This window comes from Mesorhizobium sp. B1-1-5, assembly GCF_006443065.1.
GTDB lineage: Bacteria > Pseudomonadota > Alphaproteobacteria > Rhizobiales > Rhizobiaceae > Mesorhizobium.
On the sequence record NZ_VFWS01000014.1, the window covers coordinates 1 to 82,737 of the forward strand.

Here is an 82,737-nt window from a genome sequence, read left to right on the forward strand (position 1 = left end):
ATGTATAGGTCAGCTGGTCGGCGCTCACCGTGTAGTTCTTGGCCAGGTCGACTTCGAGTTGGGTCAGCCCCGCATTCCAGATAACCAGCGGTTCAAAATAGGTGCTGAGCCAGGTGAAGCCGCCAGTCGCGACTAGCGGGTTGAAGTTCTTGGGAAAACCGCCGGGGCCGACGTCAAAACCACCCGCAATGGTCTTTGGACTTTGCGCCTGCACAATGGTCGGCAGGCCGGTGCCGAACAGCAGCGCGGCAGCGATGGCTATCGTCTTGATGCGCATGGTTTCCTCCCTTGGCATTTTTCAGGTTGTGCGGTTTTTGGCGATAACTTGCTGGATACCTCTGTAGTGATCGTCGAGCCGGCTACGTGCCCGGTCAACATCCTTGGCGGCGACCGCCTCGACGATTTCATGATGATCGCGCCAGGTGGCGAGCGGCGTCGGATTGTCGAGATTGGTGAAATCCGAGGCCTTGTTGAACGCCACCCAAAAGATATCGATCAATGCGCTGAGCATGTGGTTGTTCTGGCAGCGGAACAGCATTTGATGGAATTGCTGGTCCTCTTCGGCAAAGCTCTCGCTGCGCTCCGCGCGCTGGCGCATGCTTTCGGTCAACCGGCGAAGCTCGTCGATGTCTTCGGCGCTGATCATCTCGATGGTCTTGGAGATCAGCCCGGTCTCGAGCACACGCCGAATCTCGCGCAGTTCCTCGACGTCGCGCAGCGAGTCCTGCAGGCCATAAGCCAGATTGTCGAGTAGTGGCTTGAAGGAGAATTCCTTGACGAACACGCCGATGCCACGACGCGTCTCCAGGATGCCGATCGATTCCAGCGCCTTGATCGCTTCGCGGACCGAATTGCGGCCAACGCCGAGCCGCTGCGCCAGGAAGGTCTCCGGGGGCAACGGGTCGCCTGCCTTGAGCCTGTTCGCCTCGATATAATTCCGCAGGCTCTCCTGGACGGTCACATGCAAAAGCGGTGGCCGGCTAAGCGGTTCGATCGACTTCAATACCGGCATCTTGTTTCCTGTTTCCACTGCTGTCCGACGCCGATAACCATTTCGCTTGAGAGGCTGACGACTTGTCCTATAACGACTTGTAGGATATCCTGCAAGTGCAGGAGGAAATATCAGGAGATGAAAATCGTTTTGGCCGGCATTAGCCATTGGCACGCCGACTTGCATCTCGATGCGGCGCGCGATGCCGGCGCTGAAATCATCGGCGTGTGGGATGAGGACGAGGCGCATGCAAGGGGCTTCGCAGCGCGCAACTCGCTGAGCGCGATTGCTGCATTCAAAGACGTTCTTGCAACACCTGCGGATCTGATCTTGCTGATGGGACATCCTTCGAACGTGCCGGCCAGGGCGCGCAGGATAATCGAAGCCGGAGTCCCGCTTATCCTCGAGAAGCCGGCAGCGACCGGCACGGCGCCGCTGATGCAACTGAGAGACCTAGCCCATCAACGAAAAGCCTTCGTCGGCGTGCCTTTGCCCAATCGCTTTGGCCCGGCGGTGATCGCCTTTGAGAGACTGCGAAGGGAAGGCCGCGCCGGCCAAGTCGCGCACGGCCATTTCCGCGTCGTCAACGGGCCGCCCGAGCGTTATGCTGCCGATGGTGTCGGCTGGGTGGTGGATCCCGCGATTGGCGGGGGCGGCGCATTGCGCAATCTGGGCATCCACGGTGTCGATGCAGCGCTGAGCCTGGCCAGTGGAGAGCTTCATCTCAAAGCTGTATCGATGGGCAACCGCATCCACAGGGCTCCGGCGTGGCGGCTTTCACGGCCGAGTATGGCGGCAAGGGCTACACCGACTGGCGCGAACTTCTCGAAGACAGCGGCGTCGATGCCGTCGTTATCGCTGCCCCGCACGCGCTGCATGCCGAAATGGCGATCGGCGCGGCCAAGGCCGGCAAGCACATTCTGCTCGAAAAGCCGATGGCGCGAACTGTAGCCGAATGCGATGCAATCAATGCGGCTGTGGCGCAGAGCGGCGTCAAGCTGATGGTCGCCCACCTCCTGCATTTCTCGAAACCTTGCATGGCAGCCAAGAAGGTCATCGAGGCAGGCGAGATCGGACGGCCGCTGATCGCGTCGAGCTGGATGATCAAGCTCTGGATGGAGCACAACCGGCGCGACTGGCACCTGCGCAACGCTACCGGTGGCGGCATGCTGATGACGGCCGGCATTCACGCGCTCGACCGTCTCGTCTGGCTGATGGATGACGAAGTCATCTCGGTGAGCGCCATGCTCGGCGCAAAATTCCATCAACAGGAAGCGGATGACACGTCGATGCTGGCGCTGCGTTTCAAACGTGGCGGCCTGGGCCAGGTGCAGAGTATTGGCTATCGCAACGGTGCGGTCGGCTTTGCGATGGATCTCGTCTGCGAGCGCGGCACGCTACGCATCGACATGGATCGCGGCACGATGATTGGTCGGGATACCGTGTGGACCGACCTGCCGGATTCGTTCGAGCCCGCCTGGATGCACAATGCGGTGAAACGCGAATGGGCAGCGTTGCGCGACGCCATCGTCGACGACAAGCCAGTACCGGTGACGGGCGCCTATGGGCGCAACCACATCGGCATCATCGAGGCAGCACACGCCTCGGACAAATCCCGCCGCGAGGAAACAATCGCTGATGCCGGCTGACATAGATACGATTGCCGAGGCCATCGCCGAGGCTCACAGAAACCCGCGTCGACGCGTACCGGGGTCGCGTTTGGTCGACCTGACGCGCGGCGATGCGATGGCCGTTCAAGGCGCGGTGTTGAAGCAGCTCCGAGAGCGCGTGCCCGTCGCCAAGGTGGCCATGCCGCCCGATGGTATCGCGATGGCTGCGCCGATCCCCGCCGGAATGGTTATCGACGATGGCGGAACGATCGAACTTGGCGAACGCGACCTCGCCGGGCTCGAGATCGAAGTGGCTGTCAGGCTCGGCGCCGACCTGACGCCTGAGATCGCCAAAGCTGGCCGCTCGGCCGTGTTGCAGACCATCCAGCATTTCATTCTCGGCATCGAGCTCATCGGCTCTCGCATCGACGACCGGACCAAAGCCGGCCCGTTCGGGCCGCTGGCCGACAATATGGTCACAGGCGGTTACGTCATCGGCAGGCAGACACTGGCGCAAGCGCCGAAGGTCGACGGGATGGCGATCACGCTTTCCAGCGACGGAGCGATCAGCCAGCGCGAGACCGCCAAATACCCGTTTGGCGACGCCCTTTCTCCCATCATCGCTTTCGCCGGAATGGCCGACGATCATTTCGGCAGCTTCAAAAAAGGCGTGGTAATCACCACCGGATCGTTGTCGCCGCTGCTGATCGTTCCAAGGAGGGGTCGCATAGAGGTCAATCTTGGAGACTTCATGCCGCTCTCCTTCACGCTGCGCTAGTCGGACCATGAGTGATCATCTCTCCGCCCTCCCCGAACACGCGCCGCGCGGCATCTGGGGCGCCGTGATGCTGGCCGTGGGCCTGGATGGCAATATCGACTGGAGCGCCACGCAAGAAACCGTCGCGCGGCTGTGCGCATCCGGCGTTCACGGCGTCTATTCCAACGGCACGGCATGTGAATTCCATTGCCAGACCGAAGCAGAATTCGACCGGCTGAGCGAGATAGTGGCGGCAGTCGCCGGTGCCGCGAGAATCCCATTCCAGATCGGCATCAGCCAGTCCAATCCGCGAGTTGCATGCGAGCGATTGAAGCGGGTTGCGGGATTGGGACTCTCGGGAGTGCAATTCACCTTGCCGGACTGGTGGCCACCAAGCGACGAAGAAGTGCTGCGTTTCGTCTCGGGCTTGGCCGAGGCAGCGCCGAGCACTCCTCTGGTGCTCTATAACCCGCCCCACGCCAAGCGGCGGCTGACTCTAGAAAGTATTGCCGCATTGGGCACCGCGGTACCCTCGCTTGTCGGGGCAAAACTCCCCGGCGGCGACGCCAGCTGGTACGCCGGGATGCGGCGCGAACTGTCGGGCCTTTCGGTGTTCGTGCCAGGCCACACGCTGGCAACCGGTTACGCGAACGGTGCGCATGGCAGTTATTCGAACATCGCCTGCCTTAGCCCGAAAGGCGCACTGCAGTGGTGGGCGCAGATACGAGCCGGGGAACAAGCGGCCTTCGAGATGCAAGCACGCGTACAGGCCTTTCTCGCGGACCACGTCCTACCATTTCGGGCACGCTACGCCGTCAGCGACGCCGCCCTCGACAAGGCAATGGCGGCAGCCGGCAGTTGGAGTTCGATCAGGGCCCAGCTATTGTGGCCCTATTCTTCGGTCCCCGACGAGGACATCCCACCGCTGGCGACGGCGGCACGCGTTGCCTTCCCTGGATGGTTCTAGCATGGCGCGCTTGCCGAATGGTACCGACGGGGAGATTTTGGCGATATGGGGCAGCTGCGGCTGCTTTTCGTACTCGGGCGCTATGCGCGATCAGGAAAGTCGGCGTGACGATCTCGATGTTTTCCTTGCCGGCCTTCAACGCCACCGACTCTGCGCCGACACGGTTTGGTCGGCTCGGCTTTCAGTCGCGGTGAAACCGCGGCCTGGCGGCATCCATCGGGCTGGCGGTCATGTTCGTGGGGTTCGAGAACTCACCATGGAATGCCGACGGAGGAATCGCGCGCGACAACGCTGAGCGCGGCGCTGCCATGGCCCGCGTAGCCGCTAGTTATGCGGAGCGGCCACTTGCATCGGCTCATCAGGCCATGGTCTCGTTGGAATTGCGTCAGCTGACCAGTGTCCCATTTTGTCCATGAGCACCCTCAATTCGGGCTGAGGCGCGACCCAGGAAATTCGAAAGCTTCCAAGAACCCCAGGCAAATGGATGCCGCCTCGGACATTGAGCTCACGGCTATCGCCGCGAACGTCCGCGATGGAGCGGCCAATATCGCCGGCAAAAGAGCGTCCGAATTGGACTGTCGGCGGCTCCGTCGTGGGAAACAAAAAAAGAAGAGAAGCAGAACTTTCACGTGCGATTTTTGCACAGGACGCTGCGCGACCGAAACCGAGCGCCAGGTCGATCGCGGTGAGACCCCGACCAAGTCCCGCATAGCTCGCCTGAAAATGTTCGGCGAACTCATCGACCTTCATATCGACGACATGTGCGATGTAGGCAAGTCCCCTCGCCGCTCCAAGGCCGCAGCCCTGGATATGTGCCGATGTGGATTTCAGCCTCGTCCAACCATACCCGTGGCACGCCATGTGCCAAGAAATCCTTGCGCAACCGGCGCACGAACGGTTTGTCGATACCCGTATGGCGGAGAAAAAGACCGTGATAGTTGTCGTTACCAGGGTCCGCTTTCTCCACGCCAGGCTATCGCCCACAAGCTGGGTCTGAGCCTCTTGTGAAGAGGCAGCGTCAGCAGCCAGCCCGTCGTCGCCCCGAAGCTTACCTTGCCGCCCAGGCTTTAGCCTTCGGGCGTCGCAGCGATCGAGGCATAGCCTTCGCCAGGAATCCTTCAATTGCAGCCGGCCGATCCTATTCGCGATCGCATGCCGTGCAAGCGATATCGGCCCGCCTCAAGCGATACCGGCAGCAATCGCGATGAAATGCTGTCGATGCCGGTTGCACTGTCCAGCTTACTGCAGTTTGGCCTGCAGGGCATTGACATCGTCGGTGGTCATTTCACCATCGGTGGTCACTTTGCCGTCGACAATCTTCCACAACCGGAACGGACCGGTGATGTCGCCGAATTTGTCGAAGGCGACCGGACCGATGACGCCTTCATAGCGGATCGGTTTGCCGTCCTTGATCAGGCCGAGTGCCTTAGCGAACTCCTCCTTCCCGGCAAAGATCGGCGTGCCGGCCGGGTCGACCGCCTTGTATATGGCATCCCTGATCTTGGCCGGATCCTCTGAGCCGGCTATGGCAATGGCAAGGCCAACGATGGCGCCGGCATCATAGGAGCGGTCGGCCGCCGGATTCGAGGGCTCGATACCGGAGAACGCCTTGTAGTTTTTGGTGAAATACTCGGTCGATGCGGTCGGGCTGGTGCCGGACGATGTGCCATAGGCATCCTTCAAATAGTCGGCACCGACCGACTCAATGAAGTCAGGGCTGTTCATGCCGTCATTGAGCAGAAATTTCTGCACGCCCCCTTGCGATATCCAGGTGCGGGCGATGGTGGCGCCATCGACCGGCGTGCTGACGAGATAAAGTCCGTCCGGCTCGCCTCCCATCGCTGCCGTCACTTCCGAGGCATAGCTCGACTGCTTCTCATTGTAGGGCGTGTCGGAAACGATGGTGCCGCCGAGCGCTTTATAGGCGCGCGAGAATTCGGCCACCATGTTGACGCCGAAATCGTTGTTGACGTGAATGATCGCCAGCTTTTTGAAGCCCCTGTCGAGGGCGTATTTGGCCGCGGCCACGCCCTGCAGCGCGTCCGAGGTGATGGTGCGGAAGAAGATGCCGTTGGTCTTGCCCTCGCGGCCGAGTGCCGTCAGCGTCGGCGAGGACGAAGCCGGCGAGACCTGGACGATCTTGGCCGGCGCGGTGACCGAGGTCAGAATCGGGATCGACACCGAGGAGATGATGCCGCCGATGATGGCCGGCACCTTCTTGACCTGTACCAGCTGGGTCGCGGCATCGACCGCGATGTTGCCCTGGCTCTGGCTGTCGCGCGTGTCGGTGACGAGATTGCAGCCGCGCACGCCACCGGCGTCGTTGATGTCGCGGAAGGCCATTTCGACAGACTTGGCGCCGGCCTGGCCGTATTCGCCGGCGGGACCGGTCAGTTCCATGACGAGGCCGACGGTGATCTTGCAATCGGCGGCCTGCGCGGCGCTGGCAATCGTGACGAGAGCGAGCGCGGTGGTGAGTTGGAATATCGTCTTTCTCATTGTTGTTCCCCTTGAGTTACACGAACTGGTTTGACGTCTCGAAAGTGTCAGTGTTCCGGCACCTGCAGCCAGGTTTCATGCAGATGCCGCCATTGGACGCCATTGGGCGCCGATGAACTGGTGGTGAAGACGGCACTCGACTGGCGGCGGCTGTGCTTGCCGCCACGCAACTGCGCCTCGACATAGAGGATGACGATCGTGTCGCCGTCCTGCCAGCCGGGCTTGATGTCCTCGATCGAGATGGCGAAGCCATCGTCGCATGTGGCGCGGCTGGCGCGGACATGGTCAACGACGGCCTTACGGTCGAGGATCTGGCCGGTTGGTGCGATCATCGTCAAGCCTTCCCCCATGGCGGCTTCGAAGCGGCCGAAATGCACTCTATCGGCGCGCGCAGCAACGAACCAGTCGGCGAAGAAGCGATGCAGGTCGATGACTTCGGCACTGGCCCGCGAAAACAGCTTGCCGTCCATCGTTTTCAAACCCGGCCCGCGTTGAGATTGTAGTGCATGATCGAGCCGTGGCGGCCGTGGCGGTCACGCTCCAGCGCATAGACATCGCCCTCGATGCCGGCGCCTTGCGCGATGACGGCAGCGATCCGTGCGCGGTCGTCGGCATCGAGTTCGATGTCCATGATGTTCGCATTTGCCAATGCATGCGCCTGGTTGCGGGCACCGACGATCACGGCGGCCACTCGCGGCTGCTCCAGCACCCATGCGCTGGCGATGGTGGCAATGTCGGCCCGATGGCGATCACCGACGGACTTGAGCGCCCGCAGCATTTGCTGGAACAGATCCCAGCCGCCGAAATCATCGATAATCAGCTTGTATTTGACCAGCGAGCGGTTTTCGAGCGGCGTGGTGGGTTCGGCCACGCCAAGCCATTTCTCACTGAGAAAGCCGCCGGCCACCGAGCCGTAGCAGAGGAAGCTGACGCCGTTTGTCTTCGCAACTGCGGCGAGGCTGTGCGCAGGCCGCTGGTCGAGCACCGAATATTGCAGCTGCTGGCTGACCACCGGGATGCCGGCGGCCAGGATTTCAGCGAGCCGGGGCGTGTCGAAATTGGTGGTGCCGAGATTGTGCACCTTGCCCTCGCATCGAAGCTCGTCCAGCCAACCCATTGCTTCGACGTAACGAGGCTGCGCATAGTCCCACCAGTGGAACTGCACGAGATCAAGCCGCTCGGTCTTCAGCCTGAGCAGCGACTGGTCGACGATGCCCCTGATATAGTTGCGGCTGATGGTGGCCAGCCGCTCGAGGTCGGGCACCAGCTTGGTGTGCACCTTCATCCTGGCCGCTGCATCCAGGCCGCGCTCATCGGCCAGCCGCAGGCGGGCGGCGCCGATCAGTTCCTCGACGCCGGTGTAGATGTCGGCGCAGTCATAGGTCCAGATGCCGGCATCGAAGGTAGCGATGAGGTCGGCCACCGCCTGGTTACCGTCGATGGCGCCATGGCCGCCGGCGAGTTGCCACCCACCGCGAATGACGCGCGAGATCTTGTAGCCTGGGCCGAGATCGAAGGTCTTAGCACTCATCCCTCGTTATTCTCCTTCGGCAGCGGCTCGGCCGTGGTTTCGGCATGGCTGAATCGCCGCTTGGCCAGTCTGACGATCCTGAGCCGACTGGAGCAATTGGGGTCGGGACAAGCGATCTCGGCGTCCGAGGTCATCCAGTCATTCTTCTGGGTCGGGCGCTGCTTTGCCGCAAGCAGCGGCAGCACGGCGGCAAGCGAATAGATCGAAAAACCTTGCCCTGCCGGCATCGACAGCGTTTCGCCCTTGAGCTCGAAATAGTCGCCGGCCTTGGCGCCGCAATAGATCGGCTTGCCTTCGGGGACGATCGCCTCGACGCGAAGATCGAAGAGCTCGAAGCTGTCGTCGGTCATGTCAGGCCTCCACCACGATGAAGCTGATATCGCAGGCGCCGTTGCGGCGGATCGCCCCGCATGCGGCGGCGAACTGATCGCTCTCTTCGGCGCGCACCTGCGCCACCACGCTGCCGGCCAGCCAGCCGATCGGGAACAGAAGCCGCGCCCCTTGCCCGTAGAACAGGCCGATGTCGAAGATGGCATTGGGGTTGCCACCCCACATGTGCGGCGGCACGTAGGACAAGACGATATCGCCGGGCTGCGGCGTGAGCGTCGCGTTCTCCGCCGGCAGCGGCCGGGCATAGGCTTGGCCTTCCAGGTCGGCTGATGGAACCGGACAGGAAATCTCAGGTCCAGTCCACATGGCGTGGATGCCTGGGACGACGCGTGGCGTGGCGAGATACGCCGTGAGAAAAGCGGCGTTTTCCGGCGCCTTCTCGGGCAGTAACAGCGCCGTGACGGCAAGCTTCGAGCGTGGCTCGGTGATCTGGATAGAGGTCATGTCTGATCTTTCCCAGCCGCGGATTGCAGCTTGCTGCGCAGGAAGGTGAAGGGCCGGCTGATGTCGGCGACCAGCGCGTCGCGCGCCGCCCGTGCGTCATGCGTGGCCAGCGCCTCGACAATGCGGCGGTGATACTGGGCGGTGTCGACCTCACCGGCTTCCGAGAAGGCATAGATAGCGACGCGGATGCATGGCCCCGATTGCAGCCACAGGCTCTCGATCATCGGGATCAGTACGGCCGAGCCACAGGAGCGGTAAATCTCGAAATGAAAGCTCTGGTTGAGCGTCACTTCGCGGTCGACATCTTTCTTGTGCTTCAGCGCCCGCATCTCATCCCATTCGCCGAGAATGGTTTCGATTGTGGAGATCTGGCGCGGTCCCATGCGAGCGGCGGCAAGCGCGATCGCCTCGCCTTCGATCAGGATGCGGGCTCGCAAGAGATCGTCGAGGCGATCCAGCGTGATCGGCGGCACGCGCACCGAACGGTTGGGCAACGCCTCCAGCGCCTTTTCCGTGATCAGCCGCCCGAGGGCCTCGCGCACCGGCATCGTCGAGGTGACCAGCGCATCGGCCAGACCGCGGATGGTCAGCACCTGGCTTGGTTCGAACAGGCCGCCAATCAAGGCCCGTCGCAGTTCGGAATAGACGCGATCCTGCACCGTTTCGCGGCCTACCGGCGCAAGCTGGGCCGCGATCGCCTCGTTGTTCCTTTCGATGGCAGTCTTGTGCATGGAATTCCGCTCTGGGCCCGGTTTTCGGCTTGCGGAGGAAATTAAAGCCGAATAGCGTGATCAAAGCAAGTGTGATCACAAATCAAAATCGGGAGGCGACGACGCGCGTCTTCGGCCAGAGGGTTTGATGAGCGAGGCAATCAGACGGCAGGGGCGGGAGAGCCGTGCGCCGGTCCTGACGGCAAGGAACGTCGTCAGGCGGTTCGGCGGTCTCGTCGCCGTCAACGATGTCTCCTTAGATGTCAAAGCCGGAGAAATCCTTGGCCTGATTGGACCGAACGGTGCCGGCAAGACGACCATGTTCGATCTGCTGGCCGGCAGCATATTGCCGAACAGCGGCGATATCTTTCTCAACGGCACGCGCATCTCCGGTGAAGCCGCTCACCTGCGCATCGGTCGAGGGCTCGGCCGCACTTTTCAGATTCCACGACCGCTACCCAACCTGACGCTGATCGAAAATATCATGCTGGCAGCGCAGGGACAGACCGGTGAACGGCTGCTCGCCAACTTCGTCACGCCTTGGCGAGTGGCGGCGCAGGAAAGAGCCGCCCGGACAAAGGCGCTCGAACTGCTGGAGCTCGTCGCCCTCACCCACCTCGCGTATGAGCCGGCGCGCGTGCTGTCCGGCGGCCAGCGCAAGCTGCTCGAACTCGCCCGTGTCATGATGGCCGACCCGGCGATCATCCTGCTCGATGAACCGGCGGCCGGCGTCAATGCGACGCTTCTGGAGGTCATCATCGATCGGATCCACGACATCAATGCGCGAGGCATCACCTTCCTGCTGATCGAACACAATATCGACATGGTGGCGCGGCTCTGCCACCGCGTCCTGGTGATGGCGAGCGGTCAGTTGCTCAGCGAGGGCACGGCGGAAGCAGTCGCCCGCGATCCGCGGGTCATCGAAGCCTATCTGGGAGGCGCCGCATGAGCGAGACCGTCCTCGATGTCCGCAATCTCGAAGCCGGCTATGAACCCGGCATGCCGATCGTGCGCGGCGCTTCGATCACGGTCGGCAAGGGTGAGATCATCGTCGTCCTCGGCCCCAACGGCGCCGGCAAGTCCACCTTCATCAAGGCGATCGCCGGCCTCGTCCCGATTACCGGCGGCACGGTTTTCCTGGACGGGAAGGACATCACCGCAGCACCCGCCCACACCATGGTGCGGCTTGGCCTTGCCTTCGTGCCGCAGACCGAAAACATCTTTCCGCTGATGTCGGTCGAGGACAATCTCAAAGTAGCCTGCGGCATCCTCGAGCGCCGGGAAATCCCCGCCCGCATCGAGGAGATGTATGCCGCCTTCCCCGACCTCGTCCGCCAGCGCCGCACCGCCGCCGGCAATCTGTCCGGAGGGCAACGGCAGATGCTCGCCGTCGCGAGGGCGCTGATCGTCCACCCCAAGGTACTGGTGCTGGACGAACCGTCGGCCGGCTTGTCGCCAAAATTCGTGTCGGTCGTGTTCGAGATGCTGGCCGGCATCCGCAGATCCGGCGTCACCGTTCTGTTGGTCGAGCAGAACGCCAAGGCAGCGCTTGCCATCGGCGACCGCGCTTATGTCCTGGTCGAGGGCAAGGACCGGCATGAGGGCGTCGCCTCCGAATTGTGGAGCGATCCGGTCGTCGCCGAACTCTATCTCGGCCAGCGCCCCCAGCATCACAAGGGAGGCGCGGCATGAGCCTGCAATTCATCGTCGACGGATTGCTGACCGGCTCCATGATCGGCCTCGGCGCCATCGGCGTGACGCTCACCTATTCGATCCTGCGTTTCTCCAACTTCGCCCATGGCGACTTCATGGCCTGGGGAACCTATGCGACGCTGGCCGTGGTCAGCGCCATCGGCGCGACCTTCGGCAAGGCGGCGCCGATCGGGCCACTGTCCTTCGGCTGGTCGCTGCTTGTCGCCCTGGTCGTCGGCATGGCGTTCACTGCCCTGCTGGCGCTGCTGCTCGACAAGGTGCTGTTCTCGCGGCTGCGCTCGCAAGGCCAGGCAATCATCGTCGTGATGGCGAGCTTCGGCGCCTCCATGGCGCTGCGCAGCCTGCTGGAGTTCACCTTCACCTCACGGCCGACCTATTTCAGCCGCGCGATCCAGATCGCCATGCCGATCGGCTTCGGCATCCGCATCACGCCTGACCAGATCGCCTTGCTGCTGCTGACCGCCGTGCTCGTGCTCGGCGTGCATCTGCTGATGACGCGCACGCAGACCGGCCGCTCGATGCAGGCGCTAAGCCAGAACGCGGCGCTGGCCCGCATTGTCGGCATCGACGTCGCCAAGGTGGTGCGCGTCACCTGGATCGTCGGCGGCTCGCTTGCCTGCGTGGCCGGCGTGATGATTGGCATTCTGGTGCAGATCCGACCGTTCATGGGCTTCGACATGCTGCTACCGATGTTCGCCGCCGCCATTCTTGGCGGCATCGGCAGCATCCCGGGCGCGGTACTCGGCGGCCTGATCATCGGGCTCGCCGAAGCCGGCGCGGTGCAGTTGATCGGTGCCGAATGGCGCGCCGCCGTCTCCTTCATCATCCTGATGGCGGTGCTGTTCGTGCGGCCGATCGGCCTTTTCGGAGTTGGGGAAAGATGATCGATCTCATCGGCTATGGCGCCTTCTTCCTGAGCACGGCACTGATCTTCTCGCTGGTCACGCTGGGGCTCAATTTGCAATGGGGGCTGACGGGCCTGTTCAATGTCGGCCTCGCCGGTTTCGTCGCCATCGGCGCCTACACATCGGCGCTGCTGACGACACCGGATGACCCCGCGCGCCTCGGCGGTTTCGGCCTGCCGATCCTTGCCGGCTGGGCCGGCGCCATGGTGGTGGGCGGCGTTGCCGCAGCCCTTACCGGCATAGCGACGCTGCGTCTGCGGTCTGACTATCTAGCGATCACCACGTTCGGTGTCGCGGTGGTCGTGCAACTGGTCGCACTCAACGCGCAGAAGCTGACCGGCGGGCCGTTCGGCATCGGTTTCATCCCGCGTCCCTTCGGCAGCCTCGCCGAAACTCCGCTGCTGTTCAATCTGTCGAACCTTGCTGTCGTCTCGGCTGTCACGCTGATCGCCTACCTGGCCTTGGAGCATCTGTCACGCAGCCCATGGGGCCGTGTGCTCAAGGCGCTGCGGGAGGACGAACGAGCGGCGATTTCGCTCGGCAAGAGCGCGCGCTTCTACCGCGTCCAGGCCTTCGCCGTCGGCGGCGCTATCATGGCGCTGGCCGGCGCACTTCAGGCGCATTTCACCGGCTTCATCGCGCCGGACAATTACCTGCCGATCCTGACCTTCCAGGTCTGGGTGATGCTGATCGTCGGCGGCTCGGGCAGCAATCTCGGTGGCGTCATCGGCAGCATCTTGGTCTGGGCGATCTGGGCTGGATCAGGCACGCTGACCAGCTTTCTCTTCCCGCCGGAGCAGCAGGCTCGCGCCGCCTCGCTGCAGATCGTCGCCATCGGCGTCATGCTCTGCGTCATCTTGCTGGTCCGGCCGAACGGACTGTTCGGCGACAGGCCAAAGCGGCCGCGCTTCGGCAAACGGGCGAAGCTGGCCGCTGCCAAGAGCGGCTCTGGCTCATGAATGCCGCGATCCGGCAGGACGCACATGGCACTTCGCTCTGGCATGCCGTCAGCCGCAGTCATGGCGAGCGGCCTCCCCTGCATGGCGAGATCGATACCGACCTCGCCATTGTCGGCGGTGGTTTCTCCGGCCTTTCGACTGCGCTGCACGCCGCCGGGAAAGGACTTTCCGTGGCCGTTCTCGAAGCCGAAATCATTGCCTGGGGCGCGACCGGCCGAAATGCCGGTTTCGTCGTGCCGAACTTCGCCAAACTGGATCCGGACAGCATCCTTGCATATCTCGGCCCCAAACGAGGCGAGAGGCTGATCGATTTCGCCGCCAGCAGTGCCGACCTCGTGTTCGGCCTGATCCGACAGCATCGTATCGACTGCGACGCGGTGCAGAACGGATGGATCCAGCCGGCGCATTCGCCGGCCGCCCTGGAGAAGGTTAAATCCCGTGCCGGACAATGGGCGCGGCGCGGCCGACCCGCCGTCACCCTGGACCGGCGAGAAGTCGAAGCTCTGACCGGCGCGCGCGGCTATGTCGGTGGATGGATGGATCGTTCAGGCGGTGTGCTCAATCCCGTCGCCTATGCACGCGGATTGGCCGACGCGGCGGGAAGCGCCGGCGCGCGGATTTTCGAACGGACGCGTGTCACGTCGGTTGATCGAAGGGCCGATGGCTGGGCGCTTAAAACGCCAACCGGCACGGTGCGCGCGGCCAGGGTGCTAATCGCCACCAATGCCTATGGCGGATCGCTCAATCCGTTGCTTGAGCGGACTTATTTCCCGCTGAAAGTTTTCCAGATCGCGACGCGGCCCCTGCCGCGCGACATCCGCATGCGTCTGCTTCCCGGTGGGCAAGGCGTCGGCGACACCCGACGCAATCTCTTCACCTTCCGCTTCGATGCCGACAACCGGCTGATCAGCGGCGGAATGCATATTCTGGGCCCCGGCGCCGATACGCGTGTGCCGCAAACGATCTGGCGGCGGCTCTCTGCGCATCTGGATCTGCCCGATCTGCCCCCGCTCGCCTATGGCTGGTCGGGGATGGCTGCCGTCGAACCGGATTTCCTGCCGCACCTCCTGGACCTCGGCCCCGGCCTGATCGCCGGCCGTGCCTGCAATGGACGCGGCATCGCCATGACGACGGCGATGGGCAAGATACTGGCCGATTGGGGCGCTGGAACCGATGCCCGCGACCTGCCGCTGCCTTTCGCGCCGCCGGCGCGGATCCCGTTCCACGCCCTGTTGCGGCATGCGCCCAACATGCTGCTCGGCTGGAGCATGCTGCGCGACCGGATGGACGAGAAGGCATAGACCGAACCGTGCCTGCCGCGCGATCAATGCGCTGCCGCGGTCGTGTGTTGCGCCGGCACGCCCTTGGCCCCGACCGACAGCTGCGCGGTCGCGATCGTTGCGCCATGATAGGCGAAGTCGGTGATGATGACGCCGTTACCACCACCGTACGTCCAACGCATCGCGCATGGCAGGCTGGTGTTTTCGATCGGCATCGGGCAGACGGGTGGTATCGTCAACCCCGCCGCCTTTTCCTATAGCTACGACCGGCTGCGTTTCACGAAGCCGGTGTTCATCGGCGATACGATCCGCACGCGCACCACCACCACGGCCAAGGAGGACGACGTAAAGCGCCCCGGTTCAGGACGGGTGACCGAGCGCTGCGAGGTCATCAATCAGCGCGGCGAAGTGGTGCTGGCGGCCGACCACATTTAAATCATCGAGCGCAAGCCGGCATGAGCTCAGAATTCACGAACCGGTGGCGCGCGCGGTGATGCGTTCCAACCCCAGCAGCAGAACCAATGTCGCCACCACCAGGATCATGGTGAGTGCCGCGCCGACAAAAATATCGCCACGATCGGTGAGGCTGAAGATCGACACCGGCAGCGTCACCCAGCCCGGCGGATAGACCATGACCGTGGCGCCGAGTTCCCCCATCGACAGCGCGAAGCTGAGGCCGAACGCAGCGACCAGATAGGGCGCCAGCAGAGGCAGCGTGACGTGCCAGAGGCGGTAGACCGGACGGGCGCCAAGGCTCGACGCCACCTGTTCGAAATCGGGCGAAAGCCGTGCCAGTCCGGCCGAGACATTGCCGAAAGTGAAAGCCGAGATCAGCACGAAATGCGCGATCATGACGATCGCTACCGTGCCGTTGAGCACAAGCGGCGGATGGCTGAACGCAACCAGCAGGCCAAGCCCGACGGATACCGAAGGCACCGCGCTGGGGACAAAGAACAACAGGCCAAGCAGCCGCTTCAAGGCATGCCCCTGAAGGCGAAGCGAAAGGGCAGCCCAGGTGCCGCTGACCAGCGCCAGGGCGCTGGCCAGGAAGCCGGTGATAAGACTGGCCTTGACCGAATTCCAGGCCGCGCCCTTGACGACGTCGGCGTAGTGCTCCGTCGTCAAGCCATTGGGCAGCACACCGTTCCATTGGTCGGCGAGACTGGACAAAAGAATGACCGCCAGCGGCGCCAGGAACAGCACGCCGAAGATCAGCGCGAAGAGCATCCACAGCACGATTCGACCAGGGCGCGACCAGACCAGCATGACTAGGCCCCCAGCCGGCCGGCGGCGAAGCGGTATAGGCCGAACAGGCCGAGCGACAGCGCGATGTTGACCACGGCGATGATGCAGGCGACCTGATAGGCCGATTCCTGGATCGCCTTGCCGTAAATCAGCAGCGGCAGCGTGATGACGCCCTTGGCGCCGATGAACAACACGATGCCGAATTCGTTGACGGTGAGCAGCAGGCACAGGCTCCCGCCGGCGATGAGCGCGGGCACCGCGGCCGGCAGGATGACTTGACGGACGATGCGGAAAGGCCTGGCGCCCAACACACTTGCCGCTTCGATCTGGCCACGATCGACCAGCGAGAAGGCGGCGAGCAGCGGCCGCAGGATGAAGGGCGTGTAGACGGTGACTTCGGCCAGCACCACGCCCCAAGTCGAATACAGGAAATGGACCGGCGGCAACGGTAGCGAGAAGGCCTTCATCAGCCCGGTATTGAGCATGCCGGCCGAGCCGTAGAGGAAGGTGAAAGCCAGCGTCATCAGGAAGGTCGGCAGCGCGATGAAGGTGTCGATCAGCCGGGCGACGAAGCCACTGCCGGGAAACGGCACGAAAGCCAGGATCAACGCCAGCACAAGACCGACGATGAGGCATCCGGCCGTGGCGGCGACCGAGATCGTCACCGTATTGATCAGCGCGTTGAGGAAGAAGCGCGAATGCAGGACGCGGGCGATCTCGGCGACATTGGCGACGCCGCTGTCATCAAGGAAGGCCTGGCGGGCAATCAGCGCCAGGGGATAGAAGAACAGCAGCGCCAGTAGGGCCGCCGGCGGCACGATCCAGAATTTGCCGGGTTCTCTCCTGATCGTCGGCGCACGAATGGCGACAGCCTCAGACACCGGCGTCTTCCGGAAGCAGCGACGTATCGGCCGGTGCGAAAAACAGCGGCATCCTGGCGCCGGGTTCCGGCAAGGCCATGGGCAGTTTCGTTGCCGAGACGCGCACCGGCGTGCCGTCGACATCGAGCACGAGGTGGGTGAGTTCGCCCTGCCAGTGCACTTCCCTGAGTGTGCCGACAATGCGGTTGGTGTGCTCGCTGTCGGCCGTCAGGCTGAGATGCTGCGGCCTGATACAGAGCAGGCTCTTGTCGCCGGCCTTCTCGTCGCGACCGGCGCCGGTGAGCACAGCATCGCCATGCCTTGCCGTGGCAAAGCCTTTCGACCCGACAGGCTCTTCAACCGTCACCGGCAGAAGGTTGGCGCGGCCGAGGAACTCGGCGGTAAAGCGGTTTGGCGGACGGCGGTAGAGTTCCGTCGTCGGTCCGTGCGAACAGACCCTGCCGTCGCGCATGATGGCGATCTTGTCGGCAAGGGTCAGCGCCTCGGTCTGGTCGTGGGTGACATAGAGGATCGTCAGGCCCGGCAGGCTGCGGTGCAGCCGGGCGATTTCCTCGACCATGTTGCGACGGATCTGCGCGTCGAGCGCCGAGAGCGGTTCGTCGAGCAGGAGCACGCGCGGCCGCACCGCCAGTGCCCGTGCAATCGCCACACGCTGCTGCTGGCCGCCCGAAAGCTCGCGCGGATAGCGCCTGGCAAAGGCAGACATGCCGACCGTGCCGAGTGCATCCTTGACCCGCTCGGCGATCAGCGCCTTGTCGGCGCCTTGTGCCCTGAGGCCGAAGGCAACGTTGTCCTCGACCCTCATATGCGGAAACAGCGCATAGTTCTGCACCACCATGCCGAGACCACGCTCGTAAGGCGGTAGGTCGGTGACGTCGGTGGCGCCGATGCGGATGCGGCCGCTTGCAGGCCGCACGAAACCGGCCACGGCCCGCAAGGCAGTGGTCTTGCCCGAACCGGAAGGGCCGATCATCGCCAGGATCTCGCCCGGTGCGATGTCCAGGGTCAGTGGATGCAGCACGACAAGCGCGCCATAGGCGACGCTGACGTTGTCGAAGTGGACGTTGGAACCGGCGCCGCGAACCTTCGCGACGTCGATATCCATAACGCTGGTACCCGTGAAGGCGACGGCCGACATGGCGTTGTTCTCCCGACTGGTTTCCTTGGGGATCAACTTCCGGTCGCTTCGTTCCACTTCTTGACGTAGTCGGGAAGCTTAGCCAGCGCGTCATCCCAGTTCGGCGACCAGATGGTCAGGCCCTTCATCGCCTCCTGCAACTTGGCGAAATTGGCATCGGACGGCTTCACGTCCTTGCGGGCGGGCATACCTATGGCAATGGAGCTCACCGTCGACTGCGCATCCTTCGACAGCAGGAAGTCGATCAGCTTCTTGCCGTTGTCGGCGTTCGGCGCACCGGTGACCAGGCCGATCTCATAGGGCAGCGCGAAGGTGGAGCGGGTGCCGTCCGGCCCTGCGGGCCAGAACACCTTGATGTTCGGATTGCCTGCCATCTGCGACATGTTCATCTGCAGGTCGCCATTGGCGACGTGCAATTCGCCCTTGTTGACGAGCGCGGTCAGCTTGCCGGTCGAGGCGGACGGGCCGACATTGTTTTCCTGAAGCTTCTTCATGAACGCGAAGCCGGCATCCTCACCGCCGAAGGCGTGGATGATTTGCAGCATGACGGCGGTGCCGTCGCCGGCCTGGCCGGGCGTCGAATACTGGATCTTGCCCTTGAATTTCGGATCGAGAAGGTCGTCGTAGCTCTTCGGCGCTTCCGGGAGCGCGGCGCTGTTGTAGATGAAGTTCATGTAGTTGTTGACCAGCGGCCGGTACTTGTCAGTGCCGCCGTCGATCTGGTCGGCGCCTTCGGGCTTGTAATCCTGCAGCAGGCCGTCGGCGGCAGCGCGCTGGATGAAGGGCGGCAAGGTCACAAGCACGTCGGCCTGCGGGTTCGACTTTTCCTTGGCGACGCGCTCGACGACGCCGCCTGAACCTGCCTCGATATACTGCACGGTGATGCCGGTGGCCTTGGTGAAAGCGGCGAATTCGGTCTCGTACCAGCTGCCGTTGCCGTCATGCAGGCCATCGGCGGAATAGATGGTGACGACGCCGTCGGCGAGTGCCGGTCCGACGAGAGCGGCCGACGCGAGCAATGCGGCAAAAGCCACGACCATGGTTGCGTTTCGTGATTTCATGACCAGTTCCCCTTTATGATTGAAGGCACATTCTGCGATGCACTAGGACCGATCGGTCTCGGTCTCTGACAGACGTTGAGCCGATTGGATGTCGCCGTCGTGACAACTCTGAGGACTGGCCATCGATAAGTAAAATCTATTTATTTTATGACAGGAAAAATTCCTCTGATATCTGTCATAGAACCGTCGCATACATGTCGTGGACGTATTTAGAGCCCTTCGAAACTTGCGCCAGCTAGGCTGCGACGGCTGAAGCGGAAGGATAATCAGGAGAATAAAACACCTGCCGTCTGCGCCCGCAGACGAGGATCAAACGAGCGGACCGTCACCGGACGCCCCTCCAGGATTTCGAAGCAGCGCGCGAGCGTGTCCTCTTCAAGCCGGCGCATCGCTTCCACCGTGAAGAATGTGAGATGCGGAAAGAGGATCACATTGTCGCGGCCGAACAATGCGCTCGTCGGATGGCCGGATTTCGCCAAAGGTTCGACCGAATAGACGTCGAGCCCGGCGCCGGCTATGCGCCCGGCGAGGATCGCCTCGACGAGTGCCGCCTCGTCGATCAGCGCGCCGCGAGAAACGTTGACGATGATGGCGGAAGGTTTCATGCAAGCGAGTTCGGCCTTGCCGACCAGGCTGCGCGTCTTGTCGTTCAGCACGCAATGGATGGAAACGAAGTCGCAGCGTCGCAGCATCGCCTGAAGGTCTTCGACCTTCTCGATGCCGGCAGCGTGCATCGTCGCCGCATCGACGCCTGGGTCGAAACCAAGAACCCGCGCGCGAAACCCTTGTCCGGCCATGCGCGACATGCTGCGGCCGATCTTGCCGCAACCAATGAGTCCCAGCGTGGCGCCCGAAATATCGCGCCCAAGCCAGCGCTGCGCGGGCCAGATCCAGCCGTCGCGCGAAACCGCCGCCGTGATCGCAGGCAGCCGCTTCGCCAGCGCGATCATCAGCGCAAACGCGCCCTCGGCGACGGTCTCTTCCGCATAGTCGGGAACATTGACGATCGGAATGCCGCGCCGCATCGCCGTCTGGATGTCTATGGCATCGATGCCGACGCCATATTTGACGATGCCCTTGAGCTTTCGCGCCGCCTCGATGACACGCCCGGTGACCGGCGTGTAGCACATCAGGATGAGGTCGGCATCGGCAACCGCCGCCATGAGCTCGGCTTCGGGAATGCCATCCGGCAGCGTGACGAGCTCGATGTCGCGCGCTCTCAAGCCCGCGTCAATGCCCGGGCATTCGAGCTCTCTGTCGGTGCGGACAGCCTTCATCCGGCTCAGGCCGCCAGCACGGCGGCTTCGACGATGTCGAGCGCCCGATCGAGATCGGCGCGCGCAATCACCAGCGGCGGCGAGAGCGTCAGCACATTGCCCTGGCTGATCTTGAAGCTCAGGCCCTGGTCGAGGCAGCGATAGTAGATCTTCTCGGCAAGCGCACGCGCCGGCGTCTGGCTCGCCTTGTCCTCGACCACCTCGACGCCGAACATCAGCCCCCTGCCCCTGACATCGCCGACGAAAGGCGAGCGCTGCATGAGGTCGTTCATCCGCGCGAGCGCTTGGGTGCCGAGTTCGGCCGAGCGCTCGACGAGCCCTTCCTCGCGAATGATGGCGATGGTCGTCAGCGCGGCGCGCGCGGTGACGGGGTTCTTCTCATGCGTGTAGTGGCCGATGGCATAGTCGCCGGCGACATCGAGATCGCGCCGTGCGATCACCGAGGCGATCGGCAAGATGCCGCCGCCGAGCGATTTGCCCAGCACCAGAATGTCTGGCGTGACGCCATCATGTTCGGAAGCGAAGAATTTTCCGGTCTTGCCGAGCCCGGTCGGAATTTCGTCGAAGATGAGCAGCGTGCCATGCCGGTCGCAGGCTTCGCGCACTGCTTTCCAGAAGCCAGGCGCCGGCACCAGCGGCGTTGCCCGCATCGGTTCGGCGATGAAAGCGGCGAAGTCGCCTTCGCGTCCCAGCACGTACGCGATCATGTTGGCGCACACGCGGGCGGAATCCTCTAGCGATTTAGTCCCGTACGGGCAATTGTGCGGCGCCCAAGGCGCGACATGCTCGGTGCCGGGCAGAAGCGGCCCCGCAATGCCGGAGCGGAACGTCGCCTCGCCGCCGACACTGGAAGCGCCGAAGCCGGCGCCATGAAAGGCATCCCAGAAGGACAGCGTCTTGAACCGGCCGGTCGCCGCGCGCGCCAACTTCAGCGAGACTTCGATTGCGTCGGAGCCGCCCGTCGTGAACAGCACTTTGCCGAGATCCCCCGGCGCCAGCCTGCCGAGCGTCTCGGCCAGTTCGATCGCCGGCTCGCAGGTAAAGCGTCGCGGCGAGAAGGGCAGTTCATCCATTTGCTTGCGGATGGCTTCCTTAAGCCGCGGATGGCCGTAGCCGATATGGTGGATGCTGTTGCCGTGGAAATCCATGTAGCGGCGTCCGGCCGTGTCCTCGATCCAGATGCCTTCCGCCTTGGCAATGGCCATGACGCAGGGGCTGGAAAGGCTCTGGTGCAAGAAGGCTGCCGCGTCGCGCCGCAGGAGTTCCTGTGACGGTGCGTGGCCCTGCTTGGCGCCCCATTCCTGTCGCGCCGCCGCTTTGTTGGATTCTCCTTCGGTATGGACGATCGTCATTGGCCGAACAATTCCACGATGGTTTCCTCGCCAAGCCCGAAACCGGTGCTGGCGCCGGTGCCGCTGGTGACGATCACCAGCCGGACATCTTCATGCGGGGTCTCGCGCAACACCGCATTCTGCGCTGAAGCGTAATATCCCGTCCAGCGCCCAAGCACGTTCGGCACCTTGCCGAACAACGTCTTGAACTCATCAAGGATCAATTGGTCGACGGCTTCCGATCCGAACGGATCGAGCGTCAGTCCATAGTGATGGGAATCGCCGACGACCAGCGAGCCATCGGCACTCTGCACGACGATCAGGTGAACGCCGTTGGCCAACGCGGCCCCGCGCTGTTCGCCCAGCTTGCTTCGCAATGCGCCGGCCTCAGGAAGGCCGGCAAACCCGCCATAACGCAACAGGCTGAGATCGGACATCAGCGCCGACTGGAGGCGAAAGCCGGGATCGGCTAGGCGCAGCATCTGCAGCTTGCAGCGCTGCACGCCGTACTTGCCGATCAGTTCCGGATAGAGTGAGCTGAAATCGTCACCGGGACAGACGACGACCTTTTGCGCTTGAACACGTCCCGCGCTGGTCTCGACGAAGGGCGGCGCGATCTCGGTCGCCGACACACCGGTGCGGAACACAACGCGAAACTTCTCGGCAAGATACGATGCCAGTAGCGGCAGCACCTCACGCGACTCGACGCGCAACTCGAACGGGCTGGAGAGGCCGCCGATGATCGCCTTCTGGTCAAGGCCGGGCTGATGAGCGACCGCCTCACGCGCGGTCAGAAGCTTGCACTCGCCGCCATGCTCGCCGGACTTGAAATTCTCGAGCAGCGCAAGCGCTTCCGGGCGTTGCGCCGCGATCAGCTTGCCGCGATGCAGGATTTCGATCCCCGCCTCGTTCGCAAGCTGGAGCCAGATCTCGCGGCTGCGCTCGGCCAGGCGGCGCGACGGCCCAGGCTCCTGTCCGGTGACGACGACGAGGCCGAAATTGCGGATCGAGGCGCCGTTGGACTTCTGGTCGCGATCGATGACGACAACGCGCAAGCCGCGCTGCGCCGCGGCCAACGCATGAGCCAGCCCGACAATGCCGGAACCGACGACCGCAAGGTCGAAACTGTCCGTCACGGCGCTTACCACGGCAAGGAGAAAGTCTTCACATTGGTATAGCTCTTCATCGCCTCGATGACCCCTTCCTTGTAGCCATTGCCCGAATCCTTGATGCCGCCGAAGGGCGACATCTCGATCCGGTAGCCCGGCACTTCCCATATATTGACAGTGCCGACCTGCAGACCGGCGATGTATTTCTGCATGCGGGGAAACGAGTTGGTGCAGACGCCTGACGACAGGCCGAAGGCGGTCGAGTTGGAGAGCGCAATGAGTGCCTCGTCATCGTCAGGCGCGCGCACGATCGGGATGATCGGCCCGAAGGTTTCTTCCATCACCAGTTCCGACTTATGCGGTACGCGATCGACGACGATCGGCGGCAGCAGCGCACCCTGCCGACCGGGATTGTAGAGGATTTCTGCACCCTGCTCGGCGGCCATATGGACGCGGGCTTCGAACATAGCCGCCGCCTTCTCGTGCACAACGGTGCCGAGATCGGTGGCGCGGTTCATCGGATCGCCGAAGCGGATCTTCTTCGCCCGCTCCAGCACCAGCGGCACAAAACGATTGGCGACGCTTTCCTGGACCAGGATACGCTTGACCGCCGTGCAACGCTGGCCGGAATTCTTCGTCGCACCCGCGACAGCGAGATCGGCGGCCTCGGCCAGATCGTCATCGGAGAGATCGTTGAGGATGATCAGCGGATCGTTGCCGCCGAGTTCCAGCACCTGGCGCTTGTAGCCGGCAGTGCGGGCGATCATCTTGCCGACCGGTACGCCGCCAGTAAACGTGATCAGGTCGATGTTCTCGTTGGTGATCATTTCGTTGCCGATGTCGGTCGGCCAGCCGGTCACCACAGACAGCATTTCAGGAGGCAGGCCAGCTTCGTAGAGGATGTCGGCGAGCAGCAGGGCCGTCATCGGCGTCAGCTCCGTCGGCTTCACCACAACGCAGTTGTTGGTGGCGATCGCCGGCGCCACCTTGTGCGAGACCATGTTGAGCGGATGATTGAACGGTGTGATCGCCGAGATCGCCCTCAGCGGCTCGCGGGTGGTGAAGATCTTGCGCGCCTTGCCGTGCGGGGTGAGATCGCAGGAGAATATCTGGCCGTCGTCCTGGATGCACATCTGTGCCGATAGCGTGAACACGTCATAGGCGCGGCCGACTTCATAGAGCGAGTCTGCCTTGGAGATGCCGAGTTCCAGCGTGATGAGATCGGAGATTTCCTCCTTGCGCGCGGCCAGCGCTTCGGCGGTGCGGAACAGGATCTGCTGGCGCTCGTAACGCGTCAGCTTCGGCTTGTAGCCGGCTGCGATTTCGAAGGCCTGGCGGGCGTGTTCGGCGCGACCGGCAGGCACAGTGCCGATAACAGTGTCGTTCCAGGGATAGCGCACCTCGACGACGCTGTCGGCATCGACCTTCTTGCCGGCAATGCGCATCGGCTCGTGGCGAACTTTGATGGCAGGGTCAAGTTTGGTCATGTGAGTGTTCCTGGCCAGTGAGCCACGTTGATCTTTGTCGGCTAGGCCATCGCGTCTCTGCAAGGGCTTTGCCCACTCCGTCGCCGCTTCGCGGCGCCACCTCCCCCTCCGGGGGAAGAGAGCCAAGGCTGACGAACCCGCGCCCCTCCTCTCCCCGTCGATCGGGGCAGAGTGGCCCGGAGGGCCGGAGTGGGGGCCGACCAGTGCCATCATGGCTGGCGACAGACCCAACCGGCGCCCAACTCACCCGTCGCACGCCAGCGCCGCTGCCATGGTAGCGTAGTAGAAGGCGTCGAAATTGCGCAAGGTTGGCTCATTCGGCAGGTCCGGCAGCACGCGGTTGACGATGAACGGCACTTCCTGCTCGGTCAGCCCGCCATGCGAACGCAGCGGTTCGTCGAGTGCCGCGAGATCATGCCGGTATTCGCTGGTGCCGATTGTTTTGTTTTCGGTCGAGATCAGCACGATATCGCCGATACGGTCGGCCGGCAGTTCGAAACGCTCGCAGGCCGTCGGCCTGTCGACGACCAGCATGATGCCGTCGACCTTGGCCAGACGCGCCATGATGTCGGCCTGGTCCGCGCCATCAGGCAGATATGCGGTGGCGAAGGAGCCTAGTGCACCGTGATGCACGACATAGGGATCGGTGATCGGAAGGATGACGCGTGCGGCGTCCTTTCCCAGCCACTCGTCGAGCAGGTCCTGGACATAGACGACGTCGGGCGAGCTGTCGGCCTTGTGCTTGGGCTTCATGCCATGGTCAGCAGTGACGACGATCGCCGCGCCCAGCGCATCAAGCTCGGTCAGATACTTGTCGAACATTTCGTAGAAGGCATTGGCCTGCGGCACGCCCGGCGCATATTTGTGCTGCACATAGTCGGTGGTGGTCAGGTACATGATGTCAGGGCGGAATTCCTTCAGCAGTTGGACGCCGGCGGCGAAGACGAATTCCGACAGCTCAGCCGAATAGACTTCCGGCACCGGCAGTCCGAAGTGCTTGGAAGCATTGTCGATGCCGTGCTCGGCCTTGGTGGTGGTGTCGGACTTTTCCGCCGAGAAGCACAGCGCGCGGCCTTGGTCGAAGGCCAGCCCTTTGCCGAGCAGCGCGCGCAATTTGTCCTTGGCGGTCACCACGGCAACCTTGGCACCGGCGTCGTAGAAGGCCTGGAAGATGGTTGGCGCGCGCAGGAAGCGCGGGTCGTTCATCATCACTTCCTTGCCGGTCTCGCGCTCGTAGAGATAGTTGCCGCAAATGCCGTGCACCGATGGCGGACGACCGGTAGCGATTGAGAGATTGTTGGGATTGGTGAAGCTTGGAATGACTGAGTGCGCCATGCGCACCGTGCCCTTCTGCTTGATCCTGACCAAAGCTGGCATCAGCCCGGCTTGAATAGCCTCGTCGAGATAGGCCGGCTCGCAGCCGTCGAGGCAGATGGCGATGGCGGGCACGCGTGGCCAAACGTAGGTGCGGCCATTGGCGGCGACGTTGACGCGAGACATCTGGTTCATCGAAAATCCCTTGAAATCTACCGCTTCAGGCGGCGAGTTTGGCACGCTCGGCGATTGCCGCGGCGGGTGGGGCGGCGGTGTCGACGCCCATTTCCTTCAGTGACTGTGCCGCCGCCTCGACGACGCGGCGCATGACATGCTCGTCCATCTGGCCGATGCAGCCGACGCGGAAGGAATCCACGACCGTCAGCTTGCCCGGATAGATGATGAAGCCCTTGTCCTTCATCAACTCGTAGAAGCGATCAAAGGCGAAGTTGGCATGGGCCGGGTTGAAGAAGGTGACGATGATCGGCGACAGCCAACGGTCTTTCAGCAAGGTCTCGAAACCGAGCTCGCGCATGCCGGCCACCATCACGTCGCGGTTCCTGGTATAGCGGGCGCCGCGACCGGCGACGCCGCCTTCGGCTTCGTGCTGACGCAGCGCTTCGAGGAAAGCAGCGACGACATGCGTCGGCGGCGTATAGCGCCATTGGCCAGTCTTGTTCATATGCGCCCATTGTGCGTGGACGTCGAGCGACAGCGAATGGCTGCGGTCCTTGGCTGCCTCGAGCTCGCTTTTGCGGGCGATAATGAAGCCGAAGCCCGGCACACCCTCGATGCATTTGTTGGCCGAGGACACCATCGCCTCGTAGCGGATCTCGTTGACGTCGAGCGCGACCGCGCCGAAGGCGCTCATGGAATCGACCAGCAGCTTGCGGCCCTTGGCATGGACGGCCTCGGCAATCTCGGCGACCGGGTTGAGGATGCCTGAACTCGTCTCGCAATGGATGGCGATGACATGCGTGATGGCAGGGTCGGCTTCAAGTGCGGCCGCCACCTCGTCACCGCGCGGCGGCAGATAGTCGCCTTTGTCGATCAGCGTATAGGCGCGACCGAGATACTGCATTGTCTGCGCGGCACGCAGGCCGTAGGCGCCATTGGCCAGCACCAGAACCTTGCCCTCCCTGGGCACGAAGGAACCTAGCATCGCCTCGACGCAGAAGGAGCCGCTGCCCTGCATCGGCACGCAATCGAATTCGCCTTTCGCGTCACCAGTCAGCGCCAGCAGGCGGCGGCGCATGTCGGCTGTCATGGCGCGGAAGTCGCCGTCCCACGATCCCCAGTCGCGCAGCATCGCCTGCTTGACTGAATAGGCCGTGGTAAGCGGGCCTGGGGTCAACAGATAAGGCTCGCCCAGCGCCGGCATGGCTAGCGGCTCTGCAGCAAATTTCATCTCGGCGAGCATGGGTGTCCTCCGGCAGGGCGCTGCTTTTTTGATGTGGCCTTACTCTCGGCCGGGACGATATATTTGTAAAATCGTTATTTCATATCGAAGTATCGATTTGCGCGATGAACAATGTGTCGGCTTTCATCGGGCAATTGCGCCCCTGTCATGCCACCGCGCCAGCCGTCTCGTCCGCGGCCCGGCCGCCCCTCGCGAGGCGGCTTTCGAGCAGATCGCCGCTTTGCGTCAGCAAGGGATAGGCGACCGACGCCATCAGCGAGTTGATCTCCTTCAGCGCCCTCACCGCCTCCAGATGGATGTCGCTGGTATCGATGCTTTGCGGCAGCCCCGATTGGAGGCGCTTGAGGTGACGGTCATGGCTCATGCGCTCCAGCTTGCGCATCTGCTCCTTTTCGACGATGAGCTGCCGTGCCGAATCGAGATCGCTCGACACCAGCACGTTGAGCGCAAGCTGCATGTTGGCCATGACACGATCGTGAAGCCCCGACAGTTCGCTCCAGCCCTCGCTTGAAAAGCGCAAACCCTTGTCGCGCAATTCCTGGGTGAGCACGAGCAGGTTCTTGGCGACGATGTCGCCGGCACGTTCGAGATTGATGGCGAAGTCGGTGAGCTCGATGCCGCGCCGGGCTTCAGCCGCCGCCATGCTGCCGCGATTGACCTCGGCAATGTAGAGCTTGATCTCGGTGTGGGCGCGGTTGACCTCTTCATCGAGCTTCTGGGCCTGGCGGATCTGGGTGTTGGTGCCGGCGTCGAAGAAATCCATCACCGGACGAAGCATCACCTCCACGACTTCGCCCATACGCAGCAATTCACGCGTGGCGCTGGCCAGCGCAAGACCGGGTGTGCGCATAACGGTGCGGTCAAGCGCGCTGACGCGGCGCGACATCAGATCGGCACCCTCGCCTGCCTTTGCCTCCGGCCTGTCTGCGATCAGCAAACTGACCAGCCTTTCCATCAGGCCGGTGGAGGGCAGGCAGCAGACGACCAGTGCGAGATTGAAGGCGAGATGCAGATTGACCAGTTGCCGGGCTTCGGTCGCACCAAACAGATGCGCCGGAAACACCACCGCCTGAAGCACGAACAGCGTGGCGAGTGCCGCCGCGCCGCGGAAGATCAGATTGCCAAGCGGAACACGACGCGCCTCGACGGCATCGCCCCGCGTCAGCCACACGGCAATCAATGCGCCACCGCAATTGGCGCCGAGGATGAAGAACAGGCCGACCTCGACAGGCAGCACGCCTTGCGCAGCAAGCGTGACGAACAGCAGGATCGCTGCCACGCTGGAGTGGATCAGCCATGTGAACAGCGCGGCGGCGACAAAGGCGGTGAAGTAGTCGGCGCGCAGATAGGAAATCACCACCGGCAGCAACGCGCTCTGCCGCATCGGCGCGGTCGCCTCACCGATCATGTGCAGCGATAACAGGACGAAGGCGATGCCCATTAGGATGCGCCCGCCTTGCTTGATGCCGCGCGCCTCGAACTTCAGGAACATCGCGCCGCCGACCAAGATCAGGGCCGGTACGAGCCAGTTCAAGTCGAACGAGAGCACCTGCACGACCAAAGCGGAGCCAAGATCGGCGCCAAGCAGGATCGCCAGCCCGGCCGAAACCGAAACCATGCCGCTTGCGGCAAACCCAGCCGCCAGCATGGCGACGGCTGTGGAACTCTGCAGCAGGACGGCGAGCACGGTGCCGATCCCCGCCGATCTGACCCGCGCGCCTCGCGCCTGTCTCAGGGCATAGCGCAATGTCCGGCCGCAGGCTCGCTCGACACCCGTGCGCACCATGCGCACGGCCCAAAGCAACAACATGACGGCACCTGCCAGATGCAGCAGGATGAGGGAAAATTGCATGGCTACGCCTCCGGCTGTCCCGTGGCCGGCAGGGACGTCGACCTTCACTCAGGCTAGGTTCTGGACTGAGCATAAGTCAAATCGTTCATTTCTTTCTTTTAGTTAATCCGGCTTATGATAGGATGTTCGCACTTCCGGGATTTCGAACGGCGGAAAAGATGCGCTACGTCCAGTTGCGGGCCTTTCATCAAGTGGCGATTTCAGGCGGGTTTTCGCGAGCGGCCGAAGCGCTGTTCCTGACCCAGCCGGCCATTTCCGACCAGGTGCGCAAGCTCGAGGAAGAATATGACGTCCTGCTGTTCAACCGGAACAAGAAGCAGGTCACGCTGACCCATTCGGGCCAGAAGCTGCTCGAGATAACCCACCGCATGTTCGATACCGAGCAGCAGGCGCTTGAACTGCTGACCGAGTCGCGCGCGCTACGCTCCGGCACGCTGCGCATCGTCGCGGACGCAGCGCATCACCTGCTTCATATCCTCGGCAGGTTCCGCGCGCGCTATCCCGGTGTCCAGGTTTCGGTGCGCGCCGGCAACACCGAGACGGTGATCAGCAGCCTCTACAGCTATGACGCCGATATCGGCGTACTGGGTGAGGTGCCGGCCGGCCGCGATTTCGAGGTGCTGAAGCTCAACTCGACACCAATTATCGCCTTCACCTCCATCAGCCACCCGCTGTCGTGCAGGAAGTCGCTGACCCTCATGCAACTCGCGCAGGAATCGCTGGTCATGCGAGAGCGCGGCTCGAAGACGCGTCAGAAGCTCGAAGACCTTGCCGCGGCCTCGAAGATCGAACTAAGGCCAGTCATCGAGGCCGAGGGCCGCGAGGCTGTCCGCGAGATCGTCGCCTCGGGTGCCGGAATCGGCTTTGTTTCGGCGGCCGAATTCGGCCAGGATTCGCGGCTCGTCCCGATCACCATCGACGCTCCGGAGACCCTAATGGACGAAGCGTTGATCTGCCTGCGTGAACGCAGTGGCGGCAAGCTGGTGCGCGCCTTTCTCGACATGGCGCGCTCGATGTCGGCGGATTAAGCGGCGGCGCGAACCTCAATCCTATCGGCCTTCAACCGCTCTGATTTTGTGATCATAGGGGCTGCGTAAGTGCGCCCTACCGATGAAGCAGGCCGAGGAGACCGGCAAGCAGCAGAACCTTGCCGATGGCGAGGGCCACGGAACAGGCCGCCTCGTCCCAAAGGGAGTAAGGCGGCCTCGCAGATAAACCGACTAACCCTACCATCGAAGAGGCTGCGACGGAGGCCATTGTATTGATCCTTCAACCGCCGAAAAGACCGAAGCAGTCACACTCGAAGGAAGGCGAACGCGCCAAAACGTTGATGCCTCACAAATTATCCAAAAGCCGTGTCTATTATCCCATGCTGTCCCTAAGCACCCGCAATTCGGGCCGAGGCGCGACCCAGAAAGCTGGAAAGCTTCTAAGAAGTCCAGGGAAATTGGACGGCGCATCGGACAAAAGGGGTCGCGGATATCGCAGCGAACGTCCAAGACGGAGCGGTCAATATCGTCGGCAAAAGAGCGTGTGAATAGGGCTGTCGGCGGCTCTTTCGCGGGAACGAAAAAGGAAGAGAAGCAGAACTTTCGTGTGCGATTTTTGCACACGGCCTCACCTAACTAACTGATACTACTTCGCTATCCGTCCAGTCCATCATTGGTGCTATGGCAAGTCTATGCTCTTGATTTTTCGCCATTTTTTTCTAACACATCAAATTCTTGGCTCGTAGCGGATCCACCCGAATTTACGCCAGGATACGACCCTTTTCGCCACGTTTCGATCTCTCAGTGCACACGGAGCGCACACGAAAAAATGGCCACCTACACCAAGCTCTCGTCCGGTTCCTGGCGCGTGCAGGTCCGCCGCAAGGGTCGCTACGTCAGCGAGACCTTCCTGCGCCGTGACGACGCACGCCGCTAGCGACCGAAACCGAGCGCCAAATAGATCGCGGAGAGACGCCGACCAAGTCCCGCATTGCGCGCCTTAAGACCTTCGGCGAGCTCATCGACGACGTCCATATCGACGACATGTGCGATGTAGGCAAGTCCCCTCGCCGCTCCAAGGCCGCGGCCCTTGCTATGCTGCAAAGACATCTAGGGAAGTGCAACATCGCGTGTCTCGATCGCGAACGACTCATTCGTCTTGGGCGTGACCGGATCGGCGGCTTCCAGACAAATCTTTCGAAGCCGCCTTTCAGTTGCCGTCTTCATCCACGTTGCAGCGGCCCCTCTTGGGCTATCTTCCCGCCTGTTTGTCCAATCGCAGGCGGTTGCCGGCCTCGGGACACCGACGCGCGGAACCGGCTGCCCAACGTCTTTCGAATTCGATCAAAGGAGAGATTGACGAATGACGTTCATTCATCGCGATGCGCCGCTCCTGCCGACCGAACTTGCGCCGCGGTGCTATGTTCCTGGCGACTGAGTTGCGAATCCTGCCGATCGTCAGAGTGCGGTAACCGATACGCCAACCGGCGAAGGCGAGACATAGCCCTATCCTTTTCGAGGGCAATTGAAATCTGATCGGGGTCGGTGACGCCCCGATCGAAAAGGCTCATCACTCTACCCGCCACTTGTTCGCGATGATCGATGCGAACGATCTCATGCTTCGCGCAGAAATCGATCACAACATTTGTCAAAAAGGTGACATGAGTGCAGTCCGCCGCCCCTTTTTTTATCATCCCGGCTGCCCTGTTCAACTTGCGCTCCGACTATCGAGCGGCCAAACCTTCCCTGCAAAACCGGTGCCGGCACTGCTGATCCGAAACGAGACATGCAAGACGGGCCAACGGTGCTCAGTTCATCCCAGCGTACCTTTTTGGGTGTACTGATACACGCATGATATGTCCGGCATACCTCCTTCTGCGGGCGCATTGGATTTCGGACGGGCGTATGATGCCCGTAGCCGGCGTCTTTTATGCCACCCACGCCTCCGCCGGTTAGGCCCGGCCTGGGTGTACCCCCCGCCGGCCGGGCCGCCGCTGCCGTCGTATCCTTACGTTCGGCCGATGGGACGTCTAAAAAAGGAATTGAAGGCGAATGCACATCTCGAGATTCGTTCCGGTTGTCGCCTTATCGGCGGTCATTGTCTTCCAAGCTGGCGTCGCTTCGCATTGGAGAGGAACGGGGATCGCATCGGCGCGGACCCTTCTCCCCGTGTCAGACGGGAATAATTGGCCCGACGCCACAAACACGGGTATGCCCGCAGGAACTGTCCCGACCATCTACACAGGACCGAACGTCATTACCGTCGCCGGGACAGTGATCGAGAACAAGATCATCAATACCTACATTGAGGTGAGGGCCAAGAGCGTCACGATCCGTAACAGCCGAATAGATTTCGACGGGTGGCATCCGATTTATGCCCACGAGGGTGCCGATGGCCTAACGGTCGAACGCTGCACGATTACAGGTCAGGGTAAGACCGGCGGCTCCTACGGCATCGACACCAGTGACATATCTGGCTCGACGCTGATCGGGAACAACATCGCTGGCTACGAGAACGGTATCACGCCGGGATCAAATGCGGTCATAAAGGGTAATTATATCCATGACCTGCAAGCAGGCGGCGCTGACCCGCACTATGACGGCATCCAACTGGGCGGGCATCCAAAGGTGCAAGCCAATGTTCTGATTGAGAACAACACGATCATCGGACGTGACAATGCCGACGTGTGGATCACCAACGACTTCGGCTCGATAAATGGAATCAAGGTCAACCACAATCAACTATTAGGCAAAGCGTCGGGAACTGGCCCCAACGTCTCGCTGCCCGTGTTCACGGTTTATATCGACGGGGCGAAGCCAAACGGCACAATATCTGGGATAACAATCACAAACAACGTTATCCAGCGCGGCGTTTATGGCTTTATTGACATTGACAGCGCCAGCAATGTCACAGGATCCGGTAACGTAGACCCGTTTGCCAGCCCTATCTGATTGCGTCTGACTGGGCGACCACAATCTTCTTGACGGTGTTTCGCCGATTGTTTCGGTTGCGAAACCCCGCACCTCGCCGGCCGACGGTTTCGGTGAGCGTTCCACCCAGCGCCGCAAATAATCGTGAGGCCGATTTGCGACATCCAGCACAAGGATCGCGGGGGGCCTGGAAATCTCTTGCCCAATCCCAATGATCGTCCAGGGCGCCTAGTGACATGACAGTGGCTGGCTTTGGCGCGCAAGGCTTGCAAGCTCTGAGGGGTCGTCGCCGTTCGGCCAATGGCCAAGCCCATTTGCTCGTGAGCTAAGGTCGACGAATGGGAGGGTATGACAGCCTAGGCTGAAGGCTAACACATCCTTTTGGCTGTCTTATCCGGTGATCGCCTCTGAAGCAGGCAACACAATTATCCGAATTCACTAAGGGCTCGGTGCCGACAGGCTACTAGAATACGCGTCATGCGGCCCGGCGAGACATCTTTGCCGCGGGCATCCATTATTTTCGAGATCAGTGCCCACCGTGGAGCTTGCGACCGAATTATGGAGAGGGCTGCATCATGCCGGACCGGATCGTAAGTTTCGTCATGAGCGGAGGCGTGGGTTCCAGGCTCTGGCCTCTTTCGCGGGAGGATAACCCCAAGCAATTTCATGATCTTTCCGGCGACGGGTCGATGCTTGTGAAAACGGTGCGACGCCTGAAGGCGCGACCGAGTGGCGACACTCCGATCCATCTGATCGCATCGGAGAGACACGCCGATCGAATTCTTTCCGACATTGTTCCACTGGGTTTGAATGGCGGCAGACCGGTTTTCGAGCCCGTCGGCCGCAACACCGCTGCGGCGGTTGCCCTGGCCACGCTGATAACTATTTTCGAATACGACCACGACACGCTTCTGCTTGTGGTCCCCTCGGATCACGAGATATCGACCGAACTCAAATTCTGGGAAACGGTCGAGTCAGGCAGATTCGCTGCCGAGCGCGGCGACATCGTCGTATTCGGGATCAAGCCGACACACCCCGAAACCGGATACGGGTATATCGAGGTGGCGGCAGAAGGTGGCGTAGTGGCTGCGGCGTCGCGTTTTGTGGAAAAGCCTGACGCCGAAACGGCTCAACATTACCTGTCTTCGGGGCGATTTTATTGGAATGCCGGTATTTTCCTTTTTCGTGCCGAAACCATGCGGCGGGCGCTCCTCGAATTTCGGCCGGATATCTGGGAGACGGCCGAGAGAGCTTTTCGAGGCGCGCGGACCAATGTGTCGGGAACCTATATGCCCCGGAGCTTGTATGAAGCCATTCCTTCTGTCTCGATTGACTACGCTGTGGTGGAGAAGACGCGCGAGATCACCATGGTCGCGGCTACTTTCGGCTGGAGCGATCTTGGGTCGTGGCAATCACTGCTCGATGCGAGCCCAACCGACCGCGATGGCAATGTCATGGTGGGCGATGTCGTCGCGATGGATTGCGACGGTTGTTATCTGAGAAGCCAAGGCAGGCTGCTGGCTGTCATCGGGATGAAAGATGCGGCGGTGGTGGCAACTGCAGATGCAGTGTTTGTTGCCCCCGTCAGTCATAGCCAGAACGTCAGGAAGGTTGTCGAGCAGTTGGAGAAGAGCGGACGCCTCGAGACGAAGCTCACACCCTCGGAAGATCGCGTCATCATCAGCGGATCATGGCGCAAGCGCGTCAAGCACTGGCTATTTGATGAAACCCTCCCGCTGTGGTCCACGACGGGGGTCGACTATGTGCACGGCGGCTTCCACGAGGCACTGAGTTTCGATGGCAGGCCGCTTGGTAAGCCTAAGCGAATGCGGACCATGGCGCGCCAAATCTACGCTTTCGCAGTGGCCAAGGAACGCGGTTGGACGGGACCTGCCGACAAACTTATTGATCACGGCATCAACTTCATAGCCAGACACGGTCGCACCAACCGCGGTGGATGGGTTCGCGCCCTTCAGCCCGACGGAAGTGTCAGCGACCCGGAAGAGGACACCTATGACCATTCGTGCGTGTTGCTAGCGCTTGCCCACGCGCATCGATGCAGCCACCCGGAGGCCTTGCGGCTCGCCGAAGAGACACTTCATTTCGTTGACACTCACCTGGAAGACGCCAGCTTAAACGGCTTCCTCGAGACCCCGGGCTCGAAAACTGTGCGGTACTCGAATCCTCATATGCACATGCTGGAAGCTTTTCTCGCTTGGTACAACGTCACGGGAGAGCGGTCGCATTTGCGCAGAGCGGCACGCATCATCGATCTCTGCCGCTGTCATTTCTTCGACGCGGAGAGTTGGACTCTCGGGGAGCGTTTCGACCTCGACTGGCAACCTTTACCGGGCAACGACGGCCAGTGGACGGAGCCCGGACATCATTTCGAATGGGCATCCCTGCTGGTGGAGTTTTCGCTGTTAAGCGGTCAGAAAGACTTAGTGCCGCTCGCGAGAAAACTCTACTCCTCGGCAATATCAAATGGATTGAACCGGGCTACTGGTCTGGCTTATGCGGCTGTGTCGCGAAATGGAAATCCTCTTGATCGCATTTCGCGCAGTTGGCCACAATGCGAGGCGGTGAAAGCGGCCTGCGCGCTCGACGGCGTCGGCGGACCAGACTTAAAGCCTGAGATAGAAGCCCGCGTTGCCCGCCTGTTCAGGTGGCATATCGATCCCGCGCCAGTAGGCCTGTGGATCGACAGGATTGATGAAAGGGGGCGAGCGGCTGCGACCGAGGTCCCGGCAAGTATCTTCTACCATCTGGTAACTGCGTTGATCCAGTATCTCGACAAGACGGAGGGACTAGTCGAGGTATTCACGAAGCCGGAAACCGACAACACCGGTCTCGCACGGGTTTACGCCTGACCTTACGTTATCGTCATAGCGATGCACCGGTCGAGGCTGCGCAAATTCGGATGCCGTCCGTCAGAAGCGGCATCGTTGGTGTGATAAGTTGGCACTGAGGGATGTGAGATGAGCGCGGGTGCCTGGACATCGAACGGTCGGCGGCGCGCTAATGGGCGTGTTATCGTCTGCGGGAATGAAAAGGGCGGCTCCGGCAAGACCACGACCGCGATGCACATTGCAATCGCCTTGATCGATTCAGGTCACAGCGTTGCGACGGTTGATCTTGACGAACGCCAGCTTTCGCTAACACGCTACGTCGACAACCGTCGTCGCTGGGCCCGGTTTAAGGGAATCACCCTGCCTGTGCCACATCATTTTCATGTGTCGCCTGCCGCACGGGCAGCAGCCGCAGATGTCAACAGCGTTCTGGTGAGAGAGCTCAAGGAAGGTATCGCCTCAATTGCTGCCAGCCACGATTTCGTTGTCATCGACACGCCTGGCGCGAACACGTTCCTCAGTCGACTGGCCCACCGTATGGCAGACACGCTGATTTCACCGATGAACGATTCGTTCGTCGATTTCGACGTGCTCGCCAGGGTTGACCCGCTCTCCCATGAGATCCTGGGATACTCGCAGTACGCCTTGGTGGTGCTAGATGCCCGGAGGAGCCGCCTGCATTCAGAGGACGCAAGCCTTGATTGGGTCGTGGTCCGCAACCGTATGTCCATGCTTGCGTCTCGCAACGAGCGCAAAATTGACAGTTCCCTGCGCCAACTTGCAGTAGATCTAGGCTTTCGGGTCACTGCCGGCATTTCCGAGCGCGTCGCCTTTCGCGAGTTCTTTACCATCGGGGTTACCGCGCTGGACGATTTCGAGAACCAGGTGCTTCGAACCGAGCCGACGATGTCGCACCTGATGGCACGGCAGGAAATCCGGGGACTCCTCAAGGCCCTCCACTTCCCACTGGACGAGTCGAATCGGATGAAGGCGGATGCTCGGCGCAGGCAAGCCGCGAGCGTGAGCCGCCCGATCGCACTGCCCGATGTCTTTGCCAAGTGTTAGGCTGCGCGATCCAGCCATGATAACGTCGCTTTGCCCATTTATGCCGGTCAGATCACTCCAGCAGGTCGCGCCAGCCCTGCGCTAGGCGAGCAAGCTCCCGCCATCCTACGAGCGCCGCTTGCCTTGCGCCACCCGGCACAAACGTCCCTTGCCCGCTCCGGCTGATCGTCGCGTCGGCTATCACCTTCGAAAGCAGACCTTCAACAAAGGGTCAGCCTTGAAACCGATTTGCTGACCGAAGGAATCTTCAGTCATTATCGCTACGGGTCTGCAATGTTGTGAGCAAATACAGTGGAATGAAATTTCGCGCCCCGAGCGCCTGTTCTACGGAGGCACGTCGCGGCGGAGACGGACCGCCCTGCATCGGTCGCATCGACCAATTGCAACCGCCGGGCTTCCGGTCCAATTGACCAAGCGGTCGGCTTTCCGGCACGCCGACACGAGTTGAGCATCGGTGCCGCCATTCATGAAGTCATTGAATTATCGGCGCGCTAAAGCCAGAGGCGGGGCAATTTGGTAGCCCCGGGGTCGGCTAACTCTACCGCTTTTTAACTAACTCTAATGGTGCAGATTCTTAATGCGGAGTTATCCACAACTTCGTAAGATACAGCTGCAGGTTGGGGTTTGTGGACGGAAGCCGTGGTGGGGATCATCCTGCGGGATGATATGGATTAAAGATCTGTCTTCCTGGCACTTCTAGCCGAGCAGTTGGTGCGGTGGGTCGTAGGGCCCGGATAACGTATGGAGACAACAACAGCCGAACAAGTAAAATGGAGTAGGTACGATGAATCGACCTCTACCTGGCGGGCATTGGGGTAAGTCTATAGAGGTGGACCAGAACGATCCCGCGCTGTGTCTTGGCGGGACTAGTCGGGCAGAAACTGAAGAAGATCATCGCGGCGACAGCCTGGTCGTCATCGTTGATCAGCGAATCCTCGAACGGGAGTGTCTGGCCAGTAGCCTTCTCTCTCTTGATCCGGTCGTACAGGTGAGAGCGGTTGGGTCTTTCTTGGAATTGCAGGACTTGCAGGTCGAGGCCTCGGCGATCCTAGCCATCCTTAACGGTAAAAAAATAACCGACCCGATCGTGCGATCCGAACTGCAAGAGTTCATAGCATTGGTCGGCGGCGTCCCAGTCATTATCGTGGCGGATTCAGAGGCTCCGGCCGACATTTTGACGGCGCTGGAAAGCGGCGCCCGCGGTTATATTCCGACTAACGTTTCGGTGAAGGTCGCGGCAGAGGCGATCAGCCTCGCTCGGGCGGGCGGTATCTTCGTGCCGGCCAACGCCGTACTTGCTCTTCGAGAAACAATCCGTGCAACGGAGAGTTCGCCTAAACCACTAACTGGCGTGTTTACGAGCAAGGAAGCTGCGGTCGTCGAAGCTTTGCGCAAAGGCAAGGCGAACAAGATCATCGCATACGAGCTCAATCTCTGCGAGAGCACCGTCAAGGTTCATATCCGTAATATCATGAAGAAACTCAAGGCGACGAACCGAACCGAGGTCGCTTACAAACTCAGGGATCTGATGTAGCAGTTTTCCGCAAATCTGCGTCAAGTGGCCTGACGCTGACCCAGCCGAGCAATATCGGCTGGTCAGCTCAGCGCTCAAAGATATCGCCACATCACGTGCCCCGATGCGGACCCCGCGCAATACGCGATCGGCCGAAATTCATCTGACGTTTCGGAAATCGCTATCGTGCCTAAAGCTGCGTTTGCCCTGTTACCGCCGGGCGGACGGTTTGCGGCAAGGCGCTAACTGGAAGCTGGCGGTGCTGCGTATCGGCGATCTGCATCGCGAGTGGCAATTCAGACCGCCGAAAGACGATGGATGTTCCAAGCAGGGTCAATCCCGCTAACGCTCCAAGTCCGAACCATACAGCCAAGATATACAACATGACCTGCATTGCATCTGTCCTGAGCCATGAGCCATGAAGCTGAGACGAATGTCATTCTCGCAATTTGGTTCGCAGTTAGGAACCTGTCCATTGTATGGGATTGGGAACTGTCTTACCTCAAAAGTTGGTTGGATGGGTCAAACTCAGCCCGAGACTGACTTTGGCCGATCTATGAAAGCCGCTCGAGATCAGCTGTGGCGATTGGTGGGAGTGAACATCGGGGGCCGATGATAATAGCCCTTGCCACCACTGGGCGTGTTTTAATGCCAGCATACCGTAGGGCTCTCCCGATGTAGTGATGAACCATCGGCATCAGAATCGGCTGATGCTCGTAGAGTTTCCCTTCGACTGAATAAAGCAGCACTCGATCCTTCGCCTGCCGATCCAGCATCGATCGGTGCCAACCTTGAACTGAGACGTCGGCAATCTTCAGCTGACATGTCTCCTTCGTCGCGTAAAACCATTGGGGGTCGGTGTTCGGCTCCGATAAAGTGAAGGCAAATCCGTTGGCGCGGAGCAGCGCAGCGATGTCTTCGTTCGCCGGATGGTCCGCTGTGACGCTTTGACCAATACCACCGCCAAGCACCTTGAGGCTGACGCTCAGGGCCAGCAAAAGGCCGAAGGCAAAGCTAAGCGTGAATCTGTTCATCGGGCCGCAAAGCTCCGGCATAGATCGCCATCACCGCGAGGTTCGTCGTCCATTCCGCCAGCAAGATGCCTACCCTTCCGTGGATGATGTCATAGTAAGCCGGCATAAGACCTATGAGGCTAATCCGGGCCAGGTTGATAGCCACTGTCGTAAGACACGTGGCGACTACGGCGCGAACGACCGGCCTCGACCAATTCAGACCATAAAACTTCACGATCATCACGCCGCAAAGAAGAGCCAGCGAGAGGTTCGTGAGCGACGAGCAGGCCGGCAGGAGGAAAACTACGCCGGAACCGTCCGCGAACGGCACTGTATTGCCCGCTGCGCCCGTGCCAACGATCCAGCCCACCATTCTTGCATCGATTGCAAGGATGGGGCCTCCGAATACCGCAAAGGCCATCCGGGCCCAAAACATCGGAACCGTTATGGCTCCCAACACGACCGCGGCCCTGCGCATCGGCCCCTCGCGCGACGTCAGCGCCAGATAGGCGGCCACGCCAGCCAGTGCCAACCAGCTCAGTTGAGGCAAGGGAACCAGGAATGCAAAGCCCGCCAAGCCGGCGATGTAGAAATCCGATCGGTGAGCACGCTCAGGCTCGGAATCCATAAATAGCCAGAAGGTTACGCCCAGCGCCAGCCAAACCACGAGGCTGACGCCGAACATTTCCAGCAGCGCCGAAATCGTGCCGTCACGGGCAAGCGCCTCCGCGACACGATCGCTTGCTCCGTTTGCAAATCCCGTGGCCACCACACCGCAGTAGATTTGCCTGCGTAAGACATTCATGTGGGCTGTGGCTCAGCGGCCATCAGTCGGGGCCGTGCCGATCATTTGCCACGCTGCCAACGGCGATACCACACATAGCCGCCAAAGGCAGCCAGCGCCGGAAAGCCAATGCCGATCACAGGACCGGGAGCGGATCGGCTCGTATCTCCACCCCGATCGCCTGACGGGTACCATGATGCCAGCGCATGACCTGGAAGCGTGTCCCAGAACGTAAAAAATAATGCTATTGCGGCAGGTGCGATAAACCTTGTCATTGCTTCCCCCATTCCCGTAATCGCAAGCATATTTTAACAAGGATCATTGTCATCCGAGAAAACTCGTAGGCTCCCGAACGAAAGAGGTAGAGCGACGTAATAAATTTGATTTCGCACGCTCATCGCGACCGCGAGAGGGCGCAAAATGGCCCTGCCGTGAACGTGCTCGAGAAATACGAACCCGCCAATCGCTCAGTAATAGCCGCCATCGTGTCCATATCGGCATTTATTCAGGACAATCCCCAGGAGGTTTGTCTCGCCTACCAGTTCCTGTTCACAACAGTGGATCTTTGCCATAGTGGTCGTTCCGGCGCCTACTACAAGCAACGTACAGTCAATGTTGGGCAGGAACGCCAGAACGTCGTCGCTGCCAAGAACTGCAGGCAGGTCGACGATAACCACCGCGGGGCAAAGCTTGTCATGGAGTTGTATCATTGCCGTGCGAGCGGATTGGCTTTGAAGTAGCTCGGCCGAACGGGTCACCCCGTGCGAACTGGCGCTCACGGCAAGATTTTCACCATAGCGCACGAAGGTGCTTTTGATCGAAGATCGCCCTTGCAAAAAACTCTCAGTAGCTCGGGCCATGCCGAGACCCAATATCGAACTGATCTGAGGCTGCCGAAGATTCAGATCCAGAAGAACGACCCTGCAACTCTGCAGATTCGCGAGGCTGAACGCCAAGTTGGCGGCCACGATTGACTTTCCGGTTTCGGGCTCCGGTGAGGTTATCGCTACAGTGGTCCAGTTGTTGACATTGAGACACCTGAGGACCTTGGTGCGCAATACATCAAAGCTGGCTTGAGCAGGGTCCCCAGCCGCGAATGTAACGAGCCGGGCCTCGCGGGCCCTATCGCCATCGAGTTCCACACGTTCCAGTCCCGCCCAATGCTCGTCAACCGATACCATGGATTGCCGTGCGACGACTTCCAAGGCCGCATGCGCCGCGGGCTGGAGTTTCACCTTTGCCGGCATGTTCTGGTCTCCTGCGGCACGTATCCGTTCCTTGATGTGGGGCCGTTGGCTACTTCGAGGTCGCACTGTTTGCCCCGAAACTTGCGGGCGGGTGAAAATCTACAAGCAGGAAGATCGGACTACTGCCCACAAGCAGTATAAGGGCGGCTACGCCCAGGCGCATCCTACGCGCAGGTTTCAGGCTATCGGCCGCAATATAGGGGATGGTGGCAAAAGGCTGCCCCCGGAACACGGCTGCAAGATCGGCAGGACGGCGAATGGTTGGGAAGAAGATTTCCGTGAGCGCGAAAATGCCGAAGCTCAATCCGAAGCCTGCCCCGAAACTTCCAAGAACGATCGCCTGCCGTTTGGGCCAGACACGTTTGTCCGGTGGGGTCGCCGGCTCGATAAGCGACAGCTTTTGGCCAACTGCTTCCTTTTCGATACGCTGTCCGGTCGATGCGTCCGCCAACCTGGCGACTGCCTCGTTGTAGTGCGTCTGCACGGCCTCGTAATTCTGCTCGAGCGCGCGCAGTTTGGTAGTGTTCATTTCTGTGTCAGCGATCGATCGCGTCAGGTCGTCAAGCAGCGGTCCAATGGATTCCTTCTCCTGCGCAATCAAGGAGAGCTGACCCTCAGTGTCGGCCAACTGCAGGCGAAGCTCGGGGGACATCCCGGCGGCGCGTGGGGCATCCATTGCGGTCTTGCCCTTTTCGGAGATGCGTTTCTCGAGATCGGCGACCCGTGTCCGCAACGCCACAAGGTTCGCACTGCCATCCTTGAAGATCGTCTCCTGCTCGGCAAGCGAACGCCGCAACTCGGTCAGTTGCTGATCGTCAGCCGCTGCTCCCTGCCCCCCCGAAGCCGATATCTGTTGAATCATCGAACGCTTTTGCTGAAGGGAAATGATCTCGCGTTGAATTTGACCCAGCCTCTCTTCGTAGGCTCTCTGCTGCATGCGGCGAAACTCGAGGCTGTCAGGCAGAGCCTCCCTATGCTCCAGTTTGAAGCTCAGGATCGCTTCTTGGGCGTCCTTCAGCGCCGCGTCCAGGCGTTCCACCTCGCGCTTGAAGAATTCGTGCGTGTCGTCGGCCACAGCCTTGCGCTCGCGCTCGTTCGCTTCGAGCATGGCGTTTGCGTAAGCATTGGCGACATCAGCGGCGAGAATGGGGTCGGCTGCGTCGAATGAAATCGTAAAGGCAATAGCCCCGCCGCTGCCGCTACCCAGATTATTCAGGACAACCGGCTCGATCTTGGTTCTTGCAAGCATTTGTGCAACGACATCGTCGTCGGAGACATCAGCCTTGGGAAAGATCGCAAACTTCTCGGCCAGACCGAGCAAACTGGCTCTTGTCGTGAGTTGCTGCTCAAGAACTTGCAGCTGCTGAATGGGATCCGCTGTGACCGATGAACGGGCAAGTTCTGTTGATATACGAGGCGAGTCGACCAGAATTTTGGCCACCGACCGGTATATCGGTTGAAGCAAGAGCGCGACCGCGAATCCGGCAACCGTCGCCATCATGATCGGGATGATCAGGTAGCGCAGCCGCTGGACATAGAGCGAGGCGTAAAAACGGAAATCTTGGCTGTTCATTCAAATCGACTCGCCGTCAAAGATCCCTGCACATGTCGACGGCGAAACAACAGCGCCGGCACACTCGTTGCGTGCCAGCCAGATTCGCGTAGCGATCCCATCGGTGGAAGCACTTCCTAAGGTCGAGTTAAGCTATGAAGTATCCTTCTTTCGACGATGGACCTTCTCCTTTTGGCCGTCGCCTCGGTCCTATTCTTGCGTTCACTCGGTTTCGCTCGGGACCTATTCTTGGCTGCTAGGAATGCCAGTGCAACGATCCGCTCGAGAGCGCACGCGTCGAGGAGGAAGAGTGTCTTCAAACCCAATTGCCCGCCTTCGCCATGGAAGGTTTGCGGCGGCCCTGCTCGCCGGCGCCGCGCCCATGTTCTTTGCTGCTGGCGCTCAGGCCGACGACTATCGGCTCGCCGCGCAAACGAAGATCCACATCTCGATCATCCAGTGGAACCCCTCGAAGGGTGAGTACCAGCGCTGGGAAGCTCTCAGCGGCGATTTTCTTGTGTCCAGCCAGGGCACGATAGGGGTACCCGTCGTCGGTTCGCTCGATGTGAGCGGCAAAACGAGCGCCGAGGTTGCCGCCCAGATATCGGCGGCGCTCCACGACAAGATGGGCCTGATCTCCCCCCCAGATGTATCGATCGAAATAGCCCAGTTTCCATCGATCTACGTCGTCGGAGCGGTCACCACGCCTGGCGCGTATCAATTCAGGCCGGATTTGACCGTATTGCAGGCAGTGGCCTTGGCCGGCGGGCGCTATCGACCTCCGCCGGAAAAGGCAGGACAGAGCGATATCAGCCTGCTTGGCGAACTGACCACGATCCACACCAAACAGTTGCGGCTGCTCGGCCGTATCGCCAGGCTGCAGGCCGAACTGGGCGGAGACGCCGAAATCCACTTTCCGGCCGAATTGACGGGCGCCGGTGCTCGCGACCTTGTCGACCAGATCATGGCACTGGAAGGTACCCTCTTCACGGCACGTGCCAATGAGAAGACGCGGCAGGTGGACAAACTCTCCGACCTACGTGACATGTATACGCGCGAACTGGATATGTTGGCGACCAAGAGCAAGGACACCGGTGAGGAAATCACCCAGACCGAGACAGAGGTCGCCAAGATCACCAAGCTTGTCGAGCAGGGCATAGTACTGTCATCTCGATGGTCAGAACTGAGGCGCGTGCTCGGACAGATGCGGGCCGATCATGCACAAGGAGACATCGACGCGATGCGCGCGCGGCAAGGTCTGAGCGAGACGACGCGCCAGGAATTCAGCGTTAGCGACCAACGCCAGACGGAGGTTGCGACACAATTGCGAGACGCGCTGAGCGAGCTCGCGGAAGTGAGATCGCGGGAATATACGATCCGCCAACTCCTGTTGGCAGCCAGCACCGTCGTACCGGGGGCCACGTCCGAGGGCAGTTCCGACCTGAAACTGGTCATCATCCGGCAAGATCGGCAGGGGCCAAAAGAGATGAACGCGTCAGAAACCACGTCGCTTGTGCCCGGCGACGTGGTCAAGGTGTATGTGGCCACCTCGATGCAGGACATCGTCGACCCGGCTACGTCCCAGCAGAGAACCACCACGCGGCCTGGCGGAGAAACACAATAGCAGTATGAATCGGTAGATTGGCTGCGAGACTACTGGGCGGTTAGCGCCGCCCAAAGAGCTGCCCGATGTGTCGGCCCCGTGCCCACGCGGACTCCCTCCCCCAAAACCACAGCCGTTTGGAACATCGCTGACAAGAGAAAGCCGTGATGGCGCCGGTAGTACTGGACTCGGTTGCGCGTCAACAGCGCAGACAGGGATGGGTTGGTTCCAGATTCTCCACCGATGTGGATCACTTCTGCTCCCGAGACATATGCGATTGACAACCCAACGGCGCGGACTCTTCGCATATAGTCGACTTCCTCGCTGTAAAGAAAGAATGACTCGTCCCAGTCTCCCACGAGCTTGCGCACGCGCGCCGAGATTGCCATTGCCGAGCCTTCAGCCCAATCAGCGAATCCATCGGCCGTGTATCGCGTTGGATCGCTGATCTTCTCGCCTGTTCCGATCCAAGTCCCAAGTTTCCCTCCCACAACCGCATCCGTCCATGCCGTCTTCAGTGACGGCTCGCGTCGAAGAGAAAGCGTGAGCCTGCCGTCCTCATCAAGGATCTTTGGCACGGCCACGCCTACGGTGGGATCCAGCAGCCGATTCATAAGCAATCGGGCCGCACCGGGCAGCAGCCGCACATCAGGGTTCAACACGAGCAGGGTTGAGTCTTTTCCAACCGTCGCGACAGCCGCGTTGATGCCGCCGGCGTAACCCGAATTCCACCCAACGTTTATAACTCTCGGTCGGACGGGATGAGAGAGTGCTATGGCAACGCTATCGTCGCTGGACGCATTGTCCGCAATGACGACTTCAAAATCCTGGATTCCGTCGAGTCCTGTCTGAAGCGAATCGAGGAATGCTTTCAGATGCCGGCGACTGTTGTACGTCACCGTTACCACGGACACGCGCGCACCTCCTGGCTGCGACATTTCTTCGTCGCGACCGGTTCTCGCCACGGCTTCGTTCCCGATCTCTTTCACGTCTTCGATTCCATCAAAAATCGCGTCGCTTAACGCAATGATTGTTCATCCGTCCCGCCCGGTGGAAACGTGGCGAATATGTCACGTCTCCTGGAGCTCATCTCGAGCCACGCCGGGGACGATACCGCGGAATAGGCATCCGTCTCCGCCGACTCGCTTTGGGCGGGTTTCGCATCAAGGATCCAAACGCCACTTCCCAGAAGAAATAGAGCTAGAACATAAGTGCTGTTCCAGAAATGAACCGTCCATCCGATGAGGAACAGGAACCCCAGTGTGATGAGGTAGGCTGTCCGAAAACGATCGAGCCTCTCGTCAATATTTCTTCTGAGAGCCGTGGCGATGGCGGTCGAGAATCCTGCCAGCAGCAAGAAGATCGGGGCAGCGAAGCCAAAACGCATTGCCTCAAGAAGCCAGAAATTGTCTATGGTGCCGTTCGGCATCCATCCTGGGCGATCCCAATCGTTCATTCCGATCCCGAAAATGGGGTGGCTCAGCGCGGTCGCGGACCCATACTCCCAGATCAAACGTCGATACCAATATGTTTGGGAGTCGAGCACAATCATTTGTGTCACGATCGTGATTGCCGATCGATTGGAGACAATCTCAGCCGCGACGATCAGCAAGAGCGCCGCTCCGATAAGCAATTTCCAACGATGTCTATTTCCTCGGAGCAAAGTGTTCCAAAAAATCAGAAAGATTTGCACGGCCATGCCTGCGATTGGCCCGCTCGATAGAGAGGTTGCCGCTGTCACAACGACCAGTGCGACCTTGAAATTCCGGTGAGCTGCAGTTTTCTTGTAGCCAAGAACAAGGTAAGTGAGGGCCACGGCGCTTCCTACGTTCAATCCGAATAGAATTGGATGGTCGAATATTGAAATAACTCTCGTGCGACCTAGTCGTTGAACGACCGGGTAATCATTGACAGGCAAGACGACACTGAACACCTTGAGCAGGATGTTGCCACCGCCAAGGCACTCGACTACGGCAAACGGCATCAAAATCACGATGATCCAAAAAAACAGGCGAACGGCGTTGTGAAAGTCGGCCGCGTCACGGATCCAACATCGCGCAAGCATGTATGGCCCTACAGTTTCTATAAAGAGGATCCCAGCAGATTGGGCCCCGGCGACCAACCCGTGATTTGCAATGAGACCGATCAGCGACCAGACGGCAAGCATCAGGATCGAGATATCCGCAAGCCTTATCCGGCCGGCCTTGCCTGAGAATAATCGGACGGCGCAGGGCATTATCAATGCTAAAAGCACAAGGCGATAGATCGAGAGCCGAAGCGGCCCGATGTAGAAAACCCAAGGTATTTCAAGCGAGATAAGAAACACCCATACCGGCCAGGAGGTTCTCTTCCCGGACAGCGCGGCCGGACCGCTTCGCGCGAACTGGTTGGTGGATTCGAAGCGCTCGCCAAAGCCGGCGCGGCGGTCGGGACTTTTAACTTTGGGGCTCCAATACCCCGGTTGGCCAGCAACACTGCTCACGTGCCGATTTCCTACACGCGAACCAGTCGAATCATGGTCGACTGGATTAAGTGAAGCCGGCCGCCAATCCACCCGGCAATGATCTTTTTCCTGGTCAGAGCTGGCTGTTCGACAAGGATGGAAGAGAGATACGACAAGGGCAGCGTCACCATCATCGCCACCAGCGCCACAAATTGCCACGAATGTATCCCGGGATACATGATGCTGAAGTAGCAAAGAACCGGCGCGTGGATGAGATAGACTCCGTAAGACAGATCGCGCCTGACGAACGAGCGCCCTGGCAGGTTCGACAGCCCTGCGAAGACAACGAGATATGGCAGGCAGAGCGGCGCCGCGACGATACCTGCTCCATACGCAAGCGAAGCTATCAAGATGAGGAACGCTAGACCCGCCAAAGCAGCCGAGTAGGGTATTGTCCGACGGAAAGTGGATAGAGCGACGCCAAAAGCAAAATAGACGAAGAGGCTGATGAAGGTAACAAAACGACCAGGCAGCCGTTCGGCGACGGCAGGAAAGATTCCGTTCGCTACATAAAGGACATAGGCTACAAACAACACGGACAATAGAAGCCGTGGTCGACCTAGGATACCGACCATACTCATCACTGCTAACGCAATATAGGACAAAACTTCGAAATGCAGCGTCCAGAGCGCGCCATTGACAATTGCGGGATGGCCGTCCGGTAACTGTACCCCGGGGAGAAAATCATAAGTGAGCGTGAGAATGTTCTTCGCATAGAGTGGCAAGCCGAAATCGTCAGAGAAATACCGCTGCAGCGGCAGCATTGTCAGGATCGGACCAAGCACGATCATGGATAAGATCACTACGACAATGAGGGCTGGAAAAATCCTGAGCACCCGGCTTGTCGCATAATCAATTACCTTGCCCGACCGGACCAAGCCTGGGGCCACCAGAAAGCCGCTGATTGCAAAGAAAACAAGAACCGCGAGAAGACCGAAATGCAGAAATCCCCCGCTGAACGCGAAGAGGAGATCTGCCTTCGCATCGTGAATCGAACCGTGGGCATGATGCAGAAGGACTGTGATTGCCGCGGCCAATCTCACTTCATCGAAGCTCGGTCCCACCAAGCCCGTTTCGGCCAGGCGACTTTCTAGGGTTCGGCCGCACATGTTCCAATCGACAACATTTGGCATCATTTGGACGGCCCGGTGAGATCGGTCGCAGCAGAAGTTTGGGTGGGACACATGGCGCGCGCAACTACCTAATCGAGCCAACAGAGCGGCCTGTGATGGCAGCCAGAAACGAAAGGAGTACGAACGTGGCGGGAACGGGCGACTGTCGGTGTGACGTCGCAATTCCCCCGCGAGTGGTGAGACATTTTATCCCGGAACTCACCCATATCCCCTCCTCCTTGAAGAGAGGTCCACCAGTGCTTTTTGAGTCTGTTTCGAAAAGACCCCACGCTATTCTAACGGTGGCACGACTGTTCGGTAGGCTGATCGCCGGCGTCGCCGACCCTGGTGAGCCAGGACTCCCGCCAGAACGGATAAATCGCGCGGGGACAAAACCATCGACCGTTGACGCTGAGTTCGCCTGAGCAGGCGACACCGTCCAAGATTATGCAGTCTTTGGGGATCTTCAGCATGCGGCCCGTTTTCTCATCCACGATCCGCCGCACGGCAGTCTTTACACGGAACGTGCCGCCGCAATGGGGAAGCATCTCGCGGTCGAAGGAGAGGCCGCTACTTTCGCCGCGATGGTCGAGCGTGGCTGCGATTTCCTCCGCGGACCGTACCCGGACCAGCTCGCCAGGCTGCAGGCCGAGCATCTCGCGCTTGGAGCCAACCTTACTCGGACCTTGCAAGGGGAGCGTCCTTATCAGCCCGAAATGATGGAGCGCGTCCATTATTATGGCCCGGACCAGAAGGGCTACGAACGGGATCGGCTTGAAGTTGCCGTTCGTCAATTCGCGCCAATATTGCCCAAAATCCCGTCGCCTCACGGGCTCGGATGCCTTGAGAGCGTCAGTCGATTGACATCGCCAGACCTGCGCCCCGCTTTCATCCACCGGGGTGGCCGGGTGCGTAGCGGTGCCGGCAGTCCGCTCGAGCTCTGCGGAAGCTGCCATGCTGGCGACCCCAGAACGCGCGGCGTGGTTGTCACCGACTTTGCTCAGCCATTCCTCTTTCCAGTAAATACGGCAACCTGCCTGACATCCGCCGTGGCTCGACCCGTCGCAGCGCAGATCCTCAAGATAGACCGTCCCGCGCATTCGACGAGAGCCACTTTCATCAACCATGTTGCAGACTTTGTCGACGCGCCGCGACACCGTAAAGCGTTGGCCGACATATGCTATCATCTCCGGCATGAACACTGTCCCGTGCAGGGCGCTATCCCTGTCGAGTGTCGCGACAATCTCAGCCGCGGAGCGCACCTCGACGACATCGCCAGGGCGTAAGGGACCTCCGTTCGCTGGTTTTTCCATGGTTTTTTGTTCCTCAAGTTTAGTGGCGTCGCCATCGATTCGAAGCCGCAGCCGCTTGGAGCCAGTTCCAACTTGCCGGTCCAAAGGCGCCGAGAGAGCATCGTACACAAAGAGACGGTGGGCGATTGCTACCCAAAAGCGAGAGAGCCGGAGCGCCGATAGTGGTAAAGGCAATAGCCGCGAGGCGCTCGTCACTGATGAGGAACCTACCCGGTGATGCCGTTGCCAGCCGCCCGTGGGCAAGGACGCGTGGATGCCAGGTCTGGAATCTGGCTCGCTGCGACGAATGCCTGGCAACGGATCAATAGCTTTTGCGGCGTCCGGGTCACAGCTCGCCAAGGACTGAAATCACCTTCCTTGGCTGATGTGGGGCGCGAAGGGCATCCGGTCGCATTCAGGTGGCCGGAGCGCCGGCTTATTCTTTCGTGGATGGCTAGTTCAGCACAATGAATAATGAGAGCGACTTCCGAAGTTGCTCCACTCATCGCCACGTCAGCTAAGATGGTGTCGATTTCGACCGGGCGCCCTCCCTTCCCGCGGTGGAAAAGGGGGCGCTATAGAGGGTAGGCAGTCTGATGAGTGAAATGCTGCAGCTGCGCCAATTCATCACCGATCCGCGAGAGCAGCGATCGATAGCGACGACCTTGCGAAGAAGACGGTGGGCGGAATTCCAGCGGCGCTTCCCCGACATCGGACGAATGCGCGTGGTCGATCTCGGCGGAACGGTGGTTCATTGGGAGAGAAGTCCGGTTCGCCCCAAATGGGTGACGGTAGTCAATCTCCTACCCCAGACGAGCACGGCTGCCTGGATCAGAGTCGTGCAGGGCGACGCCTGCGATCCGCCTGCAGAAATCCGAGCCATGGAATTCGACATCGTGTATTCGAATTCCTTGATTGAACATGTGGGTGGGCACGCGCGCCGTGCCGACCTCGCTTCGATCATCCACGGTTTGGCGCCGCATCATTGGGTGCAAACCCCTTATCGGTATTTCCCGATTGAGCCGCATTACCTCTTCCCGGGCCTGCAATTCCTGCCCCAGGCAGCCCGCGCCAAGTTGATCCGACGCTGGCCGTTGTCACCGTCGCGGCCAGACCAGGGACAGGCCGTCAAGGATGTGCTGGAGATTGAGCTCCTGTCACAGACCGAGATGAGGTATCACTTTCCTCGCTCTGACCTCTTCAAGGAGCGGGTGCTGGGGATGACCAAATCGATTGTCGCCGTCAATTGATGAGGCAGCTGCATTCACGCTGGAATGACAACCATAGCGATTGCGACAGCGCTCGCGGTGGGGGTAGTCGCGTTAGTGCTAACAGGCCAAGCTGGCACAAACAGGCGCGCGGCGGCCGTCTGCCTCCAGCACGCCAGCGATCGGATATCATAGTCTAACGACTGGCAGCAAAGCCCCAACAATTGCAGATGGTTCGTCACTGTGCGCAGTCCTTACCTTCTCGGAATTTTGCGCATCCGCCACGCGGTTCGCAGGCCCTTGAGCGAATGCCACACGAGAGTGTCGCGGAGGGACATCTTCAACCTGCGCACCAGCAGATCGGCCTGACCCCGCATCGTTCTCGGGATCTCGATCTGGTGGAGTGGTATCGCAGCGTCGCAATACTCCGTCTTGTAATCCTCGTTGCCAAGACCTTGATCGAACTCCTTCATGCCAGCGTCTATCGCCCACTCAATCAGATGGTTGAGCAAGTGGCGACCGGGCGAGAAACGAACCCATTCGCCCGCTTCGAAACTCGGCATCATGTAGTAAAATCTGCTATCGTCCTTGTATCCCCAGTGCACCGCCAGGACCGTGCCGCCCAAATTTAACGACGAAATATGGACGTAGCCTCGTGGGGCAAGCTCGAGCGCGGCCTGCCGAAGAAAGGCACGATAGCCAGGTCGCTCCATTCCATCGACCCCAGTCGTTTCGATATAGCGTCGCGACTTCTGCCTCATCATCGCTTCGAGCATCTCGTCGCGTTCGGCGGACGTGCTCGCGATCCTGAAGGCGACTGTGCCGCGCTCACCAAGCTTGCGAAGCTTGCGCCGCGTGTCCTGGGCTCGCGGGAGGCGCTCGGAGACAAACTCGTCCACGCTGCTGGGCAGGCGCATGACATACCCGTTGTGGGGATAACGAGCCGTGATCAAGGGCGTCAGCGGATTGTCGATGTCGAACACGCGCTCGGGCATCTTTTCGACAACTGCGATGTCGAAAGGGGGTGCAATCCTTGCTATTGCATCCCACAACTTGCCTACGAATGAAGGGCGCCAGTCTTTGACGTGCGGAAACAGGACTGGCGCATTGTAGTCGCTGACGCCACCGTCCAAGAACGACAAGACCTTCAAGCCGAATTTGCGCTTCTCGATGCCAAGCGGCAAAAGCGCGTGAGGAGCACCGCGCTCGTCTACCACCGCAATAAACAATGGCCGAGTGCCGCGCGCCGGCCCGATTGTGTCGCACCAAACGTTTAAGAAATCGGCCGTCTGGAAAACGAAGGCGCGAGCCGAGCCCCGATTGGCCATGGTCGGCCACATGGCCGCAAAATCCCGCCATGAATCACTTGCCGAGACAACCAGGGAAGACCCCTCGATCGGGGTGCTGCGGATCATTTGAGGCAATCATTGATCAAGAGATGGACTGCGCCAGCATTGGGCGCGACGAAAATGCCGCTGGTGGAGACGCCAAACCTCCATTCCCATGAAAGATTTTCCGCCCCTGAACAGCTCGCCACCAGTTTTGGACCCCAGTAACCACCCGCAACCCGCGTCGGGCTCCGTCTCACCAATGGGTCATCATCTGTCCAGGCCGGTTCGGAACATATCTGAACAAAAGACGCACATTGCTAACCAGTTGGCCGACTGGATGCATACGTCCCGCGATTTATGATCTTCATGGCACTTCTGCATCGCGCTGGTCGAGTGTTCACCTCAAGTGCTCGAGGAATGAACTACCGCAGCAGACCTGGGGCAGTCCACGAGGACCGCGAAATGATCACTGTCATCATCCCACATCTCGACCAGCAAGAAATGCTCAGGCGCTGTCTCGCATCCTTGCAGGCGCAGCGGCCGCCGCAGCAAAAAGTCGAGATCATTGTCGTCGACAACGGATCGAGACAGATACCGAGCGACCTTTGCGCCTCCTTTCCCACTGTCACGCTCCTTCTCGAGCGCACACCTGGCCCCGGGCCAGCGCGCAACCGCGGCGCAGCCCACGCGAGCGGCGAAACGCTAGCTTTCATCGACGCCGACTGCATCGCCCATCCCGATTGGCTTTACGAAATAGAAAGCTGCTTTGCAGAAAGGGAAGATATCGGCATCATAGGCGGCGACGTCAGGATTGCGCGTCAGGACGCACACCGACTTACCCTACTTGAAGCTTACGAAAGCGTCTTTGCCTACCGAATGCGCGAATACATCACCAAGCAGGGATATACCGGGACCGGCAATCTGGCGATGCGCAAACAAATTCTGTCTGCGGTTGGACCGTTCGGTGGGATTGAAATTGCGGAAGATAGGGACTGGGGACAGCGGGCGCTCCGCAAGGGCTTCCGCACCCACTACCGCAAGGGGATGATAGTGTTTCATCCCGCCCGCCGGAATCTCACTGAGATCGCTGCAAAATGGGAACGGCATGTTGCTCACGATTTCAATCGGGTACGCTCTCAGCGAGGGTGGCGGCCGCGCTGGATCTTGCGCAGTTTCGCGGTCGCGCTCTCGCCCGCGGCGGAGTTGCTCCGGGTGGGCTTTTCCGATCGCATCGAAGGCCCAAGGGCGCGCATGCTTGCCATGTACGGCGTCGTCCTGGTTCGCCTTTACCGATGCAAGGTGATGCTGGCTCTTGGATTCGGAGCAGACGCCTCGCGCATCCTCGACAAATGGAACCGCGTCTGAGCGCAGGGAAGACCCGGCTCACGGCTTCCTCGGAGCGGTGGCCCTGGCTCGTTGATAGGCGGCGATAAGGTTCGGCACTTGATAGCTCCAGGCAAGTTCCCGCTGCAAACGATCGCGGCCGTAATCACCCATAACCTTGCGCTGTTCGGGGTTGCCAAGCAGCCATTCAACCTTGTCAGCAAAGTCGATCGGATCATCCGGGCGGGCGTAGAGAGAGGCTGTATCCGCCGAGAAACGCCCCTCGGTGACGTCGAATTGCACAATTGGTTTGCCGAAAGCCATGTACTCGAGAATCTTGTTCATGGTGGACTTGTCGTTCATCGGATTGACGCGATCCGGATTGACACACACGTCGGCTGTTGAAAGCACGGTGAAGAGCATTTCGTCGGCAACCCGACCGGTGAACGTGACATAGTCGTTCAGCCCCAAACTTTGGCAGTATTCCTTGAGATTTCCAACTTGCGGGCCACTGCCGACAAGAACGAACTGAATGTCCTGCCGACCGCGCTCATGAACCAGATGTTTGACGCTACGCAAAAGTAGGTCGATTCCCTCCTGTTCCCCCATAACGCCGACATAGCCCACGAGAAACTTGCGTCCTTTCTTCAGGCCGGGGTCGGGGCAGTCGATCCTCAAGCGTGCCAGGTCCGGACCGGACCGCACCACGAAGACATCGCTCTCGCGCTTCCTGCCACGGGTGAGCGCGATCCTTCGGTAGCTCTCATTGGTCGAAATGACGACGTCGGCGCATTTGAATGTTATCCATTCGAATAGGCACAAAAGCCGCCACAGCCGCCCACGCTTGCCGAACTTCGCCTCGTAAAGCTCGGGATTGATGTCGTGGTGGTCGAAAATGAAACGCTTGCCGAGCAACTTGAACGGCAGAGCGACGAGAAAGATCAGATCCGGCGGGTTGCAAGCATGGATGGTCTCGAACCCATGCCTAAACAGGATTTTCCATGCCAGGCGGGTCTCGTGCCAGAGCGCCGCGCCGTATTCGAGGAGGAACTCCGATGCGCCTTTGGCTTCGACCGGCAAGTCATGCCTGTAGACGTGAATGCCCTCCAACGTCTCTTCATGCTCTTCCGCCCCTACGCCGACAGGGCAAATGATGGAAACCTCCGCGCCAGCGTCACGCAATGCACGCGCCTCCTGCCAAACGCGCCGGTCGAACGGCACTGGCAAGTTCTCCACAATCATCAAGACCTTGCGGGCAGAAAGACTGCCAGATCGAGTTTGTTCGGCCCCAAACATTGAGATGGCGGACATGTCTCTCCCCTAAGCCACAGCGCGCCTGACATCGAACGGCAGGGCGGCATCACCAGGCTGAGCAGACTCTTCCAGGGATGCGGGAGGGGCTGGCAGCCAGTTTGCGCTATCCGACAGCGCGTTGAGGTCGATCACGCTCTGCGCCCTCGAGAAGGAAAGCATGCCCGCAGTGCGGTTTGCGAATATCACCCGATCATAATGTCGAGCTTCGGCCTGCTTCTTGCTCACCAGCAGGGTGGCAAACTGCGGAAGCCACGACCACGCATAACCCAGATTGGCGCCGACCAACTTGCCGGCGTCGATGGCCGGATCAAAAATCGAGAGCCTGTAGCGTTCCCTCAGCAGGCTGCGCGCAAGGTCGATATTCGGGCTCTCTCTCAGGTCGTCCGTTCCGGCCTTGAAAGCCAGGCCCGCGAGAAGCACTGATGCTCCCGGCTTCAGACCCTTTGTGGCGAGTTGGAACAGGCAGTATTTATGGGCGTCATTGGAGCGCAGGAGCGAGTCGATCAAAGGCGCATTTATCCCGCAGTCCGCCACGATGTTCTGCAATGCACGGACGTCCTTTGGCAGACACGAGCCACCGAATGCTCCGCCGGGGCGCAGGTAGTATGGAGAAATGTTGAGTTTTGTGTCGGAAACAAAGATCTCGTGCACTTTCGCCGGATCGACACCGAGTTGAAGGCCGATCCGGCCGATTTCGTTGGCGAACGCCACCTTCATCGCATGCCAGCTGTTGTCGACAAATTTTGTCATCTCGGCTTCCGCAAATCGCGTCACGAAGCGCGGCGCTTCGAAGCCGGCAAAAAGCTCGTCTAACGCTGGCTTTGGCTCGCCGTCCTGCGTTCCTATGATCACCTTCGGAGGCAGGAAGTAGTCATTGACGGCCGAAGATTCCCTCAGAAATTCGGGGCAGTAGGCGAGTTCAACGCGGTCCGCCGCGTCTCCCAGCAACCCTGCGAAGATCGGTGCGATCAGACCCTCCATTGTTCCGGGCCTTACGGTCGAGCGGTAGATGACGGTCAACGGCTTCGCGAGGCTGTGCCCCACGTGCAGCGCTATTTCCTTTGAGACTTCAGTCACGAATCTCATGTCGTGGGCGCCGTCCGCTCCGCTTGGCGTGCCGACGCATACTATTGCGGCGTCACAGTCTTCGAGCTTGTCTTCGACTTCCACGAACGCCGAGATGCGATGCTCCGCCAGCCCATGGAGCAGCATTTCGCCAAGTCCCGGCTCGATGATCGGTGCAATTCCGGAGTTGACGCCCGCGACCTTGCGGCCGTTGACGTCAAACCCAACCACTTCATGGCCTTGGTGTGCAAGGCAGCACAGGGTGGTAAATCCGACATAGCCCAGCCCGAATACAGCTATTTTCATGGACGCCCCTAACTCCGCATCATGTTTGAGCCGGGCAGAGATCGCCTCAGACAAACAATGGCATTGTTCCAACTCCGGGCGAATTGAGGAGCTGTCCGTTGAGCGAAGCGACCGCACACTTATGGGTAGAATGCCCCTTAGGCATGGTCAAAAAGGGGGATGTTCTCTGCATTCAGATCGCACCCAACTCTGCGAAGCCCGCCGCGCTGATGAGCTTGGACGGATCATGCGATGCGAGAAAGGCGATAGGCCGGGTTGAAGAATGAACACCACAAGCTCATGGTGGGAGGGTTTTTCGCAGACGTCGATTTGTACTTCCCTTGCGCCGGATATCGGTTCCTGCGCGCAAAGGATCATAAGGAATAAAGCGACCATAGGAAATTAGGTGTGGTTGGATCGAAAGAGCGCTTCATCAACTTCCACGGCATAGGCATAGCCCCACCCGGTATCGACAAAGCCGAACTGGATTTCTGGTGGGATGCGGATCCATTTCTCGCCGCCCTAGACAAAGTATCTGCAGCTGCGAGCAATTACCCCCTCCTCATCACCTTTGACGACGGCAATGAAAGCGATCTCGACATTGCGTTGCCCGCACTTCTGGAAAGAAATCTCAGTGCGTCTTTTTTTGTTTGCGCAGGGAGAGTGGGAAGCCGCGGATATCTGAGTGCATCGGGGATCAGGCAACTTCTTCAGAAGGGTATGCGGATCGGGAGCCACGGCATGCACCACCTTGACTGGAGCAAGCTCGATGATGCCGGTCTGCAGACCGAAACAGTGGATGCCAAGCACAAGCTGGAAGACATCTGCGGTTGCGAGATCGATGAGGCCAGTATTCCTTTCGGCCGTTATGATCGCCGCGTTTTGAGAAAACTGAAAACTGAAGGCTACAGCCGTGTCTACACGTCGGGTCGCGGCATCGCCACCAAGGAAGCATGGTTGAAACCGCGCAACACGCTGGACCGCTCATGGCAATGGAAAGACATCCCAAAGGATCTAGTCCTCCAGGACTCTTATCTCAAGCGGCTGCGCTCCAGTCTCTCGCACGCTCGCAAGTCTGTTTGGTAACTGCTGTGCCCTGCCATCGTCGCGTCTAGTACGCGTTTAGCCCGCGTAAGACGGCAAACGGTGTTTGCAGGATTATGCGGATGTCCAGCCAGATACTCCACCTCTCTATGTAGAGCATGTCCATCTGGATCCGGTTCGTCATCAGGTCGACCCCCGGCGTTGCGCCGCGAAGTCCGCTTACCTGGGCCCAGCCTGTGATGCCCGGCTTCATTTGACGGCGAAAAGCGTAGTTGGCGATCGCTCGACCGAATTCGCTGTCATGCGAAGCGGCATGCGGCCTCGGTCCAACGACCGACATGTCACCCATGAGGACGTTCAGCAATTGCGGCAGTTCGTCTATGCTGGTTCGACGAAGCCAACGGCCAAACGTTGTGGTGCGTTTGTCCTCGGAAGTGGCTTGCTGGATTCCTGGGCCGTCCTCCAGGACGTTCATGGTCCTGAATTTGTATATCTTGAAGGCTTTACCGTTGAAACCTATGCGGGTTTGCCTGAACAGGACCGGTCCGCGCGAGTCGAGCTGGATCATCACGGCAATAAGTGTCATGAACGGCCAAAGCAGCGCCAAAGCGGCCATTGAGATGGCGACGTCCATGAGCCTCTTCGCTGCCCGCTGCATAATAGAGAGCGGCGGATGCTGCAGTTCGACGAGAGCCGACGATCCCACTATCTGAGCCGGCTGCCTTACAAAATCGACCAGCCAGTCGCGGGCAATGAGCGAGACTGGCAACGGAAGTTGGCGCAGAAGCGCTAGATGAGGTTTGAGCCGCTGCCAATCCCGAACATCGGCCGCTATGAGTATCTCATCGACATCTGAGTTCTGCGCGATCGCGACTGCAAGTTCGATCCGCTGCCGTATCAGCGCTTCGTTATCCGGCGTCCCAAGGTTCAATCGATACTCGATGTGAATTCCATGCTGCTGCAGCTCAGGGGCTGCGTTGGCATCGAGTGAGGCTCCCTGGTGGATCAAAACCGCTTTGCGTCCTGCCGTGGTTCCTTTTGCTGAATCTCTGCGGACAAACAGCCGCCAGCAAACTCGATGAGCGAAAAGCGAGATCAGTCCATCGAGCGCCAAGGCAACGCCGGTTTCCGGATCAACCTGCTTGCCCAGAGCAAAGGTGCTTACGCCAAGGAGCGCCACCGTGCATAGCCATAGCGACGTAACGACATGGAGGCGCATGTTTTCGGAAAGAATTGTCGAAGGCTGGTAGAGGCCGGCCAGCTTCGCCGAGCACACGAACAGCGCGCAGGCGATGGGTGCAATGGCCAATGTTAGCATCGCCACCCCGCCTCCATCTGCGCCCGATTGCACGCTCCAGATGGCGCACGCCGCGGTAATGGCCAATGTATCCGCCGTGATGGCCAGCGGGGCTACTGACCGGTACGAAACGAGGGAACGTCCGGAAGGACTGGCTGCAAACTCCCTTGCTGTCTCCAAACTGGCGATCGGCGACATATCCATTGCAAATACACCGGACCGTGTTGACGATAGACAGGCAGGCCGTAACGCCCGCTTGCACACATTATTTGGCCGGTCCGACGCCGCGCAAAACGCCTACAAAAGTGCGCTGAGCTCATCCCAGTTATTCAGAAGGAGTAGTTGGTTGAGGGCTTGCGCGATCACGGCCGTTATTGCGCCTTTTGCGGTACCAGCGCACCGTTCGCCGGAGACCCTCGTCGAGGGAGGTTTTCGCTATCCAGCCGAGCCGCGCGCACGCATACCCGGTATCGGCGATCACTTCGTTTTCAGCCGGCCGGTCGGGCACCGCGCCGAAGATGGGAGGGGGTGCGGAGCCGACGATTGCAACAATCCTCTCGACGATTTCGCGAATAGAGACGAGGCGGCCAGATCCGAGATCGATCGTGGCCCCCTCGATCCCCTTTGTCGTCGCCGCCAAAACAAACCCGTCGATCACATCGTTCACATAAATCCAGTCAGCCCGTCGCTTGCCGCTGGTCACTTTGGGTGGGGTCTCGACAAGCAGCGACTCGATTACTGTCGGTATGAGCTTGGCGGGCGCCTGACGCGGTCCGTAGACCATGAATGGCTGCAGAATGACCACCGGTGCCTGGAAGAGAGTGTTAAACATGCGTCCGTAGCCGGACGCCGCCCATTTCGCCGCTGCATACGGCGAATGTGGAGTGGGACGCGCAAGACCCGGCTGGGGCTCGGTAAACGAGCCGCTCAGGATAATGCGGCTGCTGCCGGCCTCCGTTCCGGCCAGCAGAACGTTGAGTGTGCTGGTCAACAGGCTTTGGTAAGTCGGCACCACCAATTCAAGGTCTGGGCTCGCGCCAACCGAGCCGGACAGATGATAGACGATGTCGGGCTTCACCGTGGCGACAACGCTACGAACCGTCGAGAGATCGGCCATGTCGGCTTGCCACCAGATCGGTCCGCGATCGTCTCTCTCTCGTTCGAAACGTGACGTCGCGTGGACCTCGCAGCCAAGTCCGAGCAGCCGTTGGCAAAGATGGGAACCAAGGAAGCCACCCCCGCCCGTGATCAGAACCTTGAGGTCAGTGATCTCGGAATTTTGGTGGACCATCTCGGCCGGCCTCCATGTCCGCGGACTGCACCATCGCCCATTCCTAGTCTTGACTCACAGGTGTCGATGACACGAAGCGTCCCTGATTTCCACGCAAGCGCCTGAGCAGCAAAAGCCTTGAATCTGAGAATTGCGCCCGTCCGGCCCTGATTGTTTCCTTCGCCCAGAAGCGGCGAAGCGCCATTTCGCATCGACGCAACTGATCCTCGGTAAGCTTTGCTTCCAGAACGATATCGCGGAGGTCGCGATAGGTGCGGGACGGCCAGGTTCTGAGTTCTTCGCTGCTGATGGGATCAAGACGTCGGCGGAATGCAACGCGGTCGAGGCCGCGACGCGGCTTCTGCGTGCGGTTCGCGAGCCGATCGGGGATGTGAATGATCGGCCCTATCAGCGCCAGTTCGGCGCATATGAGCCAGTCTGCCTGCTCGGAGCGGCGAAGCATGCGCGTTTCCAAGAGCCGGGAGCGTCGGTACATGCCGTAGATCGGGTCATACTTGGCGTCGCCGGCATGGTAGAACCACAGCATCCTTTCAAACCGCCGGGCTGCGTCGCCGGAGCTTGGGAATTCCCCCTCGTAGTCCTTCCATCTCGCCGCCCCCTCGGGCGAGTAAACGGTGAAGCCGGTGGTCAGGCCAATTGCATCTGTCCGGCCTTCAAGCGTCTTCACACATTTCGAAAGATAGCCCGGCTCGAGCCAGTCATCGGCGCTGATCCAGCGGAAGAACGTGCCATGTGCCAGGCGCAGCACCCGGTTCATGTTCTGATGAAGCCCAATATTCGAAGGATTGACGTTCAGTCGGATGCGCCCATCGGCCCGCGCATAGTTTGCAAGCGTTTCTGTCACTCCATCGTCAGATGCATTGTCGGAAATGACGAGTTCGAAGCCCTCGAAATCCTGGCCGAGGATGGATTCTATGCAATTTTCCACCCACCCTTTTCCGTTGCGGACGGCAAGGCCGATGCTCACCCGTGGAACATTTTTGCTCATCTGCTTGCTCCGAGATTGGCGGATATGTCGGCAATTCGATCCGGCGAGGCGGGTTTCAACGCTGCCAGGACATCCGCATAGAATTTCCGTTGCCCCAGGACGAATAGGAGCAGACAAGCGTAGACCGCGCCCATGACCATCCCGCCCATCAGAAGCCGAAGGAGCGGCGTGGACGACGGCCCCAGGTAGAACGCCGCCTCCAGTCCCGCACCGCTCGCGGCGATACTGGCCAGCAATGGCCGCCAGATCGCGGCAAAGAGATCGAAAGGCGACAGAAGCGTCCCCTTCGCGCACCAGACAATATGCGGCACCACCCATACGGTCATGGCCGCAGAAACGCCCAGAGCCACGCCGTTGGCTCCGTAAGGTAGACCTATGATGATGGCCAGGCAGACCAGCACAGCGATGGCGTATGCCATCTTGAGGCTGCGTCCCTGGAGACCCGTCGACTGGAGGAACCATCCCGTTGGGTTGATGATCCCGAAAACCAGGATCGTGGGGGCGAGCAAACGGAAGATCGGCGCTACAGCATGCCACTTGTGCCCAAGGACGACGGTGATGATCTCGTCCGCGAAGATTGCACAGAACATTGTCGTTGGAAGTGTAAGACTGTTGACGAGCGTATATCCCTTGAGGAAATACGCTCTGCAGCGCGCCGGATCGCCCTGCAACCTGGACAGGGCGGAAAAGGCCACTCCACCGACTGCCGACAGCAAGGTCGTGTTCGGTATGTTGATGAGCTGATAGCCTCGCCCATAGATGCCCAAGGCGTCTGCTCCCAGATAGCGCCCGATCATCAGCTTGTCGAAATTATAGGCCAGGTGGACGACCAGATTATTGAACGTGATCGTGGCCCCGAACCTAAGCATGGACCGAACATCGGAGAGCCTTCCGGGCTTTCCCGGACGCCAGGAAGTCGAGAGCCACATAAGAAGGGTCGTCGTCGCAGGCTGAACGAGTGCAGCCCCAACCAGCGCCCAATAGCCAAGGCCGTAAAACGCCATTCCAAGCCCGGTCGCAACGCTGGCTAGCTGGGCAACTGTCTCTATGACAGCCAGGGCCCCATAGCGCAGCGAGCGTTGGAGAAGCGCAAGATGCTGCACTCCGGCGGCATTGAACAGGAACCCGGCCGCCAGCGCGGCGGTCACTGAGAGGAGGCGAGGCTCTTGGTAGAAAGCGACGAGGAAAGGCGCGATGATGACGCAGAGCACGCCAAGGGTGCTGCCGACTGCCACATTGACCCAAAAAAGGGTCGATACATATTCATCGCTGATGTCGGCTCTTTGAACCGTCGCTGCCGAGAGTCCTGCGGTGGCGAACAAGTCGAAGAAACTTGTGACCACCGTCACCATGGCGACCAGTCCGAAATCCGCCGGCTCCAGGAGGCGTGCGATTGCGGCGACAAAGCCAAGTCGCAGAACAAAGGAAATCCCTTGTCCGCAAAGCTTCGCAAACGCGCCCCGCAGCGATTTTCCTTTCAGTTCCTTCAGCTTCGAACTCCCTGCAGAAAGAAGATGACGTACGGTCCGAAATTCGTAACAGTGCCATGGCCAAGTCACAGGATGGCGTGAGATTGCCCGCCAAGACGATGCCAGCTTATGGCTCGCGCTTCGTGCCGGGCACCCCTCCACAGCACAGGTGGCCGACATCAATTGTGATTAGTTGGTGCCCGTTTGAACTAGTTCCGAAGAGCCAGCAATGCGGCCCGGGGTGGGTCGAGGGTCCGGGCGCTTCTCCGGCCCGGTGAAGTGCGGGGCGCGTCCGGCTTCTTTGCCCATAAAATCCCGCAGCTGGCCGGAACGGCGAGCACAGGACATCGAGACGCTGTCAAGCCCGGAAATTTGCGCACATGGCCGACAGACCTAAACCCCTCATCCGATTGGGTCAGTAGCCTCGGGACAAAATCGTGCGAAGGTCGAACAGCGCCATGCATTCCGCAGGAGGAACAATGCGAGTTCTGGTTACGGGCCATCAAGGCTATATCGGCTCTGTGATGGTGCCCATGCTGATCGCTGCGGGGCACGACGTCATCGGTTACGATGCCAATCTGTACGAGCGTTGCACCTTTGCCCCCGCAGGCAAGCTCACCAACATTCCAAGCATTTGCAAGGACGTGCGCGATGCGAGCCACGACGACTTCGTCAATGTCGAGGCCGTCATCCACCTTGCAGCGCTTTCCAACGACCCGCTCGGCAACCTGAACCCCGACATCACCTTCGCGATCAATCACCGCGCAAGCGTCCGGATAGCCCAGGTTGCCAAGGAAGCCGGCGTGCGACGTTTCCTGTTCGCCTCCTCCTGCAGCAACTACGGGGTATCCGAGAGCAACCTGATCGATGAGACCGGTGACCTCAATCCCGTCACGGCTTACGGAAAGTCCAAGGTTCTGGCGGAACGAGACATATCGGCATTGGCAGATGGCGATTTCTGCCCCGTCTATTTCCGGCCGGCGACCGCCTATGGTGTCTCGCCGCGCATACGCTTCGACATCGTGCTCAACAACCTTATGGCATGGGCCGTTTCGGAAAAGCTGCTCTATCTCAAATCGGATGGAACGCCCTGGCGACCGCTCGTGCATGTCGAGGACATATCCCGAGCCTTCATCGCAGGTCTTGCCGCACCGACCGAAGCGGTCTGGAACCAAGCGTTCAACGTTGGGTCAACGGAGCACAACTACCGGATCCGTGACATCGCGGACATCGTCACCGAAATCGTCCCCGGCTGCCAACTCACCTTCGCCAGCGACGCCGGACCGGACAAGCGCTCGTATCGTGTCAATTTCAGCAAGCTTGCCCGCGTCCTGCCTGACGCTTTGCCGCGCCACAACGCTCGAAGCGGGGCTGAGCAACTTCTCAGCGTTCTCAAGTCATCGCGACTGACGCCCGGTGAATTCGAAGGTCCGCGCTATCAGCGGATCGCCCATATCAAGCACCTGATGGCGACTGGCGTGATCGCTCATGATCTTCGTCGCCTGACGCACAGCCAGGCAAAAATTCCGGCAGCGATGCTACAATAACGACGGCGATATGGATGATGGCGCTCAACAACTGGTGAATACTTCTGCCCGACTAGGCGAGAAGATTTACGAACTTGCCAGAGAACTTTTCCCGATCGCCCGCAGCATCACTGGTCCCGGCGTTCGCGAGACGCTGCGCGTTTTGTCACGGCACCTGCCGATCGAGGTGCACGAGGTTGCAACGGGAACGCCTGTCTTCGATTGGGTTGTACCAAAAGAATGGATCATCCGTGAGGCCTATATCGACGACGAAAAAGGCAACCGGATAGTCGATTTCCGGCACTCCAATCTCCATGTCCTGAATTACAGCGTTCCGGTCGACAAGGTGGTGAGCCTCGCCGAGCTGAAGGAGCATGTTTTCACGATACCGGAGCAACCCGACCTTATCCCCTACCGTACCTCATACTATGCGGAACGGTGGGGATTCTGCATGTCTCACAATCTCCTGACGTCTCTTCCGGAGGGTCGCTATCGCGTTCATATCGACAGCGAACTCAGGCAAGGCGCGCTGACATATGGTGAATATGTCCATGGCGGCACGAGCGACCGGGAGTTCCTGCTGACCACCCACATCTGCCACCCCTCAATGGCGAACGACAATTGCTCGGGCCTGGCTTTGCTGACGGTACTGGCAGGAAAGCTCCGCGCGCGTCAGACACGCTATAGCTATCGCTTCCTTTTGATTCCCGGAACTATCGGTTCCCTGGCATGGCTCGCGGCCAATGAGGACAGAATCCCCCGGATCGAACACGGCCTTGTGGTCTCGTGCGTCGGCGATGGCCAGGGCCCTACCTACAAACGCAGCCGGCGCGGTGATGCCTTCATCGACCGAGCCATGGAACATGTCCTTTCCCATCTCCCGGGCCAATCCGCAAAGGTGATCGACTTTAGTCCGTACGGCTACGACGAGCGCCAGTTCTGCTCGCCCGGCTTCAACATGCCGGTCGGCCTATTCCAACGCGGTGCCCACGGCACCTTTCCGCAATACCACACCTCCGCCGACGATCTCGATTTCATTCGTCCGGAGCATTTGGCCCATTCATACGACATGCTTGCGGGCGTAATCGACGTCGTCGAGGAAGACTGGGTTCCTCTCAACCTCAGCCCCAAGGGCGAACCTCAGCTTGGCAGGCGCGGCTTATACGCAGCGCTTGGGGGCCTTCACGCTTCCAGCCATGGGGCGATGCCAATGCTATGGGTTCTCAACCAAGCGGACGGCAGCAATTCGCTGCTTGCGATGGCCGAGCGGTCCGGACTTCCGTTCGCCGAGATCGCTGCCGCCGCCCGACTTTTACGCGAACATGGGCTGTTGTCAGCTCAGTAGCTCCGTGCGACGCGCTTCGGCCGTGAGCAGCGGCCAATGCCTGTCGCGATCCGACAATATGCTGGGTGGAGCAGGCCAGCCGATCGCCAGGCATGGATCGTCGAATCGTAAGCCGCTCGCCGCCCCGGGCGTATAAAACTCGGAAATCATGTAACTGACCGTCGAGTCGGGCTTGAGTGTCTGGAAGCCATGGGCAAAGCCACTGGGGATGTAGAGCATGCGGCGGTTGCTGGCCGTCAGCTCAAATCCCTCCCATTTCAGATAGCTTGGCGATTGTGGGCGCAGGTCGACAATGACGTCATAAATAGAGCCCGCAATACAACTTACCAGTTTTACCTCCGCATGAGGCGAATTCTGAAAGTGCATACCGCGCAACGTGTGCGTAAGCTGCGAATATGACATGCTGTGCTGGACGAAGCTGGTCGTCAGACCGTGGCCGGCAAACTCGGAAACGCAGAAGGTACGGGTAAAAAACCCGCGTTGATCCCAGATGGGTTCCGGCTCGACCAACATTGGTCCGCTGAGCGAAGACGGATGAAAACGCACTCGAAAGCTCCTTTTGACGAGCCTCAGCCTAAACTGCCGGCGATGCATCGCAGCAAAGCTATCTTGCTGTTGTCATACACAAACTGCTGTCCACTCAAGAATACATGATCAAAAAAAGGGCGTCCGCGTACCTCTTCTGGATCAACCTAGGCTGAGCCTCATTCGATTTGACTAACCTATCTCTCAGAATACCAAGTCAGCGGCTCTCGCCGACTGGTTCAAGGTCACTGCAGATAAATCCGGGGTTGGGTCTGATGAATTTTCATTCAGCCGACGCGCGCGGCCAACAGGTGGACGTCGAACACGAGCGACGTTGCCGGCTCTGTGCAGCGCCTCTTCGTCATACATTTGTCGATCTGGGAATGTCGCCGCCCTGCGAAAGCTTCATATCGCCGGACCGCCTGGGCAACGTCGAGGCCTACTATCCGCTTCACGTGATGGCTTGCGAGGGATGCTTCCTAGTGCAACTGCCGGAGCATATTACTCCGCAAGAGATATTCACCGAGTACGCATATTTTTCATCTTATTCCGCAAGTTGGGTCGCGCATGCGAAACGCTATTGCGATTACGCCGCGGCGCGCTTCGGGCTCCGACAAGACAGCCTGGTAGTCGAACTGGCCAGCAATGACGGTTATCTGCTGCAGCATTTTCAGCCGCTGGGGGTTCCGACACTTGGCATCGAGCCTGCGGCGAACGTCGCGCAAGCTGCAATCGCCAAGGGCGTGCCGACGCGCGTCGCCTTCTTCGGTGTACGCCTGGCGCGCGAACTCATCAACGAAGGCAAGCAGGCCGATCTCATCATCGGCAACAATGTTCTCGCGCAAGTTCCAGACCTCAACGACTTCGTGGCAGGCATCGTGCTACTGCTCAAGCCGCAGGGTGTGGTCACCCTTGAATTCCCGCACATTGAGCGGCTCATCGACGAAAACCAATTCGACACGATCTATCACGAGCATTTCTCCTATTTCTCGCTCACGACGATCGACGTGGTGGCCGCAAGGCACGGCCTCAAGATCTTCGACGTAGAGGAACTGCCCACGCATGGAGGCTCGCTGCGAGTCTATTTGGCGCGGGCAGATAGCGTCTATCGCCCGTCGCCGGCGGTGGCTGGACTGATCGAGCGAGAGGCAACCGCCGGCCTCAGGCAGATGCAGACCTACACGTCATTCGCCGATCGCGCCTATGGCGCCAAGCGCGCCCTACTCAGCTTCCTGATCTCGGCGAAGAACGAAGGCAAGACGATCTGCGGCTATGGAGCGCCCGGCAAGGGCAACACCCTTCTTAACTATTGCGCGATCGGCACCGACTTTTTGGATTTCACGGTCGACCGGAATCCCTACAAGCACGGACGCTTCACGCCCGGCATGCACATTCCGATCAAGCCCGTCGAAGCCATCCAGGAGGCTAAGCCGGACTACATCCTGATCCTGCCATGGAACCTGAAGGACGAGATCGTGAGACAGATGTCGCACGTGGCGGCATGGGGCGCGAAATTCGTCGTGCCAATCCCCTTCGTCAAGGTGATCGATCCCGCGGAGTACCGGCCATGAAAGTAGTTCTTTTCTGCGGCGGGCTTGGTACCCGCATTCGCGATTATTCCGAAGCGGTGCCCAAGCCGATGATCCCGCTCGGCCCGCAGCCAATCATGCGCCATGTGATGCAATACTATAGCGACTACGGGCATGAAGACTTCATCCTTTGCCTTGGCTACAAGGCAAACGTCGTCAAGGATTTCTTTCTCAACAGCCGGCCGCAGATGTTCGCTGATTGCGTGGTAACCGGCGACGGTCGAGATGTCAGGCTCTTGGATGACAGTCACAGGGGTTGGCAAGTCACTCTCATTGACACTGGCATCTGGCGCAACATCGGCGAACGGCTCTGGGCCGCTCGTGATTTGGTTCGGGACGAGGACATGTTCCTTGCCAACTACAGCGACGGGCTCACGGACGTCGACCTCGACGACATGGAGCGCAAGTTCCGCGCGAGCGGAAAGGTCGCCTGCTTCCTCGCGGTGCCCCCGCCGGTCACCTATCATTTTGCGGATATCGCCGAGGACGGCCACGTCCGTGAGTTCCGCAGTTCCACGAGCTCAGATATCTGGATCAATGGCGGGTATTTTATGTTCAGGCCAGAAATCTTCGATTTCATGCGCGAAGGCGAAGAACTCGTGCTTGAGCCTTTCCGGAGGCTGATTGAGGCCAATATGCTGATGGCCTACAAACACAATGGCTTCTGGCGCGCCATGGACACATTGCGCGACTGGCAGGTGCTCGAGGACATGGTCGAAAAAGGCAACATGCCCTGGAACCGGCAGATGCGCGAGCGGTCCGGTCATACTGGACTCGCAGTCGCCAGATCATGAGGGCCCTGTCGCTCGCAGGCATGCAGGAGAGTCTGTGCGTGCTTTGTCTTGGCGCCCATTCCGACGATATCGAGATCGGCGCGGGAGGGACCCTTCTGTCCCTTGTTGCCAGCGGCGCGAAGCTTGACGTGCACTGGATTGTGTTAAGCGGGCGCGGAGCCCGGGGCGAGGAGGCTCGCGCGTCGGCGCATAGCTTCCTCAAAGGGGTCACAGATCCCACCGTGATGATTGCAGACTTCGATGATAGCTACTTTCCGACCCAAGGGCGGGAGATCAAGGAATGGCTTGCGTCCCAGGCCAAAAAAGCCAAGCCTGACCTGATCTTCACCCACCGCCGGGATGATGCGCATCAGGATCATCGCGAGGTCAACAGGATCACCTGGAACCTTTTTCGGGATCACCTTATTCTTGAATATGAGATCCCGAAATGGGACGGCGACCTGGGTCAGCCAAACTTCTACACACCGCTGACCGAAGCCCAAATGCAGCGCAAAATCGAATTGCTTCTTGCCCACTTCGGCAGTCAGCGGTCCAAAGATTGGTTTGACGCCGAAACGTTTCGTGGCCTGGCACGGCTGCGCGGCATGGAGTGCCGCGCTAAGGACGGATTTGCGGAGGGGTTCGTGGTTCGAAAGGCCGCCTGGTCCCTCGGCTGAAGCGGGACGATCGTATGCGACGGATCGCGATAGGCAGGAGCGCCAGACCCTCTCCAAACGAGGTAGGTCGGTCGAGAATGTGGTGCACGTTTTCGCCAAAATCAGGCGATTTTGCCTACAGCAAACCCGTCGCAACAACTGCTAAGATTACAATAGAACGACGGTTGCGCAAACAATTACAAACAACCCCTAGTCGGCACGTTGCCTCTACATCATCGGTCAAACCGCATGGAGAATGCACGCTGCGAGCGAACCCACCCCCATGACGACACGTGGGGGGACTCTGTGAACAGCACTTCGCAGTCGGAGGGCGAAGATCCTGGTCATGGTACCGAGGTCGCGTCGGTCATCGATGCCATCCGCGAGTGCATTGGAACGTTGCAACTTGATCTCGACGGACAGGTTGTGGTTACTGGAGCTGGGTTTGGCTCGGAGGCGATCACGGCAACCGCGGCAGCGCTCGCCGGCGCCCGACGCGTATTTGCGCTTACAGCCGAGCGAAAAAAGCATGCCAGAAGTCCAGCCACCTCCTGGGACGCCTTGGACCTGGCCACCGATGCCGGACATTCGGCCAGGCTGGAGATATTGCGACGAATGCATCCTCATCACTGGAATGACGTCGACATTCTTGTGAGTTGTCCCCGGACGCTGCCGATATCACGGTCGACCGTCGAGTACCTCCGACCAAATTCAGTCGTAGCTCTAATGGCCGAGCCATGGGAACTCTCTCCCGAGATGGTGGACCTAAACGCCTGCAGCGAGATGCAGGTCAAAGTCGCCGCTCCAAATCTAGAGCATCCCAGCATAAACCTGCATCCCGATTTAGCCCGGCTGTGCTGTCGACTGTTGCACGATGCAGGCATAAACCCCCGCGATACGAGAATCGCTCTCCTGTGCGACACCCCCTGCAGGCGCTACATAGAAGATGCCCTGATCGAGCAAGGCGCGAGAGTGACAGTGTTTGCTCACCCGCAGATGCTGCTGCCGGAAATGTGGGACGCTGTCGTGGTGGCATTGCGGCCGGCGGAAAAACCGTCGATGGATATCAATGGCCTTGCCCGGGTATTCGAAGCTGCTCATGGGAGCCTGCTCATTCAATTCAGCGGCGAGATCGACCGCCTGGCTGCTCGGTACTTTGGTCTTCGCGTCTGGCCGCCGCGAAAGCCGGCGCGCGGCCAGCTCGGCGTATCGTCTGAGATTCTCGGTTGGCATCCCACGATCCGCAGGCTAGTCGGCGGTCTCAAGGCAGCCGAGATGGCGCGGCGTGGAGCAGATCTCCGTCGCGACGGCATCGGTTCAATAGTCGGCCCCTCGCCCAACTGACTCGAGGTCAGCAAGCGCCGCGCTTCTCGCGCTCCTGGCCCGCGTTCAGACCAATGCGCTTGAGACACGGACCTTTTTGTTACGGCGCCATCGGAGCCAATGTCGCAGAATGCTCCACTGCAAGGCTATGTGCCACCAACTTGGCCAAGCGAAGTAACAGAGCAGCCCCGTTGTCGCCGCCGCACCAGTGCGACAACGGGTCTAGCTTCAAAAGACGCAAGGCGGCCGGCGTCCTTCTTGGGGTAAGTGGCTTCAGAACGCCGGCCCGGCGGACTCAGTCCACCGTACATTAATGATAGCTAAAATACTCTCGCGAGAAATAGCGATTCCGGGAATCCCGAGCTTTTCGCGGCGAGACCCGTAGCGGGAAGCACTTCTAGGATAGCGGTAGCAAACCGGATGGTGGGCTGAATATTCGGAATATTTAATATTATCAATTTTGCAGTGACAGACCAGCCGGCACGCCACCCCGATCCTTTCCGGCTCGAAACCGGCCCTTACATGTCGAGCCGCCTCGATAGAGAAGGCAAATCGCCTTAACCCGAACGCCGACCTCGCAGTGATTGCGTCCCTCACCCGATCGGGTGAAGCGCGCGGCCTCTTTCCGACTCAAACTGCCAATCTGGTCATAGATTCACGCATCAAGCCGGCCGATATCGATGTGGTACATCCTGACATGCCGGCCCGCGTGGTGTTGTCGGTCTATCCGAGCCGGCATCTGCCGCAAATCCATGGCTTGCTCACATCAGTGTCGGCCGACCGGCTGACGGACGAAAAGACCGGCGAGCCTTATTTCCTCGCCAAGGTCAAAGTCGACACAGCCGATCTCGCAGAGCTGCATGACGTGCACTTGTCGCCCGGCATGCCGGCGGAGGTCATGATCCTGACGGGAGAGCACACTTTGCTCGACTATATGCTGGCCCCGGTGCAGGCTTCGCTAACACGCTCTTTCAAGGAAAACTGAACCGACGACAGCACACCGCCGCCGGCCATAAGCCGACGCCTCATCGTCGTATCTGTCAGCGCAGCCGCGGGGGCGTGACGGCGCTAGCGCCTCAGGGCGTGGACATTGTCCATCGATGCGCCGCCCAGCGGCAGCGCCATGTCGTCGTCGAGCAGCCGGGTGATGCGGGCAAAGCCGACAAAGGCTTTGCGCGCTTCCTCGGCCGACATCTTGCCCGACAGTGCCGCCGCGCAGCAATTCACGGCGCATTGATAAACCGGGCCGCGTCGTCCCGTTGGCCACTTCCGCAGGAATACCATCGCCTCGGAGACGCTATCGACTTCCTCCACAGGGTATCCCTGCCCACGCGCAATTCGCACTGGGGTAAAGAAATGCAAGCGATCCATAATTATCCTCCCGGTCGACCGCAGCGCAGTCGAACCGCGATAAACGCACGTCCCGCGAATTGGTTCCAAACAAATTTGGTTGCCGATGGAAAAAGTTCGAAACCGCGGGCCTGCACGGACATTCGCGAAAATCACTTGGCGACTCAGCCAATGCAGGCCTGGAGCCGTCGGATAACGGCGATTCTCATTGAATGTCTTTAAGGCGAAAGCCGGCAAATGGGTTGCTTGCCGGTTACCCTGCGTCAGGCTTAACCTCCGCGTCAACGCGTGAGGGCGCGTTTTGCAAAAAGGGGAACACTTGCAATGACCATTCAAGGCGCATCGCCTGACCTCTACAATGAGGATCTGGCTCCCGCAACGGTCAGGAACTGGGGACCGTTTTCGATCTTCAACGTCTGGACCTCCGACGTCCACAGCCTCTGGGGTTACTACCTGGCGGCAAGCCTGTTTCTATTCTGCGGCGGCTTCGTCAACTTCATCATCGCCATCGGCATCGGCTCGCTGATCATCTATGCGCTGATGAATATGGTCGGCTATGCCGGCGTGAAGACCGGCGTGCCCTACCCCGTGCTTGCCCGCGCCTCCTTCGGCATCTGGGGCGCCAACGTCCCGGCGCTGGTGCGGGCGATCGTCGCCTGCTTCTGGTACGGCGCCCAGACGGCCGCGGCGTCGGGCGCGATCGTGGCGCTGCTGACGCGCCTGCAATGGTTCGACGAGTTCAACAAGAGCTCGCACCTTCTGGGACACTCGACACTGGAGGTGATCTGCTTCGTCATCATCTGGGCGCTGCAGTTGCTGATCATCCAGAAGGGTATGGAGACCGTGCGCCGTTTCCAGGATTGGGCCGGCCCGGCCGTGTGGGTCATGATGCTGATCCTGGCGATCTATCTCTGCGTCAAGTCGGGCACTTTCGCCTTCACCAGCGACATCCCGATGGATGTGCTGCTGGACAAGACCAACGATGCCGGCGTTCCGGGCGAGCCTGGGTCCTGGACCGCCCTGTTCGCGGTGGCGGCGATCTGGGTGACCTATTTCTCGGCTCTCTACCTCAACTTCTGCGATTTTGCCCGTTACGCGCCGGACAAGGCGGCGCTGCGCAAGGGCAACATCTGGGGCCTGCCGGTCAACCTCATCCTGTTCTCGCTGGTCGCCGGCGTTACGACGATCGCCGCTTATGACGTCTACCATGAGGTGCTGCTGCATCCCGACCAGATCTCGGCCAAGTTCGACAGCTGGTTCCTTGCCGCGCTTGCCGCGCTGACCTTCGCGGTGGCGACGCTGGGCATCAACGTCGTGGCGAATTTCGTCTCGCCGGCGTTCGATTTCTCCAACGTCTTCCCGCGTCAGATCGACTTCAAGAAGGGCGGCTACATCGCGGCGCTGATCGCCCTGGTGCTCTATCCCTTCGCGCCATGGGAAGGCAGCGCTGCTTCCTTCGTTAACGTCATCGGCGCGACGATGGGACCGATCTTCGGCGTGATGATGGTCGACTACTACCTGATCCGCAAAAGCGAGGTCGACGTCGAAGCGCTCTATCGCGAAGACGGCGAGTTCCGTTTCCAGAGCGGGTGGCATGTCAATGCCTTCATCGCTGCCGGCATCGGCGCCATCTTCTCCTCGATCCTGCCCAACTTCACCAACTGGCTGCCGTCCTGGTGGGGCGTCTATGGCTGGTTCTTCGGCGTGGCGATCGCCGGCGTCGTCTACTATGTGCTGCGCACCATGGCGCTTGGTGCAGGCGCGAAGGTGGCGAAGGCCTGAAACAATGCAGTGGGCAGTAGGGCTTAGGTAATAGAAGACGCCACCCTACTGCCTACTGCCTACTGCCTACTGCCTACTGCCTACCATCTCCGTGTTCCAGTTGCGCGACGTGCCGATGCCGAGGCGCTTGTGATTAGCGGCGGCCAGCAGCCGCGAGCTCGGCCGCTCGCGCGACGAGCCAAATGTCGTCATCGACCAACCGCACCAACTCGTCGTCGGCTGCATAGACCTGGAGCGCCGCAACGGCATCCCGGCACTGGCTCGCGCATTACCCCCGCCGCCACCTCGAACCATCCCACATAACGAGCCCGACTGCGGCACTACACAGATTCGTGAACGGTGATGATCTGAACCGCCGTAACCTCCGCCAGCGCTGCCGCGAACTTCCAGTAGAACCTGCGGCTTCCGGCATCGCCGGGGGAGAAGGGTTCGCGCAACAACACCCATTGGAGGAAAGCATGTCAAACCGCCTCATATCCGCCGCCGTCGCCAGTGCCTTCGCCGCAGCCATTGGCGCCGCCGCCATCGGTTCCGCATCAGCCGCGATGAGCGAGGCGGAAATGATGAAGATGCAGGAGAAGACCAAGAAAGAGGTCGCTTCCGGCAAGATGGAGAAGTGTTTCGGCGTAGCGCTGAAGGGCCACAACGACTGCTACGCGGGTGCTGGAACCACATGTGCGGGCACCGCCACCAAGGACTACCAGGGCAATGCCTTCAAGCTGGTGGCGAAGGGAACCTGTACTGCCATGACCACGCCAAATGGCCACGGCTCGCTAAAGCCGATCGGCTGATTCCGAGCAGACCGCGGCGGGTGGCATCGCCATCCGCCCTTTCCACTGCCTTCCGGGAGGTCGACCATGAACATTCCTCCGCGCGCCGGAGTAGGACTTAAGCCGCAGCACTACCGCGAGATCCTGGAAACCGGGCCGGACATCGGCTTTTTCGAGGTCCATGCCGAAAACTACATGGGAGCGGGCGGACCACCGCACCGGTACCTTGCTGCGGTGCGCGAGCAATATCCTCTTTCGTTGCACGGTGTCGGTCTGTCGATCGGCGCGGCAGGGCCCCTCGACCAAGACCATTTGAGGCGCCTGAAAGACCTGATCGCCCGCTATCAGCCGGGCCTTTTCTCCGAGCACCTTGCATGGTCGAGCCACGGCGATGCGTTTCTGAACGATCTCCTGCCGATGCCCTACACGATGGAAACGCTCCAGCGCATCGCCTCACACATCGACGAAGTGCAGGAAACACTTGGCCGTCAGATGCTGCTGGAAAATCCTTCCACCTACATCGCCTTTGCAGAAAGCACCTATGCCGAGCCTGATTTCATCGCCGAGGTGCAACGGCGCACCGGCTGCGGACTGCTGCTCGATGTGAGCAACGTCCACGTCGCTTCGACCAATCAGCAGTGGGACTCCTTCGCCTATATCGACGCCTATCCGCTCGGCGCCGTGCAGGAGATACATCTTGCCGGCTTCACGCCGGAAACCGACGAGAAACAGAGGCCGCTGCTCATCGATACCCACAGCCGGCCGGTCGACCCGTCGGTTTGGGAACTCTACGCCTACGCGATCGGCAAGCTCGGTCCCACGCCGACGCTGATCGAATGGGACGCCGATTTACCGTCATGGAGTGAGCTGCATGCCGAGGCCATGCGGGCCGAAGCGTATATGAAGTCTCACGCGCCAGGACAGGAGGTGCGCCTTGCAAGGGCTGGCTGAGCAGCAACGGGATTTCGCGCTGGCCTTGCTTGACGCCGCTCGTGCCACGCCGCAAGGCCTCGTAGGACCCGACGGCTTGCCAAGTCCGCGTCGCTTCGCGGTCTATCGCAACAATGTCGTGGCCGGCCTCATCGAGACACTGAAGGACAATTATCCGGCCGTTCGTCGCATCGTCGGGGATGAATTCTTCCGCGCCATGACGGGGCAATTCGCAACCGCCCATCCACCGCAGCGCCCTGTCATGCTGGACTACGGTGCAGGCCTCCCCGAATTCATCGCTGGGTTCGAGCCCGCGGCGACACTTCCCTACCTCGCTGACGTGGCGAGGATCGAGCGCGCCTGGATCGAAGCCTATCACGCGGCCGATGCGGAGCCGCTTTCGGCTAATGATCTCCTCGCCGTCGATCAGGGCCGCCTGGGCGAGGTCCGGCTGGCGCTCCACCCTTCGCTCCGGGTGACGCAATCGCAGTTTCCCGCCCTCACCATCTGGCGCATGAACATTGCCGGCGGCGAGCCCGCTGCTGTCGATCTCCAGGCAGGTGGTGAGGATGCTCTCATCATCCGCCCGGGAGCAGAAGTCGTCGTGCGCCAGCTGCCGGTGGGAGCTGCGGCCCTCATCAGGACCTTAGGCGCCGGCAAGCCAGTGGTGGCCGCGACGATAGCTGTACTCGAAGCCACCCAGAACTTCGATCTCAGGACGATGTTGGCCGGACTGATTGAAGCCGGCGCTTTCATCGGTTGGAGCCTTGAACCGGATACCGGAGACGAGCCGTCATGATGTCAGCTCCGAACCTGATCCGTACGCTGACGGCGTGGCTTTCCTCGGTCGCCATGGCCGTAGCGCCGCTGTTTCTGCGAGCAGCACTCGCGGTGCCGTTTTTCCGCTCCGGCCTCACCCGCTGGGACGGCTTCCTGCAGCTCTCGGACAGCACCATTTATCTGTTCGAAGAGGAGTTCAAGTTGCACATCTTCGGCGCCGAGTATGGTTTCCCCATGCCCGATGCCGTGGCCTATCTGGTCGCGACCGCCGAAATCACTTTGCCGGTGCTGCTGGTTCTGGGCCTCGCCACCCGCTTTGCCGCGCTGGCGATGCTCGTCATGACCGGTATCATCCAACTTGTCGTGCCCGACGGTTGGGCCAACTTCCATCTGCCCTGGGCCGCTATGGCGATCGCGATCATTGCCCTTGGCGCAGGGCCCATTTCCGTTGACCGGCTGATCGCGCGACGATTTGCTTCGGAGGCGTATCGGCAATGACCACCCCTCCTGCACTGAAACTTGTGCGGGGCGAAGCCGCTCTTCCGCCGCAGGTACAGGAGCTGGATTGGTCGATCCTCATGGCGAGGGCCCAGGATGGCGATGCCAATGCCTATCGGCGGCTCCTCGAGAGCATTGCGCCATACCTGCGCGCTCACGCGGTGCGCTGTCACCGCAATCCCAGCGATGTCGAGGATGCGGTGCAGGATATACTGCTGACGCTGCACGCCGTGCGTGCGACCTATGATCCGGCGCGGCCGTTCGGTCCCTGGCTCACGGCCATTGCCAAACGCAGGCTGATCGACCGTCTGCGCCGCCAGGGTCGCCGCAGGGCCTTGGAAACGGAATCGGACCCCATCCACGAAACCTTTGCCGATCGGTCCGCGAACCTTGAGCACATGACACATATCCATGAAATTGCCGCGGCCCTCGACCGCCTTCCCCCCGGACAGCGTGAAGCCTTGCGGCTTACCAAGATCGAGGGACTGTCGCTGAAGGAGGCCTCGGCGGCGAGCGGTATGAGCGTGGCGGCGCTCAAAGTCGCCACCCACCGCGCCATCCGGCGTCTTCGGAGCTTCTTCTCTGGCGGGAGTGAAACATGATTCCCACGGATGATCTCATCTCCGCGCTTGCCGCCAATCTGAGGCCGGTGAGGCGGCTCCGTCCGCCGCTGTTGCGGGCCACCGGTTTCTTGCTTCTCGCCGCATTGATCGTCACCATGATCGCCGCAGCCCACGGCTGGCGGCCAGGCCTGCTCGTTCGTCTGGCCGAGATCCGCTTCGCTTTAAGCCTCACGGGGGCCGTCTTCACCGGCATCCTTGCCGCGTTCGCGGCATTCCTCGTCAGCCTTCCCGGGCGTTCACGTCACTGGCTGTGGCTGCCCCTTCCGTCACTTGCCCTGTGGCTTTTCTCGATCGGCTATCAATGTCTGAACTTCTGGACACCGCTGGTTCCCGGCGCACCTCCCGGTGAGATGGCTTCTTGCATTGCGACGTTGGTGCTGACGAGCCTGCCTTTATCGCTCGCCTTGGCGCTCATGCTTCGCCATGCCGCTCTTTTCGACCCGGCGCCAGTGATCTTGGCTGCAAGTCTTTCCGTCGCTGGGATCACTGCGGCTGCGCTGACCCTGTTCCATCCGCTCGACGCCAGCATCGAGATTCTGATGTTCAATCTCGGCACCGGATCGTTGATCGTGTTGTCGGGCGGCGCCATCAGCCTGTTTGTATCGAACGCCTTGGAGAAGCCGCGATGAGCGGACCATTGCCCGTCAGCAACCTAGCGAAATCGCGGGCTGCCCTATCGCTCGCTCTTGGCGGACTCTCGGCAGGTCTCCTCGCTTCCGCCTGCTGCGTGCTCCCTCTCGCCTTCGCTCTCGTGGGAATCAGTGGCGCCTGGATCGCGCGCCTCACCGCGCTGGCGCCTTACCAGCCATACTTCCTTACCCTCGCGGCCGTCTCGATCGGTCTCGGATTCTGGCGCTATCGCCGCAACGAGGCGGCGGCCTGCCTTGCCGGTTCTCTTTGCGCCAGTCCCGTTTATCGCCGTTCCACCCAATTCGTCCTGTTGGCCGCGAGCCTCATTGCAGTGGCGGCGGCGGCAGTCGATGTCTTCGGACGGCTCAATTTGTAGGAGATCCCGCCATGCGCGTCGCCATTGCAATTGTCGTCCCGCTCCTGGCCACGGTGCCCGCCGTCGCAGCACAACACACCGCCACATTCTCGGTGCCCGACATGACCTGTCCGCTCTGCCCGATCACCGTTGCGACCGCAATCAGACACCTCGACGGCATTGTCTCGGTTTCGACCGATGTCAGGGCCAAGACTGCAACTGTCGTCTTCGACGATCGCAAGACGAGCACCGCGTCGATCGCCGATGCTTCCGCCAATGCGGGCTATCCAGCAGCATTGGTGAACGAACAATGATCGAGGTTACCAGCACCATCACCTGTCCCGGCTGCGGCCACCGTAGAAGCGAGACAATGCCTGCCGATGCCTGCCTGCATTTCTACGAATGCGAAAGCTGCAAGATCCTCCTCAAGTCCCTACCGGGCGATTGCTGCGTATTCTGCTCATACGGCGATCACCCCTGTCCGCCGAAACAGGAAGAGCGACAGTCCGGTGCTGCCGGCCACCATCATTGCTGCTGAGGCATCGGCAGTGTCGGGGCAAGGATCGCCAAGGTCTGAAACAAGGGCAGTAGGCAGTAGGGATTAGGCAATAGAAGGTGCCACCCTACTGCCTACTGCCTACTGCCTACTGCCTACTGCCTACTGCCTACTGCCTACTGCCTACTGCCTACTGCCTACCATCTCCGCCAGACGGCGCACCGTGTTCCAGTTGCGCGACGTGCCGATGCCCAGGCGCTTGTGATTGGCCGCGGCAAGCAGCCGCGAGCTCGGCCGCTCACGCGAGAAGACAAGCCAGATATCGCCGTCCACCAGCAATATTTTCTCATCGGCGGCGGCATAGGCCTGGAGTGCTTCGACAGTGTCCGCGGGCAGCGGCTCGCGCATCACGCGCACCGCAACCCGATCGGCCGTGTCCGCTGATTCGCCCGGAAACGGATTGGCGGCGGCAAGCTTCAGCCAGTCATCGGCACCGCGCACGATGATGTCGACATGCCGGCCGAAGCTTTTCTCGAACGCCTTTTCCAGCCGGCGCTCGAGCTTTGAAAGCTCGCCTGTGCGCGCCTCGAACACCAGATTGCCCGTCGCCACCAGCGTGCGGACGTTTTTCAGCCCGAGACCTTCCGCCATGGCCTTCAGGTCGGACATGACCACCCGCCGCCCCTCGCCCAGGATGATGCTGTAGAGCAACGCGACATAAGTTTGCATTACGGTCCGCATAGCTGGCACGCAGGTCGGAGCCAAGGTGTGCTGAGATTCAGGTCAGGCCGAGTCGAAAATGGTGGGTTCCGAGAACCGGAGCGGAGCGTACTTGAAGTACGTGAGCACCGGAAGCGCAGGAAGCCGCCATTTGCAGGCCGGCCTCACCTGAATATCAGCACACCTAGACGAGCCGCGACTGATCCACCGCCGCCGAGATAAAGCTCGCGAACAGCGGATGCGGGTCGAGCGGCCGGCTCTTCAGTTCGGGGTGATACTGCACGCCGATGAACCACGGGTGGTCGGGATATTCGACCGTCTCCGGCAGCACGCCGTCGGGCGACATGCCGGCAAACACCAGGCCGCAATCCTCGAGACGCTGCTTGTAGTCGATGTTGACTTCGTAGCGGTGCCGGTGGCGCTCGGAAATCTGCGTGTCGCCGTAGATATCCGCTATCTTCGAGCCCTTGGCGAGCTCGGCCTGATAGGCGCCAAGCCGCATCGTGCCGCCGAGATCGCCTGCGGCCCTGCGCTTCTCAAGCATATTGCCCTTCAGCCACTCGGTCATAAGGCCGACGACGGGCTCGTCGGTGGGGCCGAACTCGGTCGACGACGCATGGTCGACGCCCGCCAGCGAGCGGGCCGCCTCGATGCAGGCCATCTGCATGCCGAAGCAGATGCCGAAGTAAGGCACCTTGCGCTCGCGGGCGAACTTTGCCGCCAGGATCTTGCCTTCCGAGCCACGTTCGCCGAAGCCGCCCGGAACGAGAATGCCGTGCACCTTCTCCAGCCACGGCGCCGGGTCTTCCTTCTCGAAGATCTCGCTTTCGATCCAGTCGAGCTTGACCTTGACGCGATTGGCGAGACCGCCATGCGACAGCGCCTCGATCAGCGATTTGTAGGCGTCCTTGAGCCCGGTGTATTTGCCGACGATGGCGATCGTCACCTCACCTTCCGGATTGTGGATGTGGTTGGAAAGCTTCTGCCACGGCTCCATGCGCGGCTTCGGCGCCGGGTCGATACCGAAGGCCGCCAGCACTTCCGAATCGAGGCCCTCCTGGTGATAGGCCAGAGGCACGTCATAGATATGCGGCACGTCCAGCGCCTGGATGACGGCGCTTTCGCGCACGTTGCAGAACAGCGAAAGCTTTCGGCGCTCCTCCTTCGGGATCGGCCGATCGGCGCGCACCAAAAGAATGTCGGGCGCGATGCCGATGCCGCGCAGTTCCTTGACCGAATGCTGCGTCGGCTTGGTCTTCAGTTCGCCGGCCGTCGGGATGTAGGGCATCAGCGTCAGATGCACATAGACGGCGTTGTTGCGCGGCAGGTCGTTGCCGAGCTGACGGATCGCTTCCAGGAACGGCATCGCCTCGATGTCGCCGACCGTGCCGCCGATTTCGCACAGCACGAAGTCGTAGTCGTCATTGCCGTCCAGCACGAAATGCTTGATCTCGTCAGTGACGTGCGGGATCACCTGCACGGTCGCGCCGAGATAGTCGCCGCGCCGCTCGCGCTCGATGATGTTCTTGTAGATGCGGCCGGTGGTGATGTTGTCCTGCTGGTTCGCCGAGCGCCCGGTGAAGCGCTCGTAATGGCCGAGATCGAGGTCGGTCTCGGCGCCGTCATCGGTCACGAACACTTCGCCATGCTGATACGGCGACATCGTGCCGGGATCGACATTGAGATAAGGATCGAGCTTTTTGATCCGCGCGCGATAGCCTCGCGCTTGCAGAAGAGCCCCAAGAGCTGCTGCGGCGATGCCTTTTCCGAGTGAGGAAACCACGCCGCCTGTGATGAATACATATCGCGCCATGGGAGTCATCGCTTAACGCGGCCTGATTGATTCCGCCAGAGAAAAAACCGCCGCGAAGGCTTTTTCCCAAAATGGCGCCGGAGCCCGCACGGGCTTGGATTCAGTCAAAACAAAAGGGCCGGCGATGCCGGCCCTTTCGGCAGTTTGATGGAAAGCCTTAGATAATAACAACCTTCGTGCCGATCTTGACGCGGCTGTAGAGATCCATGACATGCTCGTTGATCATGCGGAAGCAGCCATTGGAGGCGCTGGTTCCGATCGACTGCGGCGCGATCGTGCCGTGGATGCGCAGATGCGTGTCCTTCTTGCCGTCATAGAGATAGATGGCGCGCGCGCCGAGCGGGTTCTCGCCGCCGCCGGGCATGCCGTCCTTGTACTGGCCGTAATGCTTCGGCTCGCGCTTCTGCATGTCGAGCGTCGGGATCCAGCGCGGCCATTCCTGCTTGTCGCCGACGGCTACCGTGCCCTTGAACTGCAGGCCTTCGCGGCCGACCGCGATGGCATAGCGGCGTGCCGTGGAAAACGACTCGACGAGATAGAGGCGGCGCGCACTGGTGTCGATGACGATGGTGCCCGGCTCATAACCGGTGAAAGTGACGTCCTGCGGCACGAATTCCGGCTTCACCTTGAACGGCCGCTTGGCGGCCTTCTTGGCCAGCGCCGAATCAAGCGCGCGGGTCTCGGGCAGGTAACTGATCGAGCTCACCGACGAGCCGCCGAAGAGGCCGGCAAACAGCCCGCCGCTGCTCGTCTGCTTCTGGCCGGGCTGCTCACTGCGCAACTCGCCATTGTTGCCGGTAGCGGTGATGTTCATGGCCTCGGCCGGGATAGGCTCCTCGGCCTTGACCGGAATGATCTGCGCGACCGGATCCAGCGGCGCGATGATCTTGGTGGTCTTCTTGGCCGGCTTGGCGTCGGCGACCTCAGCCGGCGCGGCAGTGCCCTTCTTGGCGAACCATTCCTGGCGCGCCGCGTCAGCCTTGGCCTTGGCGGCCTCGCGCATGGCCATCTTGCGAGCCTCGAGCGCCTTATCCTTTGCCGCCTGCTTGTCGGCGTCGATCTTGGCCTCGAGCCTGCCGATCTGCGCGAGATCGTCCGAGGTCGGATTTTTCTTCTTCTTGAGAAGCCTCAGCTGCGATGCGTCGCTCTTGGCGGCGGCAGCGGGAATGGCGTCGGTTTTCTCTACCGACGGGGAGGAGACCATGGTTGCCGGTCCGGCAAGGGCCGCGGAGCCCATGCCGAGGACGGCACAGACTCCCAAAATGATGAAGCTGCGAAGCTGCATGGCGAAGATCCGATCGTTCAATGCGTGTTGCCCACGGCGTCGCCCGGCGTCCCCCAAGGACGCCAAAAGTGCCGCGCGCAATCTATAATCGATTAGCCGTCATCGCCTCAAGCTGAGGCAGGCGACACGCCCGGTTGAATCTTCGTGATCGGGGGCGCATTTGCCGCGACTGTGTTCAAAGAACAACAGATCGCGGCGGTGCTTGTCCGGCTACTGGTTCGGAACCTGAGGGGTGACCGGCAAGGTGACGCCGTTGGTCGCCGGCGCGGTGGTCGGATTCGCGGGCGTTGTGGCCGGAGCCGGCGCGGTGGCGCCGTTGGCAAGCGGCGTGGTGGTCGTCGCACCGCCAGCCGCGGGAGCGGAGCCGCCGGCCGGAGCGGCGGGCTTGGAAGTGCCCACCGGCCCATTGGAACCCGGCAGCTGGTTGAGCACGCCGTTGCCCTGGCTGGAGGTTGCCGGGCGGTCGAGGATGTCGATCGGCTTTTCGCCGTAGCGGGCAAGGATCGACAGCGCCAGCGACGTCACGAAGAAGGCTGCCGCCAGGATCGCGGTGGCGCGGGTCAACGCGTTGGCGGCGCCACGAGCGGTCATAAAACCGGAACCGCCGCCGATGCCCAAGCCGCCGCCTTCGGAGCGCTGCAGCAGCACCACGCCGACGAGGGCGAGCACGACCATGAGGTGGACGACGATCAGTACGGTTTCCATAATTTATCCTGGCGAGGCCTTGCGCGAGCGCGCATATGACCGATGATTTGGAGGCGGCTCCTTACAATGCTTTGGCGGCATTTCCAAGCCCGTGGCCGGGAATATGGGAAGCAATGCGGCCTTTACAACGATTTAGCCCGCGCGAGCCTGGGAGACGGGCTAGTTCTCCGACACAGGGATTTTGAAAGGTTGCCGTTTGTCTTGGTGCAAGATTTCCGTGAAACCAGCGCAAACGCTGGGGATTGGCTGAAGCCGCCCCAACCTCGTCATTCTATGGCGGAGCAAGGAGCGCAGCGACGCGCGCAGACCATAGAATCCATTCCG

78 protein-coding genes and 3 pseudogenes are annotated in these 82,737 nt (G+C 60.5%); 36 read left to right on the forward strand and 45 right to left on the reverse strand.

Translation table 11 applies throughout. From position 1 onward, the window contains the following. Both FJ980_RS07665 and FJ980_RS07670 read right to left on the reverse strand, forming a co-directional pair. Positions 1-277 (reverse strand): annotated as a pseudogene (locus tag FJ980_RS07665) (peptide ABC transporter substrate-binding protein); the annotation flags it as partial. Between the two features lie 21 nt (positions 278-298). Then, complete coding sequence (locus tag FJ980_RS07670; protein ID WP_140542389.1) at positions 299-1,012, reverse strand: FadR/GntR family transcriptional regulator; 714 nt, start codon at positions 1,010-1,012, stop codon at positions 299-301. A gap of 117 nt (positions 1,013-1,129) precedes the next feature. Between FJ980_RS07670 and FJ980_RS35320 the strand changes: the two are divergent. From FJ980_RS35320 to FJ980_RS07690, 4 genes and pseudogenes are all read left to right on the forward strand, one after another. Continuing rightward, a pseudogene (locus FJ980_RS35320) lies at positions 1,130-1,417 on the forward strand (Gfo/Idh/MocA family oxidoreductase); the annotation flags it as partial. Positions 1,418-1,758: 341 nt separating this feature from the next. Beyond that, the gene (locus FJ980_RS07680) at positions 1,759-2,640 is read left to right on the forward strand and encodes a Gfo/Idh/MocA family oxidoreductase (protein WP_246676349.1); all 882 of its coding nucleotides are present in this window, start codon (positions 1,759-1,761) and stop codon (positions 2,638-2,640) included. Continuing rightward, entirely contained in the window at positions 2,630-3,379 is a 750-nt protein-coding gene (locus FJ980_RS07685) for a hypothetical protein (protein ID WP_140542322.1), read from the forward strand. The genes FJ980_RS07680 and FJ980_RS07685 overlap by 11 nt, the downstream gene beginning before the upstream one ends. Positions 3,380-3,386: 7 nt before the next feature. After that, entirely contained in the window at positions 3,387-4,325 is a 939-nt protein-coding gene (locus tag FJ980_RS07690) for a dihydrodipicolinate synthase family protein (RefSeq protein ID WP_140542323.1), read from the forward strand. Between the two features lie 324 nt (positions 4,326-4,649). Here the strand turns inward: FJ980_RS07690 and FJ980_RS34620 are convergent, their stop codons facing one another. The 7 genes from FJ980_RS34620 to FJ980_RS07730 all read right to left on the reverse strand — a co-directional run bounded on the left by FJ980_RS34620 (position 4,650) and on the right by FJ980_RS07730 (position 9,920). Next, positions 4,650-5,075, reverse strand: a complete 426-nt coding sequence (locus FJ980_RS34620) for a hypothetical protein (RefSeq protein ID WP_181181136.1) — start codon at positions 5,073-5,075, stop codon at positions 4,650-4,652. Between the two features lie 489 nt (positions 5,076-5,564). Then, a complete protein-coding gene (locus tag FJ980_RS07705) occupies positions 5,565-6,824 on the reverse strand; it encodes an ABC transporter substrate-binding protein (protein WP_140542324.1) in 1,260 nt (419 codons plus the stop codon). Between the two features lie 47 nt (positions 6,825-6,871). Beyond that, on the reverse strand, positions 6,872-7,294 hold the full coding sequence (locus FJ980_RS07710; protein ID WP_140542325.1) for a hypothetical protein: 423 nt from the start codon (positions 7,292-7,294) through the stop codon (positions 6,872-6,874). 5 nt (positions 7,295-7,299) lie between these two features. After that, entirely contained in the window at positions 7,300-8,355 is a 1,056-nt protein-coding gene (locus FJ980_RS07715) for an aldo/keto reductase (protein WP_140542326.1), read from the reverse strand. Then, on the reverse strand, positions 8,352-8,705 hold the full coding sequence (locus tag FJ980_RS07720) for a TIGR04076 family protein (RefSeq protein ID WP_140542327.1): 354 nt from the start codon (positions 8,703-8,705) through the stop codon (positions 8,352-8,354). Before FJ980_RS07720 ends, FJ980_RS07715 begins: the two co-directional genes overlap by 4 nt. A gap of 1 nt (position 8,706) precedes the next feature. Further along, positions 8,707-9,189: a DUF3830 family protein gene (locus FJ980_RS07725; protein WP_140542328.1), complete on the reverse strand. Its 483-nt coding sequence runs from the start codon at positions 9,187-9,189 to the stop codon at positions 8,707-8,709. Beyond that, entirely contained in the window at positions 9,186-9,920 is a 735-nt protein-coding gene (locus FJ980_RS07730; protein WP_140542329.1) for a GntR family transcriptional regulator, read from the reverse strand. Before FJ980_RS07730 ends, FJ980_RS07725 begins: the two co-directional genes overlap by 4 nt. A 127-nt stretch (positions 9,921-10,047) precedes the next feature. Between FJ980_RS07730 and FJ980_RS07735 the strand changes: the two genes are divergently transcribed. Genes FJ980_RS07735 through FJ980_RS07755 form a run of 5 tightly spaced genes read left to right on the forward strand, consistent with a single transcriptional unit; the run spans position 10,048 to position 14,777 of the window. Continuing rightward, positions 10,048-10,848, forward strand: coding sequence for an ABC transporter ATP-binding protein (locus FJ980_RS07735; RefSeq protein ID WP_140542330.1), 801 nt, complete (start codon positions 10,048-10,050; stop codon positions 10,846-10,848). Then, positions 10,845-11,591 carry an ABC transporter ATP-binding protein gene (locus FJ980_RS07740; RefSeq protein WP_140542331.1) on the forward strand — a complete coding sequence of 249 codons (747 nt, stop codon included), beginning with the start codon at positions 10,845-10,847 and terminating at the stop codon, positions 11,589-11,591. The genes FJ980_RS07735 and FJ980_RS07740 overlap by 4 nt, the downstream gene beginning before the upstream one ends. Next, complete coding sequence (locus FJ980_RS07745; protein ID WP_140542332.1) at positions 11,588-12,496, forward strand: branched-chain amino acid ABC transporter permease; 909 nt, start codon at positions 11,588-11,590, stop codon at positions 12,494-12,496. The genes FJ980_RS07740 and FJ980_RS07745 overlap by 4 nt, the downstream gene beginning before the upstream one ends. Continuing rightward, the gene (locus FJ980_RS07750) at positions 12,493-13,476 is read left to right on the forward strand and encodes a branched-chain amino acid ABC transporter permease (protein ID WP_181181137.1); all 984 of its coding nucleotides are present in this window, start codon (positions 12,493-12,495) and stop codon (positions 13,474-13,476) included. The genes FJ980_RS07745 and FJ980_RS07750 overlap by 4 nt, the downstream gene beginning before the upstream one ends. Next, positions 13,473-14,777: an FAD-dependent oxidoreductase gene (locus tag FJ980_RS07755; RefSeq protein WP_140542333.1), complete on the forward strand. Its 1,305-nt coding sequence runs from the start codon at positions 13,473-13,475 to the stop codon at positions 14,775-14,777. The genes FJ980_RS07750 and FJ980_RS07755 overlap by 4 nt, the downstream gene beginning before the upstream one ends. 23 nt (positions 14,778-14,800) lie before the next feature. Here the strand turns inward: FJ980_RS07755 and FJ980_RS34625 are convergent, their stop codons facing one another. Next, positions 14,801-14,938, reverse strand: coding sequence for a hypothetical protein (locus FJ980_RS34625; RefSeq protein WP_181181140.1), 138 nt, complete (start codon positions 14,936-14,938; stop codon positions 14,801-14,803). On the opposite strand from FJ980_RS34625, the pseudogene FJ980_RS07760 reads away from it, so the two are divergent. Then, positions 14,931-15,191: pseudogene (locus tag FJ980_RS07760) on the forward strand (MaoC/PaaZ C-terminal domain-containing protein); the annotation flags it as partial. The gene FJ980_RS34625 and the pseudogene FJ980_RS07760 sit on opposite strands and share 8 nt — an antisense overlap. A gap of 33 nt (positions 15,192-15,224) precedes the next feature. On the opposite strand, the gene FJ980_RS07765 reads toward FJ980_RS07760, so the two are convergent. From FJ980_RS07765 to FJ980_RS07815, 11 genes are all read right to left on the reverse strand, one after another. Continuing rightward, positions 15,225-16,022 (reverse strand): ABC transporter permease subunit, encoded by a 798-nt coding sequence (locus tag FJ980_RS07765; protein WP_140542335.1) that lies wholly within the window; start codon positions 16,020-16,022, stop codon positions 15,225-15,227. Between the two features lie 2 nt (positions 16,023-16,024). Further along, a complete protein-coding gene (locus FJ980_RS07770) occupies positions 16,025-16,882 on the reverse strand; it encodes a 2-aminoethylphosphonate ABC transporter permease subunit (RefSeq protein WP_140542336.1) in 858 nt (285 codons plus the stop codon). Then, positions 16,875-18,020 (reverse strand): ATP-binding cassette domain-containing protein, encoded by a 1,146-nt coding sequence (locus FJ980_RS07775; protein WP_140542337.1) that lies wholly within the window; start codon positions 18,018-18,020, stop codon positions 16,875-16,877. The genes FJ980_RS07770 and FJ980_RS07775 overlap by 8 nt, the downstream gene beginning before the upstream one ends. Before the next feature lie 32 nt (positions 18,021-18,052). Beyond that, positions 18,053-19,081 (reverse strand): 2-aminoethylphosphonate ABC transporter substrate-binding protein, encoded by a 1,029-nt coding sequence (locus FJ980_RS07780; protein WP_140542338.1) that lies wholly within the window; start codon positions 19,079-19,081, stop codon positions 18,053-18,055. Positions 19,082-19,347: 266 nt separating this feature from the next. Continuing rightward, complete coding sequence (locus tag FJ980_RS07785; RefSeq protein WP_140542339.1) at positions 19,348-20,358, reverse strand: NAD(P)-dependent oxidoreductase; 1,011 nt, start codon at positions 20,356-20,358, stop codon at positions 19,348-19,350. Positions 20,359-20,363: 5 nt separating this feature from the next. Beyond that, positions 20,364-21,710 (reverse strand): aspartate aminotransferase family protein, encoded by a 1,347-nt coding sequence (locus FJ980_RS07790; protein WP_140542340.1) that lies wholly within the window; start codon positions 21,708-21,710, stop codon positions 20,364-20,366. Beyond that, positions 21,707-22,825 (reverse strand): TIGR03364 family FAD-dependent oxidoreductase, encoded by a 1,119-nt coding sequence (locus tag FJ980_RS07795; protein ID WP_140542341.1) that lies wholly within the window; start codon positions 22,823-22,825, stop codon positions 21,707-21,709. The genes FJ980_RS07790 and FJ980_RS07795 overlap by 4 nt, the downstream gene beginning before the upstream one ends. Before the next feature lie 5 nt (positions 22,826-22,830). Next, positions 22,831-24,285: a phosphonoacetaldehyde dehydrogenase gene (gene phnY, locus FJ980_RS07800; protein WP_140542342.1), complete on the reverse strand. Its 1,455-nt coding sequence runs from the start codon at positions 24,283-24,285 to the stop codon at positions 22,831-22,833. Positions 24,286-24,528: 243 nt separating this feature from the next. Further along, complete coding sequence (gene phnA, locus FJ980_RS07805; protein WP_140542343.1) at positions 24,529-25,794, reverse strand: phosphonoacetate hydrolase; 1,266 nt, start codon at positions 25,792-25,794, stop codon at positions 24,529-24,531. Positions 25,795-25,819: 25 nt separating this feature from the next. After that, the gene (locus FJ980_RS07810; RefSeq protein WP_140542344.1) at positions 25,820-27,019 is read right to left on the reverse strand and encodes a 2-aminoethylphosphonate--pyruvate transaminase; all 1,200 of its coding nucleotides are present in this window, start codon (positions 27,017-27,019) and stop codon (positions 25,820-25,822) included. A gap of 145 nt (positions 27,020-27,164) precedes the next feature. Further along, complete coding sequence (locus FJ980_RS07815) at positions 27,165-28,871, reverse strand: Na/Pi cotransporter family protein (protein WP_140542345.1); 1,707 nt, start codon at positions 28,869-28,871, stop codon at positions 27,165-27,167. A gap of 158 nt (positions 28,872-29,029) precedes the next feature. Between FJ980_RS07815 and FJ980_RS07820 the strand changes: the two genes are divergently transcribed. Next, a complete protein-coding gene (locus FJ980_RS07820; RefSeq protein ID WP_140542346.1) occupies positions 29,030-29,899 on the forward strand; it encodes a LysR substrate-binding domain-containing protein in 870 nt (289 codons plus the stop codon). A gap of 894 nt (positions 29,900-30,793) precedes the next feature. Here the strand turns inward: FJ980_RS07820 and FJ980_RS35075 are convergent. After that, positions 30,794-30,970: a hypothetical protein gene (locus FJ980_RS35075; RefSeq protein ID WP_210243733.1), complete on the reverse strand. Its 177-nt coding sequence runs from the start codon at positions 30,968-30,970 to the stop codon at positions 30,794-30,796. A gap of 260 nt (positions 30,971-31,230) precedes the next feature. Beyond that, positions 31,231-31,572, reverse strand: a complete 342-nt coding sequence (locus FJ980_RS34630) for a hypothetical protein (RefSeq protein ID WP_181164837.1) — start codon at positions 31,570-31,572, stop codon at positions 31,231-31,233. Positions 31,573-31,912: 340 nt separating this feature from the next. Between FJ980_RS34630 and FJ980_RS07830 the strand changes: the two genes are divergently transcribed. From FJ980_RS07830 to FJ980_RS07845, 4 genes are all read left to right on the forward strand, one after another. Next, positions 31,913-32,812, forward strand: coding sequence for a right-handed parallel beta-helix repeat-containing protein (locus FJ980_RS07830; protein WP_140542347.1), 900 nt, complete (start codon positions 31,913-31,915; stop codon positions 32,810-32,812). A 554-nt stretch (positions 32,813-33,366) separates the two neighbouring features. Then, entirely contained in the window at positions 33,367-35,661 is a 2,295-nt protein-coding gene (locus tag FJ980_RS07835) for an AGE family epimerase/isomerase (protein WP_140542348.1), read from the forward strand. A gap of 108 nt (positions 35,662-35,769) precedes the next feature. After that, a complete protein-coding gene (locus tag FJ980_RS07840; protein WP_140542349.1) occupies positions 35,770-36,705 on the forward strand; it encodes a division plane positioning ATPase MipZ in 936 nt (311 codons plus the stop codon). Between the two features lie 784 nt (positions 36,706-37,489). Next, on the forward strand, positions 37,490-38,239 hold the full coding sequence (locus tag FJ980_RS07845) for a response regulator transcription factor (RefSeq protein ID WP_140542350.1): 750 nt from the start codon (positions 37,490-37,492) through the stop codon (positions 38,237-38,239). Between the two features lie 169 nt (positions 38,240-38,408). On the opposite strand, the gene FJ980_RS07850 is transcribed toward FJ980_RS07845, so the two are convergent. From FJ980_RS07850 to FJ980_RS07870, 5 genes are all read right to left on the reverse strand, one after another. Next, entirely contained in the window at positions 38,409-38,612 is a 204-nt protein-coding gene (locus FJ980_RS07850) for a hypothetical protein (RefSeq protein ID WP_140542351.1), read from the reverse strand. A 160-nt stretch (positions 38,613-38,772) separates the two neighbouring features. After that, positions 38,773-39,252, reverse strand: coding sequence for a hypothetical protein (locus FJ980_RS07855; RefSeq protein ID WP_140542352.1), 480 nt, complete (start codon positions 39,250-39,252; stop codon positions 38,773-38,775). Continuing rightward, a complete protein-coding gene (locus FJ980_RS07860) occupies positions 39,233-40,036 on the reverse strand; it encodes a hypothetical protein (RefSeq protein WP_140542353.1) in 804 nt (267 codons plus the stop codon). The genes FJ980_RS07855 and FJ980_RS07860 overlap by 20 nt, the downstream gene beginning before the upstream one ends. A gap of 446 nt (positions 40,037-40,482) precedes the next feature. Further along, entirely contained in the window at positions 40,483-41,262 is a 780-nt protein-coding gene (locus tag FJ980_RS07865) for a CpsD/CapB family tyrosine-protein kinase (RefSeq protein ID WP_140542354.1), read from the reverse strand. Positions 41,263-41,311: 49 nt separating this feature from the next. Further along, entirely contained in the window at positions 41,312-42,835 is a 1,524-nt protein-coding gene (locus FJ980_RS07870) for a lipopolysaccharide biosynthesis protein (protein ID WP_140542355.1), read from the reverse strand. Between the two features lie 289 nt (positions 42,836-43,124). On the opposite strand from FJ980_RS07870, the gene FJ980_RS07875 reads away from it, so the two are divergent. Further along, the gene (locus tag FJ980_RS07875; RefSeq protein WP_181181138.1) at positions 43,125-44,438 is read left to right on the forward strand and encodes a polysaccharide biosynthesis/export family protein; all 1,314 of its coding nucleotides are present in this window, start codon (positions 43,125-43,127) and stop codon (positions 44,436-44,438) included. Positions 44,439-44,467: 29 nt separating this feature from the next. Here FJ980_RS07875 and FJ980_RS07880 read toward each other — a convergent pair whose 3' ends face one another. The 4 genes from FJ980_RS07880 to FJ980_RS07895 all read right to left on the reverse strand — a co-directional run bounded on the left by FJ980_RS07880 (position 44,468) and on the right by FJ980_RS07895 (position 49,345). Next, complete coding sequence (locus FJ980_RS07880) at positions 44,468-45,406, reverse strand: glycosyltransferase family 2 protein (RefSeq protein WP_246676350.1); 939 nt, start codon at positions 45,404-45,406, stop codon at positions 44,468-44,470. A gap of 29 nt (positions 45,407-45,435) precedes the next feature. After that, complete coding sequence (locus FJ980_RS07885) at positions 45,436-46,899, reverse strand: hypothetical protein (RefSeq protein ID WP_140542357.1); 1,464 nt, start codon at positions 46,897-46,899, stop codon at positions 45,436-45,438. A gap of 11 nt (positions 46,900-46,910) precedes the next feature. Continuing rightward, on the reverse strand, positions 46,911-48,056 hold the full coding sequence (locus FJ980_RS07890; protein WP_140542358.1) for an acyltransferase: 1,146 nt from the start codon (positions 48,054-48,056) through the stop codon (positions 46,911-46,913). 272 nt (positions 48,057-48,328) lie between these two features. Next, a complete protein-coding gene (locus FJ980_RS07895) occupies positions 48,329-49,345 on the reverse strand; it encodes a hypothetical protein (RefSeq protein WP_140542359.1) in 1,017 nt (338 codons plus the stop codon). A gap of 575 nt (positions 49,346-49,920) precedes the next feature. Between FJ980_RS07895 and FJ980_RS07900 the strand changes: the two genes are divergently transcribed. Then, positions 49,921-50,574 carry a class I SAM-dependent methyltransferase gene (locus FJ980_RS07900; protein WP_210243734.1) on the forward strand — a complete coding sequence of 218 codons (654 nt, stop codon included), beginning with the start codon at positions 49,921-49,923 and terminating at the stop codon, positions 50,572-50,574. A gap of 212 nt (positions 50,575-50,786) precedes the next feature. Here FJ980_RS07900 and FJ980_RS07905 read toward each other — a convergent pair whose 3' ends face one another. After that, positions 50,787-51,947, reverse strand: coding sequence for a GNAT family N-acetyltransferase (locus FJ980_RS07905; RefSeq protein WP_140542360.1), 1,161 nt, complete (start codon positions 51,945-51,947; stop codon positions 50,787-50,789). Between the two features lie 378 nt (positions 51,948-52,325). Between FJ980_RS07905 and FJ980_RS07910 the strand changes: the two genes are divergently transcribed. Beyond that, positions 52,326-53,228 carry a glycosyltransferase family 2 protein gene (locus FJ980_RS07910; protein ID WP_140542361.1) on the forward strand — a complete coding sequence of 301 codons (903 nt, stop codon included), beginning with the start codon at positions 52,326-52,328 and terminating at the stop codon, positions 53,226-53,228. An 18-nt stretch (positions 53,229-53,246) separates the two neighbouring features. Here FJ980_RS07910 and FJ980_RS07915 read toward each other — a convergent pair whose 3' ends face one another. Beyond that, entirely contained in the window at positions 53,247-54,497 is a 1,251-nt protein-coding gene (locus FJ980_RS07915) for a glycosyltransferase family 4 protein (RefSeq protein ID WP_246676351.1), read from the reverse strand. 9 nt (positions 54,498-54,506) lie between these two features. Then, on the reverse strand, positions 54,507-55,871 hold the full coding sequence (locus FJ980_RS07920) for a nucleotide sugar dehydrogenase (RefSeq protein WP_140542362.1): 1,365 nt from the start codon (positions 55,869-55,871) through the stop codon (positions 54,507-54,509). A gap of 387 nt (positions 55,872-56,258) precedes the next feature. On the opposite strand from FJ980_RS07920, the gene FJ980_RS07925 reads away from it, so the two are divergent. Continuing rightward, on the forward strand, positions 56,259-56,936 hold the full coding sequence (locus FJ980_RS07925; RefSeq protein ID WP_140542363.1) for a polysaccharide deacetylase family protein: 678 nt from the start codon (positions 56,259-56,261) through the stop codon (positions 56,934-56,936). A 25-nt stretch (positions 56,937-56,961) separates the two neighbouring features. Here FJ980_RS07925 and FJ980_RS07930 read toward each other — a convergent pair whose 3' ends face one another. The 4 genes from FJ980_RS07930 to FJ980_RS07945 form a co-directional block, all read right to left on the reverse strand. Next, positions 56,962-58,395 carry an exopolysaccharide biosynthesis polyprenyl glycosylphosphotransferase gene (locus FJ980_RS07930; protein WP_140542364.1) on the reverse strand — a complete coding sequence of 478 codons (1,434 nt, stop codon included), beginning with the start codon at positions 58,393-58,395 and terminating at the stop codon, positions 56,962-56,964. Between the two features lie 121 nt (positions 58,396-58,516). Further along, positions 58,517-59,482: an NAD-dependent epimerase/dehydratase family protein gene (locus FJ980_RS07935; protein ID WP_140542365.1), complete on the reverse strand. Its 966-nt coding sequence runs from the start codon at positions 59,480-59,482 to the stop codon at positions 58,517-58,519. Between the two features lie 43 nt (positions 59,483-59,525). Next, positions 59,526-60,470: a glycosyltransferase family A protein gene (locus tag FJ980_RS07940; protein WP_140542366.1), complete on the reverse strand. Its 945-nt coding sequence runs from the start codon at positions 60,468-60,470 to the stop codon at positions 59,526-59,528. Next, positions 60,467-62,029, reverse strand: coding sequence for a lipopolysaccharide biosynthesis protein (locus FJ980_RS07945; protein WP_246676352.1), 1,563 nt, complete (start codon positions 62,027-62,029; stop codon positions 60,467-60,469). The genes FJ980_RS07940 and FJ980_RS07945 overlap by 4 nt, the downstream gene beginning before the upstream one ends. Before the next feature lie 389 nt (positions 62,030-62,418). Between FJ980_RS07945 and FJ980_RS07950 the strand changes: the two genes are divergently transcribed. Then, positions 62,419-63,486, forward strand: coding sequence for an SDR family oxidoreductase (locus tag FJ980_RS07950; protein WP_140542368.1), 1,068 nt, complete (start codon positions 62,419-62,421; stop codon positions 63,484-63,486). Positions 63,487-63,496: 10 nt separating this feature from the next. Further along, complete coding sequence (locus FJ980_RS07955) at positions 63,497-64,810, forward strand: DUF4910 domain-containing protein (protein ID WP_140542369.1); 1,314 nt, start codon at positions 63,497-63,499, stop codon at positions 64,808-64,810. On the opposite strand, the gene rfbC is transcribed toward FJ980_RS07955, so the two are convergent. Then, positions 64,799-65,356 carry a dTDP-4-dehydrorhamnose 3,5-epimerase gene (gene rfbC / locus FJ980_RS07960; protein ID WP_140542370.1) on the reverse strand — a complete coding sequence of 186 codons (558 nt, stop codon included), beginning with the start codon at positions 65,354-65,356 and terminating at the stop codon, positions 64,799-64,801. The genes FJ980_RS07955 and rfbC overlap by 12 nt on opposite strands. A 254-nt stretch (positions 65,357-65,610) precedes the next feature. Between rfbC and FJ980_RS07965 the strand changes: the two genes are divergently transcribed. The 5 genes from FJ980_RS07965 (at position 65,611) to FJ980_RS07985 (ending at position 70,661) form a co-directional block, all read left to right on the forward strand. Next, positions 65,611-66,906 (forward strand): class I SAM-dependent methyltransferase, encoded by a 1,296-nt coding sequence (locus FJ980_RS07965; RefSeq protein ID WP_140542371.1) that lies wholly within the window; start codon positions 65,611-65,613, stop codon positions 66,904-66,906. After that, entirely contained in the window at positions 66,903-67,718 is an 816-nt protein-coding gene (locus tag FJ980_RS07970) for a sugar phosphate nucleotidyltransferase (RefSeq protein ID WP_140542372.1), read from the forward strand. Before FJ980_RS07965 ends, FJ980_RS07970 begins: the two co-directional genes overlap by 4 nt. After that, positions 67,715-68,374: a PIG-L deacetylase family protein gene (locus FJ980_RS07975; protein ID WP_140542373.1), complete on the forward strand. Its 660-nt coding sequence runs from the start codon at positions 67,715-67,717 to the stop codon at positions 68,372-68,374. Before FJ980_RS07970 ends, FJ980_RS07975 begins: the two co-directional genes overlap by 4 nt. A gap of 285 nt (positions 68,375-68,659) precedes the next feature. Next, positions 68,660-69,697: a hypothetical protein gene (locus FJ980_RS07980; protein ID WP_140542374.1), complete on the forward strand. Its 1,038-nt coding sequence runs from the start codon at positions 68,660-68,662 to the stop codon at positions 69,695-69,697. Between the two features lie 661 nt (positions 69,698-70,358). Continuing rightward, entirely contained in the window at positions 70,359-70,661 is a 303-nt protein-coding gene (locus FJ980_RS07985; RefSeq protein ID WP_246676353.1) for an HlyD family secretion protein, read from the forward strand. Between the two features lie 83 nt (positions 70,662-70,744). Here FJ980_RS07985 and FJ980_RS07990 read toward each other — a convergent pair whose 3' ends face one another. Continuing rightward, positions 70,745-71,047, reverse strand: coding sequence for a DUF982 domain-containing protein (locus tag FJ980_RS07990; protein WP_140542375.1), 303 nt, complete (start codon positions 71,045-71,047; stop codon positions 70,745-70,747). Positions 71,048-71,350: 303 nt separating this feature from the next. Here FJ980_RS07990 and FJ980_RS07995 point away from each other — a divergent pair, with 303 nt between their 5' ends. From FJ980_RS07995 to FJ980_RS35330, 10 genes are all read left to right on the forward strand, one after another. Further along, on the forward strand, positions 71,351-72,808 hold the full coding sequence (locus FJ980_RS07995) for an NCS1 family nucleobase:cation symporter-1 (protein WP_140542376.1): 1,458 nt from the start codon (positions 71,351-71,353) through the stop codon (positions 72,806-72,808). Between the two features lie 458 nt (positions 72,809-73,266). Beyond that, a complete protein-coding gene (locus FJ980_RS08005) occupies positions 73,267-73,599 on the forward strand; it encodes a DUF2282 domain-containing protein (RefSeq protein ID WP_140542394.1) in 333 nt (110 codons plus the stop codon). Between the two features lie 66 nt (positions 73,600-73,665). Further along, positions 73,666-74,529: a DUF692 domain-containing protein gene (locus tag FJ980_RS08010; RefSeq protein ID WP_140542377.1), complete on the forward strand. Its 864-nt coding sequence runs from the start codon at positions 73,666-73,668 to the stop codon at positions 74,527-74,529. Then, the gene (locus FJ980_RS08015; RefSeq protein ID WP_140542378.1) at positions 74,513-75,307 is read left to right on the forward strand and encodes a DNA-binding domain-containing protein; all 795 of its coding nucleotides are present in this window, start codon (positions 74,513-74,515) and stop codon (positions 75,305-75,307) included. Before FJ980_RS08010 ends, FJ980_RS08015 begins: the two co-directional genes overlap by 17 nt. Continuing rightward, a complete protein-coding gene (locus FJ980_RS08020; RefSeq protein ID WP_140542379.1) occupies positions 75,304-75,786 on the forward strand; it encodes a DoxX family protein in 483 nt (160 codons plus the stop codon). Before FJ980_RS08015 ends, FJ980_RS08020 begins: the two co-directional genes overlap by 4 nt. Next, positions 75,783-76,388 (forward strand): sigma-70 family RNA polymerase sigma factor, encoded by a 606-nt coding sequence (locus tag FJ980_RS08025; protein ID WP_140542380.1) that lies wholly within the window; start codon positions 75,783-75,785, stop codon positions 76,386-76,388. The genes FJ980_RS08020 and FJ980_RS08025 overlap by 4 nt, the downstream gene beginning before the upstream one ends. After that, positions 76,385-77,038 carry an NrsF family protein gene (locus FJ980_RS08030; protein ID WP_140542381.1) on the forward strand — a complete coding sequence of 218 codons (654 nt, stop codon included), beginning with the start codon at positions 76,385-76,387 and terminating at the stop codon, positions 77,036-77,038. Before FJ980_RS08025 ends, FJ980_RS08030 begins: the two co-directional genes overlap by 4 nt. Then, positions 77,035-77,415, forward strand: a complete 381-nt coding sequence (locus tag FJ980_RS08035) for a mercuric transporter MerT family protein (RefSeq protein ID WP_140542382.1) — start codon at positions 77,035-77,037, stop codon at positions 77,413-77,415. The genes FJ980_RS08030 and FJ980_RS08035 overlap by 4 nt, the downstream gene beginning before the upstream one ends. 11 nt (positions 77,416-77,426) lie before the next feature. Then, positions 77,427-77,708, forward strand: a complete 282-nt coding sequence (locus tag FJ980_RS08040; RefSeq protein WP_140542383.1) for a cation transporter — start codon at positions 77,427-77,429, stop codon at positions 77,706-77,708. Then, on the forward strand, positions 77,705-77,932 hold the full coding sequence (locus tag FJ980_RS35330; RefSeq protein WP_140542384.1) for a GDCCVxC domain-containing (seleno)protein: 228 nt from the start codon (positions 77,705-77,707) through the stop codon (positions 77,930-77,932). Before FJ980_RS08040 ends, FJ980_RS35330 begins: the two co-directional genes overlap by 4 nt. A gap of 141 nt (positions 77,933-78,073) precedes the next feature. Here FJ980_RS35330 and FJ980_RS08050 read toward each other — a convergent pair whose 3' ends face one another. From FJ980_RS08050 to secG, 4 genes are all read right to left on the reverse strand, one after another. After that, a complete protein-coding gene (locus tag FJ980_RS08050) occupies positions 78,074-78,619 on the reverse strand; it encodes a DUF1697 domain-containing protein (RefSeq protein WP_140542385.1) in 546 nt (181 codons plus the stop codon). A gap of 175 nt (positions 78,620-78,794) precedes the next feature. Beyond that, positions 78,795-80,432 carry a CTP synthase gene (locus tag FJ980_RS08055; protein ID WP_140542386.1) on the reverse strand — a complete coding sequence of 546 codons (1,638 nt, stop codon included), beginning with the start codon at positions 80,430-80,432 and terminating at the stop codon, positions 78,795-78,797. 148 nt (positions 80,433-80,580) lie between these two features. Further along, complete coding sequence (locus FJ980_RS08060) at positions 80,581-81,708, reverse strand: L,D-transpeptidase (RefSeq protein ID WP_140542387.1); 1,128 nt, start codon at positions 81,706-81,708, stop codon at positions 80,581-80,583. Positions 81,709-81,918: 210 nt separating this feature from the next. Next, complete coding sequence (gene secG / locus FJ980_RS08065) at positions 81,919-82,413, reverse strand: preprotein translocase subunit SecG (RefSeq protein WP_140542388.1); 495 nt, start codon at positions 82,411-82,413, stop codon at positions 81,919-81,921. Positions 82,414-82,737: the final 324 nt, after the last annotated feature.

What these genes read in the sequence shown, in the direction of transcription:
- FJ980_RS07670 (WP_140542389.1), bottom strand. Translation starts at nt 1,012, where the DNA reads ATGCCGGTATTGAAGTCGATCGAACCGCTTAGCCGGCCACCGCTTTTG.
- FJ980_RS07685 (WP_140542322.1), top strand. Translation starts at nt 2,630, where the DNA reads ATGCCGGCTGACATAGATACGATTGCCGAGGCCATCGCCGAGGCTCAC.
- FJ980_RS07690 (WP_140542323.1), top strand. Translation starts at nt 3,387, where the DNA reads ATGAGTGATCATCTCTCCGCCCTCCCCGAACACGCGCCGCGCGGCATC.
- FJ980_RS34620 (WP_181181136.1), bottom strand. Translation starts at nt 5,075, where the DNA reads ATGAAGGTCGATGAGTTCGCCGAACATTTTCAGGCGAGCTATGCGGGA.
- FJ980_RS07705 (WP_140542324.1), bottom strand. Translation starts at nt 6,824, where the DNA reads ATGAGAAAGACGATATTCCAACTCACCACCGCGCTCGCTCTCGTCACG.
- FJ980_RS07710 (WP_140542325.1), bottom strand. Translation starts at nt 7,294, where the DNA reads ATGGACGGCAAGCTGTTTTCGCGGGCCAGTGCCGAAGTCATCGACCTG.
- FJ980_RS07715 (WP_140542326.1), bottom strand. Translation starts at nt 8,355, where the DNA reads ATGAGTGCTAAGACCTTCGATCTCGGCCCAGGCTACAAGATCTCGCGC.
- FJ980_RS07720 (WP_140542327.1), bottom strand. Translation starts at nt 8,705, where the DNA reads ATGACCGACGACAGCTTCGAGCTCTTCGATCTTCGCGTCGAGGCGATC.
- FJ980_RS07725 (WP_140542328.1), bottom strand. Translation starts at nt 9,189, where the DNA reads ATGACCTCTATCCAGATCACCGAGCCACGCTCGAAGCTTGCCGTCACG.
- FJ980_RS07730 (WP_140542329.1), bottom strand. Translation starts at nt 9,920, where the DNA reads ATGCACAAGACTGCCATCGAAAGGAACAACGAGGCGATCGCGGCCCAG.
- FJ980_RS07735 (WP_140542330.1), top strand. Translation starts at nt 10,048, where the DNA reads ATGAGCGAGGCAATCAGACGGCAGGGGCGGGAGAGCCGTGCGCCGGTC.
- FJ980_RS07740 (WP_140542331.1), top strand. Translation starts at nt 10,845, where the DNA reads ATGAGCGAGACCGTCCTCGATGTCCGCAATCTCGAAGCCGGCTATGAA.
- FJ980_RS07745 (WP_140542332.1), top strand. Translation starts at nt 11,588, where the DNA reads ATGAGCCTGCAATTCATCGTCGACGGATTGCTGACCGGCTCCATGATC.
- FJ980_RS07750 (WP_181181137.1), top strand. Translation starts at nt 12,493, where the DNA reads ATGATCGATCTCATCGGCTATGGCGCCTTCTTCCTGAGCACGGCACTG.
- FJ980_RS07755 (WP_140542333.1), top strand. Translation starts at nt 13,473, where the DNA reads ATGAATGCCGCGATCCGGCAGGACGCACATGGCACTTCGCTCTGGCAT.
- FJ980_RS34625 (WP_181181140.1), bottom strand. Translation starts at nt 14,938, where the DNA reads ATGCGTTGGACGTACGGTGGTGGTAACGGCGTCATCATCACCGACTTC.
- FJ980_RS07765 (WP_140542335.1), bottom strand. Translation starts at nt 16,022, where the DNA reads ATGCTGGTCTGGTCGCGCCCTGGTCGAATCGTGCTGTGGATGCTCTTC.
- FJ980_RS07775 (WP_140542337.1), bottom strand. Translation starts at nt 18,020, where the DNA reads ATGTCGGCCGTCGCCTTCACGGGTACCAGCGTTATGGATATCGACGTC.
- FJ980_RS07780 (WP_140542338.1), bottom strand. Translation starts at nt 19,081, where the DNA reads ATGAAATCACGAAACGCAACCATGGTCGTGGCTTTTGCCGCATTGCTC.
- FJ980_RS07785 (WP_140542339.1), bottom strand. Translation starts at nt 20,358, where the DNA reads ATGAAGGCTGTCCGCACCGACAGAGAGCTCGAATGCCCGGGCATTGAC.
- FJ980_RS07790 (WP_140542340.1), bottom strand. Translation starts at nt 21,710, where the DNA reads ATGACGATCGTCCATACCGAAGGAGAATCCAACAAAGCGGCGGCGCGA.
- phnY (WP_140542342.1), bottom strand. Translation starts at nt 24,285, where the DNA reads ATGACCAAACTTGACCCTGCCATCAAAGTTCGCCACGAGCCGATGCGC.
- phnA (WP_140542343.1), bottom strand. Translation starts at nt 25,794, where the DNA reads ATGAACCAGATGTCTCGCGTCAACGTCGCCGCCAATGGCCGCACCTAC.
- FJ980_RS07810 (WP_140542344.1), bottom strand. Translation starts at nt 27,019, where the DNA reads ATGCTCGCCGAGATGAAATTTGCTGCAGAGCCGCTAGCCATGCCGGCG.
- FJ980_RS07815 (WP_140542345.1), bottom strand. Translation starts at nt 28,871, where the DNA reads ATGCAATTTTCCCTCATCCTGCTGCATCTGGCAGGTGCCGTCATGTTG.
- FJ980_RS07820 (WP_140542346.1), top strand. Translation starts at nt 29,030, where the DNA reads ATGCGCTACGTCCAGTTGCGGGCCTTTCATCAAGTGGCGATTTCAGGC.
- FJ980_RS35075 (WP_210243733.1), bottom strand. Translation starts at nt 30,970, where the DNA reads ATGTCTTTGCAGCATAGCAAGGGCCGCGGCCTTGGAGCGGCGAGGGGA.
- FJ980_RS07830 (WP_140542347.1), top strand. Translation starts at nt 31,913, where the DNA reads ATGCACATCTCGAGATTCGTTCCGGTTGTCGCCTTATCGGCGGTCATT.
- FJ980_RS07835 (WP_140542348.1), top strand. Translation starts at nt 33,367, where the DNA reads ATGCCGGACCGGATCGTAAGTTTCGTCATGAGCGGAGGCGTGGGTTCC.
- FJ980_RS07840 (WP_140542349.1), top strand. Translation starts at nt 35,770, where the DNA reads ATGAGCGCGGGTGCCTGGACATCGAACGGTCGGCGGCGCGCTAATGGG.
- FJ980_RS07845 (WP_140542350.1), top strand. Translation starts at nt 37,490, where the DNA reads ATGAATCGACCTCTACCTGGCGGGCATTGGGGTAAGTCTATAGAGGTG.
- FJ980_RS07850 (WP_140542351.1), bottom strand. Translation starts at nt 38,612, where the DNA reads ATGCAGGTCATGTTGTATATCTTGGCTGTATGGTTCGGACTTGGAGCG.
- FJ980_RS07855 (WP_140542352.1), bottom strand. Translation starts at nt 39,252, where the DNA reads ATGAACAGATTCACGCTTAGCTTTGCCTTCGGCCTTTTGCTGGCCCTG.
- FJ980_RS07860 (WP_140542353.1), bottom strand. Translation starts at nt 40,036, where the DNA reads ATGAATGTCTTACGCAGGCAAATCTACTGCGGTGTGGTGGCCACGGGA.
- FJ980_RS07865 (WP_140542354.1), bottom strand. Translation starts at nt 41,262, where the DNA reads ATGCCGGCAAAGGTGAAACTCCAGCCCGCGGCGCATGCGGCCTTGGAA.
- FJ980_RS07870 (WP_140542355.1), bottom strand. Translation starts at nt 42,835, where the DNA reads ATGAACAGCCAAGATTTCCGTTTTTACGCCTCGCTCTATGTCCAGCGG.
- FJ980_RS07890 (WP_140542358.1), bottom strand. Translation starts at nt 48,056, where the DNA reads ATGATGCCAAATGTTGTCGATTGGAACATGTGCGGCCGAACCCTAGAA.
- FJ980_RS07895 (WP_140542359.1), bottom strand. Translation starts at nt 49,345, where the DNA reads ATGGAAAAACCAGCGAACGGAGGTCCCTTACGCCCTGGCGATGTCGTC.
- FJ980_RS07900 (WP_210243734.1), top strand. Translation starts at nt 49,921, where the DNA reads ATGAGTGAAATGCTGCAGCTGCGCCAATTCATCACCGATCCGCGAGAG.
- FJ980_RS07905 (WP_140542360.1), bottom strand. Translation starts at nt 51,947, where the DNA reads ATGATCCGCAGCACCCCGATCGAGGGGTCTTCCCTGGTTGTCTCGGCA.
- FJ980_RS07910 (WP_140542361.1), top strand. Translation starts at nt 52,326, where the DNA reads ATGATCACTGTCATCATCCCACATCTCGACCAGCAAGAAATGCTCAGG.
- FJ980_RS07915 (WP_246676351.1), bottom strand. Translation starts at nt 54,497, where the DNA reads ATGTCCGCCATCTCAATGTTTGGGGCCGAACAAACTCGATCTGGCAGT.
- FJ980_RS07920 (WP_140542362.1), bottom strand. Translation starts at nt 55,871, where the DNA reads ATGAAAATAGCTGTATTCGGGCTGGGCTATGTCGGATTTACCACCCTG.
- FJ980_RS07930 (WP_140542364.1), bottom strand. Translation starts at nt 58,395, where the DNA reads ATGGATATGTCGCCGATCGCCAGTTTGGAGACAGCAAGGGAGTTTGCA.
- FJ980_RS07935 (WP_140542365.1), bottom strand. Translation starts at nt 59,482, where the DNA reads ATGGTCCACCAAAATTCCGAGATCACTGACCTCAAGGTTCTGATCACG.
- FJ980_RS07940 (WP_140542366.1), bottom strand. Translation starts at nt 60,470, where the DNA reads ATGAGCAAAAATGTTCCACGGGTGAGCATCGGCCTTGCCGTCCGCAAC.
- FJ980_RS07950 (WP_140542368.1), top strand. Translation starts at nt 62,419, where the DNA reads ATGCGAGTTCTGGTTACGGGCCATCAAGGCTATATCGGCTCTGTGATG.
- FJ980_RS07955 (WP_140542369.1), top strand. Translation starts at nt 63,497, where the DNA reads ATGGATGATGGCGCTCAACAACTGGTGAATACTTCTGCCCGACTAGGC.
- FJ980_RS07965 (WP_140542371.1), top strand. Translation starts at nt 65,611, where the DNA reads ATGAATTTTCATTCAGCCGACGCGCGCGGCCAACAGGTGGACGTCGAA.
- FJ980_RS07970 (WP_140542372.1), top strand. Translation starts at nt 66,903, where the DNA reads ATGAAAGTAGTTCTTTTCTGCGGCGGGCTTGGTACCCGCATTCGCGAT.
- FJ980_RS07975 (WP_140542373.1), top strand. Translation starts at nt 67,715, where the DNA reads ATGAGGGCCCTGTCGCTCGCAGGCATGCAGGAGAGTCTGTGCGTGCTT.
- FJ980_RS07990 (WP_140542375.1), bottom strand. Translation starts at nt 71,047, where the DNA reads ATGGATCGCTTGCATTTCTTTACCCCAGTGCGAATTGCGCGTGGGCAG.
- FJ980_RS07995 (WP_140542376.1), top strand. Translation starts at nt 71,351, where the DNA reads ATGACCATTCAAGGCGCATCGCCTGACCTCTACAATGAGGATCTGGCT.
- FJ980_RS08005 (WP_140542394.1), top strand. Translation starts at nt 73,267, where the DNA reads ATGTCAAACCGCCTCATATCCGCCGCCGTCGCCAGTGCCTTCGCCGCA.
- FJ980_RS08010 (WP_140542377.1), top strand. Translation starts at nt 73,666, where the DNA reads ATGAACATTCCTCCGCGCGCCGGAGTAGGACTTAAGCCGCAGCACTAC.
- FJ980_RS08020 (WP_140542379.1), top strand. Translation starts at nt 75,304, where the DNA reads ATGATGTCAGCTCCGAACCTGATCCGTACGCTGACGGCGTGGCTTTCC.
- FJ980_RS08025 (WP_140542380.1), top strand. Translation starts at nt 75,783, where the DNA reads ATGACCACCCCTCCTGCACTGAAACTTGTGCGGGGCGAAGCCGCTCTT.
- FJ980_RS08030 (WP_140542381.1), top strand. Translation starts at nt 76,385, where the DNA reads ATGATTCCCACGGATGATCTCATCTCCGCGCTTGCCGCCAATCTGAGG.
- FJ980_RS08035 (WP_140542382.1), top strand. Translation starts at nt 77,035, where the DNA reads ATGAGCGGACCATTGCCCGTCAGCAACCTAGCGAAATCGCGGGCTGCC.
- FJ980_RS08040 (WP_140542383.1), top strand. Translation starts at nt 77,427, where the DNA reads ATGCGCGTCGCCATTGCAATTGTCGTCCCGCTCCTGGCCACGGTGCCC.
- FJ980_RS35330 (WP_140542384.1), top strand. Translation starts at nt 77,705, where the DNA reads ATGATCGAGGTTACCAGCACCATCACCTGTCCCGGCTGCGGCCACCGT.
- FJ980_RS08050 (WP_140542385.1), bottom strand. Translation starts at nt 78,619, where the DNA reads ATGCAAACTTATGTCGCGTTGCTCTACAGCATCATCCTGGGCGAGGGG.
- FJ980_RS08055 (WP_140542386.1), bottom strand. Translation starts at nt 80,432, where the DNA reads ATGACTCCCATGGCGCGATATGTATTCATCACAGGCGGCGTGGTTTCC.
- FJ980_RS08060 (WP_140542387.1), bottom strand. Translation starts at nt 81,708, where the DNA reads ATGCAGCTTCGCAGCTTCATCATTTTGGGAGTCTGTGCCGTCCTCGGC.
- secG (WP_140542388.1), bottom strand. Translation starts at nt 82,413, where the DNA reads ATGGAAACCGTACTGATCGTCGTCCACCTCATGGTCGTGCTCGCCCTC.